121 protein-coding genes, 1 tRNA gene and 1 pseudogene (2 of these 123 only partly in view) are annotated in these 112,922 nt (G+C 58.8%); 73 read left to right on the plus strand and 50 right to left on the minus strand.

Annotated features, from left to right (window positions below; all coding sequences use genetic code 11):
- Together G5193_RS10705 and G5193_RS10710 are read left to right on the plus strand one after the other, a co-directional pair.
- Positions 1-271 carry the 3' end of a LysM-like peptidoglycan-binding domain-containing protein gene (locus G5193_RS10705; protein WP_103250429.1) on the plus strand. It extends 398 nt beyond the left edge of the window, so only the last 271 of its 669 coding nucleotides appear in the window; its start codon lies beyond the left edge, outside the window; the stop codon is at positions 269-271.
- A 274-nt stretch (positions 272-545) separates the two neighbouring features.
- A complete protein-coding gene (locus G5193_RS10710) occupies positions 546-755 on the plus strand; it encodes a cold-shock protein (protein WP_005338972.1) in 210 nt (69 codons plus the stop codon).
- A 239-nt stretch (positions 756-994) separates the two neighbouring features.
- Here G5193_RS10710 and G5193_RS10715 read toward each other — a convergent pair.
- A tRNA-Gly gene (locus tag G5193_RS10715) sits at positions 995-1,070 on the minus strand.
- A gap of 178 nt (positions 1,071-1,248) precedes the next feature.
- Complete coding sequence (gene orn, locus G5193_RS10720) at positions 1,249-1,794, minus strand: oligoribonuclease (protein WP_216980192.1); 546 nt, start codon at positions 1,792-1,794, stop codon at positions 1,249-1,251.
- 91 nt (positions 1,795-1,885) lie between these two features.
- Here orn and rsgA point away from each other — a divergent pair, with 91 nt between their 5' ends.
- Genes rsgA through G5193_RS10745 form a run of 5 tightly spaced genes read left to right on the plus strand, consistent with a single transcriptional unit; the run spans position 1,886 to position 4,732 of the window.
- Entirely contained in the window at positions 1,886-2,920 is a 1,035-nt protein-coding gene (gene rsgA / locus G5193_RS10725; RefSeq protein ID WP_204356927.1) for a small ribosomal subunit biogenesis GTPase RsgA, read from the plus strand.
- A 28-nt stretch (positions 2,921-2,948) separates the two neighbouring features.
- Complete coding sequence (gene asd / locus G5193_RS10730) at positions 2,949-3,821, plus strand: archaetidylserine decarboxylase (protein ID WP_064341070.1); 873 nt, start codon at positions 2,949-2,951, stop codon at positions 3,819-3,821.
- The gene (locus tag G5193_RS10735) at positions 3,818-4,087 is read left to right on the plus strand and encodes a VF530 family DNA-binding protein (protein WP_164537628.1); all 270 of its coding nucleotides are present in this window, start codon (positions 3,818-3,820) and stop codon (positions 4,085-4,087) included. The genes asd and G5193_RS10735 overlap by 4 nt, the downstream gene beginning before the upstream one ends.
- Positions 4,077-4,340, plus strand: coding sequence for a DUF2960 domain-containing protein (locus G5193_RS10740; protein WP_421205966.1), 264 nt, complete (start codon positions 4,077-4,079; stop codon positions 4,338-4,340). Before G5193_RS10735 ends, G5193_RS10740 begins: the two co-directional genes overlap by 11 nt.
- Before the next feature lie 2 nt (positions 4,341-4,342).
- Complete coding sequence (locus tag G5193_RS10745; protein WP_041210445.1) at positions 4,343-4,732, plus strand: hypothetical protein; 390 nt, start codon at positions 4,343-4,345, stop codon at positions 4,730-4,732.
- An 86-nt stretch (positions 4,733-4,818) separates the two neighbouring features.
- Here the strand turns inward: G5193_RS10745 and G5193_RS10750 are convergent, their stop codons facing one another.
- From G5193_RS10750 to G5193_RS10785, 8 genes are all read right to left on the minus strand, one after another.
- Complete coding sequence (locus G5193_RS10750) at positions 4,819-6,072, minus strand: glutamate-5-semialdehyde dehydrogenase (protein WP_421205967.1); 1,254 nt, start codon at positions 6,070-6,072, stop codon at positions 4,819-4,821.
- A 34-nt stretch (positions 6,073-6,106) separates the two neighbouring features.
- On the minus strand, positions 6,107-7,210 hold the full coding sequence (gene proB, locus G5193_RS10755) for a glutamate 5-kinase (RefSeq protein WP_279497509.1): 1,104 nt from the start codon (positions 7,208-7,210) through the stop codon (positions 6,107-6,109).
- 144 nt (positions 7,211-7,354) lie between these two features.
- Positions 7,355-7,747: a sigma factor-binding protein Crl gene (gene crl / locus G5193_RS10760; protein ID WP_216952944.1), complete on the minus strand. Its 393-nt coding sequence runs from the start codon at positions 7,745-7,747 to the stop codon at positions 7,355-7,357.
- 59 nt (positions 7,748-7,806) lie between these two features.
- Entirely contained in the window at positions 7,807-9,075 is a 1,269-nt protein-coding gene (gene frsA / locus G5193_RS10765; RefSeq protein WP_421205968.1) for an esterase FrsA, read from the minus strand.
- Between the two features lie 174 nt (positions 9,076-9,249).
- Positions 9,250-9,717: a xanthine phosphoribosyltransferase gene (gpt, locus tag G5193_RS10770; protein ID WP_005339007.1), complete on the minus strand. Its 468-nt coding sequence runs from the start codon at positions 9,715-9,717 to the stop codon at positions 9,250-9,252.
- Positions 9,718-9,826: 109 nt separating this feature from the next.
- Complete coding sequence (locus G5193_RS10775) at positions 9,827-10,873, minus strand: phage integrase (protein WP_421205969.1); 1,047 nt, start codon at positions 10,871-10,873, stop codon at positions 9,827-9,829.
- Positions 10,870-11,907, minus strand: a complete 1,038-nt coding sequence (locus G5193_RS10780) for a hypothetical protein (RefSeq protein ID WP_421205970.1) — start codon at positions 11,905-11,907, stop codon at positions 10,870-10,872. Before G5193_RS10780 ends, G5193_RS10775 begins: the two co-directional genes overlap by 4 nt.
- A gap of 55 nt (positions 11,908-11,962) precedes the next feature.
- A complete protein-coding gene (locus tag G5193_RS10785) occupies positions 11,963-12,472 on the minus strand; it encodes a S24 family peptidase (protein ID WP_421205971.1) in 510 nt (169 codons plus the stop codon).
- A 399-nt stretch (positions 12,473-12,871) separates the two neighbouring features.
- Between G5193_RS10785 and G5193_RS10790 the strand changes: the two genes are divergently transcribed.
- The 14 genes from G5193_RS10790 to G5193_RS10855 all read left to right on the plus strand — a co-directional run bounded on the left by G5193_RS10790 (position 12,872) and on the right by G5193_RS10855 (position 20,492).
- On the plus strand, positions 12,872-13,285 hold the full coding sequence (locus tag G5193_RS10790; RefSeq protein WP_421205972.1) for a hypothetical protein: 414 nt from the start codon (positions 12,872-12,874) through the stop codon (positions 13,283-13,285).
- A gap of 33 nt (positions 13,286-13,318) precedes the next feature.
- Entirely contained in the window at positions 13,319-13,837 is a 519-nt protein-coding gene (locus G5193_RS10795) for a phage regulatory CII family protein (RefSeq protein WP_421205973.1), read from the plus strand.
- Positions 13,838-13,847: 10 nt separating this feature from the next.
- A complete protein-coding gene (locus G5193_RS10800) occupies positions 13,848-14,132 on the plus strand; it encodes an ogr/Delta-like zinc finger family protein (protein ID WP_421205974.1) in 285 nt (94 codons plus the stop codon).
- Positions 14,129-14,347, plus strand: coding sequence for a hypothetical protein (locus G5193_RS10805; RefSeq protein WP_421205975.1), 219 nt, complete (start codon positions 14,129-14,131; stop codon positions 14,345-14,347). Before G5193_RS10800 ends, G5193_RS10805 begins: the two co-directional genes overlap by 4 nt.
- Positions 14,348-14,362: 15 nt before the next feature.
- A complete protein-coding gene (locus G5193_RS10810) occupies positions 14,363-14,809 on the plus strand; it encodes a hypothetical protein (RefSeq protein WP_421205976.1) in 447 nt (148 codons plus the stop codon).
- 63 nt (positions 14,810-14,872) lie between these two features.
- Complete coding sequence (locus tag G5193_RS10815; RefSeq protein WP_421205977.1) at positions 14,873-15,175, plus strand: hypothetical protein; 303 nt, start codon at positions 14,873-14,875, stop codon at positions 15,173-15,175.
- Positions 15,172-15,435, plus strand: a complete 264-nt coding sequence (locus G5193_RS10820; protein ID WP_421205978.1) for a hypothetical protein — start codon at positions 15,172-15,174, stop codon at positions 15,433-15,435. Before G5193_RS10815 ends, G5193_RS10820 begins: the two co-directional genes overlap by 4 nt.
- Positions 15,432-15,614 (plus strand): hypothetical protein, encoded by a 183-nt coding sequence (locus tag G5193_RS10825; RefSeq protein WP_257726024.1) that lies wholly within the window; start codon positions 15,432-15,434, stop codon positions 15,612-15,614. Before G5193_RS10820 ends, G5193_RS10825 begins: the two co-directional genes overlap by 4 nt.
- The gene (locus tag G5193_RS10830) at positions 15,611-15,928 is read left to right on the plus strand and encodes a hypothetical protein (RefSeq protein WP_421205979.1); all 318 of its coding nucleotides are present in this window, start codon (positions 15,611-15,613) and stop codon (positions 15,926-15,928) included. The genes G5193_RS10825 and G5193_RS10830 overlap by 4 nt, the downstream gene beginning before the upstream one ends.
- Positions 15,925-16,146 (plus strand): hypothetical protein, encoded by a 222-nt coding sequence (locus G5193_RS10835; RefSeq protein ID WP_421205980.1) that lies wholly within the window; start codon positions 15,925-15,927, stop codon positions 16,144-16,146. Before G5193_RS10830 ends, G5193_RS10835 begins: the two co-directional genes overlap by 4 nt.
- Positions 16,146-16,571 (plus strand): hypothetical protein, encoded by a 426-nt coding sequence (locus G5193_RS10840; protein WP_421205981.1) that lies wholly within the window; start codon positions 16,146-16,148, stop codon positions 16,569-16,571. The genes G5193_RS10835 and G5193_RS10840 overlap by 1 nt, the downstream gene beginning before the upstream one ends.
- On the plus strand, positions 16,571-18,970 hold the full coding sequence (locus G5193_RS10845) for a replication endonuclease (protein WP_421205982.1): 2,400 nt from the start codon (positions 16,571-16,573) through the stop codon (positions 18,968-18,970). The genes G5193_RS10840 and G5193_RS10845 overlap by 1 nt, the downstream gene beginning before the upstream one ends.
- Positions 18,971-19,106: 136 nt before the next feature.
- Entirely contained in the window at positions 19,107-19,445 is a 339-nt protein-coding gene (locus tag G5193_RS10850) for a hypothetical protein (protein ID WP_421205983.1), read from the plus strand.
- Between the two features lie 108 nt (positions 19,446-19,553).
- A complete protein-coding gene (locus G5193_RS10855; protein WP_421205984.1) occupies positions 19,554-20,492 on the plus strand; it encodes a DUF2971 domain-containing protein in 939 nt (312 codons plus the stop codon).
- Between the two features lie 249 nt (positions 20,493-20,741).
- Here the strand turns inward: G5193_RS10855 and umuC are convergent, their stop codons facing one another.
- From umuC to G5193_RS10880, 5 genes are all read right to left on the minus strand, one after another.
- Entirely contained in the window at positions 20,742-22,019 is a 1,278-nt protein-coding gene (gene umuC / locus G5193_RS10860) for a translesion error-prone DNA polymerase V subunit UmuC (protein ID WP_421205985.1), read from the minus strand.
- Entirely contained in the window at positions 22,016-22,438 is a 423-nt protein-coding gene (gene umuD, locus G5193_RS10865) for a translesion error-prone DNA polymerase V autoproteolytic subunit (RefSeq protein ID WP_421205986.1), read from the minus strand. The genes umuC and umuD overlap by 4 nt, the downstream gene beginning before the upstream one ends.
- Positions 22,439-22,716: 278 nt before the next feature.
- A complete protein-coding gene (locus G5193_RS10870; protein ID WP_421205987.1) occupies positions 22,717-23,472 on the minus strand; it encodes a hypothetical protein in 756 nt (251 codons plus the stop codon).
- 470 nt (positions 23,473-23,942) lie between these two features.
- The gene (locus G5193_RS10875) at positions 23,943-24,986 is read right to left on the minus strand and encodes a phage portal protein (protein WP_421205988.1); all 1,044 of its coding nucleotides are present in this window, start codon (positions 24,984-24,986) and stop codon (positions 23,943-23,945) included.
- Complete coding sequence (locus G5193_RS10880; protein WP_421205989.1) at positions 24,983-26,752, minus strand: terminase ATPase subunit family protein; 1,770 nt, start codon at positions 26,750-26,752, stop codon at positions 24,983-24,985. Before G5193_RS10880 ends, G5193_RS10875 begins: the two co-directional genes overlap by 4 nt.
- Positions 26,753-26,899: 147 nt before the next feature.
- Between G5193_RS10880 and G5193_RS10885 the strand changes: the two genes are divergently transcribed.
- From G5193_RS10885 to G5193_RS11030, 30 genes are all read left to right on the plus strand, one after another.
- Positions 26,900-27,742 carry a GPO family capsid scaffolding protein gene (locus G5193_RS10885; protein WP_421205990.1) on the plus strand — a complete coding sequence of 281 codons (843 nt, stop codon included), beginning with the start codon at positions 26,900-26,902 and terminating at the stop codon, positions 27,740-27,742.
- 12 nt (positions 27,743-27,754) lie between these two features.
- Positions 27,755-28,789, plus strand: a complete 1,035-nt coding sequence (locus tag G5193_RS10890) for a phage major capsid protein, P2 family (protein ID WP_421205991.1) — start codon at positions 27,755-27,757, stop codon at positions 28,787-28,789.
- Between the two features lie 9 nt (positions 28,790-28,798).
- Positions 28,799-29,584 carry a phage terminase small subunit gene (gpM, locus tag G5193_RS10895; protein WP_421205992.1) on the plus strand — a complete coding sequence of 262 codons (786 nt, stop codon included), beginning with the start codon at positions 28,799-28,801 and terminating at the stop codon, positions 29,582-29,584.
- Between the two features lie 105 nt (positions 29,585-29,689).
- Positions 29,690-30,160 (plus strand): head completion/stabilization protein, encoded by a 471-nt coding sequence (locus tag G5193_RS10900; protein WP_421205993.1) that lies wholly within the window; start codon positions 29,690-29,692, stop codon positions 30,158-30,160.
- Positions 30,160-30,363, plus strand: coding sequence for a tail protein X (locus G5193_RS10905; RefSeq protein ID WP_185227701.1), 204 nt, complete (start codon positions 30,160-30,162; stop codon positions 30,361-30,363). The genes G5193_RS10900 and G5193_RS10905 overlap by 1 nt, the downstream gene beginning before the upstream one ends.
- Positions 30,364-30,380: 17 nt before the next feature.
- Positions 30,381-30,611 carry a TraR/DksA C4-type zinc finger protein gene (locus tag G5193_RS10910; protein ID WP_421206049.1) on the plus strand — a complete coding sequence of 77 codons (231 nt, stop codon included), beginning with the start codon at positions 30,381-30,383 and terminating at the stop codon, positions 30,609-30,611.
- A gap of 21 nt (positions 30,612-30,632) precedes the next feature.
- Positions 30,633-30,995 (plus strand): putative holin, encoded by a 363-nt coding sequence (locus tag G5193_RS10915; protein WP_073536721.1) that lies wholly within the window; start codon positions 30,633-30,635, stop codon positions 30,993-30,995.
- 1 nt (position 30,996) lies between these two features.
- A complete protein-coding gene (locus G5193_RS10920) occupies positions 30,997-31,305 on the plus strand; it encodes a phage holin family protein (protein ID WP_421205994.1) in 309 nt (102 codons plus the stop codon).
- The gene (locus G5193_RS10925; RefSeq protein ID WP_421205995.1) at positions 31,302-32,123 is read left to right on the plus strand and encodes an N-acetylmuramidase domain-containing protein; all 822 of its coding nucleotides are present in this window, start codon (positions 31,302-31,304) and stop codon (positions 32,121-32,123) included. The genes G5193_RS10920 and G5193_RS10925 overlap by 4 nt, the downstream gene beginning before the upstream one ends.
- Positions 32,113-32,586, plus strand: coding sequence for an Rz-like lysis system protein LysB (lysB, locus tag G5193_RS10930; RefSeq protein WP_421205996.1), 474 nt, complete (start codon positions 32,113-32,115; stop codon positions 32,584-32,586). Before G5193_RS10925 ends, lysB begins: the two co-directional genes overlap by 11 nt.
- Entirely contained in the window at positions 32,480-32,707 is a 228-nt protein-coding gene (gene lysC, locus G5193_RS10935) for an Rz1-like lysis system protein LysC (protein ID WP_421205997.1), read from the plus strand. The genes lysB and lysC overlap by 107 nt, the downstream gene beginning before the upstream one ends.
- A complete protein-coding gene (locus G5193_RS10940) occupies positions 32,682-33,161 on the plus strand; it encodes a phage tail protein (protein ID WP_421205998.1) in 480 nt (159 codons plus the stop codon). Before lysC ends, G5193_RS10940 begins: the two co-directional genes overlap by 26 nt.
- Positions 33,134-33,580, plus strand: coding sequence for a phage virion morphogenesis protein (locus G5193_RS10945; RefSeq protein ID WP_421205999.1), 447 nt, complete (start codon positions 33,134-33,136; stop codon positions 33,578-33,580). Before G5193_RS10940 ends, G5193_RS10945 begins: the two co-directional genes overlap by 28 nt.
- 61 nt (positions 33,581-33,641) lie before the next feature.
- On the plus strand, positions 33,642-34,208 hold the full coding sequence (locus G5193_RS10950; RefSeq protein ID WP_421206000.1) for a phage baseplate assembly protein V: 567 nt from the start codon (positions 33,642-33,644) through the stop codon (positions 34,206-34,208).
- Positions 34,205-34,564: a GPW/gp25 family protein gene (locus tag G5193_RS10955; protein ID WP_421206001.1), complete on the plus strand. Its 360-nt coding sequence runs from the start codon at positions 34,205-34,207 to the stop codon at positions 34,562-34,564. The genes G5193_RS10950 and G5193_RS10955 overlap by 4 nt, the downstream gene beginning before the upstream one ends.
- The gene (locus tag G5193_RS10960; protein ID WP_421206002.1) at positions 34,561-35,442 is read left to right on the plus strand and encodes a baseplate assembly protein; all 882 of its coding nucleotides are present in this window, start codon (positions 34,561-34,563) and stop codon (positions 35,440-35,442) included. Before G5193_RS10955 ends, G5193_RS10960 begins: the two co-directional genes overlap by 4 nt.
- 10 nt (positions 35,443-35,452) lie before the next feature.
- Entirely contained in the window at positions 35,453-35,854 is a 402-nt protein-coding gene (locus tag G5193_RS10965; protein ID WP_013723883.1) for a hypothetical protein, read from the plus strand.
- Positions 35,854-37,269, plus strand: a complete 1,416-nt coding sequence (locus tag G5193_RS10970) for a phage tail protein I (RefSeq protein WP_421206003.1) — start codon at positions 35,854-35,856, stop codon at positions 37,267-37,269. Before G5193_RS10965 ends, G5193_RS10970 begins: the two co-directional genes overlap by 1 nt.
- A gap of 1 nt (position 37,270) precedes the next feature.
- Entirely contained in the window at positions 37,271-38,674 is a 1,404-nt protein-coding gene (locus G5193_RS10975; RefSeq protein WP_421206004.1) for a glycine-rich domain-containing protein, read from the plus strand.
- Between the two features lie 3 nt (positions 38,675-38,677).
- The gene (locus tag G5193_RS10980; protein WP_421206005.1) at positions 38,678-39,064 is read left to right on the plus strand and encodes a tail fiber assembly protein; all 387 of its coding nucleotides are present in this window, start codon (positions 38,678-38,680) and stop codon (positions 39,062-39,064) included.
- Between the two features lie 177 nt (positions 39,065-39,241).
- On the plus strand, positions 39,242-40,420 hold the full coding sequence (locus G5193_RS10985) for a phage tail sheath protein (protein WP_421206006.1): 1,179 nt from the start codon (positions 39,242-39,244) through the stop codon (positions 40,418-40,420).
- Positions 40,421-40,432: 12 nt separating this feature from the next.
- On the plus strand, positions 40,433-40,948 hold the full coding sequence (locus tag G5193_RS10990) for a phage major tail tube protein (protein ID WP_421206007.1): 516 nt from the start codon (positions 40,433-40,435) through the stop codon (positions 40,946-40,948).
- 63 nt (positions 40,949-41,011) lie between these two features.
- Complete coding sequence (locus G5193_RS10995; protein WP_215803081.1) at positions 41,012-41,296, plus strand: phage tail assembly protein; 285 nt, start codon at positions 41,012-41,014, stop codon at positions 41,294-41,296.
- A gap of 8 nt (positions 41,297-41,304) precedes the next feature.
- Positions 41,305-41,436: a GpE family phage tail protein gene (locus G5193_RS11000; RefSeq protein WP_108572652.1), complete on the plus strand. Its 132-nt coding sequence runs from the start codon at positions 41,305-41,307 to the stop codon at positions 41,434-41,436.
- A complete protein-coding gene (locus tag G5193_RS11005) occupies positions 41,433-43,799 on the plus strand; it encodes a phage tail tape measure protein (RefSeq protein WP_421206008.1) in 2,367 nt (788 codons plus the stop codon). The genes G5193_RS11000 and G5193_RS11005 overlap by 4 nt, the downstream gene beginning before the upstream one ends.
- Before the next feature lie 12 nt (positions 43,800-43,811).
- A complete protein-coding gene (locus tag G5193_RS11010; protein WP_421206009.1) occupies positions 43,812-44,303 on the plus strand; it encodes a phage tail protein in 492 nt (163 codons plus the stop codon).
- Complete coding sequence (locus tag G5193_RS11015) at positions 44,300-45,469, plus strand: phage late control D family protein (protein WP_421206010.1); 1,170 nt, start codon at positions 44,300-44,302, stop codon at positions 45,467-45,469. Before G5193_RS11010 ends, G5193_RS11015 begins: the two co-directional genes overlap by 4 nt.
- 175 nt (positions 45,470-45,644) lie before the next feature.
- Positions 45,645-46,124, plus strand: coding sequence for a hypothetical protein (locus tag G5193_RS11020; RefSeq protein WP_421206011.1), 480 nt, complete (start codon positions 45,645-45,647; stop codon positions 46,122-46,124).
- A gap of 239 nt (positions 46,125-46,363) precedes the next feature.
- Positions 46,364-46,543 (plus strand): hypothetical protein, encoded by a 180-nt coding sequence (locus tag G5193_RS11025; RefSeq protein ID WP_275115610.1) that lies wholly within the window; start codon positions 46,364-46,366, stop codon positions 46,541-46,543.
- A gap of 1,163 nt (positions 46,544-47,706) precedes the next feature.
- Positions 47,707-49,158, plus strand: a complete 1,452-nt coding sequence (locus G5193_RS11030) for an aminoacyl-histidine dipeptidase (protein WP_219594688.1) — start codon at positions 47,707-47,709, stop codon at positions 49,156-49,158.
- Positions 49,159-49,239: 81 nt separating this feature from the next.
- Here G5193_RS11030 and djlA read toward each other — a convergent pair whose 3' ends face one another.
- The 3 genes from djlA to G5193_RS11045 are packed head-to-tail and all read right to left on the minus strand — an operon-like array spanning position 49,240 to position 51,768.
- A complete protein-coding gene (gene djlA, locus G5193_RS11035; protein WP_421206012.1) occupies positions 49,240-50,073 on the minus strand; it encodes a co-chaperone DjlA in 834 nt (277 codons plus the stop codon).
- A 19-nt stretch (positions 50,074-50,092) separates the two neighbouring features.
- Complete coding sequence (gene murU / locus G5193_RS11040) at positions 50,093-50,761, minus strand: N-acetylmuramate alpha-1-phosphate uridylyltransferase MurU (protein WP_421206013.1); 669 nt, start codon at positions 50,759-50,761, stop codon at positions 50,093-50,095.
- Positions 50,758-51,768, minus strand: a complete 1,011-nt coding sequence (locus G5193_RS11045; RefSeq protein ID WP_421206014.1) for an aminoglycoside phosphotransferase family protein — start codon at positions 51,766-51,768, stop codon at positions 50,758-50,760. The genes murU and G5193_RS11045 overlap by 4 nt, the downstream gene beginning before the upstream one ends.
- A 174-nt stretch (positions 51,769-51,942) precedes the next feature.
- Here G5193_RS11045 and lptD point away from each other — a divergent pair, with 174 nt between their 5' ends.
- From lptD to G5193_RS11075, 6 genes are read left to right on the plus strand one after another with little or no spacing between them, the layout of a single operon-like run.
- Positions 51,943-54,408 carry an LPS assembly protein LptD gene (lptD, locus tag G5193_RS11050; protein WP_421206015.1) on the plus strand — a complete coding sequence of 822 codons (2,466 nt, stop codon included), beginning with the start codon at positions 51,943-51,945 and terminating at the stop codon, positions 54,406-54,408.
- A gap of 26 nt (positions 54,409-54,434) precedes the next feature.
- Positions 54,435-55,733: a peptidylprolyl isomerase SurA gene (gene surA, locus G5193_RS11055; RefSeq protein WP_421206016.1), complete on the plus strand. Its 1,299-nt coding sequence runs from the start codon at positions 54,435-54,437 to the stop codon at positions 55,731-55,733.
- On the plus strand, positions 55,733-56,728 hold the full coding sequence (gene pdxA, locus G5193_RS11060) for a 4-hydroxythreonine-4-phosphate dehydrogenase PdxA (protein ID WP_216980183.1): 996 nt from the start codon (positions 55,733-55,735) through the stop codon (positions 56,726-56,728). The genes surA and pdxA overlap by 1 nt, the downstream gene beginning before the upstream one ends.
- The gene (gene rsmA, locus G5193_RS11065) at positions 56,718-57,545 is read left to right on the plus strand and encodes a 16S rRNA (adenine(1518)-N(6)/adenine(1519)-N(6))-dimethyltransferase RsmA (RefSeq protein WP_236348086.1); all 828 of its coding nucleotides are present in this window, start codon (positions 56,718-56,720) and stop codon (positions 57,543-57,545) included. Before pdxA ends, rsmA begins: the two co-directional genes overlap by 11 nt.
- Before the next feature lie 4 nt (positions 57,546-57,549).
- The gene (gene apaG, locus G5193_RS11070; RefSeq protein WP_005341038.1) at positions 57,550-57,912 is read left to right on the plus strand and encodes a Co2+/Mg2+ efflux protein ApaG; all 363 of its coding nucleotides are present in this window, start codon (positions 57,550-57,552) and stop codon (positions 57,910-57,912) included.
- Between the two features lie 6 nt (positions 57,913-57,918).
- On the plus strand, positions 57,919-58,740 hold the full coding sequence (locus G5193_RS11075) for a symmetrical bis(5'-nucleosyl)-tetraphosphatase (protein WP_021231933.1): 822 nt from the start codon (positions 57,919-57,921) through the stop codon (positions 58,738-58,740).
- A 121-nt stretch (positions 58,741-58,861) separates the two neighbouring features.
- Here the strand turns inward: G5193_RS11075 and G5193_RS11080 are convergent, their stop codons facing one another.
- The 3 genes from G5193_RS11080 to G5193_RS11090 form a co-directional block, all read right to left on the minus strand.
- Complete coding sequence (locus G5193_RS11080; RefSeq protein ID WP_047436128.1) at positions 58,862-59,362, minus strand: 2TM domain-containing protein; 501 nt, start codon at positions 59,360-59,362, stop codon at positions 58,862-58,864.
- A 123-nt stretch (positions 59,363-59,485) separates the two neighbouring features.
- Positions 59,486-59,932 (minus strand): bleomycin resistance protein, encoded by a 447-nt coding sequence (locus tag G5193_RS11085; RefSeq protein ID WP_421206017.1) that lies wholly within the window; start codon positions 59,930-59,932, stop codon positions 59,486-59,488.
- Positions 59,933-59,935: 3 nt separating this feature from the next.
- On the minus strand, positions 59,936-60,925 hold the full coding sequence (locus G5193_RS11090) for a luciferase-like monooxygenase (protein WP_421206018.1): 990 nt from the start codon (positions 60,923-60,925) through the stop codon (positions 59,936-59,938).
- 210 nt (positions 60,926-61,135) lie between these two features.
- On the opposite strand from G5193_RS11090, the pseudogene G5193_RS11095 reads away from it, so the two are divergent.
- Together G5193_RS11095 and G5193_RS11100 are read left to right on the plus strand one after the other, a co-directional pair.
- Positions 61,136-64,027 (plus strand): annotated as a pseudogene (locus tag G5193_RS11095) (HD domain-containing phosphohydrolase).
- Positions 64,028-64,158: 131 nt separating this feature from the next.
- Positions 64,159-64,497, plus strand: a complete 339-nt coding sequence (locus tag G5193_RS11100) for a hypothetical protein (protein ID WP_421206019.1) — start codon at positions 64,159-64,161, stop codon at positions 64,495-64,497.
- Between the two features lie 84 nt (positions 64,498-64,581).
- Here G5193_RS11100 and G5193_RS11105 read toward each other — a convergent pair whose 3' ends face one another.
- The 4 genes from G5193_RS11105 to rplU all read right to left on the minus strand — a co-directional run bounded on the left by G5193_RS11105 (position 64,582) and on the right by rplU (position 68,304).
- On the minus strand, positions 64,582-65,952 hold the full coding sequence (locus G5193_RS11105) for a YjiH family protein (protein WP_421206020.1): 1,371 nt from the start codon (positions 65,950-65,952) through the stop codon (positions 64,582-64,584).
- Positions 65,953-66,324: 372 nt separating this feature from the next.
- Positions 66,325-67,527: an Obg family GTPase CgtA gene (gene cgtA, locus G5193_RS11110; protein ID WP_216952928.1), complete on the minus strand. Its 1,203-nt coding sequence runs from the start codon at positions 67,525-67,527 to the stop codon at positions 66,325-66,327.
- 190 nt (positions 67,528-67,717) lie between these two features.
- The gene (rpmA, locus tag G5193_RS11115) at positions 67,718-67,975 is read right to left on the minus strand and encodes a 50S ribosomal protein L27 (protein ID WP_005304202.1); all 258 of its coding nucleotides are present in this window, start codon (positions 67,973-67,975) and stop codon (positions 67,718-67,720) included.
- A 17-nt stretch (positions 67,976-67,992) separates the two neighbouring features.
- Entirely contained in the window at positions 67,993-68,304 is a 312-nt protein-coding gene (gene rplU / locus G5193_RS11120; RefSeq protein WP_005304210.1) for a 50S ribosomal protein L21, read from the minus strand.
- A 242-nt stretch (positions 68,305-68,546) separates the two neighbouring features.
- Here rplU and ispB point away from each other — a divergent pair, with 242 nt between their 5' ends.
- Positions 68,547-69,518 carry an octaprenyl diphosphate synthase gene (gene ispB / locus G5193_RS11125; protein WP_319919775.1) on the plus strand — a complete coding sequence of 324 codons (972 nt, stop codon included), beginning with the start codon at positions 68,547-68,549 and terminating at the stop codon, positions 69,516-69,518.
- Positions 69,519-69,598: 80 nt separating this feature from the next.
- Here ispB and G5193_RS11130 read toward each other — a convergent pair whose 3' ends face one another.
- The 10 genes from G5193_RS11130 to G5193_RS11175 form a co-directional block, all read right to left on the minus strand.
- A complete protein-coding gene (locus tag G5193_RS11130) occupies positions 69,599-69,787 on the minus strand; it encodes a DUF2065 domain-containing protein (protein ID WP_005339036.1) in 189 nt (62 codons plus the stop codon).
- Positions 69,788-69,892: 105 nt separating this feature from the next.
- The gene (hflC, locus tag G5193_RS11135) at positions 69,893-70,777 is read right to left on the minus strand and encodes a protease modulator HflC (protein WP_319919774.1); all 885 of its coding nucleotides are present in this window, start codon (positions 70,775-70,777) and stop codon (positions 69,893-69,895) included.
- Between the two features lie 3 nt (positions 70,778-70,780).
- Positions 70,781-71,929: an FtsH protease activity modulator HflK gene (gene hflK / locus G5193_RS11140; protein ID WP_319919773.1), complete on the minus strand. Its 1,149-nt coding sequence runs from the start codon at positions 71,927-71,929 to the stop codon at positions 70,781-70,783.
- A gap of 48 nt (positions 71,930-71,977) precedes the next feature.
- A complete protein-coding gene (hflX, locus tag G5193_RS11145; protein WP_421206021.1) occupies positions 71,978-73,264 on the minus strand; it encodes a ribosome rescue GTPase HflX in 1,287 nt (428 codons plus the stop codon).
- A 63-nt stretch (positions 73,265-73,327) separates the two neighbouring features.
- Positions 73,328-73,591: an RNA chaperone Hfq gene (gene hfq / locus G5193_RS11150; protein WP_005339045.1), complete on the minus strand. Its 264-nt coding sequence runs from the start codon at positions 73,589-73,591 to the stop codon at positions 73,328-73,330.
- Positions 73,592-73,663: 72 nt separating this feature from the next.
- Entirely contained in the window at positions 73,664-74,593 is a 930-nt protein-coding gene (miaA, locus tag G5193_RS11155) for a tRNA (adenosine(37)-N6)-dimethylallyltransferase MiaA (RefSeq protein WP_421206022.1), read from the minus strand.
- Positions 74,583-76,448: a DNA mismatch repair endonuclease MutL gene (gene mutL / locus G5193_RS11160; RefSeq protein WP_421206023.1), complete on the minus strand. Its 1,866-nt coding sequence runs from the start codon at positions 76,446-76,448 to the stop codon at positions 74,583-74,585. Before mutL ends, miaA begins: the two co-directional genes overlap by 11 nt.
- 179 nt (positions 76,449-76,627) lie before the next feature.
- Positions 76,628-78,319: an N-acetylmuramoyl-L-alanine amidase gene (locus G5193_RS11165; RefSeq protein ID WP_421203501.1), complete on the minus strand. Its 1,692-nt coding sequence runs from the start codon at positions 78,317-78,319 to the stop codon at positions 76,628-76,630.
- A gap of 23 nt (positions 78,320-78,342) precedes the next feature.
- Positions 78,343-78,816 (minus strand): tRNA (adenosine(37)-N6)-threonylcarbamoyltransferase complex ATPase subunit type 1 TsaE, encoded by a 474-nt coding sequence (gene tsaE / locus G5193_RS11170; protein ID WP_227341987.1) that lies wholly within the window; start codon positions 78,814-78,816, stop codon positions 78,343-78,345.
- Positions 78,817-78,826: 10 nt separating this feature from the next.
- A complete protein-coding gene (locus tag G5193_RS11175; RefSeq protein ID WP_421206024.1) occupies positions 78,827-80,338 on the minus strand; it encodes an NAD(P)H-hydrate dehydratase in 1,512 nt (503 codons plus the stop codon).
- 60 nt (positions 80,339-80,398) lie between these two features.
- On the opposite strand from G5193_RS11175, the gene queG reads away from it, so the two are divergent.
- Both queG and ppgK read left to right on the plus strand, forming a co-directional pair.
- On the plus strand, positions 80,399-81,553 hold the full coding sequence (queG, locus tag G5193_RS11180) for a tRNA epoxyqueuosine(34) reductase QueG (protein WP_421206025.1): 1,155 nt from the start codon (positions 80,399-80,401) through the stop codon (positions 81,551-81,553).
- Between the two features lie 111 nt (positions 81,554-81,664).
- Positions 81,665-82,405: a polyphosphate--glucose phosphotransferase gene (ppgK, locus tag G5193_RS11185; protein ID WP_111900698.1), complete on the plus strand. Its 741-nt coding sequence runs from the start codon at positions 81,665-81,667 to the stop codon at positions 82,403-82,405.
- 104 nt (positions 82,406-82,509) lie between these two features.
- Here the strand turns inward: ppgK and G5193_RS11190 are convergent, their stop codons facing one another.
- Complete coding sequence (locus G5193_RS11190; protein ID WP_421203498.1) at positions 82,510-82,965, minus strand: hypothetical protein; 456 nt, start codon at positions 82,963-82,965, stop codon at positions 82,510-82,512.
- A gap of 505 nt (positions 82,966-83,470) precedes the next feature.
- Here G5193_RS11190 and metN point away from each other — a divergent pair.
- The 4 genes from metN to rfaH all read left to right on the plus strand — a co-directional run bounded on the left by metN (position 83,471) and on the right by rfaH (position 86,571).
- A complete protein-coding gene (metN, locus tag G5193_RS11195; protein WP_005341087.1) occupies positions 83,471-84,514 on the plus strand; it encodes a methionine ABC transporter ATP-binding protein MetN in 1,044 nt (347 codons plus the stop codon).
- On the plus strand, positions 84,495-85,148 hold the full coding sequence (locus G5193_RS11200) for a methionine ABC transporter permease (protein WP_005339070.1): 654 nt from the start codon (positions 84,495-84,497) through the stop codon (positions 85,146-85,148). Before metN ends, G5193_RS11200 begins: the two co-directional genes overlap by 20 nt.
- 25 nt (positions 85,149-85,173) lie before the next feature.
- On the plus strand, positions 85,174-85,974 hold the full coding sequence (gene metQ, locus G5193_RS11205) for a methionine ABC transporter substrate-binding lipoprotein MetQ (RefSeq protein WP_005339072.1): 801 nt from the start codon (positions 85,174-85,176) through the stop codon (positions 85,972-85,974).
- 96 nt (positions 85,975-86,070) lie between these two features.
- Positions 86,071-86,571 carry a transcription/translation regulatory transformer protein RfaH gene (gene rfaH / locus G5193_RS11210; protein ID WP_323893940.1) on the plus strand — a complete coding sequence of 167 codons (501 nt, stop codon included), beginning with the start codon at positions 86,071-86,073 and terminating at the stop codon, positions 86,569-86,571.
- Between the two features lie 59 nt (positions 86,572-86,630).
- Here rfaH and G5193_RS11215 read toward each other — a convergent pair whose 3' ends face one another.
- The 6 genes from G5193_RS11215 to arcB all read right to left on the minus strand — a co-directional run bounded on the left by G5193_RS11215 (position 86,631) and on the right by arcB (position 98,540).
- Positions 86,631-88,607: a HAMP domain-containing methyl-accepting chemotaxis protein gene (locus tag G5193_RS11215; protein WP_421206026.1), complete on the minus strand. Its 1,977-nt coding sequence runs from the start codon at positions 88,605-88,607 to the stop codon at positions 86,631-86,633.
- A gap of 39 nt (positions 88,608-88,646) precedes the next feature.
- Positions 88,647-89,858, minus strand: a complete 1,212-nt coding sequence (locus tag G5193_RS11220) for an EAL domain-containing response regulator (protein WP_216952920.1) — start codon at positions 89,856-89,858, stop codon at positions 88,647-88,649.
- On the minus strand, positions 89,839-94,089 hold the full coding sequence (locus G5193_RS11225) for an ATP-binding protein (protein ID WP_421206027.1): 4,251 nt from the start codon (positions 94,087-94,089) through the stop codon (positions 89,839-89,841). The genes G5193_RS11220 and G5193_RS11225 overlap by 20 nt, the downstream gene beginning before the upstream one ends.
- Positions 94,090-94,310: 221 nt before the next feature.
- Positions 94,311-94,514 (minus strand): hypothetical protein, encoded by a 204-nt coding sequence (locus tag G5193_RS11230; RefSeq protein ID WP_245133436.1) that lies wholly within the window; start codon positions 94,512-94,514, stop codon positions 94,311-94,313.
- A gap of 315 nt (positions 94,515-94,829) precedes the next feature.
- Positions 94,830-96,194, minus strand: a complete 1,365-nt coding sequence (dgt, locus tag G5193_RS11235) for a dGTPase (RefSeq protein WP_270820317.1) — start codon at positions 96,192-96,194, stop codon at positions 94,830-94,832.
- Positions 96,195-96,227: 33 nt separating this feature from the next.
- A complete protein-coding gene (gene arcB, locus G5193_RS11240) occupies positions 96,228-98,540 on the minus strand; it encodes an aerobic respiration two-component sensor histidine kinase ArcB (protein WP_421206028.1) in 2,313 nt (770 codons plus the stop codon).
- 204 nt (positions 98,541-98,744) lie between these two features.
- Here arcB and G5193_RS11245 point away from each other — a divergent pair, with 204 nt between their 5' ends.
- Positions 98,745-99,740: a DUF2860 family protein gene (locus tag G5193_RS11245; RefSeq protein WP_421206029.1), complete on the plus strand. Its 996-nt coding sequence runs from the start codon at positions 98,745-98,747 to the stop codon at positions 99,738-99,740.
- A 67-nt stretch (positions 99,741-99,807) separates the two neighbouring features.
- Here G5193_RS11245 and G5193_RS11250 read toward each other — a convergent pair whose 3' ends face one another.
- The 4 genes from G5193_RS11250 to G5193_RS11265 all read right to left on the minus strand — a co-directional run bounded on the left by G5193_RS11250 (position 99,808) and on the right by G5193_RS11265 (position 102,730).
- Positions 99,808-100,509, minus strand: a complete 702-nt coding sequence (locus tag G5193_RS11250; RefSeq protein ID WP_227341980.1) for a DUF3334 family protein — start codon at positions 100,507-100,509, stop codon at positions 99,808-99,810.
- Positions 100,510-100,598: 89 nt separating this feature from the next.
- On the minus strand, positions 100,599-101,045 hold the full coding sequence (locus tag G5193_RS11255) for an HIT domain-containing protein (protein WP_216952913.1): 447 nt from the start codon (positions 101,043-101,045) through the stop codon (positions 100,599-100,601).
- 72 nt (positions 101,046-101,117) lie between these two features.
- Entirely contained in the window at positions 101,118-101,759 is a 642-nt protein-coding gene (locus tag G5193_RS11260) for a DUF2057 domain-containing protein (RefSeq protein ID WP_216952912.1), read from the minus strand.
- A gap of 71 nt (positions 101,760-101,830) precedes the next feature.
- A complete protein-coding gene (locus G5193_RS11265) occupies positions 101,831-102,730 on the minus strand; it encodes a LysR family transcriptional regulator (RefSeq protein WP_421206030.1) in 900 nt (299 codons plus the stop codon).
- A gap of 97 nt (positions 102,731-102,827) precedes the next feature.
- Between G5193_RS11265 and G5193_RS11270 the strand changes: the two genes are divergently transcribed.
- Entirely contained in the window at positions 102,828-103,430 is a 603-nt protein-coding gene (locus G5193_RS11270) for a short chain dehydrogenase (RefSeq protein ID WP_421206031.1), read from the plus strand.
- 127 nt (positions 103,431-103,557) lie between these two features.
- Here the strand turns inward: G5193_RS11270 and G5193_RS11275 are convergent, their stop codons facing one another.
- From G5193_RS11275 to dapA, 3 genes are all read right to left on the minus strand, one after another.
- Positions 103,558-104,661 carry a phosphoribosylaminoimidazolesuccinocarboxamide synthase gene (locus G5193_RS11275; protein WP_421206032.1) on the minus strand — a complete coding sequence of 368 codons (1,104 nt, stop codon included), beginning with the start codon at positions 104,659-104,661 and terminating at the stop codon, positions 103,558-103,560.
- 167 nt (positions 104,662-104,828) lie between these two features.
- Positions 104,829-105,956, minus strand: coding sequence for an outer membrane protein assembly factor BamC (gene bamC, locus G5193_RS11280; protein WP_005349235.1), 1,128 nt, complete (start codon positions 105,954-105,956; stop codon positions 104,829-104,831).
- Positions 105,949-106,836 (minus strand): 4-hydroxy-tetrahydrodipicolinate synthase, encoded by an 888-nt coding sequence (gene dapA / locus G5193_RS11285; RefSeq protein ID WP_139410839.1) that lies wholly within the window; start codon positions 106,834-106,836, stop codon positions 105,949-105,951. The genes bamC and dapA overlap by 8 nt, the downstream gene beginning before the upstream one ends.
- Positions 106,837-107,041: 205 nt before the next feature.
- On the opposite strand from dapA, the gene G5193_RS11290 reads away from it, so the two are divergent.
- The 3 genes from G5193_RS11290 (at position 107,042) to G5193_RS11300 (ending at position 108,728) form a co-directional block, all read left to right on the plus strand.
- Complete coding sequence (locus tag G5193_RS11290; protein ID WP_005349229.1) at positions 107,042-107,575, plus strand: glycine cleavage system protein R; 534 nt, start codon at positions 107,042-107,044, stop codon at positions 107,573-107,575.
- A gap of 24 nt (positions 107,576-107,599) precedes the next feature.
- Complete coding sequence (bcp, locus tag G5193_RS11295; protein WP_421206033.1) at positions 107,600-108,064, plus strand: thioredoxin-dependent thiol peroxidase; 465 nt, start codon at positions 107,600-107,602, stop codon at positions 108,062-108,064.
- A gap of 163 nt (positions 108,065-108,227) precedes the next feature.
- The gene (locus G5193_RS11300) at positions 108,228-108,728 is read left to right on the plus strand and encodes a YfbU family protein (protein ID WP_421206034.1); all 501 of its coding nucleotides are present in this window, start codon (positions 108,228-108,230) and stop codon (positions 108,726-108,728) included.
- Between the two features lie 59 nt (positions 108,729-108,787).
- On the opposite strand, the gene yfbV is transcribed toward G5193_RS11300, so the two are convergent.
- A complete protein-coding gene (yfbV, locus tag G5193_RS11305; RefSeq protein WP_005339116.1) occupies positions 108,788-109,228 on the minus strand; it encodes a terminus macrodomain insulation protein YfbV in 441 nt (146 codons plus the stop codon).
- A gap of 304 nt (positions 109,229-109,532) precedes the next feature.
- Here yfbV and G5193_RS11310 point away from each other — a divergent pair, with 304 nt between their 5' ends.
- Both G5193_RS11310 and pta read left to right on the plus strand, forming a co-directional pair.
- The gene (locus tag G5193_RS11310; protein ID WP_421206035.1) at positions 109,533-110,735 is read left to right on the plus strand and encodes an acetate kinase; all 1,203 of its coding nucleotides are present in this window, start codon (positions 109,533-109,535) and stop codon (positions 110,733-110,735) included.
- Positions 110,736-110,789: 54 nt separating this feature from the next.
- Positions 110,790-112,922: the 5' portion of a phosphate acetyltransferase gene (gene pta / locus G5193_RS11315; protein ID WP_005339119.1), read on the plus strand. The gene runs 48 nt beyond the window's last position; only the first 2,133 of its 2,181 coding nucleotides appear in the window; it begins with the start codon at positions 110,790-110,792; its stop codon lies beyond the right edge, outside the window.

The following is a 112,922-nucleotide window of genomic DNA, read 5'->3' on the forward strand; positions in this document are numbered from 1 at the left end:
GAAGGTCAACGGTACCTGGCTGCAACACGATGTGCAGGCGGGTGAGACCCTCTACTCCATCTGGCGCAAATTCGAGTTGCCGGGTGCCGAGCTGAGCCGCCTGATCGCCATCGAGGGGCCGGATCGCCCCCTGACCCGCCTGCAATCGGGCCGCTCTATCTTCATCCTGGTGGACGACACCCGCCGCATCCAGCGGGTGGAGATCCGCTCCTACGGTCAGGCGGTTTACCGCTACGACCGGCAGGGCGAAGGGTTCGCCCTCAAGGAATAACAAAAACGGGAGGCGCTGGCCTCCCGTTTTTTTCAGTCAAATCTCTACAAATAAGCTACTGACTTCACAATATTTTTAGCTTGTTCAAAAAACGAAAGGGGTCAAATTGACAAGGATCGGCGCTAACGTACAATCGTTTGTGCTTTAGACAGGGATTGTTCTGCGTGCTACTGGGACAAAGAGACGTGGTCAGTCATGAGCCAACCCCTGCTTGCAAGGCAAATGCAGCCCAGCACGGGCTTAGTTTCATTTTGTTATTGATAGGATTTAGCACATGTCTGACATTCGCACCGGCCAGGTAAAATGGTTCAACGAAACCAAGGGTTTTGGCTTTATTGAACAATCCCAGGGTCCGGACGTATTCGTTCACTTCTCCTCCATCCAGAGCACCGGTTTCAAAACCCTGGCTGAAGGTCAAAAAGTCCAGTTCACTGTGACCCAGGGCAAAAAAGGCCCTCAGGCTGAGAACGTTACTCTGGTTTAAGCCCGCGCCAGTGAATCATGCAGGAGGAGCCAAGGCCCCTCCTCTTTTTTGCCCGCAATTCTCGCCTCCTACCACCTGTTACAACCGCTTGCCTCGTACAATCCGCACCATGAGCCCACATCCCCTTCCTGTTAGCAGGAGGTGGTAGAGACGCACCTAGTAAACGCCAGATACGACAAAGCATCGCAGCGCGATGTGAGGGGCAATTCAGAGGGATTATGAAGACTTCGAAGAGAGATTGGAGCGGGAAACGAGACTCGAACTCGCGACCCCGACCTTGGCAAGGTCGTGCTCTACCAACTGAGCTATTCCCGCAACTACCTTAAAACAGGCCGTACAGCATTTGGTTGCTTGCGCTACTGTACGGGAGCCGAATTATAAGAGCAGTCATTCCAATTGCAAGGGCTTTTTTGTCTGGTTGCGCGCGTTCGCTCAAAAGCTGGCCGAACTGTCGATTTTAGCAGCCAGCGCATGACAAACCCTTGCCGGGGAATCAGATCTTGAAGACGTGGCTGCGATAGAACTGCAGCTCGGCGATGGATTCGCGGATGTCGTCCAGCGCCTGGTGGGTGCCGCTCTTCTTGAACTGATCCAGCAACTCCGGCTGCCAGCGGCGTACCAGCTCCTTGATGGTGCTGACGTCGACGTTGCGGTAGTGGAAGAAGGCTTCCAGATCAGCCATGTGCTTGACCATGAAGCGGCGATCCTGACCGATGCTGTTGCCGCACAGCGGGCTGGTGCGCTCCGGCACCCACTGGCGAATGAACGCGAGGGTCTCGGCAACGGCTTTCGCCTCGTCATGCTGGCTCGCCTTGACCCGGGCCACCAGACCACTGTTGGTATGGGTGTTGACGTTCCACTCGTCCATCTTGGCCAGCTCTTCGTCGCTCTGGTGAATGGCGATGACCGGCCCTTCGGCCAGCACGTTCAGGTCCTTGTCGGTGACGATGGTGGCAATCTCCAGTACCACGTTCTCTTCGGGGTCGAGACCCGTCATCTCCATGTCGATCCATACCAGGTTCTGCGCGCTGACTGTCATGATTACTCTCTCTGTTGGGAGGAATGGCGGAATTTTGCCAATTTGCATGTATCATACTGGCTTTGGATCTGTTCATAAACTGGCGAATCGAGTGGCAAAGAAAGCAAAACTCAATCTGGGTCAACAAAGACGCGTCCAGGCCAACCGCGAGCGTCGGCTGCAAAAAGAGCACACCACAGAGGTGGATGACACCCTGTTTGGCCCGGCCATCGAAGGGGTGGTGATCAGCCGTTTCGGTCAACACGCGGACGTGGAAGCGAGCGATGGCACCATCCACCGCAGCAACCTGCGGCGCAGCAGCATCAGCAGTCTGGTCTGTGGCGACAAGGTGGTGTGGCGTCCCGGCCTCAATGCCGCGACAGCGGGCGTCATCGAGGCGGTGCATCCGCGCCACTCGGTACTGACCCGGCCGGACTTCTACGACGGGGTCAAACCCATCGCCGCCAACATCGACCAGATCATCATCGTCTCGGCGGTGATGCCCGAGTTCTCCACCAACATCGTCGACCGCTATCTGGTGGCCGCCGAGGATGTGGAGATCCGCCCCCTCATCGTGCTGAACAAGGTCGACATGCTCGATGATGCCGCCAGAGCGCGCATCGAGAGCCAGCTCGAAACCTATCGCAAACTCAATTACGAAGTGCTGCTGGTGAGCTGCGAGAGCGGCGAAGGGCTCGATGAGCTGAAAGCCGCACTGACCGACAAGATCAGCATCTTCGTCGGCCAGTCCGGGGTCGGCAAGTCGTCCCTCACCAATGCCCTGATGCCGGGGCTGGATGTGCTCACCGGCGAGATCTCCGAGAACTCGGGGCTCGGCCAGCACACCACCACCACGGCGCGGCTCTACCACTTCCCGAGCGGTGGCGATCTCATCGACTCCCCCGGGATCCGCGAGTTCGCCCTCTGGCATCTGGAGGCCGACCGCATCACCTGGTGCTTCGTCGAATTCCGCGACTATCTGGGTGGCTGCAAGTTCCGCGACTGTACCCACAAGGACGATCCCGGCTGTGCCCTGCGCGCCGCGGTCGACGCGGGCGCCATCAGCGCTGATCGCTTCCACAACTATCACCGCATCCTGGAAACCATGCAGGAAGCCCGTCACGGTCGCCAACAGGCGCGCCTGTGACCCTAATAAACCTACGTTGATGATGAACATGAGCATTACTGACAACCTGAAAATTGCCGGTCAATACTGTCTGCCCAAGCACGCCCTCTCCCGTCTGATCGGCAAATTTGCCGCTGCCGAAGCGGGCAACATCACCACCAAAGTGATCGAGGCTTTTATCAAGCAGTACAAGGTCGACATGAGCGAGGCGCTGCACGAGAGCCCGGCCCACTACAAGAGCTTCAACGAGTTCTTCACCCGCGAGCTCAAGCCCGGTATCCGCCCCGTGGTAGAAGATGCCATGACTCTGGCGCTGCCGGTGGATGGTACCGTCAGCCAGCTCGGCCCCATCCAGCAGGGTCGCATCATTCAGGCCAAGGGCCACGACTACAGCGCCCGCGAGCTGCTGGGCGGTTATGAGGATCTGGTGGCACCGTTCAAGGATGGCGACTTCGCCACCATCTACCTGGCGCCCAAGGATTATCACCGCATCCACATGCCGCTGGACGGCGTACTGGAGAGCATGGTGTTCGTGCCGGGGGATCTCTTCTCCGTCAACCCGCTCACCGCCGAGAACGTGCCGAATCTGTTTGCCCGCAACGAGCGGGTGGTCGCCACCTTCCGCACCCCGCACGGCCCCATGGCGCTGGTGCTGGTCGGTGCCACTATCGTGGCCAGCATCGAGACCATCTGGGCCGGCAACATTGCGCCGACCAAAGAGAAGAAGGTGGTGCGCTGGGACTACACCGGCGACGAGGCCATTACCCTGCAAAAAGGTGCCGAGATGGGGCTGTTCAAACTGGGCAGTACCGTCGTCTGCCTCTTTGGCCCGGGCATGCTGGCCGGTTTCGAGCCCCATCTGGCCAACGGGGTCACCACCCGCATGGGTCAGCCCTTTGCCAAGCTGGCGGAGCAGGCATGAGCGAGCAACCGAACGCCTCGCAGAAGAACAACCCGCTGCATGGGCTGACGCTGGAAGCCATCGTCACCGCGCTGGTCGAACACTACGGCTGGGAAGAGCTGGGGCAGCAGATCAATATCCGCTGCTTCACCCATGAGCCCAGCGTCAAATCCAGCCTGAAGTTCTTGCGCAAGACCCCCTGGGCTCGGGAGAAGGTCGAAAGCCTCTACCTCTACGTCCAGCGCAAGCAAGCCAAATCGAAGAAGGAAGGGCAAGATGGCCTTTAAGATTACGTACACCTATAAAAAACAGGCCAAAGAGCTCGGCTATGCCAACGACAAGTTCCGCAGCATCTACGACGCCATCGCCGCAGCCGAAGGGCTGGATCTCTCCAGCTTCCACGCCATGGAGGCTCAGCTGGCTCAGGTGTGCCGGCGCGACAAGAAGAGCGTGAAGGATTACCGGGAGAACTACTTCAAGGAGCTGGGGTTCTCCAACATCGTCATCGAACGGGACAATCTCGAAGAGGATCAGGAGTAACCATGCGAACCTTGACTCTGATGGCCGCCTCTTTGCTGCTGGCGGCATGCAGTACACCGGAACAACATCTGGTTGGCAGCGATCGCGACAGCCACGGCTGCATCGGCAGTGCGGGCTATCAGTGGTCAGCGCTGACCGGCAAATGCGTGCGCCTGTTCGAGCAGGGCATCCGGCTCAATCCGACCGATGCCAGCCAGACCAGCAGTGCGTTCGTGCTGTTCAACACCGATCAGAGCAAGGCCGAGCTCACCCTGCCCACTGGCGAGCAGCACCAGCTTGCCCGTCAGGGCATGGAAGGCAACTGGTCGTGGCAGGGTAGCGGCTACACCCTCTTCCCCTGGAAGGGCTATGTGCTCAAATCCGGTGACAAGGTGCTCTATCAGGGGGAGTAACCCGAACGCCTGATATCTTCCCGATATCCGCCAAATAAAATGCCGACCCAAGTGGTCGGCATTTTTGTATGTGAAACAGACTGTTATCAGGCGCGGCTAAGGTAATCGGCCTGCCCCACCCACTTGTAGCTGGTGAGCTCGGTCAGCCCCATGGGGCCACGAGCGTGCAGCATCTGGGTCGAGACCGCCACCTCGGCCCCCAGCCCAAACTGGCCACCATCGGTGAAACGGGTCGAGGCGTTGACGTAGACAGCCGCCGAACCGGCCCCGTTGACGAAACGCTCGGCGTTGGCCAGATCGTTGGTCAGGATGGCATCGGAGTGGCCGGCGTTGTGCTCGCGCATATGGGCCAGCGCCTCGTTCACATCCGCCACCAGCTTGACCCCCAGGGTCAGCCCCAGCCACTCGGTATCGAAATCCTCCGGCCCCGCCTCGCACAGGTTGTCGGCACCCGCCAGCAGCGTCATGGCGTTGGCCGCGGCCACCAGCGTCACCTTGCGCTCGTTCATCAGCGTCACCAGTTGCGGCAGGAAGGTGGCTGCCACCTTCTCGTGTACCAGCAGGGTATCGAGGGCGTTGCAGGCGGAGGGGCGCTGCACCTTGGCGTTGTCGATGACCGCCAGAGAGCGCACCAGATCTGCACTCTCGTCGACGAAAATATGGCTGATACCGAACCCGCCGATGATGACCGGGATGGAGCTGTTCTCCTTGCACATCTTGTGCAGGCCGGCGCCACCGCGGGGGATGATCATGTCTACATAGCGGTCGAGGCGCAGCAGCTCGCCGACCAGCGCCCGATCCGGGTTGTCGATGTACTGCACAGCCGCCTCGGGCAGACCGGAGGCCGCCAAGGCATGCTGGATCACCCGCACCAGTTCCAGATTGGAGTGGAAGGTCTCGCGCCCGCCGCGCAGTATGCTGGCGTTACCGGTCTTGAGGCAGAGGCTGGCGATGTCGATGGTGACGTTGGGGCGCGCCTCGTAGATGACGCCGATAACCCCGATGGGCACCCGACGACGGGAGAGACGCAGGCCATTTTCCAGCACCCGGCTATCCATTTCGGCGCCGACCGGATCGTCCAGCGTGATCACCTTGCGCACATCTGCCACGATACCGGCTAGCCGGGCCGGATTGAGCAGCAGGCGATCCAGCATCGCCTCTGACAAGCCCGCCTCACGGCCGGCGGCGATATCTTTCGCGTTGGCGGCGAGGACCTGCTCACTGCGCGCCTCCAGCTCGTCGGCGATGGCGGCCAGTGCCCGATTCTTCTGCGCCGTGCTGATGGTAGCCAGCTGATAGGCGGCTTCTCGGGCCGCCTGCCCCATTTTCTCCAGACTCATCTCATTTCCCTTTGTTCATGCTGTGCCGCCCTGATTAGAGCAGCACCATATCGTCTCGATGGATGGCTACTGAACCATATCCATAGCCCAGTACCTGCTCAATCTGATCCGAGTGGACGCCGCGCAGTTTATCCAGCTCCAGATGGTCGTAACGGCAGATACCGCGCGCCAACTCGGCGCCTTTGGGATCAAGAATACGCACCACATCGCCCCGAATGAAATCGCCCTTGACTGCCACAATCCCCTTGGGCAGCAAGCTGGAGCCTTTCTCCTTCATGGCGGCCACTGCGCCCGGATCCACATGCACTTCGCCGTGAGGAGGTGGGCCTGCCAGGATCCAGCTCTTGCGTCCTTCCAGCGGGGACGCCAGCGCGGGAAACAGGGTGCCAATCCGCTCACCCTTGGCAAGACGGCCAATCACCTCCGGCATCTGGCCGGTCGCGATCACCACGTTGACACCAGCTCGACGGGCCACATCGGCGGCCTGCAGCTTGGTAGCCATGCCGCCGGTGCCAAGGCCGCTGACACTGTCACCCGCCAGCGATCGCAAGGTATCGTCGATGGTCTGCACCTCTTCAATAAGCTGGGCATCGGGATTGGTGCGCGGATCGGCGGTAAAGAGCCCCTTCTGGTCTGTCAGCAGGATCAGCAGATCCGCATCCGCTAGAATGGCGGCCCGTGCGGAGAGGTTGTCGTTGTCGCCGACCTTGATCTCGGCGGTCGCCACCGCATCGTTTTCGTTGATGACCGGAATAATGCGGTGATCGAGCAAGGTGCGCATGGTGTCGCGGGCGTTGAGGTAGCGCTCCCGATCTTCCAGATCGGCGCGGGTCAGCAGCATCTGGCCGATATGCAGACCGTAGAGGTTGAACAGATCCTGCCATACCCGAATAAGCTGGGTCTGACCAACCGCCGCCAGCATCTGCTTGTTGGGCAGGGTTGGCGCCAGTGGCGGGTGACCCAGATGTTCACGCCCGGCGGCGATAGCCCCTGATGTGACGACCACGACCCTGTGGCCGTGACGGTGCAAGGCCGCACACTGTCTGACCAGCTCGACCATATGGGCACGATTGAGCTGGGAAGACCCCCCTGTGAGCACGCTGGTGCCCAACTTGACGACTATGGTTCTGTTTTCCATGGGAGCATAAAGGCTAAAAAATAAGGAATATCTTTATACCCACGGCCATGGGGCCCTGCAAGGCAATTCCATAAAGGGTGATGAAAGGATGGGGCAAGAGTCTCCCTGCGAGCTCGTCACAACCTCTCGCAGGGCATCAGAGGCTCAGGCAGCCGTTACACTCAACTCGTTGGTCACCTGTTCGGCAGGCACTAGCTGACACTCGAGCGAGGCCAGTTTGTCACTGATCAATTTGTAGAAACGGTTGAGGGTCCGTTCCACCTCGACCTGGTGCTTCTTGGGGATCGGCTTGTCGAGCCACTCGCCATCGGCATTGTACAATCCGAACTGGTAATGGTAGCGGAACAGATGATCCTCCTGCTCCAGCACCAGCCACCAACCCCAGAACTCCCGCTTGTCTGGCGCCGGTTTGGCACTGACACAAACGGAAAGACTGTCGAAACGGTAACGCCCCTCTTCACAGAGATCCTCACGCAAATAGGGGCCAATGGCAGCAAACTGTCTCAGCAGTCGCTTGTAGGTCACTCTTTCAGACATGTTAACCTCCCTGTTAAACAAGCCGCGCCACCTCGGGATGGCGTCAGTCCTTCAGCGCATCAGATACATAGATGCTGTTTCAGCCACTCGACGATTTCGTCCAGCGCCTTGTCATACACCTCAAGCAAGGGCTGCTTGTCGAAGACGATGGCCTTGCCGTTACGACTGGCCGCCGCCAATGCCCGTACATCCTGCTCGGGACAGATGAAATCTCGTTTGTGTCCAATACTCAATATCGGCACAGAGGTGCGAGTCCCCAGTAATCCCTGCGTTTTCAGTGAAAATACCTGACACTTGGTACGCATGGTATCCCAATGAGCCGCATCAGCGCCCAACCGGTTGGCCAGGCTGTCCCGCATCATGCGCGGGCACTTGGCAAACAACTCCTGATTGGTAAACACCTGATTGACCCCGGCCCCGACACAGACCACGGTTTTGAGCTTGAATGGCTCGATAAAGGCCAGACGTGCCGCCACATTGCCTGCCAATCGCATACCGACCATAGCGATACGCTGATGATCGACCCAGGCCACTTCGGAGAGATAGTGCAGCACAGCCTGATGAAGGCGGCTGGTATCCTGTACCAATGGCCAATGCTCGGCATAGCCGATGCCCGGCATGTCGAGGGAGAGCATACCGATGCCGTTGGGCTCGAGTCGCTTGAGATAGAAGTTGAGGAAATCGAGCTGCAGAGAGTCGATCCCCCCGCTGATGATCACCAGAGGCACCGGTTTGTCGGTGGTCGGCAGGTGGAGATAACCCTGAATATGCTTGCCGCGAAAGGGCACCTGGATCTCTTTGAGCGGCACCTTGAACAACCGGCCCGCCTCGCGATAGGCCATATTGCCAAGCAGCTGGGCCTGATCCGCCAGTTCATCATCCTTGAGATGGGGGTAGCTGGCGATGGAATAGTAGCGCACCGCCTTGAGCAGCTGTTTCAAGGCGCCAGCTGCATCCCCCTGCTCACGCAGTTCGCGCCCAAGCTTGAAGTAGTTACCAGCCACCTGGCTCCACTCATAGATCCAGTTGCCAGGCACATAGCCCTTGATGGTATCGAGATAGCAGTAATGGGTGCGTTCACCGGTCGCCATGGCGATGCGGGCCAGAGTCTGCTCAACCTCGACCGGGTCGGCCCCCTGCCAGGCCCAGGAGGGGCGGCGCAGCAGGCGATACCAGCTCTTTGACATGGAGCCGTCGATAAACATCTCGTCTGACTCTGCTTCGGCAATGTCCGCCGGGCTGGAGTTGGAGATCTCGGAAGTTTCCAGCACCTTCTTGACCCGGGTAAACAGCTTTTCGGTCAGATTGAGGTCGTCGTTCAAGTCCAAGATTGTGTCCCATTCATATCAGGCAATAGCTCATCTTAACCACTTTTACTGCCCATCAGCCACCCTGCAACAGATTGATACACAAAAAAAACAGGGGCTCCATCAAGGAGCCCTGTGAAACCATTCTTGCCGCGTGCGGCCAATTGACGCTCTGAACGTCACATCCCGATCCCGTTACTTTTCGTCGCAGATCGGTGTGGCGAACTCCAGCGCCATATCCCACGGCTGTTCAATCCAGGTATCCTGCGGGATTGCCACTTCGAAATCGTCCAGCAGCGCTTCGCCCATCGGCTTGGCGAAGATCGCGATGAACTTGGCTTTCGGGTAGAGCTCGCGGATCGCCTTGGCGGTAGTGCCGGTGTCTACCAGATCTTCCACCACCAGCCAGCCTTCGCCGTCACCGGCGGTGGTGGCAGCTTTAACGACTACCAACTCGCGCTGGCTGTCGTGGTCATAGCTGGAGATGCAGAGGGTTTCCACATTACGAATGCCAAGTTCACGGGCCATCAGGGCTGCGGGCACCAGACCACCACGGCTGACCGCGATGATACCTTTCCACTGGCTGACAGGCAGCTGACGACGGGCCAGACGGCGAGCTTCACGTTGCAGGTTGTCCCACGACACATAGAATTTTTTAGGCATAGTAATGAACTCAACAGCTTGTAGTTAAAACAAAGGGTTATGGCGCAACGGTACGCCGTGTTATGCAATGCTTACGTAATTCTGCCGCCACTTTGCCGCCATTTTCTACCTATGAGTGAGGGCTGGCCAGAGGGTTTAATCTGACCGCGTCATCAAGGTGATCGGGGGCAAAGTGTGCGTATCTCATGGTCATCGTGATGCTGCTGTGACCGAGGATGCGCTGTAGGACAAGGATATTACCACCGTTCATCATGAAATGGCTCGCAAACGTATGCCGTAATACGTGAGAAAGTTGCCCTTCGGGCAGTTTTACCCCTGAATTTTCGGCGGCGTATTCGAATGCGTCATAGCATGGGGGGAACAGCTTGCCCTCATAGAGGCCCCGCTTGGGGATGAGTTCATAGAGTTCTGGCGAGATAGGGACCGAGCGATTGCGCTTGCTCTTGGTCTGGGTGAAGGTCAGCCGATATTTACTCACCTGGGATCGGGTCAACCCCTGCACCTCAGACCAGCGGGCGCCGGTGGCCAGACAGAGCTTGACCACTGTGGTCAAGGCCGAAACGCGGGACTTTGCACAGCTGGCCAGCAGCAGGTCGATCTCGGCCGCCGTCAGGAAAGACATTTCATTCTCTTGTGTCTTCACCTTGCGCAGCCCGGTCAGCGGGTGGGGGTTGACCCACTCTCCCAACCGGATCAGCTCGCCGAACACCGCATTGAGCAGCCGCTGCTCATCGTTGACCGTCTTTGGCCCTGCCGCCCTGTCTCTGCATCGCCCAGGAAAGATGATGGCCCCAGTGAGCCGCCCCTCGCGGTAGGCGGCAAAATGGCTCTTGTTGAAATCTACGGCGTAGGGGTCACCCATCGCACCGGCCATCAGGTCGAGCTTGCGCCTGACCTGCTCCCCAGCGACCAGCGTCTGGCCGTGCAGGCGGTGCCATTGCTCGATGATGTCGGATAACCGGCGCTTATCTTCGGTCACCTTGTTGGCCGTCAGCCAGGGATTGCTGTTGCTCTCTTCGAGTAGCCACTTCTCCCACACCTGCGCCTCACCTTTGGTGGCGAACCGCTTGCGCTTGCGGGGGCCGTCTCGGCCTTGGGGATAGACTTCGGCAAGCCAGGGGCGCGGCTTGCCGTCATCGAGTTTGCGGACTGTCATTCAGAAATGATGCTCAGAATGTTGCCGTCGAGATCGACCTGCGCCACAACGGTATTTTTTACCACGCCACCAAATCCATTTTTGCCACGGAAGGTAGTGGAAACGATGAGCGAATCACCGAGATCCCGATAGGTGGTCTCAACATGCTCATAGCTGTCGGGGTCATTCATACTTTTCTTTATCGCCCGCTCAAGGGTGCGATGCGATCCATCCCAAGCACTAAACTGTGATTCGAGTTTTTTAATTCTTGCTTCAATGACAGCTTTCTTGGCTGACACCTTATCAATCTCGGCCTGCTTGTCCTGCTTTGATTCATACGGGTATACAGCAACGTAATCAAGGCTTGGGTTGGGTAGGTGAATATCATCTGGCTTAACGCCATATTTCTTGGCAAGGAATGCCTTGAGTTTTTCCTCATTCAAGTCGCCATTCTTATTTAAATAACGGCTACGATTTTTAACCCAATCACGGTAAACGCCCCATTCTTTTTCGGTGACAGTTACATTGGATGCGGATAAATCCCAGACAATTCCATTGCAGTCTTTCCCTGAGAAGTTACATGCATCAGAAAAATAGGTGGCCTTAGCTAAATTGCTGCCCTTGCCTGCAAACAACTTGTCATGCTCGACAAATACGTTGACAACAGGGATGCCTGTTTTATCAAATATATCGCTCGCAGCCTTACGAGCTGTGGCCGCCCTATCTCCTTTTGTTTCGGCTGTTGGCGCTGCCACGAAGAATGTTTCCTTTCTGGCTTTTGACTTCATATCGCCAGATATAATTGTATAAGGCTTTGCCTCGCCTATTTCTCTTGGCTTAACCTCTTCTACTTTGCTAGATGCGGCTTTTGACTCTGTTGGTTTTTCATCGCCACCAGTACATGATTTTATTACGAATACAATGACGATTAACCCTATGACTCCAAGGATGTAATCCTTTGCAGTAACAGCAGGGTTTTTAATGCCGCAGTGTGGACATACTTTTGCAGAGTTGCTTACTTCTTTCTTGCATTCCTTGCACTTCACCAAGGCCATTTTTTTATCCCTCTTGATTTTTTATTGTGAAAAAGGGGCTTTTGGCCCCTGATGATTAGAATTTTTTACCTGCCCATGCCACACGGCCAACGATATGCACATCGGCACGCTGCTCTTTGGTGACCACTTGGGTTTCATAGCCGGGATTGTCGGAAATCACCTTGATGCCGCCGAGCACATCGAATTGCAGCCGCTTGACCAGCAGGCTGTCACCGATGCGCAGCACATAGAGTCCATCGCGCAGCGCGTCACCGTTGCACAGGTTCACCAGGATGATGTCGTTGTTGCTGATGGTGGGCTCCATGCTGTCGCCCTTGGCGCGGATCACGGCCAGCCGTTCGGGGGATAGACCCTCTTTCTTGAGCCATTCGGTGCGGAAGGCCATCGGGTCGGTTTTCAACTCTTCGGAAACCGTCGCCCCGAAACCGGCAGAGGCAAACACCTGATAGCAATCGACCAGCGTGTAGTCCTGCATCTTGCTGTTGTAAGTAGAGGTGGATTCCTCGGCAACCACTGTGTCATCAGCAGGGCCGACTCTCACATAAGACGGGACTTCTGGCAGCACGGAAATCTGCTCAGGTTGTTCACCAAGTCCAAGGCAAAGCCACAAGAACAATCGAGGCTCATGGCCACAGATTTGAGATACCAAGCCAACTGACGGCATCGTCTCGCCAGTTACGTACTTACGAAGCACGGCGTCACTCACGCCAACACGCCGCCCAAACGACTTATAGCTCTCTCTGCCTATCAGAGCTTCCATTCGCTTCGCAAACCCCTTCATATCAAATGCAGTGCCGTTAAGAATCTCCATTTTTTGAAAGCCTCAGGTTGTTTTGAGATCTACCGGTTGCGCCGTGTTGCGCAATGGTATATCTTCACCCTCAAGTCCCATTGAAACCTAAAGATCGCAACTCAGGGGTTTCAATGCTCGAATAGTGAAGAAATGGACGCATAAGGACGCAGTATGACGCAACAAGGCATGAAAAAACAGCCCAAAGGGGCTGCCGTAAAACCGATAGGTGACACTTATCACCAGACTGGCGAACCGCTGGAAGTCGTGCTGCGCGAGCTGGCAGCCATCAAGCAGAGCCTTGCGCTCTCCCAACTGCCAGCTATTCCGCTGGAAGCCTTCCTCAACATGCTGCGCGATGACTTCAATATCGATCTGCCGGTGCGTACCGCTCAGGCGATGATTGCTGATGGCCGCATCCCGCAGATGCCGAAACTGCGACCCACCGACAAACCGTGGGTCAACCTGGTGCGCTGGCGTGAGATGGCTAAAGAGCCATCCAACTATCTGCATATGGCACATGAAAACTCCCGTCACCGCATAGCCAAACCTGCGACCTCTAAGGCAAAACAGCGCGTTGCCGCTTGACCTAAAGGTAGCAATTGAGCGCAGGGGGTTAAAGTGTCTACCAATAAGGCTAGCCTACACACCGGATTTGCAAGCGCCTGCGACCGATTTAAAGCAGCGCACGACCTTGAGGCCATTGCACACGCGATCGGCATGAGCGGCCATGTGCTGCGCAACAAGTTCAATTCGGCGCAAGAGCGGCACAAGTTGACCGCGACCGACCTTATCGACATCTACCGCGTCACCGGTGATGACACACTGTTTGATGGCCTGCTGTTTGATTGCCAGCTCACCGCCGTTCGCCTGCCCTCTTCCGATGCGGAGATCCAGCCAGAGGCCCGCGCCCAGCAGGCGCTCAATGCTGGCGCCAGCATCCTTGGCGTCACGGCTCAGGCTACCCAAGTGCTCACCGCTGGTCGAGTCACCAAACACCATCGCAATGCCATCTTGACCGGATTGATGGCGGGCATCGAGCACATGGTGCTGCTCGCCACCGAAGTCGAAAACAAATTCAACTCAATCCCCACCATCGCCTGTGCAGCTGACATCGCTCGCGCAGCTATGGGCGCATAGGAGAACACCGATGATTTTGAAATGCCCCCACTGCCATAGCCGCATGACCAGCCGCACCGCCCGCCAAATGAGCCCGCTATCGGTCGAGTCATACCAGCGTTGCACCAATTTCGAGTGCGGTTTCCGCTGCAAGGTGTTGGCTGAGATCGTGGCAGAACTGAAACCAGCAGAACTGCGCAACCCTGCTGTGGTACTGCCTGTCGTTCACATCAATAAGGAAACGGAGCCATCACCAGCGCCGGCATTCAAGGCGGTGGAGATACTCCGCAACAAGGCACAGGAGATTGCCCAATGAAACTACGCGCCGAGCAGCCGGGGCTGATCCCCCTGCCGTTCCTGCTGATGACCCGCGCCACCGTCGTGAGCGATTGCGACGAGCCAGTGATGCGCAACACCACCCGCTTTGATGGCAGCTATCTGGAAGACCACAAGGGACGCCGCGGCGCCCTGCGCTTTCAGCCGCGCCAGCAACCCCGCCCGCACTGGCTGACCCAGCTGCTGCAGGCATAACCGGAGGGCCACCCCATGAACGCAACAGCAAAGGTAATTCCGCTCGTTCAACAGCCAAGCGCCGCAGAGGCAGCACTGGCAGAAATGCGCGCCCGCTTCGGCCGCAATGGGGCGGCCAGCCGCTGGTCACGCCTGCCGACTCGGGCCCGCGCCGTCATCTGTTATGCCGCGGGGATCTCTCCGTCGGCAGCAACGCAGGAGCTGGGCCAGTTCGAGTTTGACCAACAAGAGGCGATCCGGCTCGCACTGGGCGACCTGCTCGCCACCCTGCGGGAGTTTGACGGCTCGGTGCTGCACCGCCGCGAGTGGCACCGCACCGCCCGCCACATTGATGGGCCGACCCGCAGCGAGCTGGAACAGGCAGAGCTTGAGAATAAGCGCCGGGCAGAGCTGAACGCTCAAGCCAGCGAATTGGAAAACCGCTTGGCAGTTGCAAGAAAAGTGGTCGGAAACGGCCAATAAAAAACCCCGCTATCGGTGTTGGCGCACCAGCGGGGCTTTCAATCAATCAACGAGGTAAACCTCATGAACAATCTTACAGCAGAACAGGCGATCCGCAAAGTCGCGAACAGCCTCATTAATACCCACCGCCCCCAATTGGGCGCCTGCCATAGCACCGCCGTCGAGGCGAGCCTTGAGGCACTGGCCGAACTGGCCGACGAGTTGAGCCTGCTCGACATCTATGCCGAGCTGACCAAGCGCCTCGAGATCCTGCGCGGTGGCTGCCGTCCGCACATCATCGGCGTGGATCTGGCGGTGCCTGTCCATGACGTCACCGTGATATTCCTGCCGCCCTTCGCTCATGAGTTGCAAGGGGGTGCCAAGTGATTAGCCCTCTGAAAGTAATCAGCATCAGCTTCTTTGTGCTCTGCCAAGACTGCCTGCGCATTGCCATCTACGCCAAAGAAAAGCACTGCGAGCAGGAGTTCTGCCAGTGCGGCGGCCAATGGTGCGGATGCGCGGACTGCAACGACACCGCCACGCAACTGCTGCGAGGCAATCGAGATTACAACTCGCTGGGCCTGCAAGTACCTATCGCCAACTGGTCACCGGTCACCGGAATCGAAATGAAAGGAGTAGCAGCATGAGCAAAACCATCATGACCCTCGCCTGCCTGAAACAGTGGATTGCCGAGAACGAGGCGCGACTGGTGCCAACTGCCCCGCTCTGCTGCTGCGGAGAACTGGGGATCTCCATCCGTGTCGAGGCTGGCCATGTTGCCATCGACGAGCCGGATTTCAGCGACATGGAAGGGGGTGCCCTGTGACTCAAGACCTGTTTGAACTGGAGCCGCCCGTTGACGAGCTGGGCAACTGCGAAGCAGGCCCGGCACATCTGCAGGCCCCTGCACCTGTCAGCCAGCTGACCAAGCACTGGGAAGTTGCCCAGGGCGAATTCATCGGCGCCGGCAGCGATGCCAAGCGCAACCGCAATATCACCCAAGAGTTGCTGGCACTGGGCGCCATCCGCGCCGTGTACTGGCTGGCCGTCGGCAGTGCCGAGCTGGCACTGGCAAAAGAGATCGCCGAGTGGTGGGCCGAATGCGAACCACTCCACGGACTGGGGGAGACTATCAAATGAGCCATCAACAGCTGATCGACGTCTGGGTAAACCGGATGCTGAACGCCAGCAACGAACTGCGTGACCTGCAACGTGACCTGCTCGACCTGCGCAAAGACGGCCCGCACGGCCAGCGCACTCCGGCAAAAACCCATCTGACCCTGTGCCGTCTGGTCCGCCGTTCGGTTAAGGCAGCATCCAGCAAAATCCGCTCTCTCCACATCGGAGGCGCCATCTAATGACTCACCAAAAAACAGCCGGGCATGCCCCGGCTTTGGGCGTCGTGCGCCCTGCATTCCGCATCGACACCACCGGTCAGGTCACGCTGGAGCCCTGCACCCATTGCGGCCAGATGGCTGTCTGCCTGCCGGTGATGGGGCGCCAGGGCATCCGCACCTATCCATATTGCGTAGAGAAATGCTGGCCTGCTGCCTTCAATGGTTCGCAGCAAACCACCAATAACCGCGCCGTGTGCGACTGCTGCGGGGAGTTTACTGTTGTTCACCCCGTGCGGCTGGCCACTGGTCTGACAAAGCTCAACTATTGCGCAATGTGCCATTCTCCTGCGCTGCGCACCATGCGCGACGTGCCGCACTGCATCTTCTGCAAAGACAGACTGCGCCCGTACCAATATGAGCGCGGTGTCTGCGGGGAGTGCTGGTAATGGCCGAGCCGATGATTCGTCACCTGGGCGGGGTCACCCTGCCGCCAAATCTGCTGGCTGCCGAGCATCAGCAGCACATGGCATGGGCAGATCACCGCCTGAGCCTCGTTGAGCAACACGTTGCCAAGCCATTGGCAAAAACCTATCTGGCCCGCTATGCCACCAAGCCGTGCCGTGCGGCGATCTGGCTGCGCAATATGAGCGCGGCTTGCCAGCAGGCTGCCGAGCGATTCCCTGTGCCGCCGCATGAGCTGCGCAACGAGCTGCGCCGGGACATGATTGCCGCCGAATGGTCGGGCCGCTGCCAGACCATTCTGGCCGATATGACGGCAAACGGCGCTGTGCGCGCTGCCGATCTGCTGGAGGCATTGGCAGGCCAAGCCAAGGCATGGCACTTCTGCCCGCCCCTGCCGATCGACCCGATTGCCAATCATATAAAACTGCTGGGCCGCGAGCTGGCCGAGGGAGAGCGCGCAGCGCTGGCGCCCTTCGTGACCAAGTTTGAAGGCAATGCCGCCTCCATCATGATCCGACTGCTGGATGAGCAGTGGTGGCGCCGACGCATCAACAGGGCGTGGGATGTCTACTGCGAGCTGATCGCAATATTCACTGGGCAGGTACGTAAAGGGGTTAGCCCCTACGCCAGCCATCACGCCCGCCGTGAGCATCTGGCCCGCAAAACTGCACAGTATCACTGGGCAGAGAGCCGCAAAGTGGTCAATGAAGAGCTGGGGCAGGAGTGCGATCTGCTCGAAGCAATGATGGCCTCGGTATCAAACCCGATGGTGCGCCGCTGCGAGCTGATGGTGCGCATGCGAGGCTTTGAGGATTTGGCAAAGGAACAGGGGCACGTTGGCCTCTTTGTGACCCTGACCGCCCCGAGCCAATACCACGCATGGAAGCAGAACCAGAAGACCGGCAAGACCTTCCAGAACGACAAGTACAACGGCTGCACCCCGACCCAGACCCAGAAAATGCTCTGCTCCCAGTGGGCCCAGTTCCGCGCGGCGATTGCTCGCCGGGGCCTGCGCACTTACGGGTTCCGCATCGCCGAGCCGCACCACGACGCGACACCGCACTGGCACGCACTGTTTTTTGTTGAGCCAGAGCAACAGCAAGAATTTTTGACGCTGCTCACCTTCTACTTTACCCAGCGCGATCGCCATGAGCTGGGCATGCCGAACACCGAAACCCTCGACTATCTGAACCATAACCGCATCCGCAACAAGGCGGCCAAGGCGCTGGCACTGATCAACATCAACGACAGAGCCACCATCAAGGCCATCAAGCCGCGGGTAGCGTGGGAGATCATCGACGAGAGCAAGGGCTCGGCCACCGGCTACATCGCCAAATATGTGGCCAAGAATATCGACGGTCACCGGGTCGGCTGGGACGAGGAAGCCGAAGAGGCCGTCGAAACCTCCACCACCGGCGTGGCCGCATGGGCCAGCCGTCACCGCATTCGCCAGTTCCAGCAAGTCGGCGGGCCATCTGTCACCGTCTGGCGCGAGCTGCGCCGCCTGGGCGACGAGGTGATCGAGTGGGATTGCGTGCTGGAGGCGGCCCGCTATGCCGCTGATAACAAGCAGTGGGGCCGCTTTATCGAGGCGATGGGCGGCATCGAGACCCCGCGCAAAGACCATCTGATCAAGCTCTCCAAGCGTCTGGACGTCGCCGCCAACAAATACGGCGAGGATGTGCTGCGCCTGATGGGGGTGATCTCCGACGTGGGCCAGACCACCGCCGTCACCAGAGCCGAAGGCTGGCAGATAGTGCGCAAGGGTGCCGCTGTGTCGGGTTTGGGCGAGCAGCGCGAGCCTGCAGTTGACGAGCACAGCGAGTTGCACTCAAGCGGCGGCAGCCGCGCCCCTCGGAGTTCTGTCAATAACTGTACGGAAGGATCCAATAAGGGGGTTAAAGAATCCGCTCTGGCCAAAGAGCTGATTCGCATGGGTCTTGATGTGAGTAACGAAGACCTGCTGTTGCGGGGCTGCATTATCAACGCCGACGGCCAATATGTGCGACTGGTCGGCGATCGGCTGATTGTGACCCGCAACTGGCCAGGGGCTGGCGATGCGGTGGCCGACCAGCTGACCGCTGAGGTCGAGGCCGAGCTGGCCCGAAACCGCGCCGCCAGCAGCAGTGATCTGAAACAGCAGGCCCGCGAGCTGATGCACAGCGGCGGCAGCGTGACCGACTGGCTGGCCAGCCTGCCGCTGCAACAGGCCGATGAGGCGATCGCCACCCTCACCCGCTTGGTGGATGACGAAGAGGATCGCGGGAGCTACCAGCCCACCGAACAGGAGCAGGCCCGCGTCGCGAGCTTGCAAGCCGAAAACCAGCGCCACGGCGCAGAGATTGCCAAGGCGCGGGCGCGCCTGGGCGTTGAGCAAACATGAGCGGCAGCAGGATTATCAAGAATAGAAGGAACTCTCAGCCAACCGAATATTTCAGTTTCGGCTTGTATTTCTTTTGATGAAGTGACCTGCCAATCAGGTATAAACTTCTCCAAACGGAGCTTTGTAGGAAATCAATATGATGGAACGCCTGAAAGACTTTTTTGCTTCAATAATCATGGAACCGGAAGTCATGAAGTTTTTCGGTGGCATCCTGATGCTGGTCTCTTCTGTAGCGTTATTGCTTGGGGTGAGAGCACTGATGTTCGAGCACCGTCTTGAACGAGCATTTAGCCGGATCCTTTCTATCACTGATGGCAAAGCTAACCTGCCAACCCCACCTGGTTTGTTCGACCAATGGCCACTTATTCAGGCCATGGTGCCAGAAACAGTCATTGGGTTCGTCACTTGGCTCACTTTCTTAGCCTCGGGGTGGGTGATTGTTAGTTATGGCAAACAGCTCGATCGCATGTTCTAATTTGTCACAATATCACTTCACCAGTGTCAGCTAATGGAGTTCAATTTTTTCTTAGACTGCTGTTATAAAATTCACTATAACTTAATGCGTCACAGGAGAGAAACAGAGATGAATTTTAAGTACCCAGAAGCATTAGACGCTGCGCTTGGAATAGTTCGGGATGATATATCTTCAGAGAGAGTTAAGATTCGGGGGCAGCTACCATATCAATTATTTCACTACACCAATACGACTGGTTTAATCGGAATACTTGAATCATCAAGAATCTGGGCAACTCACTTCAGTTATCTGAACGACGCATCAGAATTCAGTTATGGCATTTCACTTCTTGAAGAAATTGTAAACACCAAAATACAGAGTACCCAAGATCCCATTATTGTTTCGTTTCTGAAAAGAACTCTGGATAGAGTAAAAAATTTAAATGGTTCATTAGAATATTATATCTCTTGTTTTTGTGCACGTGATGACCTCTTAAGTCAATGGCGTGGCTATACTGACGCCGGTGGTGGCTTTGCTATTGGATTTTATGCCACATCTTTTGACATACCTAAGCCAGCACGAGATGCTAGTAATAACTTTATGGTTAGAAAGGTTATATATGAAGATACAGAGCAACGTCGTTTGCTTGAAGAGGTAATTGATAAAACGATAGCAGTGCTTCTCGACATAACCAATGGATTCACTCAAGATAATGCACACGGTAGTATTATTGCGTGTTGTAAATTTGCTAGCGATGAGGTAGCTGAGTATTTAACTTATTTTAAGCATCCTGTATTTGAAGCTGAGCATGAATGGCGGCTATTACATATGCCACATGATGATACCGGTATAAAATTTAGAAATGGTCCTTATGGGATTACTCCATATGTTTGTCTTGATCTTCGTCCAATGGCTGGCGTACATACAAGTATTTTACCCATTGAATCTGTACGACATGGACCAACTACTAATGCGAAGAACACCCAGTATAGCCTCCGTAAATTACTGAATATGAGATCCTACAGTCAGGTTGAAATTCATGGGACCGAGCTTCCAATTCGGGTATAGATATAACGAGTTACGTTCGTCAACAAACTAAAGCTAGCTTGGGACGTTGCTACACGGCGTACGTACTTTGAACATCAGATTGCTATAACATTCTTGATTGATATGCGTCGAATCAACCAGGATTAACCACGAGGGGCTCGATTGCGCCATTAATCCTTTGTTCATGGCCTTAGCTAACAAGTTCAGAGTAGGAGCAAATGACAACATGACCTGGCAAACTATGCACCAGCAACAATAATAACGAGTCGTTCACTTTACTACTGGCAGTTCGCCGAGCGCAGTAGTATAGCGGGGGCTTAACTGCTCCCGCTTCATCATCCACTCTCTAGTATTCCGACCGCGGGCTGCGAAGTAGACCTTCCCCAGCCGACCCTGGTTGATCTTGTCGATGACCTGCATCAGCGCCTCGCTGCGCGGGCATTGCTGCTGTACGGCGAACAGGTCGCCCTGCTGCATACTGGCGGGGGTGAAGTCGGCCAGCATGACCCCCCCTTTCTGGTATCGCTGCTCGTCGCGCCAGATGCGGGGGAGCAACTCGGGGATCAGGGCCAGCAGCGCCCGGGTGTCATGGGTGGGCATCGCCAGCTTGGTGCTTACCTGGTTGCCGTAATAGGGCTCCCGATCGCTGAACGGGCTGGTGCGAATAAACAGGGTCACGTGCCGGCAGCACATCCCCTCCCCCCGCAGCTTCTCGGCGGCCCGCTCCATGTAACCGGCCAGCGCCTGGAGCATGGAGCCGATCTGGGTGATGCGCTCGCCGAAAGAGCGCGAGCAGATGATCTGCTGCTTGGCCTGGGCCTCTTGCTCCAGCTCGGCACAGGGGATCCCCCGTAGCTCCTGCACCGTGCGCTCGACCACCACGCCATAGCGGCGCCGCAGAGCCTTGGGATCGGCGGCGACCAGATCGGCCACCGTCTTGATGCCTTGTGCCTCCAGCTTGGCCGAAAGCCGCCGGCCAATACCCCATATCTCCTCCACCGGGGTAATCGCCATGAGCCGAGCTCGCCGCCCTTCATCACGCAGATCCACCACGCCACCGGTGGCGGGCCACTTCTTGGCGGCATAGTTGGCAAGCTTGGCCAGGGTCTTGGTGGGGCCGATGCCGACCCCCACAGTCAACCCAGTCCACTGCTGCACCCGCTCGCGGACTTGGAGGCCATAGGCCACCAAGTCGCCCGCCCAGGACTCGCTCAGTTCGATAAAGGCCTCGTCGATGCTGTAGACCTCTACCGCCGGGGCCATTCCTTCCAGAATGGTCATCACCCGGTTCGACATATCACCATAGAGGGCATAGTTACTGGAGAACCATACCCCGCCCAGGGCCTCGAAGAACTGGCGGATCTGAAAGTACGGCACACCCATCTTGATGCCAAGCGCTTTGGCCTCTACCGAGCGGGCCACCACGCAGCCATCGTTGTTGGAGAGCACCACGATGGGCCGCCCCTTCAAGTCAGGGCGAAACAGCCGCTCGCAACTGGCGTAGAAGTTGTTCACATCGACCAGGGCGACGGCGCAGCGCTTGTTCATGGGGTATCCACCTGATGCACGATAAAAGACACCACCCCAAAAATCTCCAGCTCCTGCCCCTCACTGAAATGAATGGGCCGATATGCCGGGTTGCCTGGGAGCAAGGCGACTGTGGGCTCAAGCTGCAGCTCCTTGACCGTGAACTCGCCATCGACCGCGGCGACCACCACGCTGCCGTGGCGCGCCTTGCGGCTGCGGTCGACGACCAGCAGGTCACCATCGCGGATCCCATGGTCCACCATGCTGTCACCGGCCGCCCGCACAAAATAGGTGGCCGCTGGGTGGGCAACACATAGCTGATTGAGATCGATGGTCTGCTCGGTGTAATCCTGCGCCGGCGACGGAAAGCCACAAGCCACCGGGGAGAGGAACAGAGGCAGCTCCAACAAGGGAGCATCGGGAGCGGGTTGAGCAAACATGCTGGCGACCTCGAAATAACTGTATATATAAACAGTATAGCAAGGCGCCAAAGCCAGATCACCGTGCGGCGTTTGGCTCCACCCACTTTGCTATCGTGCAGCCTATGTGCGGGAGATCAAATTTTCCGATAAACGTAGCCAAACTAGTTGAAATAAAAGACATACAAGACAACTATGAGTCTCTCAAGGCTGGATGGATCCCCAGAAGCCGTAATTAGCCTTGGATCCGAAATATACTTAAGATGGAACTTACTTATCAAAATATAATTTATGGCGTTCTATTTTAAGAAGAAACTGAGTGAGTCGATGAAATTAAAAACAATCACTATTTTTGATGCCAAGAATAAAGAGACCTGTTCTGTAGCCAAGAAATAAACAATGGAAATTAGTGCTAAAAAATAAGGTAACCTAATCTCCAAAAACTCATGTCTTTTAAAGGCACATAGAACTTGATATTTACTTTCGAGAAGAAGAAGTCGATAAAAATCTTTGCGAGTCCATCCGGTCACCTTCTCTTCCAATTTTATAATAACTGGCACACCTTGGCTGTCAGAGGGATAATAGTACAAGTGTCTTTCAAGTAAACCACGAGATTGATATGTGAATTCTAGAGGGCGTGGATTTACCATTAGATGGTTAATTGCAATTTCTTTTATATATGGATGCCTAGCCAAAAAACCATCAACTAAAACATCCCCTCTCTCTACAGGACCGTTCAGACTATTCGAAGAACGAAAACACAATAGCATATTTCTATCAGAGAGCATACTATCTGACCATAATTTGAATGCAGCTCTATGATAAACATTTGCAACGGAGTAATACCTTACCGTCAAAACAATAACACCAAAAAACAAAAGAACATTAAGTCCATACGAATTTTCGAAACTAACTTTGAATATAAAGGTGTTAGCCTCCAACAATTTAGCAACACTGACATTGATGGCTAAAAAGAGTACCGATAAGACAACAAGCATTTTTCTAGCTGAAACAAATTGTTCATTTCCATAGACTCCTGAAATAATCGGTATCACAACAACTCCTCAAAATACATTAAAGCACCCATCTGTTAAATAAGCATTCATATTAGCAATAAAGCCTGCATTTGTGGTGTGCCATGTGCACAAATCTGACAGAAAGTGAAGGATCGCAAAAAGGATCAGTTATCCCCCGCGCGGCCAGCGCTGGCGCGGGGAGCAGATAGCCGCCATCAATCGTTCACATGCATGGAAATCGATACATAAAGCGGGCAGGCGAGGCGGGGGTTCGATTGCGCGCGCTGGGTGTTAAGGGAGCCTTCGAGGCTTCGCTCATACACTCAGATGCGTATGGAAGGAGCTCGGGAGTGTGGTTGCCCGGGGATAACCGACGTTGGCCAGGAATGCGATTGGTTAGGTCTGGCAGAATGGAAAACCAGCCAAAACAAAGCCCCCTGAAGATGGGGGCTTTGAATTAAATCATGGAGGAATTTGGAGGAATTCCGATTTGAAGATAGTCGGTATTCTCAACTTTGCACTGTCAGATCTGCCAGCTTGTAGGGGTTGAACCTGATCACCTCTTCCCCTGCCCAGTCGTTGATCTGCAGCAGGCTGGCCTTGAGGCTGTCCACCTCGTTCACATCGAACACCTGGGCGGCCTTGGTCACATCACCGAAACCGCCGGTATTGTTCGGCATCACCCCCATCAACTGGGGCGGTACCCGATGGGTCGCCAGCTGGTCGTCGCGGCTCACGTTCTTGATGGAGAGAAAATCATCCTTGGCCGCCACCTCGGCCACCGGGATCAACTTCACCCCGTCTTTGCTGCCGTTCGGGGTGTAGAGCAACAGGTTGCGGAAGTTGCCCGGGCCCTTGCTCTGGCGCAGCGCCTCTTTCAGCTTCTTGATGTCGTCCTCGTTCTGCACCGCGTCGGTGATGTGCATGATGAACCCGGCATGGCTGCCGTTCTCGTAATACTTGCGGCGGAACAGCGTGGCCGACTCGTTCAGCAGTGTCGAGTTCAGGCCGCCAACATAATCGGGGATGCCGTAAATCTCCTGGTTGATGTCGCTCTCCATCACATGGCCCACCGAACCGATCGGCATCTGCTGCTCCTTCCCGGGCTGCGCAATCCACCAATAGGCATCAAGATCCACCCCGCGCCGCACATACTTGGCCCGCAGATGGTCATAGCGCAACACCCCGCCCAGCCGGTTCAACACCGCATGGGGGTAGCAATTGCCGAAGATCAGATAGTCATTCACTAGCCCGGTGAACGCCGTCAGGCTCAGTTTGGGATGGGGAACAAAACAGCTGCGCAGAATGTTGCGCTTCACCTGAATGGCCGAGGCATGATGCACCCCGGCACGATAAACCCGCGCCAGCCCCTGCAAACTCAGCGGCGGCTCATACCACCGACCGTTGTGCATCGCCTCAAGGTAATCGAACACCTCCCGCTGACTCAGCACCGGCACCGGCTCGCCAAAGGAAAACGCCTCGATCGCATCAGCGGCGGGCGCTTGGGTCGCCGTCACCGGCGGGGTCTTGCGCGGATTGCGGAGCTTTGTCATGAAAAAATCTCCATCATGCTGGTATTGGTACAGTTGGCGCCTACCAGCGGCTCATGTAACAGGGCATGCATGGTTGCCCATGCGATATCGGCGTGGCTGGTCTCCTCGGAACGGCTCGCCTCAAACGTCGGCATCTTGCCGCCGGCGGTCACCCCGCGGCGAATGCTCATAAATGCCTGCGCGAGGTCAGTCATCCCGCTGTCAAACTCAAGCCGCCCCTTGTTCATCACATCCTGCGCCTTCATCACCATCTGAATCTTCACGCTCGGGTTGTACTGGATGGAATTCACCGCCGGATAGAACTGCTTCACCAGCTGATAAACACCCTCCCCGATCCCCGTCGTGTCGATGCCGATATAGGAAACGTTGTAGCGATCGCACATGGCGCGAATGGCCCGCGCCTGTGCATCAAAGTCCATCCCCTGCCAGCGGTGGCGCTCAAGCACCCTGAACTTGCCGCCGGGCACCGAGGGCGGGGCCAGCACGGCGCAGCCTGCGCTGTCCCCCTGCCCGCCCTTCGCCGGGTCATACCCGATCCACACCTGCCGGTTACCCATTGGCCGCATCGCGTGGGGCTTGTAGTCCTCCCACACCTCCCAACTGTCAACCATGCAGCGTTGCAGCATGGCGAGCGGGAATACGCTGTCAGTGTCATCAGCAAACTGACACATCAACAGCTGGTTATAGTCATCGGGGGAATAACGGCGCCGCAGCCGGTCAAGGTCGAACAGGTCACAGCCGCCGCGCACCGCATCCTCAACAGTGACGATCTGCCGCCACTGGCCATCACCGCACAGCCGCCCGCCATGCAAAGCCGCATGGTCAACGTCGAACTTAATGTGCTCGTTCTTCGGTCGCCCCTTGTTGAACATCGAACCAGACCAGAACGGGTAAGCGTCATGCGACAGGCTTGAAGGCGTCGAGAAGTAGGTCAACCGCCAAAACTTTTGCATCGCCATGCCACTGGAGACCTTGTAGAGCTCCTGAAACTTGGGGATCCAAAAATACTCATCGATATAGAGATTGCCGTGATAACTCTGGGCGGTGCGGGAGTTGGTACCGAGGAAGTAGAGAATGGCGCCATTGCCCAGGGTGATCGGGTCGCCCTTGAGCTCAACCCCGACCTCCTGCGCGAAAGCCAAAATGTACTGTTTGAACTGATGGGCCTGCGCCTTACTGGCTGACAAGAAAATCTGATTGCGGCCAGTGGTAAGCGCATCAATCAGCGCCTCCCGCGCAAAGTAAAACGTGGCCCCGATCTGGCGGCTCTTGAGCAGGTTGCGCTCGGTGTACTGCAAGCCAGCCTGATACCACACCTTCTGATAGCCAAACATATTGCTGTGGAACAACTCGCCCAGCTTCTCTAGTTGGGCCTCATCAAAATTGTTACGAACCGGCGCCTTCTTCGGCCCCTTGTTGCGGTTCGCCACCTTCGGGTTGAGGTCGGCCTCGTTGCCGCCGTTGCTGTATCTGTTGACACGGGCGACCCGCTCAAGCTGGCGGCCCAACAAGTCAATCTCCTTGAAATCGCCGCCGGTCTTCATCTCCTTGGCGATCAGCTGGCACAACCGCGCCTCCAGCGCGAAATCGACCCGGTCAATCGGTTTGATGTCATCCCAGCCGTCGCGCTTCTTCCAGGTCGAAACTGTCCCCTCCGGCGTCTGCAGCAATTCAGCAATGGCGCGGAGCGGGTAGCCCTGAAAGAACAGGTGCATGGCCTGCCGTCTGGGTTCGATATGGGGGAAAAGTAAGGGTGCTGTAGTCATGGCGCCAGTCTACCCAGCCACGCAAGCACAACGAGCGCGCCGCCGTTGTAAACGGCGGTTTTACAACAGCCACAGATTGAAGGATCTGGGGCACAAGCCAGACCATGAGCCCGACCAGAAACCCAATTCACAAAGGGATCCCAGCTCATGCCTAAGTCCAAATTTTTCCGCGTCGCCGTCGAAGGGGGCACGACCGACGGGCGCACCATCACCCGCGAATGGATTGAACAGATGGCCGCGCGCTACAACCAGTCCACCTATGGCGCGCGGGTCAATATGGAACACATCCGGGGCTATGACCCCAACGGTCAGTTCAAGATGTACGGCGACATCACCGCAGCCAAGACCGAAGAGGTCGACATGGAAGGTGAAAAACGTCTGGCCCTGTTCGTGCAAATCGACCCGACCCCCGAACTGGTCGAACTGAACAAGAAGCGTCAGAAGGTTTACACCTCCGTCGAAATCCACCCGAACCTGAACGAAAAAGGCGCCTACCTCATGGGTCTGGCCGTCACCGACAGCCCGGCCAGCCTCGGCACCGAAATGCTCCAGTTCTGCAGCAAAGCGAAGGTAAACCCGCTGGGCGATCGCAAGCAGCACAAGGAATGCCTGTTCACCGAAGCGCTGGAAACCGTCATCGAATTTGAAGACGACAGCGACAAGGGCGACAAAGGCCCGTCCCTGCTCGAAAAGGTCAAAGGCATGTTCACCCGCCGCGATCAGGCCAGCGGCGAGCAATTCGCCGACGTGCATCAAGCCGTGGAAGCCGTAGCCACCGAAGTGACCAACCTCGAAGAAAAGACCAAAGGGAAGTTCAACGAGCTGGCCAACACCGTCAACGAGCTGAAAAGCGCCGTAGCCAAAAACAGCGAACTGGAAAAAGCCTTTAACGAGCTGAAAACCTCGCTGGAACGCCAGGAAGATTTTAGCCACAAGCGCGATCCCGCCACCGGTGGCGATGGCACCACCACCGTATCCACCGATTGCTAAGGAGCATCATCAATGCGTAACGAAACCCGCGTGAAGTTCAAACAGTTCACCCAGAAAATCTGTGAGCTGAACAACGTTGAAAACGCCGGTGAAAAATTCACCGTCGCCCCGTCTGTCGAACAGACACTGGAAACCCGCATCCAGGAATCCAGCGCATTCCTGACCATGATCAACGTGGTCGGCGTGCCGGAACAGGAAGGCGAGAAACTGGGCCTTGGCATCAACACCACCATCGCCGGTACCACCGACACCACCAAGGAAGATCGCCAAGCGGTAGACCCGTCTGACCTGACCGGCAACCGCTACCGCTGCGAACAGACCAACTTCGATACCGCTCTGCGTTACTCCAAAATCGATGCGTGGGCCAAGTTCAAAGACTTCCAGACCCGCCTGCGCGACGCAATCCTGCAACGTCAGGCCCTTGACCGCATCATGATCGGTTTTAACGGCATCCAGCGCGCCGCCAAGTCCAACCGGGTCACCAATCCGTTGCTGCAAGACGTCAACAAGGGTTGGCTGCAAAAAATCCGTGAAGACAAGCCGGAGAACGTGCTGGACGAAGTCAAAGCGGGCTCCAATGTCATCAAGGTAGGTGCTGGTGTAACGCTGGCTGACGGTTATAACAACCTCGATGCGCTGGTGATGGACTTGACCGAGCTGCTGGGGCCGACCTACCGCGACGACACCGAACTGGTGGCCATCGTCGGCCGCAAACTGCTGCACGACAAATACTTCCCCATGGTCAACAAAGACCAGGTGCCGAGCGAGAAGATGGCTGCCGATGTCATCATCAGCCAGAAACGCATGGGCGGCCTGCCTGCCGTGCGCGTGCCCAGCTTCCCGGACAACGCCATTCTGGTCACCCGTCTGGATAACCTATCCATCTACTGGCAGGAAGGCTCCCGCCGCCGCACCATTCTCGACAACGCCAAGCGCGACCAGATCGAGAACTACGAGTCAGTGAACGAGGCTTACGTGGTCGAAGACTACGAAGGCGCCGCGCTGGCCGAACACATCCAGCTGGTTGAACCGGCTCCGGTCGCATAAGGGGGAGACATGACAAGCCCCGCCCTGCGCAACCGCGCTCGCAAACTGGCCGCCCTGCAAGGGGCGGCCAATCCTCAGTTCGATCAGGTCGCCGCCAACGCCTACGAACTCCAGCTGATGCAACTGCGCCAGCACCAGCAGACCCTCAAGGGCATCCAGAGCATCGAGCGCAAGATTGACGCCAAGCGCACCATGCTGGCTACCTACAAACCGTGGATTGACGGCCTGCTGGCTGCAGATCGCGGCGGTCAGGATGACGTGCTGGTCACCGTCACCCTCTGGCACCTCGACACCGGCGATCTGGCTGGCGCCCTGCCGATGGCTGACTACGTGATCCGCCACAAGCTGAACACCCCGGATCAGTACGAACGCACCGCCCCAACCCTCATTGCCGAAGAGGTGGCCGACACTGCCATCAAACTGCAAGAGGCGGGCACCGGCCCCGACCTCTTCCTGCTCATCAACTATCTGAAGCTGCTCCACGACTGCGACATCTTCGATCAGGTACGCGCCAAGCTGCACAAGGCAGTCGGTCGCGCCTATCTGGCCGAAGGCGGCAAAGAACCAGCCGCAGAGCACTACCGCCGCGCCCTCGAACTGCACGACAAGGTGGGCATCAAAAAAGAGCTGGAAGTGCTGGAGCGCGAAATCAAGAAGGACAAAGAAGCCGAACAGGCAGCCAAGGCAGAGGCAGAACGGGCAGCAGCAGAACAAGCCGCCAAAGACGCCGAGCAGAAGGCAGCCGAAAACGGCACCACCGAACAGCAAGGCCCCGCCGACGGCGAGACCAGCTAACCGAGCGTACCCCGCACCCTGGGCGGCTCGGGCCTGACGAATGCCAACGGCATACCAGACGGCCCGACCACCGCCCAACAAACAGGGCAGGGGCAAGGAGCCGCCATGACATCAGGATTTCTCCCCACCAATCCGACCAACAAAGACGAAGGCGAAGTATCAAGCGCCCCGTTCTGGCCGGTCATCAACCTCAACACCCTGCGCGCCATCATGCGCACCGACGGCACCATCACCACCGAACGGCTGCGCCATGCTGTGATTGACGCCGTCGCCGCCGTCAACAGCGATCTGAGCGGCTGGGCCATCAACCGCCAGGGCGAAGGCTACGAGAAGCTGGCCGATGTGCCATCCCAGACCGTCAACGCCGAATCCGTGCTGGTTCACTGGTATCGCCGCGCCGTCTACAGCATGGCCCGCGCCAACCTCTACGAGCGTTACCTCGACAGCTCGGCCACTGCCGACGCCGTCAAAGACACCGACGCCCGCGACCAGACCGCAAACGACCTCTACCGCGACGCCCGTTTCGCCATCCGCGACATCCTTGGCGAAACCCACACCACGGTTGAGCTGATCTGATGCAACTGCGCGCCCAACAGGGGGAAACCCTCGACCTCATCATCAACCGGCACTACGGCTACACCGCGGGCATCACCGAACAGGTGCTGACCCTCAATCCGGGGCTGGCAGAACTGGGGCCCATCCTGCCGATGGGCACTCTTATCACCCTGCCGGATACCCCGACCCAAGCCGCCGCGCCACTGATCCAGCTATGGGATTAACCCATGAGAGCACTGACATGAGCCGCCTCGACGACGAACTTGAACGACTGGCAGACATCAGCGAGCAGCAGCTCGCGGCCCGCATCCACGCCGCCCGCATCAGCGGTACCGGCCCCCACTACTGCATCGACTGCGACGACCCGATCCCGCAGGAGCGCAGAGAAGCGATCCGGGGCTGCGAACGCTGCACCGACTGCCAGACCCTCCACGAATTTCAACACGACCGCCAATTCGGCGGCAAACGATAACAACAGCACCAGGAGAGCACGATGCCCGAACCCATCTCATCCAGTGCAGCAACCAGCGCCCTCACCGGTCTGGCTCTGCTGTCGCTATTCCCCGGCGTAGATCCCGGCGTGCTCCTTGGCGCATTCGCCGGGGCGCTGGTCTTCATCGCCACCACGGCCGAACTAGGCAACCTGCGCAAGGCGGGGCTGTTCATCGCCGCCTTTGTCGCCGGTGCGCTGGCGGCCCCGCTGGTTGCCGCCATGCTGGCCAGCGTCCTGCCGCAAAGCGTCGAAGTGCCCAAGGCCGTCGGCGCCCTGCTCGCCTCAGCGCTGGCCGTCCACCTGTTGCAGTGGGTCTTGCGCAAAGCGCCTGATGACCTGCTCAAACTTCGCAAAGGGGGCTGACATGCTGACCATCCTCTACGCCCTGATCTGCGCCGCCATCGCCATCAGGCTGGCCACCTTCAACCGCAAAGGGGGCGACTATCGCCCCCTCCCTGCCCTGCTGGCGTGGCTGCTCACCGTCGCCGCAGGCTCCGTGCCGCTGCGCATGCTGCTCGGGGCCATGCCAGCACCGGATCCGACCGCCGTGCTGCTGGCCGCCGTGGTGCTCACCGCCCTGCTCGGCTCGCGCGGTTCGGTCATGCGCCTGCTGCCATGCCGCAACCCGCGCCCCAACCATGCCGCTGACATCTACCGGAGGTATCAACCATGACCCTAAAAAAAGGCGCCATTGGCGCGCCGGTGGCCGAACTGCAACAACTGCTCACCCGGGCAGGATACAAGGTGGCCGCCGATGGCTGGTTTGGTGACGCCACCGAGCAAGCCGTGCTCGCCTTCCAGCGCGATCACCTCATCGTCGCCATCGGGCAGGCTGGGCCGCGCACCATGGCTGCCCTGCGTGGTGCCGCCATCGGCAACCAGCTCACCATCACCGATCTGCAGCAAGCAGCCGATCGCCTCGGCGTCGAACTGGCCAAGCTCGCCACCTTCGCCCAGGTCGAAGCCGCTGGCGAAGGGTTCGACGAGTGCCAGCGCCCACGTATCCTGTTCGAACGCCATGTGTTCTTCAAGCAGATCACCAAGCAGCAAGGCGAAGCCGAGGCCAACCGCCTCACGGGCCTCTATCCGGCCCTCTGCAACCCCAAGCGCGGCGGCTATCAGGGTGGCCCGGCTGAATGGGCCCGTCTGCAAACCGCCATGACTTTGCACCGCGCCGCCGCCATCGAGTCGGCCAGCTGGGGCATGTTCCAGGTGATGGGCTACCACTGGCAGGCGCTGGGCTACGCCTCGGCAGAAGACTGGCTGGCCTCAATGCAGCGCAGCGAAACCGAGCACTTGCGCGCCGTGGTCGGCTTTATCGAGTTGGATCCGGTGCTGCACAAGGCGCTCAAGGCGGGCAAATGGGCCGACGTGGCCCGCCGTTACAACGGCCCCGCCTACAAAGAAAACCGCTACGACACCAAGCTGGCCAAGGCTCACGCCCACTTTGCCAAGGTCTATCAGGTGAAGGAGGTGGAGCATGTGGCTTAACCTCCTGCGCTCACCCCTCACTTGGCTGCTGCTGGTCTTGGTTGTCACATTGGGTGGCTGGGGCTGGTCGGCCCGTTCTGCCGCCAAGGCAGAGGGACGGGTCTCCACCATGCAAAGCGACCTCAAGGCCGCCGACGACAAGGCCAAAGAGGCCGCGCTGCGGGAGCGGGCCAAAGACGGCACCATCAATACCCTCACCGACGAACTGGCAGTACAGGCTACCGCCGCCCAGCAGTTGCAGGGCCAGCTCGACCAACTGGCCACCACCGCCGCCACCCGTGAACAAACTATCGCGAGGCTCAAACGTGAAAATGCTGAACTTAAGTCTTGGGCTGATCGCCCTCTGCCTGCTGCTGTTGTCGGCCTGCTCCAGCGCCCCGCCCTCACCGGCGCCGCAGATTATCAGGCTCACCTGTCCCGCTCCGGCCCCCTGCCAGCTGCCGCCAGCAGATCCCCTCAATAACGGCGATCTGCTCGACCTGCTGACCGCCACCGAGGTCGCCTGGGCAACCTGCGCCGCCAAGGTAGATGACGTGATCCAGTGCAACCGGAGGCACCATGCTCAAACCAGCCGCAATCCGTGACGTGCTTGCCAGCTGCTCGCCGCAACTGGCGCAAAATCCAGAGCGTCTGATCCTCACCGTGGGCGATGGCCGTATCGTTGCCACTGGCGCCAAATCACTCTCGTTCGAGTGGCAATATCCGCTATCCATCGGCGTCATCGACTTTGCGGGCCACCCTGATCAACTGGTCGTGCCCCTGCTGGCATGGCTGCGCCAACACCAGCCGGAGCTGTTCACCAACTCCGACAAGAGGGAAAACGCCATCAAGGTCGAATCTGAACTGCTGGCCGGTGACCTCTACGACCTGCTGATCACCATCCCCCTCACCGAACGGGTCATTGTCACGCAGACCGAAGAGGGGATCGGCTGGCAGCACGTACCAGAACCGCCAGAAGACCCCTATGACGGCATCACCTGGGAACTCTTTATCAACGGGGAGCACCAACCATGGCCGCCGACGCCCTCCAGCAACTAGGCGACCAAGCCGCCGCCCTGCTCCAGAGACTCAGCGCCACCGAGCGCCGCAAGCTGGCTGCCGAACTGGCCCGCACCATGCGGGCAACCCAGGCAGAACGGATCCGCGCCAACAAACAGCCGGATGGCACGCCCATGACGCCGCGCAAACCACGCGCCAAGCGTGGCGCCATTCGCCGCAAGATGTTCGCCAAGCTGGTCAAACCGGCATGGTTGAAAGCCACAGCCACCGCCAACGAGGCAACCGTCGAATTCACCGGCAGCGCCAACCGGCTCGCCACCATCCATCACTTCGGCCTGCGCGACAAAATCAACGGCAAAGAGGTGCAATACCCCGAGCGCCAACTGATCGGCATCACCGACGCCGATATCGACCGGATTGAAGACCGCCTGCTTAAAAGCCTAACAGCCTCGTTGTAAAACCGCCGTTTACAACGGCAGCAGGTAGCAAAGGGGGGTGTGGCAAAACACACTCCCCCTCATGGACATCATCGAACTACTCCGCAAAATCGACGACCTGATCCGCATCGGCACCGTGACCGAGGTGCGATCCGGTGAATGCCGCGTCGAAACCAAAGGCAACCACACAGACTGGCGGCCATATCTGGTGCTGCGCGCAGGTCGCACCCGCCGCCGCATGCGACCGAGTGTCGGTGAGCAGGTGATCCTGCTTAGTCTCAGCGGTGACCTGCGCAACGCCTTTGTCTTGGCGGGTATCTATCAGGACAAGCACCCAGAGCCGCTGACCGACGATGACAACGGAGATCTCGACCGCATCGAATACCCGGATGGTGCGGTCATCGAATACAACCCGAGCACTGGTGAACTCAGTGCATCCGGCATCAAAACCGCTGCCATCACCGCTAGCGTGACGGTCAAACTGATCACCCCGTTGGTCGAATGCACCAAGGCACTCAAGGTCGGCACCACCATCAGCGCGGGCGGAAAGATTACCGCTCCAACAGCCAACATCGGTGGCATCGAAGTTTCCACCTACTGCCACGACAAAGTGCAACGCGGTAACGACACATCCGGGGGCCCGATATGAACTGGCTGGGCATGAATGCCGAAAGCGGACGCACCATCAGCGAAACCGCCCACATCCTGCAATCGGTGCGCGACATCCTCACCACCCCCATCGGTGCCCGCCTCATGCGCCGCGACTACGGCAGCGAGATATTCAGCCTCATCGACCAGCCTCAGCACGGCGCAACCCGCCTGCGCCTGATGGCCGCCACCGTTCACGCGCTCACCCTCTGGGAGCCGCGCATCCGCATCACCAAGGTCGAGATTGGCGCCCCTGAACTGGGCGGAGTCTGCCAGATAACCCTGACATGGAAGCGAGCAGACAACGGTTTGACCGAATCAGGAACCATCACCATCCCCACAGGAGCCACCCAGTGAGCAATGTTGACCTGACCCAGCTCCCGCCACCGGAAGTCGAGGAAACCCTCGACTTTGAGGCCATCCTGGCCAAGCGCAAAGCCACCCTGATCAGCTACTACCCGGCAGACCAGCAGGCGGCCATCGCTGCCACGCTGGAACTTGAATCCGAACCGCTCAACAAGCTGCTGCAGGAGAACGCCTACAACGAAATGATCCTGCGGGCCCGCATCAACGATGCCGCCAAGCAGACCCTGCTTGCCTTTGCCAGTGGCACGACCCTTGACCATGTGGCCGGCGAATATGAACTCGAACGCCTGCTGGTCACCCCGGGTGACCCCAACGCCACCCCGCCCATCGAGCCGGTGTATGAATCTGATGACCGCCTGCGCATGCGCTGCCAAATGGTCTATGAGGGCATGGCCACAGCGGGCCCGGTCAATGCCTACAAGTTTCACGCCCTCTCGGCCAGTGCCGAGGTGGCGGATGTCGCCGTCGATAGTCCCACCCCGGGCACCGTCAGAGTGACCATCCTCTCACCGGCAGGCCAGCCGAGCGCTGACACCATCAATCTGGTCGAGCAGGCGCTATCTGCCGAAGACGTTCGCCCGCTCTGCGATCTGGTGGCGGTCGAACCGGCCCAGATCAAACCCTATGCCGTTGATGCCACCCTCAACGCCATCGGCCTGGGTAAAGATCAGGCCATTGCCGCCGCGAACGATGCCATGACCAAAACGGCCGCCGCTTATTACCGGGTCGGGGCCACCGTTCCGCTTTCCGCCATCTATGCCGCCCTGCACCAACAGGGGATCGACAGCGTCACCCTGCGCGCGCCGCTGACCGACGTCACCTGCAGCGCGCAGCAGGCCGCAAAACTCACCTCCATCACCCTCGACTAAGGACTCCACCATGGCAAACGCCCTCTATGACAAAGGCCGCGAGAAGTTTCTCACCGGCGCCATCAATGCCAGTGCCGACACCCTCAAGTGTGCCCTGCTCAAAAGCACCTATTCACCGACCCTCGCCAGCGATGAGTTTTACAGCGGGATCTCGGCCCATGTGGTCGGTACCCCGCAGACCCTCACCAGCAAAACCGTGGCTGCTGGCGTGCTCGATGCGGCCGATGTCACCTTCACCGCCGTGCCAACCGCCAACGTCAACTACTGCGCCATCTACAAAGACACCGGCAACGCCGCGACCAGCCCGCTGATCGCCCTGTTTGATACGGCGGCGGGCCTGCCAGTCAGCACCAACGGCGGCGACATCATCATCGCCTGGGATAACGGCCCCAATAAGATCTTCAAGCTCTGATGGCAACCCTCTATCCCGTCTGGCGCGGGTCACTCACCTATCACGACGGCACCCTGTCACATGACGGGGCTGCCCTCTATCGGGGCACAGTGCAAGGCCCGGATGATCCAGCGCCAAAAGCCATTGCCGGGGTCAGAGTTGGCCTGACAGTGGCAGGGATAGAAACAGGCCAAGTCGGGATGGCATCGCTCATTCAACGCGCCAAGCCAACCGGGATCAGCCAGTTTGCAGCCGGGGCCAACAAGCTGACCAGCCGCACCAAAGCCATCGCTATCAGCGATGGCGCACAGGGCGCTCCGGCAACGACCATCCGGGCCACTGTTGCAACAATGGGCGACCTGCTCGCCATTGGGGCGGCTGACATGTCAACACAGATAACCCTTGTCGGGCTTGATGCGGGAATTGTCGGCACGGCGGGAGTCAGAACCCGGCTCGGTACCGGCGGATTACAACCTGATGCCATCGAGGTGCCGACCATTCAGCAACGGCTGGCTCCTGCAGGGGTCGATCTCGGCGTCATAGGTAGCCACAAGGCCAGGGTGCGACAGACCATCGGTGATCTGGCTGACGGTCAGCATGGTGCGCCATTGCTGAAAACCAAGCTGGCGCAGGCGGCAACCGCCTTTACCGGCGCAATGGGCACACCGATCGCCAAGTACGCCCAGATCATCTACCCGATGGCACCAGCCCTGCCAGCAGCAACCCAGCCAGCCCTGACCATCACCCTGGCACAGGATGGAGTAGCGCCCCCATTGGTAGGCCCGTTCACCACCATCACTCGCTTGGCGACCCAAGGGGTCGATGCCGGTGGCATGGGGTCGCACAAGGTGCATCGCATGCCGCTGGCAACTCCGGCAACCCGGGATCTGCTGCCCCCCTCTGCAACCCGGCTGGAGCACCTGACCGCCGCCGCGCTGGCCTGCAACCTGACACCAGAAGTCATTACCTCTACCCGCTTTGCCGACACCTGCCCGGCGCCGTTGCTGCCCTGGCTGGCATGGGCCCGCTCGGTGGACTGGTGGGAGTTGGCGGAATCGGAAGACCAGCAGCGGGCGCTGGTCAAAGCCTCGTTCCGGTTGCATCAGCGCAAGGGCACCCCATGGGCCATCAAGGAGGCGCTGAACGTGCTGGGCTTTGGTGACAGCACCATCATCGAGCGCGCCACCGGCCGCCGCTATGACGGCACCCTCAGCTACAACGGCAACGAACCCCACGGCGACCCGACCCGCTGGGCTGTGTATCGGGTCATCTTGACCCGCCCGGTCACCACAGAGCAGGCCAACCGCATCAAGCGCCTGTTGGCAGAGATGGCCCCAGCCCGCTGCCACCTCTCTGCACTCGATTACACCCAGGCGCCCGTTACCTACAACGGCGCCGCAACCTACAACGGCAACTACAACCACGGAGCCTCGTGATATGGCGAATTTACAAGAGGTCGTCAGCTGGGAGGCTGGCATCTACCAACTCGAAACCGGTGATCCGGTGCTGGGCGGCCCGGGCGGCATCTCCAACAAGCAAGCACAAGCGCTGGCCAACCGTACCGCCTACCTGAAAAAACACGTCGATGATATCGAAGGGGGCAACACGGCGGCGGGCAAGGCCAACAAGCTCAGCACCGCCCGCAATATTGCCCTGGCGGGCGATGTGACCGGTCAGGCGGCATTTGATGGCAGCGGCAACATCACCATCTCCGCCACCTATAAAAACTCAGGAGTGGTGGCGGGTACCTATCGCTCGGTCACCGTCGATGCCAAGGGCAACATCACCGCCGGTAGCAACCCCACAACACTGGCAGGCTATGGCATCACTGATGCCGTCCCCAGCGCGCAAAAAGGCACAGCCAATGGGGTGGCAACGCTCGATGGCAGTGGCAAAGTCCCCGTCAATCAGATCCCGGCCACGGCCATCACCGACACCTTTGTCGTCAACACCCAGGCCGACATGCTGGCCCTGACTGCCGAAGTCGGGGATATCGCCGTGCGAACCGACCTTAACAAGAGCTTCATCCTGCGTGTATCGGGCGCCGCCACCCTAGCCAACTGGCAAGAACTGCTCACCCCGACTGACTCGGTGCAATCGGTGGATGGCATGACCGGGGCGGTAACCATCGCCACCGCCAGTGAAGCCGTGAAGGGTAAGGCGCAGATCGCCACCCAGGCAGAGGTGAATGCCGGTACCGATGACACCAAATTCGTCACTGCCTTGAAACTGGCAAAGATGGGCATTCGAAAACAGATCGCAACCTTCAAACAGGTGGGTGTGACCCACTGGGTGGTTCCAACCGGCGTGCATAAAGTCATGGTCACAGTGGTCGGTGGCGGCGGTGGTGGTGGTGGTGCCAACTCCTCCGCCAATTACAACGCCAGTGGCGGCGGTGGGGGCGCAGGAGGATACGCCAAGAAGTTGGTCAACGTGTCTCCAGGGGATAGCATTCCTATCACTGTCGGAAGCGGTGGAATAGGGGCAACAAATGGATTGAATATCGCTTTACCGGGGCAAACCAGCTCGTTTGGATCGTTTTGTAGTGCTACCGGCGGTAACCCGGGGAACTCCGCCATAGGTGGAACAACCTCTTCGATGTGTGGAGCTGGAGGCAGTAGTGGATTAGGTTCTGGCGGTGATGTTGATGGCTATGGTGGCCATGGTTCTGCCGGAATTGCTGCTACACCGACCACAGCAGGAGGCTCGGTGGGACGGGGGCTAGGAGGGGCGGCTATCACTTCATTAGGTAGCGGTGGCAATGGTGGCGCAACAGTCACAGGAAATCAGGTTTCCGCCGGTCAAAATGGGTTAAACGGTATGGTCATTGTGGAGTGGTAAATTATGTGGGCTCGTATTGAAAATAATGTCGTCATGGAAACCACCAATACCGATCCATCTGGCCGCTACTATGAAGGGCTGAACTGGATGGAATGCAGTGATGATGTGGCTCCTGGGTGGATTGTCTCCGGCAAAGATATGAAACCACCACTATCGGTGGAAATGCCGCCAGAAGATAAAGCGCTGTATCAACTTGCTGACTGCCTGGCATCAGCCAACCAGCAAATAGCTATCATCAAACCCGCCGTCGATGGCGGCTATGCCAAGCCCGAGCACACCCAGTTGCTGGCCGACTGGCAACGCTACCGCTACGAGCTGACGCTTGTGCAGGAACATGATGGCTGGCCCGAATCGCCACAGTGGCCCACCGAACCGGATAGGGTTATCTGATCCAATCACCAACCACCCCGCCATGTGCGGGGGGGGTTTCATTATTCCTGCCGTCACTCTGCCGCTGTTGTAAAGCGGCCATTTACAACGGCACCAGCTCGCCCGCCGTGCGCCGCCCCTGCATCCTGACCGTGCTCACATTGATCACCTCCGTCCGGACACAGGAGAACCGCCACCATGGCACTCGACAGTTACCACCACGGCGTGCGCGTCGTCGAAGTCAACGAAGGCACCCGCACCATCCGCACCATTGCCACCGCCGTGATCGGCCTGCTTGGCCATGCGGAAGATGCCGACGCCACCACCTTCCCGCTCAACACCCCGGTCATCATCACCGACGTGCAAAAAGCCGTTGGCAAAGCAGGCACCCAAGGCACCCTGGCCAAAGCGCTGCAAGCGATCGCCGACACCGTCAACACCATCACCATCGTCGTGCGCGTTGCCAAAGGCGCCACCGACGAAGAGACCACCTCAAACGTCATCGGCGCCGCCAAGCCGGATGGCAGCTATACCGGCCTCAAGGCTCTGCAACGGGCCAGCTCTGCCACCGGCATCACCCCGCGCATCATCGGCGCGCCGGGGCTCGACACCCTGCCGGTCGCCACTGAACTGGCCGCCGTGGCGGTCAAGCTGCGCGCCTTCACCTACGTCTCAACCCACGGCTGCAACACCCCGACCGAGGCGCTGGCCTACCGCCAGAACTTCGGCCAGCGTGAAGTCATGCTGGTTCATGGCGACTTCAAAAAGTGGGATACCACCGCCAACGCCGAGTCCATCATCTGGGCCACCGCCAAAGCCTTGGCCATGCGCGCCAAGATTGACAAAGAGGTTGGCTGGCATAAAACCCTTTCCAACGTCGCCGTAACTGGCGTAGAAGGGCTGACCAAGCAAGTGTTCTGGAGCCTGCAAGACCCCGACACTGATGCGGGCCTGCTCAACGAAAAAGACATCACCTGCCTGATCCAGTCCGAAGGGTTCCGCTTCTGGGGCTCCCGCACCTGCTCGGATGACCCCCTGTTCCAATTCGAGAACTACACCCGCACCGCCCAGATCCTCGCCGACACCATCGCCGAGGCCCACATGTGGGCGGTAGACAAGCCGATGACCCCCACCCTGGTCAAAGACATCATCGAAGGCATCAAGGCCAAGGGCCGCGAGCTGGTCAGCCTCGGTTACCTCATCGGTTTCGACTGCTGGTACAACGAGGAGGTCAACGACAAAGACACCCTCAAGGCGGGCAAGCTCTACATCGACTACGACTACACCCCCGTGCCGCCGCTTGAAAACCTCATGTTCCAGCAGCGCATCACCGACCGCTATCTGGTCGACTTCGCCGCCCGCGTGGCCGCAGCATAAGGAGCATCAACCATGGCACTGCCTCGCAAACTCAAATACCTCAACCAGTTCCTCGACGGCGACAACTGGATCGGCGTCGCAGAAGAGTACACACCGGCTAAACAGGCTCTGAAACTCGAAGCCTACCGCGCAGGCGGTATGCCGGGGGCGGCCCATATCAACATGGGCCTCGAGGATGACGCCCTCGATACCGAGTTCACCTTCGGCGGCTACGAAGCGGCCCTGTTCAAAAAGCAGCATCAAGCCAAGATTGACGGCGTCATGCTCCGCTTTGCGGGCTCATTCCAGCGAGACGACACCGCCCAGGTATCTGCGGTCGAGATCGTCCAGCGTGGCCGCATCCAGCAGATCGATGGCGGCACCCTCAAGACCGGCGACAACTCCCAGCAAAAAGTCACCATGAAAAACACCTACTACAAGGTGACCATCGACGGCGAAGAGCTGGTCGAGATCGACACCATCAACATGATCTGGAAAGTCGGCGGCGTCGACATGATGGCCGAACACCGCAAGGCCATGGGCCTCTAATCCACCCAACCACATCCGGGCGGCACTGCCGCCCGTTACTACATACCGAACAGGACAAACACCATGAAAATGAACAAAGTCACCCTCGACACCCCCATCCAGCGCGGCGACACCACCATCACCGAGATCAACGTGCGCAAACCGCAATCCGGCGAACTGCGCGGCCTCAACCTGACCGACATCCTGCAGATGGATGTCAACGCCCTCACCAAGCTGCTGCCGCGCATCACCATCCCGGCACTGACCGAGGCTGACGTCAGCGCCCTCGAACCGGCAGACCTGATGCAACTGGGGCATGAGGTAGGCTCTTTTTTGGTACCGAAGAAAATGGCCTACCTCACTGCGTAGACGACCTGATGGCCGACTTGGCCATCATCGCCCACTGGCCGCCGTCTGAAATGGCGGCCATGGAGCTCGACGAGCTGATGGGCTGGCACCAACGCCTTGTTGAGCGATACAACCACATCAACGGGGCAGACGAATCATGAGCACACTCAAGTTACAAATCCTGCTCGGGGCGGTGGACAAACTCACCGCCCCCCTCAAGGCCGTCACCGGCCAAAGCCGCATCACCGCCAAAGACCTCGCCGACACCAAGGCCAAAATGCGAGACCTTGAAAAACAGTCCGGCCAGATTGACGGCTATCGCACCCTCGGCAAACAGATCGGCGCCACCCGGGCAGAACTGACTCAGGCGCAGCAAACCGCCCAGCGTATGGCCCGCGAACTGGCAACGACCAGCAACCCGACCAAAGCCATGACCCGCGATCTGGAAAAGGCCAAGGTGGCAGTGCGTGACCTCACCAACAAAGAGCGGGAAATGGTCAGCCGACACGGCGCCATGAAAACCGCCATGCAGCAGGCGGGTATCAACACTAAGCAACTCAGCCAGCACCAGCGCCAACTCAAGACTGATCTGGCCGCCACCACCGCCCAACTGGAACAGCAACGGAGCAAGCTGGCCCAGGTCAGCGCACAGCAAAAACGCCTCGTCCAGGTCAAGGCCAACTACGACAAGACTATGAACCTGCGGAATGCCATGGCAGGACATGGCGCCGCCGGAATGGCCACCGGTGCGGCGGGGCTCTACAAAATCAACTCGATCGCCTCGGTCGGTATCGACTTCGACGCCCAGATGTCAAAGGTGCAGGCCCTCACCCGCCTGCAGAAGGGCAGCGCCGAGCTGGCCATGTTGCGTCAACAGGCGCGGGATCTCGGGGCATCAACCAGCTTTACCGCCATGGATGCCGCGCAGGCGCAAGGCTTCTTGGCGATGTCTGGCTTTAACCCGAAACAGATTAAGGCAGCGATGCCGGACATGCTCGACCTCGCCAAAGCATCCGGCGTGGGGCTTGACCAGACGGCCGATATTGCCTCCAACATTCTCAGCGCCTTCAAGATGGAGGCGGCCCAGATGGGCAGGGTCAGCGATACGCTGGCGCTCACCATGACCACATCAAACGTAGACCTCAACATGTTGGCGGAAACCATGAAATACATGGGCCCCATCGCCAACAAGGCAGGCATGAGCCTTGAAGAAGCGGCCGCCGCCGCTGGCTTGCTGGGGAACATCGGTATTCAGGGGTCAAACTCAGGTACCGCCCTGCGCGCCATGCTGAACCGGCTGGCAGGGCCGACCAGCAAAGCCGACAAGTTGATGAAAAGTCTGGGGGTGACCACCAAAGACGCCAGCGGCAACATGCTCAACATCGTGGACATCATGGCCCAGGTCGCCAAACAAACGGAGAAGATGGGCAACGCTGACCAGTTGGCCGCATTCAAAGAGATCTTTGGTGAAGAAGCCGCATCAGGGATGGCCGAACTGATTGGCCAAGCCGGGGCCGGTGGCTTTGCCAAATACGTCGCCATGATCCGGCAACAGAGCAAAGGGGTGGCGAAAGAGATGGCCGTAGTGATGGGGGACAACGCCCGCGGCGATCTGGATAACATGACCTCGGCGTGGGAAGACCTCAACATCCAGCTGCTGGAAACCCAGAACGGGCCACTGCGCGGCCTGATCCAGCAAGTGACCAGCATGACCCAAGCCGCTGGCGTCTGGATGCGTGAAAGCCCAGAGCTCACCGCCACCATCACCAAGGTCGCCGCCATCATCGCCGTCACCGCTGCCGTGGGCGGTGGCCTGCTGCTGGTGCTGGCTGGCCTGCTGGGGCCAATCGCCGCACTCAAGATGGGGTTTGGCATGATGTTGACCATGGGCGGGCCACTGCTGACCGTGCTCAAGGGGCTAACCATGGGCTTTGTAAAACTGGGGCTTGCCATCCTCACCACCCCCATCGGCTGGATTATCGCGGGTATTGCCGCCATCACTGCCGCTGCTTACCTCATCTACAAAAATTGGGATCAGCTCGGGCCGTGGTTCAAATCCACCTGGGAGAAGTGCAAAGCGGCCACCGGTGAATTCTGGGACTACCTGACCACTCTGCCATCCAGGGCGCTCAACGCGGGCAAAGCCATCATCGACGGCCTGATCGGCGGTATCTCGGCCAAATGGGAAGAACTCAAGGCCAAGGTGAAATCCATCACCGACATTCTGCCGGACTGGATGAAAGGGGGATCGGCGGTCACGGCCACAGTGCGGCAATCGGGTTACCTGACCGGCAACTATAACCAGCCAGCCATTGCCACCGGCTACGGGCCGACCATGTACCAACCGCCCAAGCTGGCACCTGCCAGAGGGGGCGGGACAACCCAGATCCACGCTCCCATCAGCATCGTGCAGCAGCCGGGGCAATCCGGCGCCGATGTGGCGCAAGAGGTACGCCGTGAACTGGACCGCCGCGAACGGCTGGCATCTGCCCGCACCCGTGCCAGCCTGCGCGACACCAACTAAGGAGGCACCACCATGATGATGACCTTGGGCTGGTTCGTGTTCCAGCGCTCCACCTTCGCCCCCCAGTCACAACAGGATGACCGTGCATGGCGCCACCCGGGCAACCCTCGGGTGGGCGCTCGTCCGGCCTACCAGTACACAGGGCCGGATGATGAAACCACTGTGCTATCCGGCACCCTCTACCCTGAACTGACGGGCGGGCCTGTTACCCTCGACCTACTCCATGAAATGGCCGCCACCGGCAAAGCCATCCCCCTGATCCAGGGGGATGGCGTGATGCGGGGATATTTCGTCATCGAGCGCACCAGCGTCACCCGCTCCGAGTTCTTCTCTGACGGCGCCGCCCGCAAGCTGGATTTCACCATGAACCTCAAGCGGGTGGACGACGACGAAAACACCCTGGGCAACAAGCTGCTGGGCCGCGCCATCGGTGGCATCGCCAGTCGGCTGGGCATCAGCAACATCGTCGGCACCATCGGCAACAAGATCGGGGGCCTGCTGTGAGCCTGACTGATAACGTGGTGACGGCTGTCACCAGCACCCTGACCAGCCAGCTGGGGCAATTCAGCATCACCGGGGCCGATCATCCGGCTCCGGCTTACCAGCTGCTGATCGACGGCAAGGACGTATCCGCTACCATCCGGCCCCGCCTGATAAGCCTCAACATCACCGATAATCGCGGGTTTGAAGCCGACACCATCGACATCGAACTCGACGACAGCGACGGCAAACTGGCGATGCCACGCCGTGGCGCCAGAATGCGCATCATGATCGGCTGGCAGGGCCAACCGCTGGTTGATAAGGGGGAATACACCATCGACGAGGTGGAGCACACCGGCACACCGGACAAGCTCACCATCCGGGGCAAATCTGCCGATCTGCGCGGCAACCTCAACAAGCTGCGCCAGACCAGCTATCACCAGCAGACCGTCGGCAGCATTGTCGATGCCATCGCCCAGCGCCACGGGCTGATCCCAGCCTGCGCCGAACGCTTCAAGGGCATGCAGATTGACCACATCGACCAGCAGAACGAAAGCGATCCCGCCTTCCTCACCCGCTTGGCCGGTCAATGTGGCGCCATCACTACCATCAAATCAGGGCGGCTGCTGTTTATCGGCCAGGGCAAGGGGCTCACCGCCAGCGGTAAGCCACTCCCCTCAGTCACCCTCACCCGCCAGGACGGCGATCAGCACCGCTTCGCCGTTGCTGACCGTGACGCTTACACCGGCGTCGTGGCCAACTGGCACGACCCGAAGAAGGCCACCACCGAAGGCTCGACCCTCAAGCGCAAACGCAAGAAGAAGCCAAAGCCGGAGCAGGCACTGCCGAGTGACACCACCGTAGACAAAGAAGGCCGCGAACTGCTGATTGGCGACAGCGAAAACGTCAAGGTGCTGCGCCACATCTACGCCAACCAGACCAACGCCATGCGCGCCGCCCGCGCCGAGTGGGAACGCCTGCAACGTGGCGTTGCCGAGTTCGAGATAACCCTCGCCAAAGGCCGCCCCGAGCTATACCCGGAACAACCCACCACAGTCAGGGGGTTCAAACAGCAGATCGACGAGGCCAGCTGGGTGCTGACCAAAGTCAGCCACAGCCTGAGCAACAGCGGCTACACCAACACCATCAACCTCGAAGTCGCCATCGACGACCTGCCGGAAGTCGAGTAATAACGAAGCAGGACAACAAGGTTGTGGTAGATACGGTATGAGTGCCGGATGCTGCTTCTGTACATCCACACAGTAATGTTATGATCGAAAAACCCTCAACTCTCGGCCAAACCTAATGAATGCTAACCAGATAAAATCGGCTGTACGGAATGCTATCCAAGCTGTAACTGATGACATGGATTTAGAGCTCGGTGTTGGCCCCATAAACGAGTCTGACTGGGCCTACTTATCTGGTGGGTATGGGCTCTTAAACTGGGAGGTCGGGCTAACTAAGTATGGCAACGATGATTGGTCATTCGACGTTGCCCTGAAAGTAGCACCTGGGATGAACACTCTTGATGCTGCAATCCTAGGGGTCTTCAAGCCTGAAACTGATACGCTAGAAATGCATCTGGTCGAGTCCTTCATAAGGAACCCTCAACACCCCCTGAAGGGGCGTGTTTTTGAGATGATGGTGATTGCATCTTACTTGTTCATTGCTGCCGTAGATGGTACCAATGTAAGACTGGTGGATGTGGGGCCAGAACTGACAACGTACTATCGTACCTTTGGCTTCGAAACTGACGGGCAAGACATGGTGCAAACCGTGTCAGGACTTGCAGAGCAGTTCATCATGATTGTAGCTGGGACTTCTGATGCCGATAACATGGAGTAAGTTCTGAGCATCAAGCTGGGACTTACTGACCAGTTTTCACTCGACATCAAGTGTCAACAGTGTAGAATTAGTCACCCAAAACGAGCCGGTAGCAGTAGTGAAAAACTACGTGCAACTCGACACAGAGATCTAGCGCACTTTACAGCCAAGAAAAAGTTGACTTTACTGGTATAAAATCAGATCAAATAGACATGCGTTAGATTAAAGAATTTTAGGCCAACGCAAATAGAGAGCATGACATGAAACATACTCAGCATTGCGCCGATGAACGTAAACTCGGCGCCCAAGATGTATACAGCCGCCTGGGTGAAGCTCTTGGTAACGTACTGGCTGCGACTAAAGAGCTGAAAAAAGACAAATTTAAGTTTAACGGCCCTGAGCTTAGTGGCCCAAGAAAATGCACGAAACAAGCGGCATGAAAGATTAAGTAATAAAAAAGCACCTTCGGGTGCTTTTTTATTACCTGCAAAACAGAGCCTTATCAGCCAGCAATGTAACTACCGAGTAGCCTCTGCCGCCATTTTGCCGCCACTATCGAAACAAGCGAACCAGCAATCAACCGTAAGCCGCTGATATAAAATGACTTTTAAGATGTCAAAAATCCCATACTAAAGAGCATAGAACTTTTTCGGCATGTTATCGATCTCGAATAGTTATTTAAAAACAATCACTTAAAATAAAAACATCCGCAATTCTCCCTGCGGATGCCAGTAAATGGCGGCCCTTGCCCGACTGAATTCAGATTGCACTTCGGCTGCCTCAGGGCTAAGCCTCGGCAGCAAATCTGATAACAATGGAAGCAAGATGGGCTTATCCGGCGATCGGTTAGATGATGTGTCCAAACCGCGGACAGGCTGTTGGGCCGATATGATAGCACCGTTTGCAGAGAAAATGCCTGGCAAACGTATGCCAAAAACAGGAAAAATCGGCATCACCCTCTCCATTCGGCATATCTCGAGCGCCAAACGACTAACCTGCCGTCCCTGCTGCCGAGTCCAAATGAACTGTGCGGCAAATCGCAGATAAAAAAATAGCAGGGGGAGGATTTACCTCACGCACCTGCTGCTTTCTCGCCTCTGCCTGGTTGGGCAGCTCGTCTTAGCGACGTGTGACGAAGGGGTTAGGGTAGCTGAAACCCTGGGTATACAAAGAGGGGGCAAACCAATAGGTTGAGTTGCTGCCTGGCATATTGAAACTCCTGATTGCTTAACAAGTTACGTACCTTTAATGCGGGCTCAAATCCTTGAACGAACACTCGGTTCCATGGAGGCGCACTTGCTTTGCTTCGGTTCCCTGGAGGCTTTCATCGTCATCCTGACGGGTGGCGAACCACGGGAGCTAATTTACCAGTCGGTGCGTAAAATTCAATATTTTTGTGAGATAGGTCACACATTTTCTTTTCTATCGATCAGCGTCGTCCGAACCTGACGATCGTACTGCCTGGTTGCCATCAGCCAGCACAAGCTGCCTGCGATTTGCGCTGATTGCTCACATTTTTGTGTGATTGACTGTATTATCGTTATCCTCTTCCCCGGCCCGCTGATGGGGCCCTGTTAATTCCGTGCTGGTAAGGAGTCCCGACGTGGCACAGCTTAGCTCTCTCTCTCCCAAACTGATTTGGCATTTCTTCGAACAGATCTGCTCCATTCCCCACCCTTCCAAACATGAAGCCAAACTGAGCGCCTGGATCATCCAATGGGCTCAAGGGGAAGGTCTGGCGGTCAAGCAGGACAAGGTCGGCAACATCATCATCAAGAAACCGGCCACCCCGGGGATGGAAAATCGCAAAGCAGTGGTACTGCAGGCCCACATCGACATGGTGCCGCAGGCCAACGCCGACACCAAACACGACTTCGCGACCGATCCCATCGATGCCTATGTCGATGGCGAGTGGGTCACGGCCCGTGGCACCACTCTGGGTGCCGACAACGGCATCGGCATGGCCGGTTGCTTGGCCGTACTGGCTGACAAGACCATCAAGCACGGTCCGCTGGAAGTGCTGCTGACCACAGACGAAGAGACCGGTATGACCGGCGCCTTCGGTCTGGAAGCGGGCTGGCTGGAGGGCGAAATTCTGCTCAACACCGACTCCGAAGAGGATGGCGAAGTCTATATGGGCTGCGCTGGCGGTGTGGATGCCAATATCCGCTTCCCGCTCGAGCTGGTTGATGCCAGCGAAGGCGAAGCGTTCGAACTGGCCGTGAAAGGGCTGCGTGGCGGTCACTCCGGTTGCGATATCCATCGCGGTCGTGGCAACGCCAACAAGCTGCTGGTGCGTCTGCTCAAAGCAGCCGAGCCGCTGGGTGTTCGTCTGGCCGAGATCCACGGCGGCACGCTGCGCAACGCCATCCCGCGCGAAGCCCGTGCCACCCTGCTGGTGCCTGCTGTCAGCGTAAACGAGTTCAAGGCGCTGGTTGACCGCTACACCGGGATCTACCAGACCGAACTGGCCGCCACCGAGCCGAACCTGACCGTGCTGGTCAACAACGCCGCCAAACCGGCCAAGCTGATGAGCGTCTCCCTGCAGCAGCGCCTGCTGGATGCCCTGATGGCCTGCCCGAACGGCGTGATGCGCATGAGCGATGCCATGCCCGGCGTGACCGAAACCTCTACCAACCTGGGGGTCATCAAGACTCAGGATGGCGAAGTGTACGTCCAGTGCCTGATCCGCTCCCTGATTGACTCCGGCCGCGAGAGCATCGAGCAGATGACCCGCTCCCTGTTCACCCTCGCAGGCGCCAGCTGCGAATTCACCGGTGCCTACCCGGGTTGGGCGCCGAACGTGGACTCCCCTGTCATGGCGCTGGTTCGCAACAGCTACCAGACCCTGTTCGGCACCATGCCCAACGTCATGGTGATCCACGCCGGCCTCGAGTGCGGTCTGTTCAAGAGCGCCTATCCGGAGTGGGACATGGTCTCCTTCGGCCCGACCATCCGCGGTGCCCACTCCCCTGACGAGAAGGTACATATCCCGGCAGTCGAGCGTTTCTGGCAACTGCTGGTGCACGTGCTGGAAGCGATTCCGGCCAAATAACCCGGCCTGCGCCACACGGCAAAACAAAGCCCCGCACTGCTGCGGGGCTTTTTGTTGTCTATTCCAACCCGACGTTGGCGCTTACCGAATGCCGCGGGCCTCGCGGATCCACTCCCAGGCTTGCTGGATCTCCTGGGTCTTCTCCTTGGCCATCTCCATCATCTCCGGCGGCAACCCTTTGGCGGCCAGCTTGTCCGGGTGATGCTTGCTCATCTCCTTGCGGTAGGCGCGCTTGATATCCTGATCGCTGTCGCTCTCGCTCACCCCCAGCAACTGGTAGGCATTCTTGAGGCGATCCGCAGAGGGTGCCGCCTGCCGATACTGCTGGCCACCGGAATGGCTCCCCTGATACTGGCCATGAGCCTGATTGAAGAAGTTCATCTGCGCTTCGGCCATCGCCAGAATACGGGCCAACTCGATGCGGCTGAAACCCAGCTCGTCGGCAATGGTATGCAGAATGGCGCGCTCGCCCTCCTCCACCCGCCCGTCGGCAAAGGCCGCCTGCAACTGCACTTCGAGGAAGAAGCGCAGAATATCGCGCTGCCCCAGACTGGCACGGCGGAACTCGGCCAGGGTCTCGCGTAGCGGGAAGTCGGCCTCCTTACCGAGACGAAACGACTCCTGTGCCCGGGCACGCTGCTCCCCCACCAATCGCATCCGATCCATCAGGTTGGAGGCAACCCGGATCTCCTGTTCGGTCACCTGGCCGCTGGACTTGGCGATATGACCCATCACCGAGAAGGTGGCGTGGAAGAAGACGGCTTGCTGCTCCTGACTCGGGCCGCGACGAAACGCCCCCTGCAGCCCCATGCCACGGTCGAAACGGTGGCCGATCCAGAGGCCAATCAGGGCGCCGATGATATTGCCGAGCAGAAAACCGAAGAAGGCGCCCAGCACCTTACCCCAAATACGCATGGTTCAAGACCTCTTGAAGTTAATGAGTGCGGGCCTGGAGCTGGTCATCCAGCTCGCGCAGACGGTCGACCGTGCCGATATCGCGCCACTCGCCAGCGAGCAGGCTGCCGCCCACCCGCCCTTGCGCCATCCAGTCACGGAGCAGGGGCGCCAGCTTGCGGGCACCGCCCGCGAGACCGGCAAAGGCCGCCGGATCATATAGTCCGACCCCGCTGAAGGTAAACGCTGGCGTATCCACGACTCGCCCCCCTTGCAGGGCAAAGTCCCCGCTCGGGTGTTGGGGCGGGTTGGGCACCAGCCAGAGGTGGGCCAAGTCATCGCCAAGGGGCTGGCTGACCAGAGTGCGATAATCGAGATCGAGCCAGGTATCGCCGTTGATCACCAAAAAGGGTTCAGAGCCCAGCAGTGGCAGCGCCTGCACGATGCCGCCCGCGGTCTCCAGCGCGCTCTCCTCGGCCGACCAGTGGATGGTCACACCAAGCGCACTGCCATCACCAAGGCTCTCGACCAGCTTGTGGCCGAGCCAGGCGTGGTTGATCACCAGCTCGGTCACGCCAGCTGACTTCAACTTTTCGATATGGTGGACGATGAGCGGTTTGCCCCCCACCGCCAGCAGCGGCTTGGGCAACAGGTCGGTCAGCGGGCGCATCCGCTCGCCACGGCCAGCGGCCAGGATCATCGCTTTCATGGTTTAACTCCAGCGTTGGCGATCCCTGGCAACACCACCTGCTCCAGCCACTGACCAAAACGGGCCAGTACCGGATAGGCGCCACCGTGAGTGCGACAGACATCCACCACATAGCCGAGGGTGCGGGGAATATCCTTGAGATAACCGGACTTGCCGTCGCGATGATAGAGCCGGGTGAAGATCCCCGCCGCTTTCAGGTGGCGCTGCATGCCGGTCAGGTCGGCACCACGGCGGAAACTGGCATAATCGAGTTCACCAAGCAGCCCCGCCTGTTGCAGGGTGGCAAAACCGTGGCGCATCCCTTCATCGATCACCTCATCCGGCCAGCGCACGTAGCAATCTTTGAGCAGGGAGACCAGGTCATAGCTCAGGGGCCCGATCACCATGTCCTGAAAATCGATGATGGCCAGCCGGCTGCTCTCGGGGGTATCTCCGCCACATACCATCAGGTTGCGACTGTGGAAATCTCTATGCATCACCCCCTGCGGCTGGGCCAGATTGCAGGCAGTGAGGCAAGCGAAGGTCTCGTCCAGCAGTTGCTGCTCTTCATGGCTCAGGCTCAGTTGCAGATGATGGCCAAGCAGCCACTCGGGGAAAATGCTGTTCTCCCGCGCCATAAATGCCGCATCGAAGGGTTCAAGCGCCAGTTCAACCGCCCCTAGGCGGGGCAGCAAATCAATCGCCTTGCCATACCAGGCCAGTACGTTGTGTTCGTTCAGGCAGCTGATCAGCTGAGTATCGCCCAGGTCACTCACCGCCAGCAGACCCTGTTCGTAGTCCACCGCCTTGACCTCTGGCGCCAACAGCTGACGCGCCTGCAAGGCCGCCGCGTTACGAACAAACTCATGATTTTTTTCGGTTTTCGGATTGGCATCCACCCAAACCAGACCACCACCGCGATAGTAGCGACGGAAGCTGGCATCACCGGAAATGAGGGTCAACTGAAGATTGGCATCACCGGAAATACGGCGTGCCCACTGCAATAGCAGGGAATCGCGATCGTGCATAAGTAGAGGACCAAGGTGGAAAGCAGCACTTGGCTGTTAGCCCTGGCCGCAATAATGCTTTATCATTGCCGGCTAACATAAAGCAATGACATGCAATGTCAACTCGATGAAACCTGTCGTAAAATGCATGCCTTGGATCAACCGTATCTATCACGGATTGCACGAGTCTTTCACATGACCAAATGGACACTGGGGTACCGCTATCCCATCGCCCTGACTATCAGCCTGGCCCCCGCACTCACCCCTATGATGGTGCAGGCGGCCCCGTTCGAAGCGCCGCCAGCCACCGGCATTCTTGATAGTCTCTGCTATGACTATGTTCCCAAGATAGAAAAGCCTTCATCGGATCAGGATGCCAATGCGCAGCCGGTCGAGGTTGATGCTGACCGTCTCGAGGCCAAACAGGGCGGCACCGCCGTCTATGAAGGGGACGTCAAGGTTCGTCAGGGTGTTCGCAAGTTTGACTCCGATTATGCACAGCTCGATCAGAAGAGCCGGGATGTCATCGCCATCGGCAACATCTATTACAACGACGGTCAGGTGACCGTCACCAGCGACAAGACCCTCAAATCCAACCTGGATACCAAAAACTCCGAGCTGGAGGAGGGCAAGTATCAGGTGCATGGCTCACCGGTGCGCGGCTTTGCCAAACGCGTGGTGATGACCAACAACAACCAGAACATCACCATGGAGGGAGCCCAGTACACTACCTGCCCCCCCGGTCAGGAAGTGTGGACCCTCAAGGCGGGCAGCATCGACATCGACCAGAAAGAGGTGTTCGGCGAAGCCTGGAACGCCAGCCTCTGGCTCTATGACTACCCGGTGTTCTACTTCCCCTATATCAACTTCCCCATCAAGGATGAACGGAAGACAGGTCTGCTCTACCCGGGTTACAAACAGAGTTCCGGCAACGGCATGGAGATCACCCAGCCCTTCTACTGGAACATTGCCCCCAACTACGATGCCACCATCACCTCCCGCTTTATGGACAAACGCGGCCTGATGGAACAGGTAGAGTTTCGCTACATGCCGGACCCAGCCCATACCGGTACCCTCTATTTTGAAAGCCTCAGGGATGACAAGCAGTATGATGCTGGCAACCCGAGCTTTACCAACCCGTCGACAGGGACTCCGTACCTCTCAGATGGTCATCGTTACCTGATGAATATTCGTCACGGATCCACCCTGATGGATGGCTCCCTGCGTTTAGGCATCGACTACACCCAGGTACGGGACAAGGATTACAACTACTTTAACGACTTCAGCCCGCAAGTGGGCACCCAGGTCGACAGCCAGTTGCAGCAATCCTTTACCGCCGGTTACTACCAGCAGAACTGGAACCTCACCTCCGAGGTGCGTCGCTATCAGATCCTGAGTCCCTACGCGCTGCTGCCCCACGAGATGCTGCCACGCATCAACTACAACTACTTCCAGCAGGGGAAATGGTTCGATCTGGCCTGGAACAGCGAGCTGACCAAGTTTGGCTATGACAGCGGCAGCGCCACTGCCCAGCAGGCCGGTGAGCGTTATACCGCTACCCGTCTGCATCTGGCTCCCACCCTGACCATCCCCCTGGTCGATGCGCCGGGTTACTACCTTATAAGCCAGTACAAACTGATGTTTACCTCCTACAACCAGGAGATCCCCAAAGACCTGATTAGCCAGGATCGCAGTAAATTTACAGACGCAGATAGCCAGCAGCTGACCCTGAAAGACGGCACCATTACCCGCACCTTGCCGTCCTTCCGCCTCAAGGGGGGCGTCAACTTCGATCGTCCGGTAGACTGGTATGATGGCAAGGGCACTCAGACCCTGGAGCCTGAGTTCCAGTACCTCTATATCCCTTACAAGAATCAGGACGAAATAGGGATTTACGACTCCACCACCACCCGTCAGGACTACTACAGCCTGTTCAGCGATCGCCGCTACGCCGGTCTCGACCGCATCAGCGATGCCAACCGGGTCACCGTTGGCCTGACCAGCCGGGTCTATGACAATGTGGGGGACGAGCGGTTACGTCTGGCGGTAGCCCAGGCCTTCGAGATGACACCACCCAAGGTGCGCCTCTACCCGTCCGATCAGGAAAACACCAACGCCCGCTCCCTGCTCTCGTTCGAGGGGGATGCCCGGATCACCGATAAGTGGTTCGCCCATGCCGGCACCCAGTACGATACCTCCGAGGGGGAATTTACTGCCGGCAACGGTGCAGTCGAATACCGGACCGGCAAGCTGACCACCCAGGTCAACTACCGCTATATCCAGGACGGCAACCGGGATTATCGCTACCCGAGCAATCCTGCTCTGGCCGAAGACCTCAGCCAGGCTGGTCTGGTGATGATGGCGCCGATCGCCGATCAGTGGCAGATGTATGGCGGTTACTATCGCGATATCAAGCAGGATGTGAACATTGACCGCAAGATCGGTGTCAAATACGACTCCTGCTGCTGGAGCATCAACATGAGCCTGGAGTGGCACAACCAGCCGGACAACATCACTCTGAAGCCCACTTCGGAAAAAGTCATTGGTCTGCAGTTTGAAATGAAGGGACTTGGCAGCGTGGGTACCGGTGGCCGCAGTGTCACACTGGATACCGAGCTGTTGCCCTATGTTCGCCCGTTTAATCTGAAAGACCAGCAATGATGCTGGTCCAGCCTTGAGAGATGGATATGAAAAAGACCCTGATTGCCCTGCTGACCGCGGGAATGTTCGGCGCCATGAGCCAGGCCGCACTGGCTGCGCCCGAGCTGATGGACAAAGTGCTGGCCGTGGTCAACAAGGACGTAGTGCTGTCCAGTCAACAGGACGCACTGGTCAACAAGGTAAAACTCTCCGCCCAGGAGAGCGGCCAGTCTCTGCCTGACGATGCCACTCTGCGCAAACAGGCACTCGACCGTCTGATCCAGGAGAGCCTGCAGTTGCAACTGGCGGATCGCCAGGGGCTGAAGATCAGCGACACCCAGCTGGAACAGGCTATTCAGGGCATCGCTGCCGACAACAAGATGACCCTGGATCAGCTGCGGGCCCAGCTCGCCCGTGAAGGGATGACCTATGCCCAGTATCGGGAAGAGGTGCGCCGCGAGATCCTGATGAACGAGGTGCGCCGCAACCAGGTGCGCCGCCGTATCAACATCTCCGAGCAGGAGGTGAAGCAGGTGGTGGAGATCCTGAAGAAACAGGGTCAACAGCAGAACGAATACCACGTCGGCCATATCCAGATTGCCCTGCCGGACAACCCCACAGCCGCCCAGCTGGATGCCGCCAAGAGCAAGATCGAGCGCATTCTGGCCGCCCTCAAGCAAGGTGCCGACTTCCGCAAACTGGCCATTGCCGAGAGTAACGGTCCCAAGGCGCTGGAAGGGGGTGATTGGGGCTGGATGAGCCCGCAAGAGATGCCGACCCTGATGGCGGAAGCGGTGCAAGGTGCCAAGAAGGGCGACATCGTCGGCCCGCTGCGCTCCGGCGCCGGCCTGCACATCGTCAAGGTGTTCGACACCAAGGGTCAGCAACAAGTGATGCAGACCGAGGTGAAGGCACGTCACATCCTGATCAAGCCCTCCATCATCCTGAGCGAAGAGAAAGCCAAGGGGATGCTGGATGGCATTCTGCACGACATCAAGAGCGGCAAGGCCAGCTTCGCCAGCATGGCGGAGAAGTACTCCGAAGATCCGGGCTCTGCGGTGCAGGGTGGCGAACTGGGCTGGTCTGATCCCAACGTCTATGTCCCCGAGTTCCGCGACATGGTCAACCGTCTGCAACCGGGCCAGATCAGTGCCCCGTTCCGTACCAGCCATGGCTGGCACATCGTGCAGGTGGAAGATCGCCGCAGCCAGGATGCGACCGACAAGGCTCAGGAGCAGCGCGCCTACCAGCTGATCTACAACCGTCGCTTCGTGGAAGAGTCCCAGGCGTGGCTGGATGAGCTGCGTGACGAAGCCTACATCCAGATCGAAGGAGCCGGTAGCTGATGAGCTGCCGTCGCCTTGCCGTTACCCCGGGCGAACCGGCCGGGATCGGCCCGGATCTGGTGCTGCAGATTGCCCAGCAGGATTGGCCGCACCAGTTGGTGGTCATTGCCGATCCAGCTTTGCTGCGCGAGCGGGCGGCCCTGCTGGGGCTGTCCATAGAGCTTGAGCCCTACGATGCAGGAGTCCCTGCTCATCCGCAGCGGGCGGGCACCCTGACCGTCTGTCCGGTCCCCCTCGGAGCCCCCGTGGTACCGGGCGAGCTGAACGAAGGCAACGGCGCCTATGTGCTGGCGACCCTGCAACGCGCCTGCGATGGCAACCTCAGCGGCGAATTTGCCGCCGTGGTGACCGGACCGGTGCACAAGGGGATCATCAACCAGGCCGGCGTCTCGTTCAGCGGCCACACCGAGTTCTTTGCCCAGCAGTCTGGCACCGCCGATGTGGTGATGATGCTGGCAACCGAGGGACTGCGGGTTGCACTGGCGACCACCCATATTCCGCTGGCCTATGTAGCGATGGCCATCACCGAGGATCGCCTCGGCAAGGTGATCCGGATCCTCAACGAGGATCTCGCCACCAAGTTTGGCATCGCCAAACCCCGTATTTACGTCTGCGGCCTCAACCCTCATGCCGGGGAAGGTGGCCATCTAGGACGTGAAGAGATTGACGTGATCGAACCCGCCCTGGCCACACTGCGCCAGGAGGGGATCGATCTGGTCGGCCCATTGCCGGCCGACACCCTGTTCCAGGAGAAATACCTCAAGGATGCGGATGCGGTACTCGCCATGTACCACGACCAGGGTCTGCCAGTGCTCAAATACAAGGGCTTCGGCAGTTCGGTCAATATCACCCTGGGGCTTCCCTTCATCCGCACTTCGGTGGATCACGGCACCGCACTGGATCTGGCAGGCAAGGGCCTCGCCGACTCGGGCAGCCTGATCACCGCGATCAACCACGCCATCAAGATGGTAGAGAAAAAAAGATATGAGCAGTAAGGTGCAGAGCAACAAAGTGCACATGGGCCACACCGCCCGTAAGCGTTTCGGTCAGAACTTCTTGCACGATCGCTACGTGATCGATCAGATCGTGGCCGCCATCAATCCGCAGCCGGGTCAGAACCTGGTGGAGATCGGCCCGGGTCTGGCCGCGCTGACCGAGCCGGTCGCCTCCCAGATGGACAAGATGACCGTGGTCGAGCTGGACCGGGATCTGGCGGCACGTCTGCGTGAGCACCCGACCCTCAAGGACAAGCTGACCGTTATCGAAGCGGATGCCATGCGTTTTGACTTCGGCACCCTGATGGGTGAAGGCAAGGGGCCACTGCGTATCTTCGGCAACCTGCCCTACAACATCTCCACCCCGCTTATCTTCCACCTGTGCGAGTTTGCCGACCGGGTTGAAGACATGCACTTTATGCTGCAAAAGGAAGTGGTTCTGCGTCTGGCCGCCGGTCCCGGCAGCAAGGCTTACGGCCGCCTGAGCGTGATGACCCAGTACTACTGCCAGGTAGTGCCAGTGCTGGAAGTGGGCCCTGGCGCCTTCAAGCCGGCGCCGAAAGTGGACTCTGCCGTGGTACGCCTGATCCCGCACAAGAATCCCACCATAGTCGCCAAGGATATCCGTTGCCTGAACCGCGTCTGTACCGAGGGCTTCGGCCAACGTCGCAAGACCATTCGCAACAGCTTCTCCAACTTCATCACCGACGCCCAGCTGACCGAGCTTGGTATCGATGGCAACCTGCGCCCGGAGAATCTCTCCCTCGAGCAGTTTGTCATGATCGCCAACTGGCTGGCAGATCAGCCAAAGGCCTGATCCTGTGGCACTCCCGCACATCGAGATCCGCCCATACCCCGTATATGTGGCGGAATCCAAAGACCCTTACCAGTTTCACTATCTGATCGAGATTGAGAATCTGGGACCCGGCCCGGTGCAACTGCTGCACCGGCGCTGGCTCATCACCGATGCCAATGGCAAGATGCTGGAAGTGGCAGGCCCGGGCGTGGTCGGGGAACAACCCGTCATTGCCGAAGGTGAGACCTACCGCTACCAGAGCGGCGTGCCGCTGGCGACCCCGCTCGGGGTGATGGAAGGGAGCTATACCCTGCAAGATGGCTCTGGCCAGCAGTTCGAGGCGTCCATCGCCCCCTTCACGCTGGCCATCCCCAATATTATCAACTGAGGTTTCATGGCGAACTGTTTTGTCGGTGACATCCAGGGCTGTTACGACGACTTGCGCCGTCTGCTGGATCTTGCCGCGTTCGATCCCGACCAAGACGTGCTCTGGCTCTGCGGCGATCTGGTCGCCCGCGGTCCGGACTCACTCAATACCTTGCGTTTTGTCAAAGGGCTGGGTAACCGCGCCGTTACCGTGCTCGGCAACCACGACCTGCACCTGCTGGCCGTCGCCGATGGCGTTGCACCGCTCAAGAAGAAAGACAAGCTGCAAAGCCTGATGGATGCCCCTGATCGGGATGAACTGCTGGAGTGGCTGCGCCACCGCCCGCTACTGGCCGAACATCCGGATCTGCCCATCATGATGGTGCATGCCGGGATCTCCCCCGCATGGGATGTCCGCACCGCCCGCAACTGCGCCCGCGAGGTAGAGAGCCTGCTGCGCGGTGACCAGTACAGCTGGCTGCTGCACAACATGTATGGCGATCAGCCCGATGGCTGGAAAGATGATCTGGTCGGGATCGACCGCTACCGCTACATCATCAACACCTTCACCCGGATGCGCTTCTGCTACTTCGATGGCCGACTCGACTTCAAATGCAAGAAGGGCCCCAAGGAGTCAACCCCGGGGCTGCGTCCCTGGTTCGAGCAGCGCGAGCATCACGTAGATGACCCCATTCTGGTGTTCGGCCACTGGGCGGCGCTGATGGGCAACACCGGCAAGAGCGACATCAAGGCACTCGATACCGGCTGCGTCTGGGGCAACAGCCTCACCCTGTGGCGCTACGAAGATGATGCCCTGATCGCCACCCCCTGCCCGGTTCACGCCAGCTAGGGGGGACGCAGCAATCTGGCGGTTGCTGCCGCACGGATGGCTACAACCCGTTCCAATAACAAAGCCCGGCTGGTTGCCGGGCTTGCTGTTTTTAGGCTCTCTGTTTTCCGGGCTGCTTAGGTTACAACTTGCGCCCCAGCCGCTTCTCAATCTGGCGCCGCTCCCACTCGGGGCCAAACAGCTTGAAGGGCTGAAACACCCGAACAGCATGGGAGGCAAGCCCCAGCCCCCACCCCAAGGTTGGCCACCAGGCCCAGATGTACTCCGGATTGCTCAGGTAGTTGATGACAAACAGCCCGCAGATCACCACCACGTAGCTGGCGGCATGGTGATAGAAGCCCTTGAGCTCCTCCACATAGCGCATTGCCGCCCGCTCCTCTGCCGATACCTGCACCGCATCCTGACCCATAGTGTCACTTCCTCTCATCTCGCGCTCCTGTTGCTCTGACCCATCCAGTTGAGCCACATCGAGTTCAAAGACGGCGGCCAGGGCCTTGAGAGATTCCAGTCCGGGTTGCTGCCCCTGCTCGATCCGCTGGATAGTGCGGACACTCAAACCAGTCAACGTTGCCAACTGATCCTGAGACCAACCCCGTTGCAATCTCAACTTCCTGACGATCATCTCGAACTCCTTGTGGTAATTGACAGGGCCAGCATAGGGCTTGCGCCGCGAAAGGTGACACGACAGATAGCCGACATACATCTGACAGTCCTTTAAAATCAGATGGTTAAGATTTTGATCTTGTCAGTCAGCCGCTCGTTCCCCCAGATATTGCACAAACCGTAACAGATAACCAGCGGGATCCTGCAGCAAAAATTCGCGCTGCCCGGCCAGCATCTCGCCCACTGGATACCAGACTTCAGTGGGCTGCCGGAAAAGTGCAATCCCGGCGGCCTGCAAGCGGTCGAGTAGCGGCTGGATCTCGGTCAGCTCCATCTGCAGATTGATCCCCCGACCGAACTGTGGCTCCAGCGCCCCGACCTGCCAACCCGCCGGATGTACCTGCTCCAGCATCAGCTGTATCTGTTGCTGCTCAAGATAAGCAAAAGGAGGGTCATCGCGCCGATAGCGGACCGAGAAGCCCAACAAACCGGTATAGAAAACCAGAGATCGAGCCAGATCGGTAACCGACAGCTCCGGTACCATGGGATTCCAATACGGCCCATCCACCGCGACAGTAGGGTTCGTCATGGCTTACAGGCTCTGCATCAGCTCGGCGGCAATTTCAAAGGAGCGCAGCCGGGCCTGATGATCGACGATGGGGCCATTGAACATCAGCTCATCGGCACGGGTTTCCGCCAGCAGCGCCTTGAGGCCATGGCGGATCTGCTCCGGATCGCCCACTAGCGAGCGAGCCAGGGTCTGCTCCATCGCCATCAGCTCCCGGGGTGCCCACTCGTCGCCAAGCTGGACGACCGGCGCGGGCAGCTTGCCCGCATCACCGCGATGAAGGCGCAAGAACTGCTGCTGCACGGTAGTGAACTGGAAACGGGCCTCCCGCTCGCTGTCGGCGGCGATCATGTTGATGCAGACCACCGCATGGGGCTTGGGCCAGCGCGCAGAGGGACGATACTGGCTGCGGTAGATTTCCAGCGCCTGCAGCAACATGGCGGGCGCGAAATGGGAGGCAAACCCGAACGGCAAGCCCATCGCCGCTGCAAGTTGCGCGCTGTAGAGGCTGGAGCCCAGCAGCCAGATGGGTAGATGCAGCCCCTGGCCGGGCACCGCCTGCACCGCGCCGATCTCGTCGCCAAAGTAGCTCATCAGCTCGCGCACATCGGCCGGAAAATCATCCACCTCGCTGCTGCGCATTCGCCGCAGCGCCCGCATGGTGCGCTGGTCGGTCCCGGGGGCGCGACCAAGGCCCAAATCGATGCGGTCGGGATAGAGAGAAGCCAAAGTGCCAAACTGCTCGGCAATCACCAGTGGCGAGTGGTTCGGCAGCATGATGCCACCCGCCCCGATCCGCAGAGTTGTGGTGGCTTCGGCCAGATGGCCGATCAGCACCGAGGTGGCGGCACTGGCAATGCCCGGCATGTTGTGGTGTTCGGCCAGCCAGTAGCGCTGGTAACCCCAGCCCTCGGCATGGCGGGCTAGATCCCGCGAACGGCGAAATGACTCGGCAGGTACGGAACCTTCGGCAACAGGCACCAGATCGAGCACGGAATAGGGGATGGCAGGCATGAGTCACTCCATGGATTTACAGACCAGTAACAAGTGAGGCAATGTAGCACGGGATACCTGAATGAATCACTATCTCCTGCCAAGCTCTGCCTGGCAGTGGGCAACCATGGAAAAGCACAGATATCAGGCCAGTATTGTCATTTCTGTTATCGTATTGACACACTGCTGACAGATCGTCTCCGCAAGCATCACTGTGACAAGGAAATGTCCATGATCACTGCCAGATCCGGGCGCAAGCCCTTCTATGTTCACATTGCCACCCTATTTACCCTGCTGTTCAGTGTGCTGGGCATGCTGCTGATTCTGCTGCAGTTCCAGCAGGGCTCTCGCCAGATGCTGGAACATGAGCGCCACAACTTCAAACAGTACCGGGAACAGCTGGCCCTCGCTCTGCAATTGAACGAGCAGCCAGCCAGCATGTCCCTCAGCCTGCTAGCCAGCAGCCGACTGGCCGACATGAGTGATCTGGCAAGCAGACTGGAGTATCTGCCGCAGTTGGCAGAGATCTTGGCCAATCGCGACAGCTATGGTGCCGTCTACATCGGCTATGAGAGTGGCGATTTCTTTCTGGTACGAAAACTCACGGAACGGGCCCGGGTCCAGTTGCAGGCTGTGCCTGAAGGCAGCCAGTTGCTGGTTCAGAGCCTGAGTAGCGGGCGGGGAGAGTTCCTCTATTTTGACGAGCAGCTGCAACTTTTGGCACGGCGAGCCATGGCGGATTATCGATTCGATCCCCGCAGCCGCGACTGGTACCGGCTGGCTCGCGGTTCATCAAAGATTGTCGCCACCACCCCCTATCTCTTTTTTACCACCAGGGAGCCAGGCATGACGCTGGCTGTCACCAGCCATAGCCAACGAGCCGTGATCGGGCTGGATGCCAGTGTCGAGGGGCTCTCGGCCTTGATTGGCGAGCTGCAGTTGCCGCTCCAAAGCCAGGTAGTGTTGTTCGATCGCTCCGCGACCCTACTGGCGGCCGATCCTGTACATCTGCCAGCCTATGATCAGCTAACCCAGCTGCCAGCGATCACTGCTCTGGGCAGCCCAGTCATGGCCGAGCTGAAAACTAGGCTAGAGAGGACGCCTGTGCTGCTGGATGGTTCTCCCCGGGAGCTGACCCTGACCACAGGGGAAAAACAAGAGTGGCTGGTCAATATCTCCCCCCTCGTCAAGGACACCCCTTTTTACATCGCCCTGCTGGTCTCGGCAGATCTGCTCTATCAGCAGGCACGCAATGAAGCACTGATCAATATGGCATGGGCGCTGACCAGCCTGTTGTTGCTGCTGCCAGTGATCTGGATGGTCTCCCGCCGTACCGCTACCCCGCTGCTGGCCCTGACCCGTGAGGCCGAGCGGATCCAGCGTTTCGACTTTGGCGAGGGGCAGGTTCCAGAATCGGCCATCCGGGAGATAGATGACCTTGCCCGCACCATGTCCGGCATGCGCCAAACCCTCGGCAACTTCATGAACATGGGTAGAGCACTGGCTGCAGAGCACCGCTTCGACTCCCTGCTAAGCCGCATCCTGCATGAAACCATCGCCGCGGTACAGGCAAAAGGGGGGAGCCTCTACCTGGCCCAACAGCAAAAGATGCAGCCGGTCCAGGCCTGCTGGCAGCAAACCGAGCTGCCCCTTGGGCAGGTTCCATGGCCACAACCATTGCTATCCGGCATGGCCACTTCCCAGCGCATCTCCCTCAGCCTGGATGAGGCGACATGGAGGCAACACCTGGACAGTTGGGGTTCCTTTCCCGACCCATGCCAGCTGGTGGCTGAGCCGCTCTGCAACCATCATTAGGAGCCGATCGGATACCTCCTACTAATCCTGCCACGCTGCAGCGAACAGGAGCTGGCATCGCGCATCAGCCTCATCGAAGCGCTGGCGGGCACTTCCGCCTCCGCCATCGAGAACCAGCGCTTGCTGGAAGAGCAGAAACAGCTGCTCGAATCGTTTATCGAGCTGATGGCCGGCGCCATCGACGCCAAGAGCCCCTACACCGGCGGTCACTGCCAGCGGGTGCCGGAGCTGACCCGGATGCTGACCGAGGCGGCCTGCGCCCAGCGACAGGGCCCCTTTGCCGATTTCACTCTCAACTAGGAGGAGTGGGAAGCCATCCATATCGCCAGCTGGCTACATGACTGTGGTAAGGTGACCACCCCGGAGTTCGTGGTCGACAAGGCCACCAAACTGGAGACCCTCTACGACCGGATCCACGAGATCCGCACCCGTTTTGAAGTACTCAAGCGGGATGTCTATATCGAGAGCCTCGCTGCCCGCTTGTCATCAGAGATCAGAAGTGCCTGCCGGGAAGAGGCAGCCCCGCGCTGGGCCGAGCTGGATCAGGAGTTTGCCTTCATCGCCGAGTGCAATCTGGGTGGCGAGTGGATGGCCCCCGAGAAGATTGAACGGCTCGACGCCATCGCCAGCCGCACCTGGCTGCGCACCCTGGACGATCGGCTCGGCATCAGCCGGGAGGAGATCAAGCTGCGTCAGAAAGAACCATCTCCCGAGTTGCTCTGCCTCGAGCCACTGCTGGCCGACAAGTGCTGGCACCTTGTGCCTCGTCCGGATGGAGATCGGTTCGACGAGCACAATCCCTGGGGCTTCAAGGTCAAGGTACCGCACCATCTCTACAACCGGGGGGAGAGATACAACCTTGCCATCAGCAGGGGAACCCTCACCGAGGAGGAGCGCTACAAGATCAACGAGCACATCATCCAGACCATACGCATGCTGGAGCACCTCCCCTTCCCCCGTCATCTGCGCTGCGTGCCGGAGATTGCCGGCGGCCATCACGAGCGGATGGATGGCAAGGGTTACCCACGCCAGCTGACCGGATCACAGATGAGCGTACCGGCCCGCATCATGGCTATCGCCGATATTTTCGAGGCTCTGACCGCCAGTGATCGCCCCTACAAATCTGGCAAGACGGTCTCCCAGGCTCTTGCCATCATGCAGAGCATGGTACGTGAACAGCATATCGACCCGGATCTGTTCGTTCTGTTTGTCAGCAGCGGTATCTGGCGCGATTACGCCAGACGCTTCCTCGAGACCGCCCAACTGGATCAGGTGGATGAAACCGCACTGCTGGCCGCACAGGCCTAGCTGGGTCATATCTTCTTACATTTGCGGGCTGGCCTGAACGCCCCGGGCTGGTTATAACGGTGCCCCTATAGCGAATGGGGAGCAATAGACTCCCCCTCACTCTTTGTCACACCACACTGTTCAGGTTATCTATGTCAAAACATCTCGTTCTGCTGGGCGCACTGACGCTCTCCGGTTGCGCCCTGTTGTCTCCCCCCGCACCTACCGTCACCCCGGTGCACCTTGCCGATCCCAGCCAGCGCGGCTTCTACATCGAGTGCAGCAGCATGAAAGCCTGCTTCCAGCAGGCCAACCAGACCTGCCCGCAAGGTTACAAGGAGACCGATCGTCACCAGCAGACGCTCTACAGCACCCAGTATCTGGGGGGAAGCTATGACAAGGAGAAGAAAATCTACCAAGCTGCCAAGCCCTATAGCATCGCCAACACGGTCCACTCGTTGACCATACAGTGTCCCGTCACTACAGGCTGAGCCAACCGAAGGGGTACTCTCTCCCGTTACTGCGAAAAAGAAAACGGTCAACCGAGGTTGACCGTTTTTCACTGCGCTGCGCCCTTAAAACAGCAGGTGTGCCACCCCGGCAATCACCGGCAGGGTAACCAGGGTGCGCATCAGGAAGATCACAAACAACTCCCACAGTTTGACCGGGATCTTGCTGCCAAGCAGCAGGGCCCCCACTTCGGACATATAGATCAGCTGGGTCACCGACATGGCGGCAATGACGAAGCGGGTCATCTCGCTATCGATGGTCGAAGCCAGCACAGCCGGAATAAACATATCGGCAAAACCGACCATGATAGTCTTGGATGCGGCTTCCGCCTCCGGCAGTTGCAGCAGTTCCAGCAAGGGGACGAAGGGGGCGCCAAGCCAGTTGAAGATGGGGGTGTGTTCGGCCAGCATCAGGGCACAGGTACCGATCGCCATGACCACAGGCAACACGCCAAACAGCATGTCGAGCGCATTTTTCACCCCTTCCCGGGCGACGGCACCGAGACCGGTCATCTGCTCTGCCTTGGTCAATGCACGTTCGAGACCATAACTCATCACACTGTGCTGGTGGGGCACCGCCTCCTGCTTGCGACACAGGGGAGCGCCATCGATATAGATATCCTTCTTCCAGGATAGCGGCGGCAGACGTGGCACCACGATAGCGGCAACCACCCCAGCCAGACAGACAGTCAGATAGAAGGGAACGAACATGTGTTCCAGCTTCACCTGGGAGATCACTACCAGACAGAAGGTGATGGAGACGGCGGAGAAGGTGGTGCCAATAACGGCCGCTTCCCGCTGGGTATAGAACTTCCCTTCGTACTGCTTGCTGGTCAGCAGGATGCCGACACTGCCATCCCCCAGCCAGGAGGCAAAGCAGTCTACGGCAGAGCGACCCGGCAACCGGAATACCGGACGCATGATGCGAGTCATCATAGTGCCGACAAACTCCAGCAGCCCGAAATCGAGCAGCAACGGCAGCAGCAGGCCGGCAAAAATGAAGACTGAAAACAGCACCGGCAGCAGATCGTTGAGCACCAGTCCACCGGTTGCGCCGGAGTAAAGCACCTCTGGCCCCACCTGGAAGAAGGTCAGCAGCACGAAGATACCGCCCAATACCCGCACGCAGGCCCAGAAAGGGGAGACATTGAACAAACTGTTGAGGAAAGGACGACGCACCAGAATCGCTGGCTTGAACAGCCAGGCAATCACCGTCATCAGCATGGTGGTGGTGATCACTGCACTGACCATGGCGACCAGATAATCGGCAAAAACGCGCTGTACCAGCTTGGCCAGCACGGCCACCGGGATGGTGACGTTACCGTCATAGACGACCGGCGTCATGAACAGCAAGATACCGATCAGTGACGGTATTAGAAACATCAACAAGTTACGGCGGGTATTAACCGCAGATGCTTCAAGACTCTTTTCCAGCATGATAAGACTGCCCTAATGTTACTTTTCCATAGCCCGGCCTACCTGCGTATTCATGCATTAACCGGCAAAACGGGCGCAAGAATACTCCAAAAAAATGCACAAACAAGCCCATAATGCATAAATCTGCGCATAAAAATTTTTACAGGTAAACCCTCCATCAAAACAATCAGATACAGAAACGCATATCGATTCAATCGACATCGCCAGATGATTGTTTCATTACTGTTAATTTTGATGGGCAGTATAAACAGTTATCAACGGCAGGCAATAAGTGGCATCACAAACATACCTAATGAGCCACTACTCGACAGGCATAAAAAAACCGGAGCCTGTTCAGGCTCCGGTTATCAATGAAATGGACAGACAAGGGTATCAGTCACGGACGTAGATCACTTCCACACCATCATCATCTTCGTCATCCCAATCATCATCGTCGAGACTTTCGTCAAAGGCCATGGAGGCGGCAAGCGCTTCCGCTTCGGCTTTAGCCAGCTGGTTCTTGTGGTAGTCGTCCCACTTGAACTCCACTTTCTCGATCGCCTCTTTGGCATCCTGCTCCAGCTGACGGGGCATGGTATCCAGCAGATCCAAGATGTCGTAGCAGACCTTCTTGGTCCCTTCCTTGCTGATGGCAGTGATGGCGTAGACCGGCCCTTCGTGGTTGAGGGCGGCTTTCACGCGATCCATCACTTCCTGAGCCTCTTCTTCCAGGATCAGATCCATCTTGTTGAACACCAGCCAGCGCGGCTTGCCAGCCAGTTCCGGGCTGTACTTCTCCAGCTCACGCACGATGGTCACGGCATTTTCAGCCGGATCGGAGCCATCAATGGGGCAAATATCCACCAGATGGATCAACACGCGGCAGCGTTCGAGGTGCTTGAGGAAACGGATACCAAGACCTGCGCCTTCGGCTGCCCCCTCAATCAGGCCCGGAATATCGGCGATCACGAAGGAGCGGGAGTTCTCACCACGCACCACACCGAGGTTCGGCACCAGGGTGGTAAAGGGATAATCAGCGACTTTCGGGCGGGCGGCAGAAACAGCGCGAATAAAGGTAGATTTACCGGCGTTGGGCAGACCCAGCATACCGACGTCAGCCAGCAACAGCAGCTCCAGCTTCAGGGTACGCACTTCGCCCGGTGTGCCGTTGCTCTTCTGGCGTGGAGCCCGGTTGACCGAACTCTTGAAGCGGGTATTGCCCAAACCGTGGAAACCGCCCTTGGCAACCAGCAACTTCTGCTCGTGGTGAGTCAAGTCGCCCAGCAACTCGCCGGTATCGTCATCGGTTGCACGGGTACCGACCGGCACGCGCAGGATCTTGTCCTTGCCACGACGACCGGTACAGTTGGCACTCTGGCCATTCTCGCCACGCTCGGCAGCATGGAAACGCTCAAAACGGTAGTCGATCAGGGTGTTGAGGTTCTCATCGGCAACCAGATAGACGTCACCACCGTCACCACCGTCACCACCATCCGGACCACCGTTGGGAATATATTTTTCACGGCGAAAACTTACACAACCGTTACCACCGTCACCGGCATCGACTCGAATCTGGACTTCATCAACAAACTTCATAGGTAACCGTCACCTTAATTCGAAAAACCGATACGCAATTATAGTGGTACAGACCCCTGCGGGCGATACGCATCTTGCCTCTCCGGGCAATCTCGGTACCCGGGTCATCTGCGTTCCGTTTTTTCGTCATTATTTCGGAAAAACAAAAGCCCCGCCTGTTGGCGGGGCTTCGGATCCTTGCGGTCCGTAATTACTCAGCAACGATGCTAACGTACTTACGATTCAGCGGACCTTTAACTTCGAACTGCACCTTGCCGTTCGCGGTAGCGAACAGGGTGTGGTCCTTGCCCAGACCAACGTTCTCACCAGCGTGGAACTTGGTACCGCGCTGACGAACGATGATGCTGCCAGCCAGAACTGTTTCGCCGCCGAAACGCTTCACGCCCAGGCGTTTAGCTTCAGAATCGCGACCGTTGCGGGATGAACCGCCAGCTTTTTTGTGTGCCATCTATCGGACTCCTCTAATTAAGCGCTGATGCCAGTGATTTTGACTTCAGTGAACCACTGACGGTGGCCCGCTTGCTTACGGTGGTGCTTACGACGACGGAACTTGACGATAGTCACTTTCTCGCCACGGCCGTGAGCCACAACTTCAGCTACAACCTTGCCACCTTCAACGAAAGGAGCACCTACTTTAAAAGTGTCGCCTGCAGCAACCATCAGCACTTCGTTGAAGTCGATGGTAGCGCCAGTCTCAACGTTCAGCTTTTCCAGACGAACGATTTGACCTTCGGCCACACGGTGTTGTTTTCCGCCGCTTTGGAATACCGCGTACATTTGATTAACTCCGTAAAGGCATGTCTTTTGCTCAAGGCTAGACATGCGCAAAAACCTATAACAATGGGCGGGCATTCTACGCAAATCGATCTGCTCAGGCAAGGCCAATTTAGCAAAAAGTTTATTTTGTGCGCATATCTGCCGCCGTGGATAAACGCCTAACTGTAACCCATTGTGAAATCGTGTAGAATCCCTGCCATTACTAAAATCGCAGTTATTGCTGCTGTCACGTTACGAGACTTATGGACCAACAGACTATCCGTGCGCTCTGTGCCGCCGACATGACGGCGGTCAATGAACTGATCCTGGCCCGACTCCAGTCCGACGTTAGTCTGATTAATCAGCTGGGTTTCTACATTGTCAGCGCCGGCGGGAAACGGATGCGCCCCATGCTGACCGTGATGGCTGCGCGTGCGCTGGGCTATGAGGGTGAGGATCACCTGAAACTGGCCGCCATCATCGAATTCATTCACACCTCTACCCTGCTGCACGACGACGTGGTCGACGAATCCGACCTGCGCCGCGGCCGGGAGACCGCCAACGCCATGTTTGGCAATGCTGCCAGCGTGCTGGTCGGTGACTACCTCTATAGCCGCTCCTTCCAGATGATGGCCGAACTCTCCAACCTGCGGGTGATGGAGATCCTCTCGGATGCAACCAACACCATCGCCGAAGGGGAAGTGTTGCAGCTGATGAACTGCAACGACCCGGATACCACCGAAGAGAGCTACATGACGGTCATCTACTGCAAGACCGCCAAGCTGTTCGAGGCCGCTACCCGACTCGCCGCCGTGCTGACCCATCAGCCCGAGCCCGTCGAACAGGCCATGACCGATTACGGCAAGTATCTGGGCACCGCGTTCCAGATCATTGATGACGTGATGGACTACTGCTCCCAGAGCGAAGAGATGGGCAAGAACGTCGGCGACGATCTGGCCGAAGGCAAACCAACCCTGCCGCTGCTGCGTGCCATGGATGTGGGCACGCCGGAAGAACGCCAGCTGGTGCGCGATGCCATCGAGCACCGCAACGGTATGGAACATCTTGAGCAGATCCTCGGGATTCTCGACCGTACCGGCGCGCTGGAGTACTCCCGCATGCGGGCCCGGGAAGAGGCCGACAAGGCCATTGCCGCCCTCGCCATCCTGCCGGACTCCCCGCACAAACAGGCGCTGGAAACACTGGCCCACATGGCCGTACAGCGCAGTGCCTGAGTAAACGACATGCATGAAAAAGAGGCCTTCGGCCTCTTTTTTATTGTCCGCTATCTGCTGGACAGTGCGTTGCGCCAGACTCAGCGACTCAGCATCCAGAGGATTACGCTACCCGCAACCACTAACGAGCCGCCGATACGGCGCAACTGCTCCGGTGGCTGATCGCTCAGCAGCCGTAACATCTGCTGCCATGCCCTGGGCATCAACAACGGGCCGAGCCCCTCGAACAACAACAGCAATCCCAACCCCATCAGCATGGATGTCAGCATCCGACCTCCTTCAATGCAACCAGCCCCTCGGGTCAACGGCTGGCATTGGCACCAAAAACAAAAGGGTCTGACAATGCAGACCCTTTGAATGTGACCTCGTGGCGATTACTGCTTGGTGCCTTCAGGAGACTTGAAGTAACGGAAAAACTCGCTATCCGGCTTGAGCACCATCAGGTCATTGCCACCGGCGAAGCTCTTGCGATAGGCCTCCATACTGCGCACGAAGCTGAAAAACTCGGGGTCTTTCTTGTAGCTGTCAGCATAGATTTTGGCGGCTTCCGCATCCCCTTCACCGCGCAGTTGACGAGCGTTACTCTCTGCATCAGCGATCATCACGGTCACTTTGCGATCGATATCGGCCCGCAGGATCTCGGCCTGCTCACGCCCCTGGGAGCGATGCTCACGGGCCACGGCAGTACGCTCGGCCCGCATCCGCTGGTAAATGGAGTTGGACACTTCCACCGGCAGGTTGATCTGCTTGATCCGCACATCCACCACCTTGATGCCGAGCTCGGAGGAGCGCGCCATCTTCATCAGAGCATCTTCCATCACGGTACTGCGTTCACCGGAGACGATATCCTTGATGGTACGATTACCGATCTCGGAGCGCAGACCGTTGTTGATTTTGCGCTTGAGCAGATCCTCGGCCTGCAACTTGTTGCCACCACCGGTTGCCAAGTAGTACTTGGAGAAGTCCTCGATCTTCCATTTCACATAGGAATCGATGATCAGGTCTTTCTTCTCGGAGGTGACAAAACGGTCAGCCTGGCTGTCGATGGTCTGGATGCGTGCATCCATTTTGCGAACCTGGTCGATGAGCGGCACCTTGAAGTGCAGGCCCGGTTCATAGAGGCGGGGTTCACCGGAGTCAACCCGCTTCACCTTGCCGAACTGCACCACAATCCCCTTCTGGCCTTCATCAACGATAAAGACAGAGGAGAAGCAGACCATGGCCGCGACAGCGATTGCACCAATAGCTAGCTTTTTCATCTATCAGTTTCTCCCTGAGCTGAAGCGGTCACCGCTACGCAGCGGCGTCGGAGTGGAGTTGGCGCCCTCGTTGGAAGCTGGCGTGGACTCGATGGTCGGCGCAGCAGCTGGACGCCCCTGCTGGACGCTCGCCTGCTTGCCAGCCAACTTGTCGAGCGGCAGATAGATCATGCTGTTGTTGCCAGCCGGCATGTCGACCACCACTTTATTGGCCTGCTGATAGAGCTCTTCCATGGTCTCCAGGTAGATACGATTGCGTGTCAGATCGGGCGCAGCTTGATACTGGGGCAGCAGCTCGTTGAAGCGGGCCACTTCACCCTGGGCTTTCAGCACAATCTGGGACTTGTAGGCTTCCGCCTCCTGCTCCAGACGCTTGACCTGACCACGGGCCTTCGGCTCGACTTCACGGGCATAGGCTTCGGCCTCGCGGATGAAGCGTTGCTCATCTTCCTGAGCGGCAATGGCGTCATCAAACGCATCCTTCACCTCTTCCGGCGGACGAGCCGGCAAGAAGTTGACGTCGACGATCTGCAGACCCATCTGGTAAGGCTCGATGATGCCATCGATCACCTGCCAGGTCTCCTGACGCACCTTCTCACGACCGGTGGTCAGCACGTCGTCCATCTTGGTGTGGCCCACAACATAACGCAGGGCACTGTCGGTGGCCTGACTCAGGCTCTCGTCAGCATTCGTTACGCTAAACAGATACTGCTCGGGGTTGACGACACGGTACTGCACGTCCATCTCGACCCGCACCACGTTTTCATCCTGAGTCAGCATGAAACCGGAAGCAGGCAGCGAGCGCACGGACTCGACATCCACAGGGATCACCTTGTCGATAAAGGTGGGATTCCAGCGCAGACCCGGCTCGACAATATGGGAAAACTTGCCAAACCGCAGCACTGCACCACGTTCCGCTTCACGAATGGTGTAGAAGCCGCTGACAACCCACACCACCACAGCGATCACCAGTGCGATGGAGATACCAAAGCGACCGACATCACCACCGGATGTGCCACCACCAAACAGGCCCCCGAAGCGACGGCTCATCTTGCGCAGCATTTCGTCCAGATCAGGGGGCCCCTGATTCTTGCCGTTGTTCCCCCAAGGGTCACGGTCTTTGCCGTTGTTACCAGGCTCATTCCAAGCCATCAGCGTCTCCATTAATACTTGCGGATGGATATCACCTCTATCAGAACATCAATGTCTGATAAAGCGTTGTAAACTCTCACCTTCCTGCTTTACGATGCGGTTCCAGTCGGCCACTTGCAAGCGGACTTCCAGCACGAAATCTCCCTCCTCGCTAAAGCCTTCCTGCTCAATGCCCTTCAACTGATAAAGCGCACTGCGCAATCTTGCTGCCGAGGGTGGCAACTGCAGGGTGTGGTGCACCATGGAGCCGGCCAGCAGTTCAGTCAGCGCCGTAAACAGATGCTCACAACCTTCACCAGTCTGAGCCGACAGCCAGACGCGCAATGGGCGCCCCTCGTCATCTCGCTCCAGACCAGCAGGACGATCCGCCAGCTTGTCGATCTTGTTGCAGATCATCAGCTGAGGCCTGTCGTCAGCTTCAATTTCGGCCAGCACCTGCTGCACGGAGTCGATATTCTCCTGCATCTGCTCATCGGCACAGTCCACCACATGCAGCAGCAGATCCGCTTCGCGGGTCTCCTGCAGGGTCGCTTTGAAAGCCGCGACCAGATCATGAGGCAAGTGCCGAATAAATCCAACCGTGTCAGCCAAAATCACATCACCCACATCCCGGATCACCAGTTTTCGCAGGGTCGGGTCCAGTGTTGCGAACAACTGGTCGGCAGCATACACGCTGGCAGCTGTAAGTTGGTTGAACAAAGTGGATTTTCCGGCGTTTGTGTAACCAACCAGAGAAACTGTCGGTACTTCGTTGCGGTTGCGGGCACGACGTCCCTGCTCCCGCTGCTTGGCTACCTTGTCGAGCCGGCGCAAAATCGCCTTGATGCGTTCCCGCAGCAGACGTCGGTCAGTTTCAAGCTGGGTTTCACCCGGACCACGCAGACCGATCCCGCCCTTTTGACGCTCAAGGTGGGTCCAGCCTCGCACCAGGCGAGTGGAAAGGTGGCGTAACTGGGCCAGTTCGACCTGCAGTTTACCTTCATGGGTTCGGGCGCGCTGGGCGAAGATGTCGAGGATCAGACCGGTTCTGTCCACCACCCGGCACTGGAACAGACGTTCCAGATTTCGTTCCTGGGCAGGAGTCAGGGCATGGTTGAAGATCACCACATCCGCATCCAGCATCTGGACCTGGGACGCGATCTCTTCAGCCTTGCCGCTGCCGACAAAAAATTTGGCACTGGGCGCACTGCGACTGGTGGTGATGACCGCCAGCGCATTGACTCCGGCCGAGCTCACCAACATCTTGAGCTCTTCCAGATCCTCCCGCTCACCCTCATCACTGAAGTTGACATGCACCAGAACGGCCTGTTCGCCAGCTTCATAACGGTCAAACAAGCGCTTGCTCCTTAACAGGAATCATGATGAATCTGAGTTGGCGAGTCGACTCGCCCAGGGATATCACGCCTCGGCATCACCCTGTTCATCAGCCGCGCCACCCGGAGTGGGCTGATGATGATTGACGGCACGGGCCGGTACGACAGTCGAGATGGCATGCTTGTAAACCATCTGGCTCACGGTGTTTTTCAGCAGGATAACAAACTGGTCAAAAGACTCGATCTGACCTTGCAGTTTGATGCCGTTCACCAAATAGATAGAAACAGGAATCCGCTCACGGCGCAGCGCATTCAAAAACGGGTCTTGGAGAGATTGCCCCTTAGCCATTTTTCTTTTCCTTATAGTTTGTTGTTTTTAAACACCGAATATCAATATAACAACCTGATTATACAGGGAGTGTCAAGCCGCACCAGCGCGAGCAAGCACGCGGTCGAGATTGCCAGACTCACCAGATTCCAACCAGGTCACATCGGGCCAGCCGCGCAACCAGGTCATCTGTCGTTTTGCCAATTGGCGTGTGGCAACAATGCCACGATAACGCATCTCATCATACCCCACTTCACCGCACAGGTAGTCCCACATTTGGCGATAACCCACACAGCGAATGGAGGGAAGATCCGGGTGCAGATCGCCGCGCGCCATCAGCGCACGAACCTCCTGTTCAAAGCCGCCTTGCAGCATCTTGTCAAAGCGCAGTTCGATCCGCTGATGCAGCACGGCGCGTTCGCTCGGGGCGATGGCAAACTGCAGCACCCGATAGGGCAAGCCCTCCCCCTGCACCTGCGTCAGCTCGGTAAGGGTCTTGCCGCTGATACGGTAGACCTCCAGTGCCCGAGAGAGTCGCTGCGGGTCATTGGGGTGGATCCGCGCCCCGGCCACCGGGTCGATGCGCACCAGCTCATCGTGCAGCGCCTGCCAACCGAGGCGGGCAGCCTCTTCCTCAATCCCGGCACGAACGGCGGGATCGGCGGAGGGTAATGGGGACAATCCCTCCAGCAACGCCTTGAAATAGAGCATGGTGCCGCCCACCAGCAGCGGAATGCGGCCACGGTCGGCGATCTCTTTCATCTCCCGCAGGGCATCCTTGCAAAAATCGGCAGCCGAATAGCTCACTGCGGGATCGAGAATGTCGATCAGCCGGTGCGGGGCCTGTGCCAGTTCATCGGCGGTCGGCTTGGCCGTACCGATATCCATGCCGCGATAGATCAGCGCCGAATCGACGCTGATGATGTCGCAAGGCAATACCTGGCACAATTCAATGGCGAGATCCGTCTTGCCGGAGGCCGTCGGCCCCATCAGAAAAATTGCGGTCGGCAAGTCACTCGCCATGTTCAAACTCCTCCAGCACGGTCGCCAGCGAAAGGGGGCGCACCATGCGAATGTCTGCCAGTTGGTCACTGAAATCGGTCACAAGTTCCGTCAGCAGACGACTAGCAGTTGAAAAATCGTATATCTTCTCGCGGCTTATCCCCTGCTCCACCAGCCATTGGCATAATACTTCAGCCTGCTGACCAGCATCACTGTCAGATCCGCCCTCGATAATTTGCAGCAATTCGGGTAACAGACGCACCAGATCGGTCTGGCGCAGCAGAGCCGGCACCCGAGTCAGGATCATGGCGTCGCGCCCCCCGCTTTTCAACTCCAGCCCCATCCGTTTCAGCAAACGCTCCTGCTCGGTCACCAGCGCGATCAAATTCTTCGGCAATTTGAAGGAGACCGGCAGCAACAGTGGCTGGGCCGCCAGTCCCTGACCCCAGGTCTCCAGCAGCCAATGGCGTAGCAGCACCCGCTCGGCGCGTACCAGCGAGAGCAGCGCCAGCTGATTATCCCGCTCGATCAACAGGTAGGCCTGCTCCACCAGTGTCAGGGCGCGACATCCCCCCTGTTTGGGTGACGGCACTGGATCAGTGGGCTGCACAGGAGCAGCCTCAGCTTCGATAGGTAGCGTAGTGAGCAGAGCGCCCATGCCGCGCATCGCCTCCCGGCTTGGGGGCTCGGGCGGTTGATAATTGCTGGCTCGGCCAGCCCCACCGCCCCCCTCCCGCACCTGTGCAGGCGCCCGGTAGCTGTGCTCGGCACCGTACCACTCCGGGCGTGGCGCCTGACCGGGATATTCAATCTGCGGACTGACCGGCAACTCGACCAGGGTTTCGGCCAGCAGCGCGTCCTGATGAGCGGCGCTGACTCCTTCGCGGCGCAGCGCAGTAAACAGCGCCTGAAAGATAAAGTCGTGGATCAGTCGCGCCTGATGGAAGCGCACCTCATGCTTGGCCGGATGGACGTTGACATCTACCTGACGGGGATCCAGCTCGATATAGAGCACATAAGCGGCGAAGCGGTCGGGAGGCAGCAGCTCGTCATAGGCCTGACGAATGGCGTGGTTGATGAGCTTGTCGCGCATCATCCGGCCGTTGACATAGGTGTATTGCAGGTCGTTTTGCGGTCTTGCCCCCTCCGGAGTCGCCAACCAGCCCCACAGCCGCACGTCGCTATGCTCGCTCTCCACCGCCAGCGCATGGTGCATGAAGGGGGTGCCGCAAACGGCGGCGAGACGTCGCTCCTGCTCCGGCACGGTATTGGCGGCCTTGTACTGGCGCACCACCTTGCCATTGTGGCGCAGGATCAGGGTGGCATCGAAGCGGGAGAGCGCGATGCGGCGCACCAGCTCGTCAATATGGGCAAACTCTGTCTTTTCGCTGCGCATGAATTTGCGCCGCGCGGGGGTATTAAAGAAGAGATCCACGACCTCCACCGTGGTGCCCACCGGATGGGCCGCAGGCTTGATGGTGACGCTCATCTCGCGCCCTTCCGCCTGGGCTTGCCAGGCTTCGGACTGCTCGGCGGTGCGGGAGGTGAAGGTGAGACGGGAGACAGAGCTGATGGAGGCGAGCGCCTCGCCACGAAAACCGAGGCTGTTGATCCCTTCCAGATCATCCAGCGTGGCCACCTTGGAGGTTGCATGACGCGACAGCGCAAGTACCAGCTCATCTTTGGCGACGCCGCAGCCGTTGTCACGGATGCGGATCAGCTTGGCGCCCCCCTTGTCGATGTCGATCTCGACCCGGTCGGCCCCCGCATCCAGGCTGTTCTCCACCAGCTCTTTCACCACAGAAGAGGGCCGCTCCACCACCTCTCCGGCTGCAATCTGGTTGGCCAGAATGGGTGGCAAAATACGGATCGGCATCATTTACTCCTGAATTTCAATCTTGCGGATAGAGAGCCGTTCCACCACCTCTCCACCAACCGGAATCTGGTTGGCCAGAATCGGGGGGTAATATACGGATCGGCATCACTTGCTCCTGAATTTCAATCTTGCTGATGGTATTGGCTAACAGCGAGAGCGGTATCACCCGCTCCCGCGCGTCAGTTTTGCGGAATGTAGAGCACCTGCCCTACCTGAATATTCCGCGATTTGAGCTTGTTGATCTCTACCAGTCGCGCCTGACTCACCCCATGCTTCTCGGCAAGGCGGGAGAGACTCTCCCCCCGCTTGACCACATGGCGGATCATCTGCGACTTGTCATCACTGCGAACGGGGGCGGCAGCGCGGCTCTGCCCCTGCTGGGGAATATAGATGGTCTGACCAATCTGAATATCCCGGCTGCGCAGCTGGTTGATCTCTACCAAAGTGGATTGACTCACTCCATGCTTCTCGGCAAGGCGAGAGAGACTCTCGCCACGTTTGACCACATGGCGGAGCATCCGAGATTTGTCATAGTCGCCCACATTGCTAACCGGCGCACCAGAATCTTGCGCAGCCTCCGAATAGGGCTTGATCACCCCGGCACCTGAACCGGTCGCAGCCGCGCCGTCACGTACTGTCGCTGGCATCTTATTGGTCACCACCGGCTGCGACTGCACTGGCTTGGGCTGGCTCACCGGCTGCGAAGCTACCGGTGCAGAGCGAGTGGTCGCGGCAGGCCTGCTCGCCTGTCCCTTGCCGGTCAACATGGCTCCCTTGGTCGGGTGGGCGCGGTAGTAGTTGCGGATCCCCTCGAAAATGGCGCGGGCCAGCTGATCCTGATAGCTTGAGGTAGCCAGCAGCTTCTCTTCCGCATGGTTGGAGATAAAGCCGGTTTCGACCAGCACCGAGGGAATATCCGGCGCCTTCAGCACAGCCAGACTGGCATGCTCCGGGGCCTTCTTGTGCAGTCGGGCAACCTTGCCCAATGAGCGCAGGATCTGACGGCTGACGTCGTAGCCTTCGGCACGGGACTTGTCCATGGAAAGGTCTAGGAAAGTTTGCGCCAGATAGGGATTGGGATCGGATTCCGCCAACACCTTGCCGACCCCGCCCAGCAGCTCGCCCTGCTTCTCCTGCTTCTCCAGCCAGCTGCCCATCTCGCGGTTGGCACGGTTGGTCGAGAGGACCCAGACAGAGGCGCCGCGCGGAGTGGAGTTATGGAAGCTGTCCGCATGGACCGACACCAGCAGATCCGCCTTGGCCTTGCGGGCGATCTCGGAACGCTTGTTGAGGTCGACGAAATAGTCGCCACGACGGGTCAGCACGGCGCGCATCCCCGGCTCGCGGTCGATCAGCGCCGCCAGCTTCTGGGAGACTGCCAGCGTAACTCGCTTCTCATAGGTACGACGCGGACCGATGGAGCCCGGGTCTTCCCCACCGTGGCCCGGGTCGATGGCAATCACCACCCCCCTGCCCTTGCCACCGACGGGCGTGGATTGCACCGCAGCCGCCGAGCGCTTCTCTTCATAAGGCAGATCGATCACCAGACGGTGACCATAGGGCCCGGCTGGTGCCAGCGGAAAGACCACCGGCTTGATGGCGGAGCTGAGATCAAGCACCAGCCGCAGGCCCCCCTTCTCCAGCGGAGTGCTCTCACGTATCTTGCGCACCAGCTCGCTGTTGTTCTCGACCCGGGCCAGATTGGTGGCATTGCTCGCCCCTTTCAGATCGATCACCAATCTATCGGGGCCAGCCAGGGTGAAGTAGTTGTAGTTGGGGGCACTGCTCATATCGAGCACCACCCGGGTGTTATCCGGTGATGGCCAGATTCGCACACTCTTGAGCTGATTCGCCCAGGAGGGTAACGCCATCAAGGAGAGAGCAATAACAAGGATCAAGCGCACGTAGATGACAACCGTTCCAGAATGGCTTCGCCAATAGCAGTGCGGGCCTCTATCAGAGCCTCGCGCTGCTCGCCTACATAAGTAAGGGTAATTTCAAGGTCAGGAGCCGGTAACCAGCCCTCGCCCTTCTCGGACCACTCCACCAGACAGAGAGTATTGGCGGCAAAATAGTCCCGAATGCCCATGAACTCCAGCTCTTCCGGATCAGCCAGACGATAGAGATCGAAGTGATAGACCTGCCAGCCATCGAGTTCGTAGGGCTCGACCAGGGTATAGGTCGGGCTTTTTACCTTGCCCTGATGGCCAAGGCCCTGCACCCAGCCGCGGGTCAGAGTGGTTTTACCAGCACCAAGCGTGCCATGCAAAAACACTGTGGTCGCCTGCTGGCAGGCCTGTGCCAGACGGCCACCCAGTGCCACGGTTGCTGCCTCGTCCGGCAGTGTCATCATCAACTGTTTTGCCATGTTCTTCTTTTTAACTTGTAATGGTGTCGGGATTAACCAGTTTGCGGATCAGCGGCAGCAGATCTGACGCCAGCATGCCCCGTTCGCCGTCAGCGGCGGCCTGATCTGCAGCCTCGCCGTGGATCACGGCGCCCAGCCAGCTTGCCATGGTGGCAGACCAGCCCTGGGCCAAAAGGGCGGCGATTATACCAGATAACAGATCGCCCATGCCGCCACTTGCCATGCCTGGGTTGCCTTCACAACAGAGTGCGACCCGCTCGCCGTCATAAATAAGTGTCCCCGCCCCTTTTAACAACACCACACCGCCATAGCGCCGCTGCAGCGCCTGCACGGCGGAAAACCGGTCGGTTTCAATGTCGGCAATGGTGCATCCCAGCAATCGCGCAGCTTCGCCGGGATGGGGCGTGAGCACCCAATTATCCTGATGGCGGGGAGATTGCGCCAGCCAATTCAATCCATCGGCGTCCAAAACCAGTGGCAGCCGTTCGGTGAGATAACGGGCGATTTGCGCGCCTCCCCACTCATCCTGACCGAGGCCGGGGCCGATGACCCGCACCGATGCCCACCCCTCATCATCAGCGCTGGTAAGGCTCATCAGCTCCGGTTGATAGAGACTGACCGGCGGATGTTCCGGATGCTGACACACCCGCACCAGCCCGGCCCCTGCCCTTAGACAAGCTCGGGCAGCCAGCACGATGGCCCCCTGCATGCCGCGATTGCCCCCCACCAGCAGCACCTTGCCATAAGAGCCCTTGTGAGAAGCGCGCTGGCGCGGGGTCAGCTGCGTGCTGAGCAGCGGATAATCGATACGCCAGGCGGCAGGCAACATAGCGTCATCCGGCGTCACGCCAAGGGGATCGCAGTCGAGCTGGCCGACACAATCCACCCCGTCGCCGGTGAGCATCCCCTGCTTGATACCGATAAAGGTGAGGGTGCGAGTCGCTCGTACCACAGCCCCCATGGCACGGCCAGTATCGCCATTGAGGCCGGAGGGGAGATCCACCGCCAGCACGGGCACAGCCAAGCCATTGATTGTTGCGACGATCTTTGTCAGTAGTGGCGAGAGGTGCGTGTTGACGCCGGTGCCAAGCAGGGCATCGACCACCAGATCCGGGGCGGAGTGTTGGTCCTTATCAAACCGCTCGGCCAGCCAGACCCTGCCACCGGCCGCCAGCCACTCATCGGCGGCCTGTTTGGCATCCCCCTTCAGCTGGTCGGGTGCCCTAGCGGCAATCACCACCACCTCGATGCCAATCTGGCGGGCAAGACGGGCCAGCACATAGCCATCACCGCCGTTATTACCGGGGCCGACGAAAATCCACCAGCAGCGACTGTCGGGCCAATGCAGAGTGGCATAGGTGCGCAGCTCGGCACCGGCTCGCTCCATCAGGGCATAGAGAGGTTGCCCCTCTCGCGCGGCCCAGTTGCGCTCCAGTGCGCGGATCTGTTCAGTCTGCCACAACCCCTGTGGTAAACTGCTCCCCTCTTTTGTGCCCAACGCGCCCCTGATGATCTCTACCATGACGGCTCCCGCCTTTTATCAATCGACCCACGCCAGCAAACACCGGCCAGGCCAAGCCGCATGAGCACACCTGACTTCCACCAGCTGGCCCACGATATCAAGCTCTGGGCACGGGAGCTAGGATTTGACCAGGCGGGCATCACCGACACCGACCTGCGTATCGAAGAGCCGAGATTGCAGGCCTGGCTGGATGCGGGCTATCACGGCAGCATGGATTACATGGCACGCCACGGCATGATGCGCGCGCGCGCCCACGAGCTGCTGCCAGGCACGGTGCGGGTGTTGTCGGTGCGGATGAACTACCTGCCGTTCGAGGCAGGCTTTGCTGCCACCCTGCGCGATCCGACTCTGGGCTATATCAGCCGCTATGCTCTCGGTCGCGACTACCACAAGGTGCTGCGCAACCGGCTCAAACAGCTGGGTGATCGCATTGAAGCGCGCTGTGCCGAGCTGTTTCAAGGCACTGAAGAGACCTTGGGTGAGTGGCGTCCCTTCGTCGACTCCGCCCCCATCCTCGAGCGGCCACTGGCAGCCAAGGCGGGCCTAGGCTGGGTTGGCAAACACTCACTGCTGCTCAACGAATCAGCCGGCTCCTTCTTCTTTCTCGGTGAGCTGTTGCTCAACCTGCCGCTGCCGCTCGACCAGCCAGTGGAGAAGGAGCAGTGTGGCAAGTGCGTCGCCTGCATCAACATCTGCCCGACCGGCGCCATTGTCGCCCCCTATGTGGTGGATGGCCGCCGCTGCATCTCCTATCTCACCATTGAGAATGACGGCCCAATTCCGGAAGAGTTCAGGCCCTTGATGGGCAACCGCATCTACGGCTGCGACGACTGCCAGCTTATCTGCCCCTGGAATCGCTACGCCGATGCCAGCCCGGAACCCGATTTTAGCCCCCGCCCCAGCCTGCACCGACCGCCCCTGCTGGCGCTGTGGTGCTGGAGCGAGAGCGATTTCCTCAAACAAACTGAGGGGAGCCCGATCCGCCGCATCGGCTATCAACGCTGGCGCCGCAATCTGGCAGTCGCCCTTGGCAATGGCCCGGCGACCCCCGAGGTGATCGCAGCCCTGCAACTGGGGCTGACCACCGCCGAACCCATGGTGGCCGAACATATCGAATGGGCGCTGGCCACCCTTGCCCGGCGTCAGGATGACGAGAACAAGAAGACCCGTTTGCTGATCCGCTGCATCGAAAAAGGTCTGTCGGATCACGCATAAGTGATCTGCCCCTTGCCGGATTGCAGCACTTTTTTCATGCTCTGCCGACCTGCAGTGCCCATAACAGCGTGGTCACTGCAAACTGGTCGGCACACAACAAGGACAACACAGATGCAAATGTTGGGAGTGGATATTGGAGGCTCAGGGATCAAGGGCTGTCTGGTCGATACCAAAACCGGCGAATTGATTGGCGAGCGCCATCGCATTGCCACACCGCAACCGGCCACCCCGGCTGCCATCGCCCATACCCTCAAGGCGCTGGTCGAACACTTCGACTGGAAAGGACCGGTAGGCTGCGGCTTTCCTGCCACCATCCACAACGGGGTTGCCAAGAGTGCCGCCAACATCGACAAGAGCTGGATCGAAACCGATGCCGAGCATCTGTTTGCCGATGTCACCGGCAAGCCCTGCTATGTGCTGAATGATGCCGATGCCGCCGGTCTGGCCGAGATGCGCTTTGGCGCCGGCAAGGATCGCAAGGGGGTCATCATCCTCATCACGGTCGGCACCGGCATCGGCACCGCCATCTTCGTCAACGGCCATCTGCTGCCCAACACCGAGCTGGGCCATCTGATGCTGGAAGGAATGGTCGCCGAGCACTACTGCTCCGATGCGGCGCGCAAACGGGAAGATCTCTCCTGGAACCGCTGGGGCAAGCGTTTCAACAAGTATCTGGCGCGCCTCGAGTTTCTCTTCTCCCCCGACCTCTTCATTCTGGGGGGCGGCAGCGCAGCCAAGCTGGATAAGTTTGTCGATCGCATCGAGACCCGGGCGCCGCTTATTCCGGCGGCCAGCCTCAATCAGGCGGGCATTATCGGGGCCGCCCTCTACGCGGCCGAGCAGCAGGGCTAACCGACGCTCACTGCAAGTCAGCAGATACCAATGGAAAGGGCTCGGCACTGCTGCCGGGCCCTTTTGTTTTGCGGCCATCTTGCGTGTTTGGTGCTTATCACCCGCTACATGTCGTCGAGTCGATGCACTCCGTGCACCAGTCGGGTCAGGCGGGTCTGCTCCAGCTTGGCCAGATTCTCGAGCAATGCGGTGGTGGCCGGTGTCGGGCACTCCCGGGCCAGATGACTCAGTTCGCTCACCAGCTGCTCTTCCCAACGGCATACCTGAGTGACGATATCCTGGGTCTGGACTGATGCCGGCAGCTCGAAGCGGGTAATGGCAGGCAGCATATCCTCGCTGAAACTCTGGTTCAGCCAGGTCTCCCTGACCGCCTCTCCCAGCTGAGCGGCATATTCGTGCAGATGGGCACTGGCCGCATCCTCACGCCCTTGCAGATAGACCAGCAACATCCGGCTGCGTTCGCTGTCCACCTGACTGATCAAACGCCCGTAACAGAGTCCGAGCTGGTGGTGAACCTGCTCAAGATAGTGCAGCAACTCTTTGATCTGTTGGAATCTCATCGCACTGCCCTCCATGCTTGTCGACATCATCAGTATAAAAAACCGGCGCCACCGACCCAATCCCTATCCGTGCCCCCCTTGCGCTGCATCAAGGTTGACGCCGACAAAATGGCGATCAGGTGATCCGGTCACGAATAGGGAACGATTTGTGCAGCAATTTGTGTAACGATGGAGGAGCATCAGGCTCGATAGCCGATGTGAACAGAAACGGGCTGGCACACTAATAAAACCAGCATTTACCCGGCATAAACCATCTTTAATTTGGTAATGTGCCGCAGGGACGAAACAGGATCTGGAAGAGCAACAATACCATCCTGATCGTTATCCGCCTGACAGAAATCCTTATCACTTTTTTAGACGTCTAGACGTAAAAACATGCGTTGACATGGCCATCCAGACATCTTAGCATCATCCTCCATGATGACAGAGTAACCCAGTGGAACCTCTGCCCAATTTCCCCGCCTGTAGCGCCCTGTGCTTTAAGGCTGTTAGCACGGAAGAATCCATGATTAAGTTGATCGGTCTCAACAAAGTCTACGGTACAGGCAGTGACGCCGTGCACGCCCTGCGTGATGTGAGTCTGCATGTACCCCAAGGCAAAATTTTCGGGGTGATCGGTGCCTCCGGTGCCGGCAAGAGTACCCTCATTCGTTGTGTCAACCTGCTGGAGCGCCCGACAGAGGGCCAAGTCATCGTTGATGGCCAGGATCTGGTCGCCCTGAGCGAACGGGATCTGACCCAGGCTCGCCGCCAGATCGGGATGATTTTCCAGCACTTCAACCTGCTTGCCTCCCGCACCGTGTTTGCCAACATCGCCTTTCCGCTGGAGTTGGCAGGCTGGAGCAAAGAGAAGATCCAGCAACGGGTTGCCGAGCTGCTGGCGCTGGTCGGGCTGGAAGCCCGTGCCCAAGCCTATCCGTCCGAGCTTTCCGGCGGTCAGAAACAGCGCGTCGCCATTGCCCGCGCACTGGCTCCGGCCCCCAAGGTACTGCTCTGCGACGAGGCCACCTCGGCCCTCGACCCGCAGACCACCCGCTCGATCCTGACCCTGCTCAAGGAGATCAACGTCAAGCTGGGGCTCACCATCCTGCTCATCACCCACGAGATGGATGTGGTGAAGGGGATCTGTGACGAAGTGGCCATCATCAGCGACGGCCGTCTGATCGAACAGGGCGAAGTGGCCTGGTTCTTCAGCAATGCCAAGACCCAGCTGGCGCGGGATTTCATCCACTCCACCATCCATCTGGAGGTACCGCAGGAGTATCAGGATCGGATGAGTGCGGAGCGGGTGCCGGGCAGCTACCCGCTGGTGAAGCTCGGCTTTACCGGCAGCACGGTCGATACACCGCTGATCTCCGAGGCGAGCCGCCGTTTCAATATCGATATCAGCATTCTGAGCGCAGACATCGAATACGCCGGTGGCGTCAAATTCGGTTTCCTGCTGGCCGAGCTGTTCGGGGATGAAGCCCAGTGCGAGGCAACCCAGCAGTTCCTCATCGACAACCACATTCAGCTGGAGGTAATGGGTTATGTCCGAAGCCATGATTAATCTGCTCATCACGGCCCTGGGCGACACCCTTATCATGGTGTTTGCCTCCGCTCTGTTCGGCTGCCTGCTGGGTCTGCCGCTCGGCGTGGCCCTTCATGTGACCAAGGCGGGCCAGATCCTGGCCAACCCCTTGCTCAACCGTACTCTGGGCATGGTGGTCAACGTGGGTCGCTCGGTGCCCTTTATCATCCTGCTGGTCGCCATCATTCCGCTGACCCGGCTGATTGTCGGCACCAGTATCGGCACCATCGCCGCCATCGTGCCGCTGACCGTCGGTTGCATCCCTTTCATTGCTCGTCTGGTGGAAGGGGCCCTGATGGAAGTGCCGGACGGCTTGCTGGAAGCGGCCAAGGCCATGGGCGCCAAGCCGTTGCAAATTATCACCAAGGTGCTGCTGCCCGAGGCTCTGCCCGGCATCCTCAACAGCGTCACCATTACCCTCGTCACGCTGGTGAACTACTCGGCCATGGCCGGGGCCATCGGTGGCGGTGGTCTGGGGGATGTGGGTATTCGTTATGGTTATCAACGCTTTGACCCGACCGTCATGCTGGTGACCGTGGTTATCCTGGTAGTACTGGTTCAACTTATCCAGAGCGCGGGTGAGCGCCTGGTCAACAAATGTGATCATCGTTAATCGTCGATTTCTGACAGGAGGTTTTATGAAATTTGGCATCAAATCCGTTGCGGCTGCCCTGCTGGCTGGTCTGGTTCTGGCCGGTTGCGGTCAAAAAGAAGAGAGCAAGGTTCTGAAAGTGGGCGCCATTGCTGGCCCCGAGACCGAGCTGGTTGAAGTGGCTGCCAAGGTCGCCAAAGAGAAATACGGTCTGACAGTCGAGGTGGTCAACTTCTCCGACTACGTCACCCCGAACGTGGCACTGAACGATGGCAGCATCGACGTCAACGCCTTCCAGCACAAACCCTATCTGGATGCACAGGTGCGTGATCGCGGCTTCAAGCTGGTGCCGGTTGGCAACACCTTCGTCTACCCGATCGCCGGTTACTCGAAGAAGATCAAGGCGCTGAGCGAGCTGCAAGATGGCGCCCAGATCGCGGTACCAAACGATCCAACCAACCTGGGCCGCTCCCTGATCCTGCTGGCCAAACAGGGTCTGATCACCCTGAAAGATGGTGCCGGTCTGGAAGCGACCGTGCTGGATATCGCCAGCAACCCGCGTAACTTCAAGATTGTGGAACTGGAAGCAGCCCAACTGCCGCGCTCGCTGGAAGATGTGGACTTGGCCATCATCAACAACACCTTCGCCGGTCAGATTGGTCTGACCCCGACCGAAAACGGCCTGTTTGTTGAAGACAAAGAGTCCCCCTACGTCAACCTGATCGTCGCCCGCGACAACAACAAGGATGACGAGAAGGTCAAACAGTTCGTACAAGCTTTCCAGACCGATGATGTCTACAAGAAAGGTCTCGAGCTGTTCAAAGGCGGCCTGGTAAAAGGTTGGTAATTGCTCACTCGGCAAAAAAGGCCACGCAATGCGTGGCCTTTTTTATTGGCGCCGCTATCATATCCGCGAGCACGGCAACACGAACATACTCATAACATGAAAAAATGGTATCTGGCCTACTGCAAGCCAAAAGAAGAGGCCCGCGCCCGCGCCCACCTCGATGCCCAGGGTATCGAATCCTATTACCCCATGGTGGAGATCGAGAAGCTGCGCCGGGGCAAGCGAGTTCCGGTACGGGAACCCATGTTCCCCAACTATCTGTTTATCTTCGTTGATTTGGAAGAGGTGACACCGGTCACCCTGAAATCGACCCGCGGCATCAGCCGGATCATCCACTTTGGCAGTGAATGGACCCCCATCAACAGCAAGCTGGTCTATCAGCTGATGAGCCGCGATGACAGCGACGAGGCGAGAGCCAGCTACGCCAGCCTGCCCTGCTCGGGCGACAAGGTGCTGATTGAAGAGGGGCCGTTGGCTGGATTCGAAGCCATCTATATGGAGCCGGATGGAGAGAAACGTGCGATTTTGCTGGTCAGCCTGCTCAACCGGGAGACCACCAGCAGCTTCGACAACCACACCTTCAGGCGTCTGGACTAAGCCCATGGGCCAGACGGCCCGGTGCATGGCAATAGCAATGGCGGGATGATCCCGCCATCTCACGCATCAAGATCAAAGCGGGCGATGACCGCCTTCAGCTTGCCGGTATCGCCAGCCAGTCTGGCTACGATCTCCTCCCCCTGCTGACTACGCTGACAGGATTGCCGACTGAGCGCGGCAATGTCGTCGACCGTCCCGGATACCTCGGCGGCCACCCGCGACTGCTGCTCGGTTGCCACCGAAATGGCCTCCAGCTGGCCCGACAGCGACTGTACCAGCTGGTTCATGGCACTCAGGGTATCTGTCACCAATCCAACGGCATCCCGCCCTTGCTCCACCAACCGGGTACCGCTGCTGACGGTACTCACCGTCTGGCGAGTCTGCTGGGAGATGGCCGCAATAGTCTGGCTAATCTCGGCGGTTGATTGATGGGTGCGGGTCGCCAGCTGGCGCACCTCGTCGGCCACCACCGCAAAACCGCGCCCCTGCTCGCCTGCCCGCGCCGCTTCTATCGCCGCATTGAGTGCCAGCAGATTGGTCTGCTCGGCTATAGTGGCGATCACCTCGGTGATCTGCCCCACCTGTTCACTCTGATGCTCCAGCAGCCCCATGGCTTCGTTGGCCTGTCCAATCATGGCGGCAATCTGCTGCATGGTATCGCTCATTCGCGCCAGCGCAGCCTCTCCCTGACGGGTCTGCTGCTGCACCTGCTGGGCACTATCCGCCACACCGGCAATGTTGCCAGCCACATCACGGGCACTGACCGACATCTGATCGATAGCTGCCGCCACCGCATCGACCCGCTGATCCTGCTCCGTCAGATCCGCCACTATGGCTCTGGTTGTGTTGCCCACATCAAGACAGGCCTCTTCGACCTGCCCCACAGCCCCCTGCAACTCGTCGACCAGATCACGTAACTGGGCAGACATCCGGTTGATGGAGCCGGTCAATCCACCCAGCTCATCCTGACCCGTTATCGGCAAGGGCTCGGCCGCCAACCGACCATCCGCAACCAGCCCCGCCCGGATCACCAGACTGGCAATGTCACGGGTCAGACGACGGCTAAAGAGCCAGGCGACCAGCATGCCAAGCACGATGGCACTGCCGGTGGCCAACAGCAGTGTCTGGTTGATGGCCCTCCCGGCTCCGGTCATCTGCGCCGAAATCTGATCCACCTCGGCGCGGGTTTTATTCACCTGCTGGACCAGCTGCTCGCTGAGGCTGGACTGCATCGGCTCGATGTCGGTGGCCATCAGGTAGTTGGCCTGATCCCAATCCGGCGCCTGGCGCTTCTCGATCACCTGCCCCACCAGCTCGGAGAAGGGGGTCGCCATCTCTTCAAACAGCTGCCAGAGACTGCGCTGGGTCTCGGTAAAGAGCGCGGCTTGCTGTTTCACCTCAGCCACTCGCTGCTGATGAAACTGGTAGTAATCCTGATATTTGCTGCGGTATTCGGGATCGCCTGAGATAAGAAAATCCCGCAGGGCGGAGAGGGAATTGGCGAGGCTGTTGTAGGCATCTCCCACCTGTTTGAGCAACATGCGGCGATCGCCCGCGAGTTGATCCTGCGGAGTGCCAACTTCTTCATTGGCAAAGGATTGCAGCTGATCGAGCGCCGCCTCTGCCAGCGGACCCGCCTCCTGCAGCATCAGGGTATGAGCGGGCAGATTCTCTTCGCTCTGGGCTATGGTCCACACCTTCTCCTGATGGCTTTTGAAGGTCTCGAGAGACTTGGCGAGCGCCGGGCTGAAGGCCTGATGGGCGATGGCCTGCCAGGCCGACTCCCACTCCAGCTTGAGGCGGGAAGCCTGAGCCGGATCCTTGCCGAGGATCAGATAGCCACGCAGGGCAGAAACGGTGGCCACCAGTGCTTTCTGGCTCGCCTCATCCCGCTGCAGAGCGGGCAGCGCCTGCTCCAACAGGGTGTGTTGGGCCTGATTGATCTGGGTCAGCCGGTAATAGACCAGCGCGGAGGAGAGCAGGATCAGCAGGTTGATAAAACCGAAGCTGAGCAGCAACTTGCTTGAGATTTTCATGAACATCCTTGTTCAAACGGAGGGATCAAGCCAACAGAATCAGATAGATATCAGTGTAGGCAATCTATCTTGCCAAGCCCGGTGCCACTCTTGCAACTCGCTGCGTGGCATCGGTCTGGCAGAGAAGAACCCCTGACAAACATCGCAGCCCAACTTTGCCAGCAACCGCCAGGTCTGCTCATCCTCTACCCCTTCAGCCACCGACTTGAGGCCCAACTTGCGCGCCAGCTCGATACTGGACTCGATAATGGCCAGACGGGATGGGTCTTCAAAACAGCGGTCGACAAAGGAGCGATCCAGCTTCAGTTCGGTAAAGGGCAGCAGCGCCAGTTGCTGCATGGAGGAGTAGCCGGTACCGAAGTCATCAATGGCGAGGCCAAAGCCGTGCATCCGCAGCCGGGTCAGCACCTCCAGCGACTTGCCCAGATCCTGTACAAAGGCGCTCTCGGTCACCTCCAGGGTGATAAGCTCGGGGTTGATGCTCCAGCGTTGACACTGATTGATCAGGGAGTTGCACAAATCGCCCTCGATCAGCGAGGTAGTGGAGAGGTTCATCGACAGATTGAGCGAGAGTCCGGTCTCTTCCCACAAGTGACCATCACTAAGGGATTTGCCGATGATCACTTCAGTCAACTGATCGATCAGTCCGTTGCGCTCCGCCAGTGGAATAAAACGCCCCGGAGAGATCAGGCCGTACTCCGGGTGCTGCCAGCGGGCCAGCGCCTCCATCCCGACCCACTCGCCGGATGCAAAACTCACCTTGGGCTGATACCAGGGCAGCAACTGATCCTGCTCGAGTGCACGGCACAACTCATCCAGGCCGATCCTGTGCCCCTCCTCCTCCCTGGCAGGCTCCTCCCGGGGGGACCAGGCATCGATCAGCAGCTTGAGCTGCTGCTGGGTAGAGGGTTTCTCTATGCGACCGAGCACCTGCAAGCCATAGGCGGCACTCATCCGCAACACGGCCTCCACCACATCGTCTTCAAGGGCGCTGGAGAGGATAATCCCCCCGCGAAAACCGCCCAGTGACAGGCGGCGCAGCAGCGCCATGCCATCCATGCCCGGCATCCGCAGGTCGCAAAACAGGATATCGACGGCGTGTTGCTGGCTCAGTACCAGCGCCTCGGCACCATCGGCCGCCTCCAGCAGATTCTGGTAACCCAGGCTGCGGACCTGGTGCAGCAGCGCCTTGCGCTGAAATCCATGGTCTTCCACGACCATAATGACCAACTCATGTTGTGCTTTTTTCATCGAGCCATAATCCAATGTCGTGGGCGATCGCCGTCATCAATAGCTGCACCTTGCCGGTCAGCTCATCCAGTTCCTCAAGCTGCTTCAATCTGGCAGCCGACTCCAGCCTAGCAGCCTGTGTGGCCAGCTCCTGCAGCCCGACCATGCGGGCTGCCCCCTTGATCCGGTGGGCAGTTTCTACCAGTACGTTGAAATCATGGCAAGCCAGCGCAGCCATCATATGAGCCCCATCCTGACGATTGGAGTCGAGATATTCCGCCGCCATCGCCCGCGCCGTCGGCTCATCGCCAAACAGGGTCAACCAGCGTTCAGCCTGAACGGCCAGCACATCATCGACCGCCGTCACCTCTGTACCGCCCGCCGGTACCGACTCAGCGAGCCAGTGTGCCAGCAGCTGGCGCAGGGTATCCAGCGGGTAGGGCTTGAACAGCATGTCACTCATTCCCGCTTCCACCATACGGGCATGGGCCTCTTCCGAGGTATCCGCCGTCACCCCAATAATGGGCGCCGTCACGCCCGCAGCCCGCAGCGCCTTGGTCAGGGCATAGCCATCCATCACCGGCATGTGGCAATCGGTCAGCAACAGGGAGAATGGCTGCCCCTGCCAGGCCCGCAACGCCTTCTCGCCATCTTCCACTACCTGGGATTCAATTCCGAGGATAGCCAGTTGTCGTGCCAGCAGGGCGCGATTGACCGGATGATCATCGGCCACCAGCACCCGTCCTCCCAGCTTGTCGGCCAGCGCAGGCAAAACCGGGGCGACCCGTTCCTGCAGCAGTTCGAGACAACTCTCCAGCAGCAGGTCCGGGTAGAGAGGAGAGAGCCCCAATCGCCACCACAACTGACCGCCGATCCGGCCGCGAAGGGCCTCGTTCGGTGACGCTATGATCCCTCTCAATGAGACATGCTGCAACCATCCCTGCCACTCACCGCCGAGGGCCTGCTCCAACCACAGCTGATCAGCCAGCAGCAACCCTTCCAGTGAGCGGTTGAGCTGGCTGGCATCCAGATGCCTTAGCTTGGCGCCCAACCGCCGCATGGCCGCCTCGAGGCTGGCATCGGCGCTGAAAAACCACCATTCGGTGCCAGCCAGCGGGGGCGCATCCCATTGAGGGTTGGTCAGCGGCACGGTAAAGCGGAAACGGGATCCCTCTCCCGCCTTGCTGGTCAGGGTGAGTTCGCCCCCCATTTTGCGCACCAGCTGATCACAGATTGCCAGCCCCAGCCCGGTACCACCAAAGCGGCGATTGATGTCGGACTCCACCTGCTCAAACGGAGTGAACAACAATGCCTGTTTCTCCTCGGCAATCCCGATACCGGTATCGCGGATACTGATAGCAAGCTGATCGCGCAGGTAGCTGACCCGGATGGAGACCTCCCCCTGTTCGGTGAACTTTACCGCATTGTTGAGCAGATTGGAGATCACCTGACCGACCCGTACCCCGTCGATATCGGCCCAATCAGGTACATGCTGGCCCCACTCCAGCGTCACGTTGAGCCCCTTGCTATGGGCCAGGGTAGCGTGGCCACGGATCGCATCGCAGATCACCGTCTGCAACCGGCTGACCTGACAATGCAGTTGCAACTGACCCGCCTCGATCTTGGAGAAATCGAGTATGTCGTTGACCAGATAGAGCAGGTTGTTGGTCGAGGTGACCACATTACGCACCATGTAACGTTGATCGTCGTTGAGCTCGCTCATTTGCAACAACTCGAGCATGCCGTGCATGCCGGAGATGGGGGTGCGTAACTCGTGGCTCATGGTGGCCAGAAAGCGGCTGCGCGCCTGCATCGCCTGCTCGGCATAAGCACGTGCCTCGCGCAGCTCATGCTCCTGCTGCTTGAGGGCCGTGATGTCCTGAATCACCCCGTTGAGGATCAGCGCCTGCTGCTCCTGACGGACAAAATTGCCGCGTACCTGCAGATAGCGATCCCCGTCAGGGCGCTCCACCTTGACCTCCAGATCGAGGGGGGCCAGGGTCTCGGCATGGTTGGCCACCTTGCTGACAAACTCCTGCAGGGCCTGTTCGGTAAAGCCAAATACCTCACCACCCGATTCAGCGTTAAATAAATCCTGATGAGATACCCCCAGGATCTCGTTGGCCCCCTGAGAGGCATAAAGAAAGCGTCCCTTGCCCGGCCCCAGCCACAGATACTGGTAGACTACGCCGGGCATGCTGTCGGTGATCTGGGTCAGGCGAGTTTCAGCCTGACGAGCACGCTCCTCGGCTTCCTTGATACGGCTGACATCGGTCAGCACTGTCAGCACACCCCGCATGTTGCCATCGGGGTCCCGGTAAGGGCGCTTGGCATAGATAACATGAAAAGGGGTGCCATCGGCACGCAAGCTATTGCCGGCCCCCTCCAGCTCCTGGCCGCTTTGCCATATCCGGCGCTCCTCTTCCAGCACGCTCGCACGCAGGGGCTCGGGGATGCTTTGCAGGTCGTCAAGCGCCTCGCCATTGACATCAACGAGAAAGGCATCGCGATAAGCCCGGTTGCAGAGGGTTATACGCTGCTCGCTGTCGCGCAATGCCACCATGGTCGGCAATGAGTTGAGCAGGGTCTGTACAAACAGCAACTGTTCGTTGAGTTTGCTCTCTGCGATTTTCCGCTGCGCAATCTGGCGACGCAGGCTGCGGGCCCAGAACATCACCAGCAGACCGCAGGTCAACAAGGCCACTCCGCCCAGCGCCAGCCACTTGTAGAACTGGCTGTAATCGGATTCGACATTTACCGAAACATTGAGCCAGCGCCGCTCCAGCAGTTGCCACTCCTCATCCGTGATGGTCAGCAACAGCTTGTCCATGATCCGCAGCAGCTCGGGCTGCCTGATATCAACGGCCATGCTGATGGGCACGGAAAACTCGGGGGAGCTCAGCACCACCTGATACTTTTCGTTGAAGCCCTTCATGGCCTGCTGCCCCAGATTGGTCATGGTCAACAGCACATACTCGGCTTTCCCCGTATCAAGCAGGGTAAGCAGCTCGGTATCCTTGCCCACTTCAATGACGTTGCCACCATGGGCGCTGATAAGAGAAGCTTCATAAGAACCGGTCACGCCACCAATCAGGCGCCCTTTCAGCTCCGCCAGCGACTTCAACGGGCGTGCGCCGCGCCGGGATACCACATAGCTGTCGAATTTAAGGTAGGAGGAGCTGAAGGAGGCAAATGCCTCGCGATCCCTGAGCGGTGTCATCAGGGGGATCAGATCCACCTTGTGCTGTTTCAGCAGAGCCAGAGACTCTTGCCAGGTGCTGGTCGGCTCAAGTTCAAAGCGGATCCCCGAGCGCAGACTCAACAACTTCATCAAATCTGCCGCATAGCCGTGCAACACCCCTTCGTCATCAATCTCGCTGATACCGGCAAACGACGGCGCAACGGCAAACCTGACCACCTTGCTCTTCTTCTTTAACCAGGCTACCTCGTCTGGTTCCAGCAACAAACCCGCCTTGAAACGGCTGTCTTCCTGATTCAGCCGCAACCGGGCATCAGCCACCGGGATCCGCTGGTAGGCCTGCCAGATGCGATCCGTCAGCGCCGGGTCATGGGTACTGGTTGCAATGGTCAATGCACTACCGGGGATCCAGTCCGGGATCACAATCCCCATCGACTCAGGCAACCGCTCCATCTCCATGGCAATGATCGGCCCCAGAGCCAGATAAGCATCGGCCGCCCCCAGTTTGACCATATAGGTCGCCTCGTCACGGCTCTCCAGCTCGGTCACATGAGGCATCCCCAGTCGCGCCAGCTCATTGCAACTGCCAAAACCGCGAATACAGACCCAGCGAAGCTTGCGCGCCTGTTCCAGGGTCAAACGTTGATCCGGATGGCGCATCAAGATGGCGCGGGCGTAGGAGCCCAGATAGCCAATATGATTCATCCCCTCCAGCTCGAGCGCATCGAGCTCGACCCCGATCAAGGCATCAACTTGGCGTCTGTTCAGCGCACCACGGGCATCCACATAGGAGTTGTAGGAGACATAGCGCAGGGAGACCCCCATTTCTGCCGCAATACGCGAGGCCAGCTCCTTGAGCGGACCGGCATAGCGCTGATTGGGCAGTTCATAGAGGAACGGAGGATAACCACCACGGGGCACCCCGACCACCAACTCTTCATCAACCGCACTCTGGTGGTCCGCCACTGCCTTTTCCAACTGGGGAACAGCAACAGCAGGCAGGCCGGAAAACAGCAGCAACAGGGGGAGAAAAAGCTGACGAAAGAGTGACATGAAGTCTTGTCCTGATGAGTAAAACAGATAGGCCACCATATCTAATCTTGCCGATCCTGGCGGAACAAGGCGAGAAAACATACGCATCTGTCACAAACGGGGCAGAGAGGATAGTGCCGGGGCACAGAAAAGTGAATAAAAAATCAACCTGCAAACACAAAAATGGCAGGCATTACGCCTGCCACGTCACCACGGGGAGAGCGTTTACCCTCCCCTATGGATCAGGTTATTCGATTCCCGAGCCGAAAGCCGGTTTGATACTCGCTTTCGCGGATATGGGCGATCTGTCCCTCAAACCCTTCCAGACCAATATCTTTCAGCAGGGCAGGTGACAGATTGACCACGGCGAGACGACGCTCGACCCGGGCAATCCTTCTCTGGACCAGGGATTCAACACTGCGCAGTAAAACCAGTTCGATAGACATGACATTCTCCAGTTGAACATGCGGTTCTCCCGGAGAAAGTGGATATCACCCTGCGGGACGAACCGCGGGTGATAAAAAGACAGGGGTTACCTGTTTACGCCACGCGGTAAAAGAGCACGAGATTTCACGCCGCACGCAGTGCCGCGAGAGAATGCAATATTGAGCATCAGATGTTGCATTTTCGTCTCCTTACCGGGTAAAAGTTGAACAGATTGCAGAAGTCTAAAAAATATCCGAATTTAAAACAAGCCTCTTGCGACTCCTTTTTAAACGTTTTTACGGCATTTTATGCTGCCCGACAGGGAGCCTGGGGCATCAGATCCCCGAGAGTAGCCGGTACTCTTCCAGTACATAGGTATCCGTCATGCCGCTGACATAATCGAGCAGCAGCCGCACCCGGTAATACCACTCCTGCTCGTTCTGGCAGGCAAAGCGCGGATCCGGGGTGGCGATCGCCAATCGATAGGCCTTGAGATGGCGGGCCGAGAGACGGTGATAGAGGCGGCGCGCAAAGAAAAGCGCCTGACTCCCCTCCCCGGCCAGCAGACGGGCAAACTGTGGCGCTGGCAGCGACAACAGGCAGGCATAACTGGTCAGCACCCCGCGCAGCGCCGCATACCCCTCCAGCTCAAGCGCTTCCACCTCGGGGCGCATAAAGACCAGCTCACGGGCCACCCGCTTGAGGATATCGAGCACCCGCGCCGCCGGCGCCTGACCGTGCAGCAGCGCTTGCGGATAGGATCCCTGCAAAATGGCCTGATGTTCGCTGACATAGCTCTGCGCCGCCAACGCCACCAGATCCCGGGTCAGCTGCTGGCGAAAATGGGGGAAAAAGCCCCGACCAGAAGCCAGCGCCTCATCCAGCAAGGTGCCCATGTAGTCACTCTGGTCAGCAGCTCGCAGCGCCGCCAGCAGTTCACCCTGAGTCAGGATCCGCCGATCTACCGCATCTTCCAGATCGGCGATGCAGTAGGAGATGTCATCGGCCGCCTCCATGATGTAAACCAGCGGATGACGGCAGCCGGGGGCCAGACCCAGGCTCTGACCGAGGGCGCGGTAGAGCGGCTGCTCACTGAAGAAGATGCCCCGCTTGCTGCTCCAGCCATGATGCTGGCCATAGCTCACCCCGGGTTGCGGCTGCTGCGGGTATTTGCAGAGCGCCGCCAGTTGTCCGAGTGTCAGGTTGAGCTCGTGCAAGCTGTGCACCAGCCGCAGACTCTGGGCGTTGCCATCAAACAGTTGCAGATCCTGACGCAATTCAGCCCACTGGGCCGAAGGTGGCTGCGCCAGCGCCTGCTGATAGAGGGGATCGAGCATCTCGCCGAGCCACTGGCTCATCACCTGCTCGCCAAAGTGGCCAAACGGCGGGTTGCCCACGTCATGAAGCAGGCAGGACATCTCCACCAGATTGATAAAAGCCCCTTCGCAGACCGTGCCTGCTGGCAAGGCAGCCAGAATGCGGCGGCTGATCTGGCGGCCGGTCTCCTGCACCTCCAGCGAGTGGGTGAGACGGCTGCGCACCGAGGCCTTCACATCGAGCGGAAAGACCTGGGTCTTCTGCTGCAACCGACGCACCGGCGCGGCCTGCACGATACGGGCGCGATCCTGCTCGGTCGCCTCCAGCAGCTCCTCATTCCCCCAAGGGTGGATGCGCGCGGGGGTAATCAAACGGCTATACATCTCGCAGCTCCTTGCCAGCAACTTCCATCAGACTCAAGACAGCAACCAGCGCCGCAGACGGGCGATATCGCCCGGATATTCGCGGCGCAGCGTCTCAATCCAGTCTTCCACGTTTTCCCACCAGGCGGGATGATCCGGGCTCTGGATCAGCTGGGCCGTCTGCTGCAATCGGCGCAGGCCAATGGAGCCTGCCGCCCCTTTTATCTTGTGTGCCTCCTCCACCACCCCCGCCTGATCCCGGGCGATCATGTTGGAGTCGAGCACCGCCATGTAGTCCGGCATCATCTTCTCGAACAGCTCGACGCTGGAGAGCAGCACCGGCTTGCCCACCGTATCGGCATAATCAGTGAGGAAGGGAATATCCAGCAGGGCATCCTGATTGCCCGCATCAGCTTGCTCGTCCGCTTCATCCTCGGCCAGATCGGCAAACAGGTGACCAATCACCTCCCGCACCGCTTTGGAGCCAAGCGGCTTGTTAATGACATCCTGCATGCCGTGATCCCGGTAGTACTGGCGATCGCCGGTTGAGTTGGCGGTGAGTGCCACCATGGGTGGCAGGCTGTCGCCATAACGCTCCAGCAGGGTTTTCGCCACATCGAAGCCGGTCATGTCCGGCAGCTGGATATCGAGCAAAATGAGGTCGAAATCATCCGGGTTGGCCATCGCCAACGCCTGGGTGCCGTCCCGTGCCACCTGCACCTGATGACCCAGCTTGTTGAGCAAGGCGCAGGCCACCGTCACGTTAAGCTCCACATCCTCCACCAGCAGGATATCGAGGGAAGGCATCTCCTCCTCCTGCTCTGGCAACACAGGCTCGGCGCAAGCCACTTCCAATTCGGCAGTGAAGCAGGAACCTTCGCCCGGATCGCTGTCCACATAGAGCTGGCCGCCCATCGCCTGCACCAGCTGACGGGAGACCGCGAGGCCAATGCCGGTGCCGGTGGCGTGCTTCTTGCCCTGCACCTGATAGTACATGGCGAAGATCTTCTCCTGCTGGGCGCGCGGGATACCGATGCCGGTATCCTCCACCTCAAAGTGCAGGGCCAGCTTGCCCGGCTCGTCGGCAGGATGGGAGAGGCAACGCACGGTGACCCCCCCCTCATCGGTAAACTTGACCGCATTGCCCACCAGATTCCACAGCACCTGACGCAGTCGGGTGCCATCCGCCATCACGAACTGCGGCATGTCGCCATCGCGATCAAAGTGCAGATAGAGCCCCTTCTGCTCCGCCTGAATACGCGACAGCGTCTCCAGCTCGTCGAGGAAGGCAGGCAGGTCGATCCGGGTTGGTGCGATCTCAAGCCGACGCCGATCGAGTTTGTCGAGATCGATGATGTCGTTGAAGATGTTGCCGAGGGTGACCGCACTTAAGTGAATGGTCTTGAGCTGCTGGCGCTGGCTCGGGTCGAGCGGGGTATCCATCAGCATCCGGCTCAACCCTACAATGCCGTTGAGCGGGGTGCGCAACTCGTGGCTGATGGTGGAGATAAAGGTGGTCTTGTCGCGGCTCGCCTTCTCCAGCTTGTCCTGATACTGCTTGCGCTCGGTGATGTCGCGGCCAAAACCGAGCAGGCCGAGTCGCTTGCCGAAGCGGTCGAAGAAGGGCACCTTGCGCAGCTCGAAGTAGGCTTTACGGCCATCGGGATACTCCAGCCACTGCTCGTAGGTGAGCGGCTCGTTGCTGGCAAAGACCTGCTTGTCGGTCTCCACCACCTTGTTGGCGATCTCCTGCTTGTAGACATCGAAAGGTGTGAGGCCAATCAGCTCGCTCTCCGCCTTGCCGGTCAGCTCCTCCATGGCGCGGTTGCAACCGGAGAACTGCTCATCCTCATTGCGGTAGTAGACCAGATCCGGGGAACAGTCGATAAAGGAGCGCAGCAGAGCGGTACGCTCCCCCAGATGAAGCTGGGCTTTCTCCCGCTGGAACACCTCGTTCTCGAGATCCTCGATGGCCTGCAGACGCAGTGCCTCGGCCCGGTTGGTCTCGGCAATCTGGGCATTGAGGCGACTGATGTTCTCCTGCAACTGACTGTTGAGCTCCAGATCCCGCTCGCGCATATCCTGCAGCTTGCGCACCATCCGGCTCAATCGCTGACGGGAATCCTCCAGCTGATCCACCACGATGGAGAGAAAATAGACCGCCCAGGGGGTCACCAGCAGGCCAAAGAAGACCGAGCGCACGAAGTCGATCACATCAATATTGCCGCGCAGGAACAGGGTCACCCCCATCTGGATGGCGACAGCCAGCACTATGATGCCAGCCGCCAGAAACATGCTGAAGCGCACCAGTCCCAGCTTGGTCATCAGATCGACGTAATATTGTGCCCAGGATTTAATCTGCTTCATCTTGTTATTTTCTCCCCCATATCCGCGAACAGAATACCAGCACAGAGAATTGAACTCTTCTTATCTCGCACAATTAATTAACGATTCGCCTAGTGAAATGAGTGAGTTAGGATATTTGATGAAATTCTGTCAGTTGCCATTAAGGGTGGCCCCCTATAATCGCCCACCTGGTAATTTAAACGCGTTTAATTTAGGAGTTATCTGATGCGCAACACTACCCTGCTTGGTCTGGGCCTGCTGGTCGCAAATAGTGCATATGCGGATTTGGGAACCATTCCCAACGAATCGGGCTGGTCCGGTTTCCTGCTTGGCGGCGTCAACGTCATCAATTACGAATCCAACTTTTACAGCGGTGACGACGAAAATCGTCGACTGAGCGGACTGGGCAGTGCAGAGAGCAGCTCCGCCGTCGCCCCGCTGCTCAACGCAGATATCCGTTACACCTTTGCCGATACCCGCACCCAGGTCTTCCTCGGTAACCTGATCCAGGATGCCATCCGTTTCGACTTCACCCAGCAACTCGGTATCCGCCAGGAGATGAGCAACAAGGGCACAGTGGCCGGCTCCGTGGTCTTCAATGCCATGCCAACCGAGCAGTGGAGCGATCCCTTCGCCGTAAGCGTCGATCGCCAGTCGACCGATATCAAGTCAAAAGGGGTGCGCTTCGCCTGGGACAATATCTGGGGCAGCAACTTCTTCGGCAGCCTGACCACCCGCAACATCGAAGTCGATGAAGAGCGCAGTGGCAGCCAGTATGGTGCCGACACGGCGGCCAAGCTGGATCGCAACGGCAAGATCCACGCCCTCGACCTCTCCTACAAATGGCAGCTGGCAGCCGGTCAGGTGCTGGAGCCGGCTTTCATCCACCGTCAGGCTGACCTGGACGGCAGCGCCCAGAGCTACAAGAGCAACGGCCTCCAGTTGACCTACGGCAAGCGGGCATCCCAGTGGTCCTTCGTCAGCAACCTCTATCTGGGTCAGACCAAATATAATGAAGCCAACCCAATCCCTGACTTTGGTAACAAAAAAGCCGACTCCGACGAGTTTGCCCTGACCGGTACCTTCTTCTGGCACCGCCTGTTCGGTATTGCACCGCTCTCGGCAACCTTTACCGCTGGCTACGCCAAGTCCGATTCCGACATCAACTTCTACGATTCTGAATCGGTGATGTTCAACACCGGCCTGCTCTACAACTTCTAATAACGGTTGTGAGCACCGATACAACAAGGCCACCCGAAGGTGGCCTTGTTGCTATCCGGCATTTGCCTCAAATACCCAAAGAGTCGAGCAGATCATCGTGATCATTACTGGCTGGCGCAGCGGCTGCCGGGGCCGGCTTGGCGGCATCCTGCTTGGCCTGGGCGATCAGGGCGTCAGGATCCAGCTCCTCGTGCTCCATCCCCTCATTGTGAATGCGAATAAACTCGGTCTTGTCCATCGCCAGCTCCAGATAGAAGATGTTGTTGCGGGCGGTGAAGAAAGTGACGCGGCGGGACTCCGGACTGTCAAGATTGGTATCGACGCTCAGCATCACCTGCTTGTTGAGGGCCAGCATCTTCGGCTGGTTCTGGGTAATGTGAGTCTGCAAATCCCGGCCCACCTTGACGGTAAAGCTGCCAACGATCTGGTTCATCAGTTCGCCCATCACGTTGCTCACCTCGTCAGAGGTATGGGAGATGGCGAGATCCTCCTTGGAGAGCCCCATGCTCAGCATGTAGCTCTCGTACAACTCCATGGCGGCAGCGGCGGAGAAGTTGATCACCACCAGACCGGAAAAACCGCCATCGAACAGCACGAAGCAGCCGATATCCGGCTTGAGGCAGGTCTTGCTGATCCGCTGCACCATGCCGGAAAACCGCACCTGACTCATGGTCGCGGCACTCAACACATCGGTCACCGAGTTGCACAGGCTGAGCAGTACATCCTCAGTCGTCAACACGACGTCATCATCGGCTCTTGTCACTATCATGGGACCTTCCTGAACATCGAGAATGGGCTTATCTATACCATAACTCTAACAGATGGCGCGGCCCGAAGACTGAAATAGCGACACGCCTCTCAGTTGACGCCGTTATCAGCAGCCGCAGGGGTAAAACCGCTCAGCTTGGCGAGCCGGTCACGCCATCTGTCGGCCTGCTGCGCCAGCACCTGTGGCTCATAAGGCACGATCGGATGAGCCCCCCAGATGGGGCCGGGCCAGGCAGCATCGGTGGCGAAACGTGCGACATGGTGAATGTGCAGCTGTGGCACCAGATTGCCCAGCGCCCCTATGTTGATCTTGTCCGGACTGAGGGCCTGCTCCATCAGGGCGGCGACGGCGCAGGACTCCTGCATCAGCTGTTGCTGCTGCTCCGGTGCCAGATGGTGGATCTCGCGCAGGTTGGCCACTCGCGGCACCAGAATCAGCCAGGGGTATTGACTGTCTTTGGCCAGCAGGGCGCGACAGAGCGGTAGATCGCCAAGCCAGCAGGTATCCGCCTGCAGGCGTGAATGCAGTTCAAACATGAACACCTCGTTGAGTAAGATGAAGAGGGCATCCAAAAGGGAGGGCCCACGTTACTGCAACGGGCGAAAAACTTAAAGCTGTGGCACGGCCCAACCGATAAAGCGCTTGCGCAAAGCCGGATCGGCCCGGAGGAACAACTGCTGCAACTGCCCTTCCAGCTCGCTGGCAGCCACACCGGGTTGCGCCCCGCTGGCGGGCATAGCCACTGGCGGCGCAGCAACAGCGACTGCCGTCAGCGCCGCCTTGCCACCGCTGCGGTTGTATTCAGCCAGTTTGCCATTCCAATCCACCCCAAGCAGCATACCACTGGTCACCAGCGCATCCTGCTGGATAGCCAGCGCGCGACCATTCTCCTGCAACGCCACCACAGGAGCCTTTGCATACGCCTGCATCCCCCGCTCATCGGCCGGTACGCTGGCCGTCAGCTGCAAATGCTGATTGCTGCCCTGATAGCGCACCACCTGTGGCTCGGAGCGTACCTGCCGATCATTCTCGCTGCTGCTGCGACTGGGGATCACCCCCTCGAAGCGCACCAACAGTTGCTGTTCGCCATCCGCCAGGGTGGCATGCTGCTCATCCTGCAAGGTGCCGTTGCTCACCGCGAGGATGCGGAAATTCTCCGGCACCTTCACTTCCACCATGGCCTGCGCACTGCCAGCCCCCAAGCCTGCACAGAGCAGCACAAACCCGGTCAACCCTCTATTGCTCTTCATTCCCGCTGATCTTCCTGATGCCGATGATGGGCGCAGGGTAGCAGCCGAAGATGACAGAAAAATAACGCCGCTCAGAGCAGGTAGTTGGGTCGCTCGGCAAACCACTGGGCCAGCACTTGCTTGAACAGCCGGATCTTGCGCGGTACCCGCCGCTGCTGGGCATGCAGCACATGAAGCTGATGCAGACCGCTCTGCCACTCGTCAAGCACGGTCACCAGCTCCCCCGCCATCAGCAGCGATTCCACCAGCATCAGCGGGCACTTGGCATAGCCCATACCAGCGCGCGCCAGTTGCAACACTGTGCTGTAGTGGTTGGCCCGCACCTTGCCCTGCACCAGAATGTGTGCCTCTTCCCCCTCATGGATAAAGTGCCACTGCTCCCAGGCCGGATTGTGCCCCTGCAACAGGCAGCTGCGCCCGCTCAGCTCATAGGGAGTGGCGGGACGCCCCTCTCGCGCCACCAGTGCGGGGCTCGCCACCACCACATCCTTGAGCCGCCCCAGCGGCAGGGCCACCAGATTATCCGGCACTTCGCTCATGGCGCGCAGGGCGATGTCGTTCTCTCCCTGGCTCATGTCGACCATCTGGTTGGTGAAGTTGAGCTCCACCTCCACTCCCGGGCAGAGCGCGGCAAAGCTGGTCAGCAGCTCGCTCACCATCCGATCGCCGGTGCTGACCGGGCAGGTAAAACGCAGTCGTCCGCAATCCTCTTCGGTCAGCGCCTGAATATCCTGCTCCGCCTGCCGAGCCAGCGCGAAGATCTCCCCCGCCTGCTGATAGAGGGTCTTCCCCGCCTCGGTCAGACTGAGCCGGCGGGTGGTGCGCTGCAACAGTTGCGCATTGAGGGAGGACTCCAGCGCGCTGACATGGCGGCTCAGCATCCCCTTGCTGACCCCAAGCGTATCGGCCGCAGCCGAGAAACTGCCGCGCAGCACCACCTCGTAAAAGCTGGCCAGATGGGCGATATCCATCATTAGCTCCAATATGGAAACAATGGGTTTATTTTACGCGCTTTTTCGCATTTTCTGTTGCGCTAGAATCGATACATCCCAACCAGGAGTGATGCAGATGAAAATTGTGATTGTGGGTGCCTCCGGCACCGTCGGCTCCGCGGTCAGTGAACTGCTTGCCAAAGATCATCAGGTGATCCGGGTCGGCCACAGCCGTGGTGATGCCACGGTCGACATGCGCGATCCCGCCTCCATCAAGGCGCTGTTTGCCCAAGTGGGCCAGTTTGATGCACTGGTTGTCGCCAGCGGCAGCGTGGCCTTCAACGGCCTGACCGAGATGACCGACGAACAGTGGCAGGTGGGACTGGAGAGCAAGCTGATGGGCCAGATCAACCTGACCCGAGCCGCCATTTCCTATCTGACTGACAAGGGTTCCATCACTTTGATCAGCGGTATTTTGAGCGAGGAGCCGATCAACTGGGGCGTGAGCGCCAGCACAGTCAATGGCGCCATCGATCACTTTGTGAAAGCGGCCGCCTGCGAGCTGCCAAGGGGCCTTCGCATCAACGTGGTGAGCCCCACCGTGCTGGCGGAGTCGATGGACAAATACGCCGACTTCTTCCCGGGGTTCGTGCCGGTGCCCGCCGCCAAGGTGGCGCAGGCTTACAAGAAGTCGGTGCTGGGCATCCAGACAGGTCAGGTGTTCAGGGTCAACGGCTGATCGCCGCTCGCTTGCCGCCAGACCAGCAATAAAAACGGGCCCCATAGCGGGGCCCGTCTGTTTCTCTGCCTCTCTCCATCGCCACCGGTAAACGTTTGTTTCTAGGCGACAAAAAAGAGCGCAACCCTTAGTCGATCAGACCGTACTGATCGCGCAGCACCTCGATGATCTCCAGCTTGGGATTGGCAGAACGCGCCAGCTTGTGGCCGATGATCTTCTCGGCGATCCCGACATAGGTGTTGGAGATATCCATCATCACTTCGGTCGGCAGCTTGTTGTCGCGGGCCAGGGCAAAACGTTCCGGCATGCGGTTCTTGTTGAGCAGGATGTCCGGATCCGGGAAGTGGTTGAGCAGCCACTGACGGAAACCCTCTTTGGACTTCTCGACAATCTGACCGTCGCGCAGGGCCGCGCCATCCCAGATACGGGAGCTGTCGGGGGTGCCCACTTCATCCATGTAGATCAGCTTCTCGTTGCCGGCGGCATCGTGGACGTAACCAAACTCGAACTTGGTATCGACGAAGATCTGATCCAGCCCGGCCAGCGCGTCGCTGATGACGTTGAAGCCCTCTTTGAGCAGCACTTCGTAGCGGTCGATGTCGGCCGGTTTGCTGAAGTTGAAGCCCTTGTAGTGGCGCTCGATATCGACACGGGAGACGTTGACGTCATCGGCTTCCGGCACGCCATCCAGCCCTTTCAGCACGCCCTTGGTGGAGGGAGTGATGAGGATCTCCGGCAGTTTCTGATCCTTTTTCAGCCCTTCCGGCAGGGTGATGCCGCAGAACTCGCGCTCGCCATCCTTGTAGGCACGCCACATGGAGCCGGTGATGTACTGGCGGGCAATCGCCTCGATCATCACCGGACGGGCTTTTTGCACGATCCAGACGAAGGGGTGCGGAATATCCAGAATGTGGCTGTCGGCCAGTCCCTTCTCCTTGAACAGCTTGAACCAGTGGCTGGAGATAGCATTGAGCGCCGCGCCCTTGCCCGGCACGCCGTTCAGGCCATCCACACCTTGCCAGATGCAATCGAAGGCCGAGATGCGATCGCTGATCACCATGAGGGCGAGGGGCGCATCGGCCGGCACATCATAGCCTTTCTCTTTTATGAGCCGGGCACTGTCTTCGGGGGTCAACCAGTAGACGCTGCGCACTTTGCCGGAATGGACAGGTTTATCGGTACGGATCGGCAAATCGTCATTCACCGCCAATACTTGATCTGCAAGACTCATGGCTAATAACACTTCCTGTTTGTGGGGGGTAAACATCGCGAGTCCCTCACCCGCGCGCTCTGTTTGCAACGGACTGGCAAGGGGGCTCGCATCATCGAAAACCGCTCGGAATCCCCGCGTTTTCAGGGGGATTTTGATAACAAAACAGGGGCACAAGGCCCCTGTATTTATTCTGCTTTTGCTGCTGCCTGATCGGCCAGCCCCTTGGCGAACGCCTCGGACAGGCTGATATACATCTGGGAGATAACCCCGGACGATACCGGCTTCTTGTCCTTGTCGAACAGGGTGATGGAGGTCTTGCCTCCCGCCATTTCGCCAAGCTGGAAGCGGTATTTCTCCTCCTCCAGTTTGAACGGCTCGCTCCCTTTCGCCTTCCAGAACTCGGCACCCGGCTCTTCGTACTCGACGTCGATCCAGCCCAGAGACTGCTGGGTATCCTTGATGGTGAAACCGTAAGCAGGCAGTACCTGATTAAGGCGACGCCACACCTGATCAAAGGAACCTTCGGCAATCCAGGCGCTCAGCTCGTTGTTGTCCAGACCCAGTTGCAGACCCATGCCATCGTTGGACTTGTGCTGCTCGCGGGCTTTCAGCTGGCTGTCGTAATAGAGAGAGAACTGGTTCAGCACTCGCGCGGCATAGCGCTGGGCATCGGCAGGGGTCAGCTTGTTGCTGGTCTCGCCGTCGATGGTCTCTTCGTGATCCAGTACCCGGACCGACATATTGACGGCGTGGCGCTGGGCATCGTTGCGCACGGTGAACTGGTAACGCTGACGGATTTTGAAGTCTTCGTCATCTTCACCCCAGCCATCGAGGGCAACAGTGTTGTCAAACCAGCCGGTCTGCAATACGCCATCCTGCTGATCCAGCTTCTCGGTGGTGACCTTGTATTTGGCCAGGAAGTTCATCAGGAACGACCAGGTATCGCGCTCCACGCTCTGGCTGGTGCTCAGGGCATAGAAGGCAACGGTCGGTTCGGTTGCACTCTGCACCACCTGACTGCCCGGTACCACGGTCAGCAGCTGGGCGGGTGGACGCACATCGACCTGGGCGCCGAGGGCACCTTCACGGCTGCTCTCGGGCAGCGGCGGGATGTCGTACTGGCTGTTGAAGGTGGGGGCACTCAATCCTGCGGGGATCAAGAACGCGCGGCCCTCGAGGCGGGCATCTTCATAACCGAAGTCGCGGTTGGCCATTTTGCGATCCTGGGGGGTGCTGCAACCGGCCAAGACGGCCACAGTCGCAACGCTCAGCACCAGACGGGCTCTATTTCCCTTTCCATTAGATTTAAACACTCGCCATCAACTCCGCTGTGGTCAGTGCTCGCGCCATCAGCTGCTCGCCCTCGGGGGTGAGGTCAACCAGCGGCAGGCGCAAGGTGGCTGTTGCAATCAACCCCAGTTGGGCACAGGCCCATTTCACCGGGGTGGGGCTCGGTTCGCAGAACAGAGTCTTGTGCAACGGCATCAAGAGATTGTTGATGTCATGCGCCTGCCCGGCATCACCGGCCAGCGCAGCACGACACATGTCGGCCATCTGGGCCGCTGCAATATTGGTGGTGACCGAAATCACGCCATCGCCACCTTGCAGCATAAAATCACAACCAGTGGCATCGTCGCCACTGTAGAGAGCAAACTCCGGCCCGCACAGCTCGCGCAGCAGCGGGGTGCGGCTCAAATCGCCGGTTGCCTCTTTCAAACCGATAATGCCGGGAACCTTGGCCAGACGGGCCACGGTCTCCGGTTTGAGATCGCAACAGGTGCGACCGGGCACATTATAAAGAATTTGGGGCAGACCACTAGCCTCGGCGATCGCACAATAGTGGCGATAGAGACCTTCCTGAGTGGGCTTGTTGTAGTAAGGAGTCACCGAGAGACCCGCCACCACGCCGGTTTTGGCCAGTCGCTTTGCCAATTCAATGGCATGGGCAGTATTGTTGGAGCCGCAACCGGCGATGACGGGAATGCGTCCGGCGGCATACTCAACGGTCTTTTCAACGACGGCGATATGCTCCTGCTCGCTCAGGGTCACCGATTCCCCTGTGGTACCCACCGCAACAATGGCGCAGGTCCCGGCGCTGACATGATAGTCGACCAGTTTGGCCAGACTGGCCCAATCGACTTCACCTGAAGCCAGCATGGGGGTAACGAGCGCAACAATACTACCGCGTAACATGGACTTTTCTCCCGATTTTCAGGGGCGTAATGGTAAAGCTGACCCCTTTGAAAAACAAGGGAGAGAGGGGGCAAGCCGTGATACCATCCGGAACAAAAAGTAATGGACGAAAGTCGGCAGCGTCCCTCAGGGAGTGGTCATCAGGGCCGGAGGGTTGGCTTGCCAGCGCGGCTTTCGCAACGAAATAACGGACGAGAGAAGATTTATGACTCACTACCTGGTCGTAACGGCCATCGGCACGGACAGGCCTGGCATCGTCAATGAAGTGACCCGCCACGTCAGTGGCTGTGGTTGCAACATTGTGGACAGCCGCCTTGGCATCTTCGGCAATGAATTTACCTTTATCATGCTGCTCTCGGGCGACTGGAACAGCATGATGCAACTCGAAATCAGCCTGCCTCTGCGTAGCCAGGAGTGGGATCTCATCACCATGATGAAACGCACCGAGCGCCACCAGTCCCTGCAGTATGACGTCCGCGCCAGTGCCGACCTGTTGATCCGCGACGAGCCCGGCATCGTAAGCCAGTGCACCCAGTTCTTCAGCGAACATGGCTGGAACATTCAGGCGATGCAATCCATGACCCTGGAGCAGCAGCCATTCAACCTGCTGAAGATCAGTTTTCAGCTCAATCTGGCCAGAGAGGGTGAAGTGGAAGGTTCGCAAACCGCCTTCGCCGAATTCTGTCGTCAACTGGGTGCCGAATCGTTCGAGTTTATCGTCAATCGCAAACACGCCTGAGGGCGTTTTACCCGAGGAGACCCCATGCAACCACTACAAGCTGGCAGCCCCGCCCCCGATTTCTCCCTGCCCGACCAGAATGGTAATCAGGTCAGCCTCGCTGGCCTGCGCGGCAGGAAGGTGCTGGTCTATTTCTATCCCAAGGCAATGACCCCCGGCTGCACCACCCAGGCCTGCGGCCTGCGCGATGTGAACGCCGAGCTGGCCGCCCTCAATGTGGTGGTGCTTGGCATCAGCCCGGATCCGGCCAAACGGCTGAAAAAGTTCGAAGAGCGGGACCAGCTCAACTTCACCCTGCTGGCCGATGAAGACCACGCCGTCGCCGATGCTTTTGGCGTCTGGGGCCCGAAGAAATTCATGGGCAAAGAGTATGACGGCATTCACCGTCAGAGCTTCCTGATCGATGAAGAGGGCAAGATTGCCCACCACTTCGACAAGTTCAAAACCAGCGATCACCATCAGGTGGTACTGGATTTCCTCAAGGGATAACCCTCCCCTGCGTCATTGAAAGGCCTGCCATGCAGGCCTTTTTTGTCTGGTCAGCCGCCCCTTGCCAACGGATTTTTCTCACCAACTCCCCCGCCCAGATCAAAAAATTCATTTTATATATGGGTTAACGTGACCCAAGAATCATATTCCAGCGAGATATCCCATGAACATGAGCAACACTGAGCGTTTGATCCTGAGCAACCAGTACGAAATTCTGGCGAAACTCAATCCGGAGAAAGCGGACGCCTACCAGCGCGCAAGCACCATCATCGAGCGCGGCTACTGCCTGCAGATCCTCGAGCTGGAGAAGAGCTTCGGCCATCTGGATCTGGCGACCTGCCAAGAGGTAATCGACACCCTAGAGCTGCACCACGCACTGGCCATCTCATGGGGCAATCTGGATGTAGCCGATCAGGGCGAGATCAACGCCAGTCGGCTGGAGTTCAACGGCTACAGCCGCAGCCAAGAGCGTGAGCTGGCTGACTACGTCTGCTTCCTGCTGGAGGTGGACAAGCGCTTCCCCGAGCTCAAGTGCCCGTGCGACGAGCTCTCCAGCGACATCGCCATGCGCGACAAATACCAGCGGATGCTGCAGGTGTGGCGTCAGTGTCCACGTCAGTACAAGCTCTCCATCCAGGAGATCCGCAAGGTGCTGGCGGCCTGATCCGCATACCAACCGCAACAAAAAAGGCGCCACTGGCGCCTTTTTGCATCTGAAACGGGTTATTCGTAGAGAAAGGATTTATCGAGCTGCTGGAAGGCGGCCTTGAGGGTATCGGCCAGCTCTTCATAGCGCGGCTGGGAAACCAGCTGGCGGCGGCCACCCTGCTCGTTCATCTTGCCGTTGATCTCCCGATACCAGCTCGCCAGCGACGGGGGCAATCGGGTATCGGCACGCTGGCCGAGCCAGTAGTAGCCCTGCAGCGGCAAACTGAGCAGAAACAGCACGGAAGTGATGACAGAAGGCCAGTAGTGCAGCTCGCCAAACTGGAACTGCAGCATCACGCTCAACACCGCCAGTGCGGGGATCACCTTGAGGGCGAACTCGGTCGCCTTGATCACCCGATTTTCAGGAAACATCGAATTGAGCTCGGGACGGCGCGGCCAAAGCGTCATATAATGGCGGCCTTGCTGTAACTTAGTTCCAAAAATGTTCATGCTCATACTACCTCCGAGCGCTTTTTGAACGTACTAACGGCAAAACCTCGACAAAATTTGATGCAAAGTAACAAAGGTTGAGGATGACTTTGTTATTTTTCAACAATCGGGTTATCCTTTGTACGCCCATTTTTGCGTCAAAAGCTTCTTGCTATTGACCTGTCAGGGACGTCTGGATTTCGGGTCTTGTATCACTATACAAGGGGCAAGCAACAGATTGCCAACCCTCATAAGGATAAGTTGAAAGTTTTTGGCCGCACCGCGTCCAACGCATCCGCCTACACAACCCAATCTGCGATAGGATTTATTCATGAGTAAGCTGGTTCTTGTTCTTAACTGTGGCAGCTCTTCCCTGAAGTTTGCCGTCATTGACGCAACCACCGGTGATGACCTGCTGTCCGGCCTGGCCGAGTGCTTCAACCTCGACGACGCCCGCATCAAGTGGAAACTGAATGGCGAGAAGGGCAGTGCCGATCTGGGTGCGGGTGCCGCTCACCAGGAAGCGCTGGACTTCATCGTCAACAAGATCCTGCCGCTCAATCCGGAACTGTCCAAGAACCTGATCGCCATCGGTCACCGTGTTGTTCACGGCGGCGAGCGCTTCACCTCTTCCGTCGTTATCTGTGACGACGTGATCGACGGCATCGAAGCCGCCGTTCCGTACGCACCGCTGCACAACCCGGCTCACCTGATCGGTATCCGTGAAGCTCGCCGCGTATTCCCGGCGCTGGCTGACAAGAACGTGGCCGTATTCGATACCGCGTTCCACCAGACCATGCCGGAAGAAGCCTTCCTGTACGCCCTGCCGTACAAGCTCTACAAAGAGAACGGCATCCGTCGCTACGGCGCTCACGGCACCAGCCACTACTATATCAGCCTGGAAGCTGCCAAGCAGCTGAACAAGCCGGTTGAAGAGCTGAACATCATCAACTGCCACCTGGGCAACGGCGGTTCCGTCTGCGCCATCAAGAACGGCAAATCCGTTGATACCTCCATGGGTCTGACCCCGCTGGAAGGCCTTGTTATGGGTACCCGCTCCGGCGATCTGGACCCGGCCATCATCTTCTTCCTGCACGACAAGCTTGGCATGAGCGTGGCCGATATCAACACCATGCTGACCAAAGAGTCCGGCCTGCAGGGTCTGACTGAAGTGACCTCCGACTGCCGTTTTGTTGAAGACAACTACGACAGCAAAGAAGAAGCCAAGCGTGCTATGGACGTTTACTGCTATCGCCTGGCCAAGTACATCGGCGCCTACGCTGCCGCCATGGACGGTCGTCTGGACGCCGTTGTTTTCACCGGTGGTATCGGTGAAAACTCCGCCCCGATCCGTGAAATCACCCTGAACAAGCTGGGTCTGCTGGGCTTTGACGTCGATCACGACGCCAACCTGAAGGCTCGTTTCGGCAAGGGTGGCGAGATCACCAAGGCTGGTTCTACCAAGGCCCTGGTTATCCCGACCAACGAAGAGTGGGTTATCGCCCACGACGCGCTGGAACTGGTCGGCGCTTAATTGACGCAGTAACTCGAGGCCGCCCACAGGGCGGCCTTTTCCTGATCCCAAAAAATGAACAAGGGGTATAAAGTGGCACGCACTATTATGCTTATCCCGGTCGGCACTGGTGTCGGCGTAACTTCCGTGAGTCTTGGCGTTGTTCGCGCCATGGAGCGTCACGGTGTCAATGTCAGCTTCTTCAAACCGGTTGCCCAGCCGCGTCCGGGTGAAACCGGCGCAGAGCGCTCAACCGCCGTTATCCGCGCAGCTGCCAACATCAACCCGCCCGAGCCCTTCACCCTCTCCTACGCCGAGAACATGATCAGCTCCAGCAACACCGATATCCTGCTGGAAGAGATCGTTGCCCGCTTCGAAGAGCACGTGAAATCCAGTGGTGCCGAAGTGCTGGTTGTCGAAGGTATGGTGCCGACCGACAAGCAGCCCTTTGCCAACAAGCTGAACTACGACGTCGCCAAGGCGCTGGACGCTGACATGGTATTCGTGACCCACCCGGGCCATGACTCCAGCCAGAAGCTGAAAGAGCGCATTGAGCTGGCCTGCTCCAACTTCGGTGGTGTCAACAACCCCCGCATCGTTGGTTGCGTGATCAACAAGGTGGGCGCGCCGGTTGACGAGCATGGCGTAACCCGCCCTGACCTGACCGAGATGTTCGAGGCCCATCACCACGCTTCTGACGCGGCTCACAACCTGGAAGTGCTGCAAGTGTTTGGCAAGAGCCCGCTGCGCATCCTCGGCTGCATCCCCTGGAACACCCAGCTGATCGCCCCGCGCGCCAAGGATCTTGCCAAGCATCTGGCCGCCAAGATCCTGCACAAAGGCGAGCTAGACAGCCGCCGTTTGCAGACCGTGACCTTCTGTGCCCGCTCCATCCACAACATGGTTGAGCACTTCCGTCCGGGCAGCCTGCTGGTGACCTCCGGCGACCGCTCTGACGTCATCGTCTCCGCCTGCCTCTCCGCCATGAACGGCGTCAAGCTGGGCGCCCTGCTGCTGACCGGTAACTATCATCCGGAGCCGCAGGTAATGGCGCTGTGCCAACAGGCCATGGCCACCGGCCTGCCGATCATGATGACCGGTACCAACACCTGGCAGACCGCCGTCAGCCTGCAGAACTTCAACGTCGATATTCCGGAAGATGACCGCGAGCGTATCGAGCTGGTACAGGACTACGTCGCTGGCCACATCGACAAACACTGGATCGAGTCACTGACCGTCAGCTCTACCCGTTCCCGTCGTCTGAGCCCGCCGGCATTCCGTTATCAGCTGACCGAGCTGGCCCGTCAGGCCAACAAGCGTGTCGTGCTGCCGGAAGGTGACGAGCCGCGCACCATCAAGGCTGCCGCCATCTGTGCCGAGCGTGGCATTGCCCGTCCGGTGCTGCTGGGTAACCCGGAAGAGATCCGTCGCGTTGCCGAACAGCAGGGTGTGGTACTGACCGATCGCGTCGAAATCATCGATCCGGCCGTTGTGCGCGAGCGCTATGTGCCGCGTCTGGTCGAGCTGCGCAAGAACAAGGGCATGACCGAAGTGGTTGCCCGCGAGCAGCTTGAAGACAACGTGGTACTGGGTACCATGATGCTGGAGCGCAATGAAGTTGACGGCCTGGTATCCGGCGCGGTGCACACCACTGCCAACACCATCCGTCCGCCGATGCAGATCATCAAGACCGCTCCGGGCTCTTCACTGATCTCCTCCATCTTCTTCATGCTGCTGCCTGACCAGGTGCTGGTCTACGGTGACTGCGCGATCAACCCGGACCCGACTGCCGAGCAGCTGGCCGAGATCGCCATCCAGTCCGCCGACTCCGCAGCCGCGTTCGGCATCGAGCCGCGCGTCGCCATGATCTCCTACTCTACCGGCACCTCCGGCGCCGGTGCCGATGTAGAGAAAGTGCGTGAAGCGACCGAGCTGGCCAAGGCCAAGCGCCCCGACCTCATCATCGACGGCCCGCTGCAGTACGATGCGGCCATCATGGAGAACGTAGCCAAGTCCAAGGCACCGAACTCACCGGTTGCCGGTAAAGCTACCGTGTTCGTCTTCCCTGACCTGAACACAGGTAACACCACTTACAAAGCGGTGCAGCGTTCTGCTGACCTGGTCTCCATCGGCCCGATGCTGCAAGGCATGCGCAAGCCGGTCAACGACCTCTCCCGTGGTGCCCTGGTTGACGACATCGTCTACACC

Origin of the sequence: Aeromonas sp. 601027 (genome assembly GCF_049174455.1) — a bacterium.
GTDB classification, from domain to species: Bacteria; Pseudomonadota; Gammaproteobacteria; order Enterobacterales; family Aeromonadaceae; genus Aeromonas; species Aeromonas veronii_A.

Excerpts from the sequence above, each read along its gene's own strand:
- G5193_RS10980 (WP_421206005.1), top strand. The coding sequence starts at position 38,678 with ATGTGGGCTCGTATTGAAAATAATGTCGTCATGGAAACCACCAATACC.
- G5193_RS11075 (WP_021231933.1), top strand. The coding sequence starts at position 57,919 with ATGGCGAACTGTTTTGTCGGTGACATCCAGGGCTGTTACGACGACTTG.
- ppgK (WP_111900698.1), top strand. The coding sequence starts at position 81,665 with ATGCAAATGTTGGGAGTGGATATTGGAGGCTCAGGGATCAAGGGCTGT.
- cgtA (WP_216952928.1), bottom strand. The coding sequence starts at position 67,527 with ATGAAGTTTGTTGATGAAGTCCAGATTCGAGTCGATGCCGGTGACGGT.
- G5193_RS10985 (WP_421206006.1), top strand. The coding sequence starts at position 39,242 with ATGGCACTCGACAGTTACCACCACGGCGTGCGCGTCGTCGAAGTCAAC.
- G5193_RS10780 (WP_421205970.1), bottom strand. The coding sequence starts at position 11,907 with ATGGCCTTGGTGAAGTGCAAGGAATGCAAGAAAGAAGTAAGCAACTCT.
- G5193_RS11020 (WP_421206011.1), top strand. The coding sequence starts at position 45,645 with ATGGATTTAGAGCTCGGTGTTGGCCCCATAAACGAGTCTGACTGGGCC.
- G5193_RS10880 (WP_421205989.1), bottom strand. The coding sequence starts at position 26,752 with ATGACTACAGCACCCTTACTTTTCCCCCATATCGAACCCAGACGGCAG.
- G5193_RS11045 (WP_421206014.1), bottom strand. The coding sequence starts at position 51,768 with ATGCACGATCGCGATTCCCTGCTATTGCAGTGGGCACGCCGTATTTCC.
- G5193_RS10950 (WP_421206000.1), top strand. The coding sequence starts at position 33,642 with ATGGACATCATCGAACTACTCCGCAAAATCGACGACCTGATCCGCATC.
- G5193_RS11275 (WP_421206032.1), bottom strand. The coding sequence starts at position 104,661 with ATGAGTCTTGCAGATCAAGTATTGGCGGTGAATGACGATTTGCCGATC.
- metQ (WP_005339072.1), top strand. The coding sequence starts at position 85,174 with ATGAAATTTGGCATCAAATCCGTTGCGGCTGCCCTGCTGGCTGGTCTG.
- G5193_RS11255 (WP_216952913.1), bottom strand. The coding sequence starts at position 101,045 with ATGTTTGAACTGCATTCACGCCTGCAGGCGGATACCTGCTGGCTTGGC.
- G5193_RS10925 (WP_421205995.1), top strand. The coding sequence starts at position 31,302 with ATGACCCTAAAAAAAGGCGCCATTGGCGCGCCGGTGGCCGAACTGCAA.
- dgt (WP_270820317.1), bottom strand. The coding sequence starts at position 96,194 with ATGTATAGCCGTTTGATTACCCCCGCGCGCATCCACCCTTGGGGGAAT.
- G5193_RS10750 (WP_421205967.1), bottom strand. The coding sequence starts at position 6,072 with ATGAGTCTGGAGAAAATGGGGCAGGCGGCCCGAGAAGCCGCCTATCAG.
- pdxA (WP_216980183.1), top strand. The coding sequence starts at position 55,733 with ATGAGCTGCCGTCGCCTTGCCGTTACCCCGGGCGAACCGGCCGGGATC.
- G5193_RS11105 (WP_421206020.1), bottom strand. The coding sequence starts at position 65,952 with ATGCTGGAAAAGAGTCTTGAAGCATCTGCGGTTAATACCCGCCGTAAC.
- G5193_RS10815 (WP_421205977.1), top strand. The coding sequence starts at position 14,873 with ATGAACAATCTTACAGCAGAACAGGCGATCCGCAAAGTCGCGAACAGC.
- crl (WP_216952944.1), bottom strand. The coding sequence starts at position 7,747 with ATGTCTGAAAGAGTGACCTACAAGCGACTGCTGAGACAGTTTGCTGCC.
- asd (WP_064341070.1), top strand. The coding sequence starts at position 2,949 with ATGAGCATTACTGACAACCTGAAAATTGCCGGTCAATACTGTCTGCCC.
- G5193_RS10940 (WP_421205998.1), top strand. The coding sequence starts at position 32,682 with ATGCTCAAACCAGCCGCAATCCGTGACGTGCTTGCCAGCTGCTCGCCG.
- G5193_RS11175 (WP_421206024.1), bottom strand. The coding sequence starts at position 80,338 with ATGGTAGAGATCATCAGGGGCGCGTTGGGCACAAAAGAGGGGAGCAGT.
- tsaE (WP_227341987.1), bottom strand. The coding sequence starts at position 78,816 with ATGGCAAAACAGTTGATGATGACACTGCCGGACGAGGCAGCAACCGTG.
- proB (WP_279497509.1), bottom strand. The coding sequence starts at position 7,210 with ATGGAAAACAGAACCATAGTCGTCAAGTTGGGCACCAGCGTGCTCACA.
- G5193_RS10810 (WP_421205976.1), top strand. The coding sequence starts at position 14,363 with ATGAACGCAACAGCAAAGGTAATTCCGCTCGTTCAACAGCCAAGCGCC.
- G5193_RS11130 (WP_005339036.1), bottom strand. The coding sequence starts at position 69,787 with ATGCTGACATCCATGCTGATGGGGTTGGGATTGCTGTTGTTGTTCGAG.
- G5193_RS11100 (WP_421206019.1), top strand. The coding sequence starts at position 64,159 with ATGTCAAAACATCTCGTTCTGCTGGGCGCACTGACGCTCTCCGGTTGC.
- mutL (WP_421206023.1), bottom strand. The coding sequence starts at position 76,448 with ATGCCGATCCGTATTTTGCCACCCATTCTGGCCAACCAGATTGCAGCC.
- arcB (WP_421206028.1), bottom strand. The coding sequence starts at position 98,540 with ATGAAGCAGATTAAATCCTGGGCACAATATTACGTCGATCTGATGACC.
- G5193_RS10840 (WP_421205981.1), top strand. The coding sequence starts at position 16,146 with ATGACTCACCAAAAAACAGCCGGGCATGCCCCGGCTTTGGGCGTCGTG.
- G5193_RS11250 (WP_227341980.1), bottom strand. The coding sequence starts at position 100,509 with ATGATAGTGACAAGAGCCGATGATGACGTCGTGTTGACGACTGAGGAT.
- G5193_RS10910 (WP_421206049.1), top strand. The coding sequence starts at position 30,381 with ATGAGCCGCCTCGACGACGAACTTGAACGACTGGCAGACATCAGCGAG.
- G5193_RS10775 (WP_421205969.1), bottom strand. The coding sequence starts at position 10,873 with ATGACAGTCCGCAAACTCGATGACGGCAAGCCGCGCCCCTGGCTTGCC.
- G5193_RS11190 (WP_421203498.1), bottom strand. The coding sequence starts at position 82,965 with ATGAGATTCCAACAGATCAAAGAGTTGCTGCACTATCTTGAGCAGGTT.
- queG (WP_421206025.1), top strand. The coding sequence starts at position 80,399 with ATGAGCACACCTGACTTCCACCAGCTGGCCCACGATATCAAGCTCTGG.
- G5193_RS10905 (WP_185227701.1), top strand. The coding sequence starts at position 30,160 with ATGCAACTGCGCGCCCAACAGGGGGAAACCCTCGACCTCATCATCAAC.
- miaA (WP_421206022.1), bottom strand. The coding sequence starts at position 74,593 with ATGGCGAGTGACTTGCCGACCGCAATTTTTCTGATGGGGCCGACGGCC.
- G5193_RS10800 (WP_421205974.1), top strand. The coding sequence starts at position 13,848 with ATGATTTTGAAATGCCCCCACTGCCATAGCCGCATGACCAGCCGCACC.
- bcp (WP_421206033.1), top strand. The coding sequence starts at position 107,600 with ATGCAACCACTACAAGCTGGCAGCCCCGCCCCCGATTTCTCCCTGCCC.
- yfbV (WP_005339116.1), bottom strand. The coding sequence starts at position 109,228 with ATGAGCATGAACATTTTTGGAACTAAGTTACAGCAAGGCCGCCATTAT.
- rpmA (WP_005304202.1), bottom strand. The coding sequence starts at position 67,975 with ATGGCACACAAAAAAGCTGGCGGTTCATCCCGCAACGGTCGCGATTCT.
- G5193_RS10995 (WP_215803081.1), top strand. The coding sequence starts at position 41,012 with ATGAAAATGAACAAAGTCACCCTCGACACCCCCATCCAGCGCGGCGAC.
- G5193_RS10945 (WP_421205999.1), top strand. The coding sequence starts at position 33,134 with ATGGCCGCCGACGCCCTCCAGCAACTAGGCGACCAAGCCGCCGCCCTG.
- G5193_RS11025 (WP_275115610.1), top strand. The coding sequence starts at position 46,364 with ATGAAACATACTCAGCATTGCGCCGATGAACGTAAACTCGGCGCCCAA.
- G5193_RS11215 (WP_421206026.1), bottom strand. The coding sequence starts at position 88,607 with ATGAAAATCTCAAGCAAGTTGCTGCTCAGCTTCGGTTTTATCAACCTG.
- surA (WP_421206016.1), top strand. The coding sequence starts at position 54,435 with ATGAAAAAGACCCTGATTGCCCTGCTGACCGCGGGAATGTTCGGCGCC.
- G5193_RS10885 (WP_421205990.1), top strand. The coding sequence starts at position 26,900 with ATGCCTAAGTCCAAATTTTTCCGCGTCGCCGTCGAAGGGGGCACGACC.
- hflC (WP_319919774.1), bottom strand. The coding sequence starts at position 70,777 with ATGAAAAAGCTAGCTATTGGTGCAATCGCTGTCGCGGCCATGGTCTGC.
- rfaH (WP_323893940.1), top strand. The coding sequence starts at position 86,071 with ATGAAAAAATGGTATCTGGCCTACTGCAAGCCAAAAGAAGAGGCCCGC.
- hflK (WP_319919773.1), bottom strand. The coding sequence starts at position 71,929 with ATGGCTTGGAATGAGCCTGGTAACAACGGCAAAGACCGTGACCCTTGG.
- G5193_RS10965 (WP_013723883.1), top strand. The coding sequence starts at position 35,453 with ATGGCAAACGCCCTCTATGACAAAGGCCGCGAGAAGTTTCTCACCGGC.
- gpM (WP_421205992.1), top strand. The coding sequence starts at position 28,799 with ATGACAAGCCCCGCCCTGCGCAACCGCGCTCGCAAACTGGCCGCCCTG.
- G5193_RS11290 (WP_005349229.1), top strand. The coding sequence starts at position 107,042 with ATGACTCACTACCTGGTCGTAACGGCCATCGGCACGGACAGGCCTGGC.
- G5193_RS11230 (WP_245133436.1), bottom strand. The coding sequence starts at position 94,514 with ATGTCTATCGAACTGGTTTTACTGCGCAGTGTTGAATCCCTGGTCCAG.
- G5193_RS10825 (WP_257726024.1), top strand. The coding sequence starts at position 15,432 with ATGAGCAAAACCATCATGACCCTCGCCTGCCTGAAACAGTGGATTGCC.
- metN (WP_005341087.1), top strand. The coding sequence starts at position 83,471 with ATGATTAAGTTGATCGGTCTCAACAAAGTCTACGGTACAGGCAGTGAC.
- G5193_RS10955 (WP_421206001.1), top strand. The coding sequence starts at position 34,205 with ATGAACTGGCTGGGCATGAATGCCGAAAGCGGACGCACCATCAGCGAA.
- murU (WP_421206013.1), bottom strand. The coding sequence starts at position 50,761 with ATGAAAGCGATGATCCTGGCCGCTGGCCGTGGCGAGCGGATGCGCCCG.
- G5193_RS10740 (WP_421205966.1), top strand. The coding sequence starts at position 4,077 with ATGGCCTTTAAGATTACGTACACCTATAAAAAACAGGCCAAAGAGCTC.
- rsmA (WP_236348086.1), top strand. The coding sequence starts at position 56,718 with ATGAGCAGTAAGGTGCAGAGCAACAAAGTGCACATGGGCCACACCGCC.
- G5193_RS11090 (WP_421206018.1), bottom strand. The coding sequence starts at position 60,925 with ATGCCTGCCATCCCCTATTCCGTGCTCGATCTGGTGCCTGTTGCCGAA.
- G5193_RS11080 (WP_047436128.1), bottom strand. The coding sequence starts at position 59,362 with ATGATCGTCAGGAAGTTGAGATTGCAACGGGGTTGGTCTCAGGATCAG.
- G5193_RS11225 (WP_421206027.1), bottom strand. The coding sequence starts at position 94,089 with ATGTCACTCTTTCGTCAGCTTTTTCTCCCCCTGTTGCTGCTGTTTTCC.
- G5193_RS11005 (WP_421206008.1), top strand. The coding sequence starts at position 41,433 with ATGAGCACACTCAAGTTACAAATCCTGCTCGGGGCGGTGGACAAACTC.
- G5193_RS11245 (WP_421206029.1), top strand. The coding sequence starts at position 98,745 with ATGCGCAACACTACCCTGCTTGGTCTGGGCCTGCTGGTCGCAAATAGT.
- G5193_RS11000 (WP_108572652.1), top strand. The coding sequence starts at position 41,305 with ATGGCCGACTTGGCCATCATCGCCCACTGGCCGCCGTCTGAAATGGCG.
- G5193_RS10990 (WP_421206007.1), top strand. The coding sequence starts at position 40,433 with ATGGCACTGCCTCGCAAACTCAAATACCTCAACCAGTTCCTCGACGGC.
- lptD (WP_421206015.1), top strand. The coding sequence starts at position 51,943 with ATGACCAAATGGACACTGGGGTACCGCTATCCCATCGCCCTGACTATC.
- G5193_RS10850 (WP_421205983.1), top strand. The coding sequence starts at position 19,107 with ATGATGGAACGCCTGAAAGACTTTTTTGCTTCAATAATCATGGAACCG.
- G5193_RS11300 (WP_421206034.1), top strand. The coding sequence starts at position 108,228 with ATGAACATGAGCAACACTGAGCGTTTGATCCTGAGCAACCAGTACGAA.
- ispB (WP_319919775.1), top strand. The coding sequence starts at position 68,547 with ATGGACCAACAGACTATCCGTGCGCTCTGTGCCGCCGACATGACGGCG.
- dapA (WP_139410839.1), bottom strand. The coding sequence starts at position 106,836 with ATGTTACGCGGTAGTATTGTTGCGCTCGTTACCCCCATGCTGGCTTCA.
- G5193_RS11200 (WP_005339070.1), top strand. The coding sequence starts at position 84,495 with ATGTCCGAAGCCATGATTAATCTGCTCATCACGGCCCTGGGCGACACC.
- G5193_RS10845 (WP_421205982.1), top strand. The coding sequence starts at position 16,571 with ATGGCCGAGCCGATGATTCGTCACCTGGGCGGGGTCACCCTGCCGCCA.
- lysB (WP_421205996.1), top strand. The coding sequence starts at position 32,113 with ATGTGGCTTAACCTCCTGCGCTCACCCCTCACTTGGCTGCTGCTGGTC.
- G5193_RS10835 (WP_421205980.1), top strand. The coding sequence starts at position 15,925 with ATGAGCCATCAACAGCTGATCGACGTCTGGGTAAACCGGATGCTGAAC.
- G5193_RS11010 (WP_421206009.1), top strand. The coding sequence starts at position 43,812 with ATGATGATGACCTTGGGCTGGTTCGTGTTCCAGCGCTCCACCTTCGCC.
- G5193_RS11165 (WP_421203501.1), bottom strand. The coding sequence starts at position 78,319 with ATGGCGTTACCCTCCTGGGCGAATCAGCTCAAGAGTGTGCGAATCTGG.
- rplU (WP_005304210.1), bottom strand. The coding sequence starts at position 68,304 with ATGTACGCGGTATTCCAAAGCGGCGGAAAACAACACCGTGTGGCCGAA.
- G5193_RS10970 (WP_421206003.1), top strand. The coding sequence starts at position 35,854 with ATGGCAACCCTCTATCCCGTCTGGCGCGGGTCACTCACCTATCACGAC.
- djlA (WP_421206012.1), bottom strand. The coding sequence starts at position 50,073 with ATGCGTATTTGGGGTAAGGTGCTGGGCGCCTTCTTCGGTTTTCTGCTC.
- G5193_RS11270 (WP_421206031.1), top strand. The coding sequence starts at position 102,828 with ATGAAAATTGTGATTGTGGGTGCCTCCGGCACCGTCGGCTCCGCGGTC.
- umuC (WP_421205985.1), bottom strand. The coding sequence starts at position 22,019 with ATGAACAAGCGCTGCGCCGTCGCCCTGGTCGATGTGAACAACTTCTAC.
- G5193_RS11265 (WP_421206030.1), bottom strand. The coding sequence starts at position 102,730 with ATGGATATCGCCCATCTGGCCAGCTTTTACGAGGTGGTGCTGCGCGGC.
- G5193_RS11260 (WP_216952912.1), bottom strand. The coding sequence starts at position 101,759 with ATGAAGAGCAATAGAGGGTTGACCGGGTTTGTGCTGCTCTGTGCAGGC.
- gpt (WP_005339007.1), bottom strand. The coding sequence starts at position 9,717 with ATGCCTAAAAAATTCTATGTGTCGTGGGACAACCTGCAACGTGAAGCT.
- G5193_RS10900 (WP_421205993.1), top strand. The coding sequence starts at position 29,690 with ATGACATCAGGATTTCTCCCCACCAATCCGACCAACAAAGACGAAGGC.
- G5193_RS10875 (WP_421205988.1), bottom strand. The coding sequence starts at position 24,986 with ATGACAAAGCTCCGCAATCCGCGCAAGACCCCGCCGGTGACGGCGACC.
- G5193_RS11085 (WP_421206017.1), bottom strand. The coding sequence starts at position 59,932 with ATGACGAACCCTACTGTCGCGGTGGATGGGCCGTATTGGAATCCCATG.
- G5193_RS10915 (WP_073536721.1), top strand. The coding sequence starts at position 30,633 with ATGCCCGAACCCATCTCATCCAGTGCAGCAACCAGCGCCCTCACCGGT.
- G5193_RS10745 (WP_041210445.1), top strand. The coding sequence starts at position 4,343 with ATGCGAACCTTGACTCTGATGGCCGCCTCTTTGCTGCTGGCGGCATGC.
- G5193_RS10710 (WP_005338972.1), top strand. The coding sequence starts at position 546 with ATGTCTGACATTCGCACCGGCCAGGTAAAATGGTTCAACGAAACCAAG.
- G5193_RS10890 (WP_421205991.1), top strand. The coding sequence starts at position 27,755 with ATGCGTAACGAAACCCGCGTGAAGTTCAAACAGTTCACCCAGAAAATC.
- G5193_RS10975 (WP_421206004.1), top strand. The coding sequence starts at position 37,271 with ATGGCGAATTTACAAGAGGTCGTCAGCTGGGAGGCTGGCATCTACCAA.
- umuD (WP_421205986.1), bottom strand. The coding sequence starts at position 22,438 with ATGTTTGCTCAACCCGCTCCCGATGCTCCCTTGTTGGAGCTGCCTCTG.
- G5193_RS11220 (WP_216952920.1), bottom strand. The coding sequence starts at position 89,858 with ATGAAAAAAGCACAACATGAGTTGGTCATTATGGTCGTGGAAGACCAT.
- G5193_RS10735 (WP_164537628.1), top strand. The coding sequence starts at position 3,818 with ATGAGCGAGCAACCGAACGCCTCGCAGAAGAACAACCCGCTGCATGGG.
- G5193_RS10855 (WP_421205984.1), top strand. The coding sequence starts at position 19,554 with ATGAATTTTAAGTACCCAGAAGCATTAGACGCTGCGCTTGGAATAGTT.
- G5193_RS10920 (WP_421205994.1), top strand. The coding sequence starts at position 30,997 with ATGCTGACCATCCTCTACGCCCTGATCTGCGCCGCCATCGCCATCAGG.
- G5193_RS10805 (WP_421205975.1), top strand. The coding sequence starts at position 14,129 with ATGAAACTACGCGCCGAGCAGCCGGGGCTGATCCCCCTGCCGTTCCTG.
- G5193_RS11310 (WP_421206035.1), top strand. The coding sequence starts at position 109,533 with ATGAGTAAGCTGGTTCTTGTTCTTAACTGTGGCAGCTCTTCCCTGAAG.
- hfq (WP_005339045.1), bottom strand. The coding sequence starts at position 73,591 with ATGGCTAAGGGGCAATCTCTCCAAGACCCGTTTTTGAATGCGCTGCGC.
- G5193_RS10790 (WP_421205972.1), top strand. The coding sequence starts at position 12,872 with ATGACGCAACAAGGCATGAAAAAACAGCCCAAAGGGGCTGCCGTAAAA.
- orn (WP_216980192.1), bottom strand. The coding sequence starts at position 1,794 with ATGACAGTCAGCGCGCAGAACCTGGTATGGATCGACATGGAGATGACG.